The sequence below is a fragment of the Caulobacter sp. FV2ps19 genome (genome assembly GCF_058681035.1).
The window spans coordinates 1,230,956-1,342,707 of record NZ_CM178729.1; the positions used below are offsets into that span (position 1 = coordinate 1,230,956).

The 111,752-nt window shown below is 66.7% G+C and carries 108 protein-coding genes, 2 tRNA genes and 2 pseudogenes (1 of these 112 cut by a window edge); 65 read left to right on the top strand and 47 right to left on the bottom strand.

Annotated features, from left to right (window positions below):
- Positions 1-93: 93 nt before the first annotated feature.
- Complete coding sequence (gene rpmE / locus ACW18B_RS05960; protein ID WP_492050363.1) at positions 94-318, bottom strand: 50S ribosomal protein L31; 225 nt, start codon at positions 316-318, stop codon at positions 94-96.
- A 113-nt stretch (positions 319-431) separates the two neighbouring features.
- On the opposite strand from rpmE, the gene ACW18B_RS05965 reads away from it, so the two are divergent.
- Positions 432-2,285 carry an ABC transporter transmembrane domain-containing protein gene (locus ACW18B_RS05965; protein WP_492050365.1) on the top strand — a complete coding sequence of 618 codons (1,854 nt, stop codon included), beginning with the start codon at positions 432-434 and terminating at the stop codon, positions 2,283-2,285.
- 160 nt (positions 2,286-2,445) lie between these two features.
- On the opposite strand, the gene ACW18B_RS05970 is transcribed toward ACW18B_RS05965, so the two are convergent.
- The 5 genes from ACW18B_RS05970 to thiE all read right to left on the bottom strand — a co-directional run bounded on the left by ACW18B_RS05970 (position 2,446) and on the right by thiE (position 7,396).
- Positions 2,446-3,744, bottom strand: coding sequence for a hypothetical protein (locus ACW18B_RS05970; RefSeq protein ID WP_492050367.1), 1,299 nt, complete (start codon positions 3,742-3,744; stop codon positions 2,446-2,448).
- A 61-nt stretch (positions 3,745-3,805) separates the two neighbouring features.
- On the bottom strand, positions 3,806-4,876 hold the full coding sequence (locus tag ACW18B_RS05975) for a glycerophosphodiester phosphodiesterase (protein ID WP_492050369.1): 1,071 nt from the start codon (positions 4,874-4,876) through the stop codon (positions 3,806-3,808).
- Positions 4,877-5,034: 158 nt separating this feature from the next.
- The gene (locus ACW18B_RS05980) at positions 5,035-5,829 is read right to left on the bottom strand and encodes an inositol monophosphatase family protein (RefSeq protein WP_492050371.1); all 795 of its coding nucleotides are present in this window, start codon (positions 5,827-5,829) and stop codon (positions 5,035-5,037) included.
- A 432-nt stretch (positions 5,830-6,261) separates the two neighbouring features.
- Complete coding sequence (locus tag ACW18B_RS05985) at positions 6,262-6,675, bottom strand: hypothetical protein (RefSeq protein WP_492050372.1); 414 nt, start codon at positions 6,673-6,675, stop codon at positions 6,262-6,264.
- 73 nt (positions 6,676-6,748) lie between these two features.
- Positions 6,749-7,396, bottom strand: coding sequence for a thiamine phosphate synthase (gene thiE, locus ACW18B_RS05990; RefSeq protein WP_492050374.1), 648 nt, complete (start codon positions 7,394-7,396; stop codon positions 6,749-6,751).
- A 150-nt stretch (positions 7,397-7,546) separates the two neighbouring features.
- On the opposite strand from thiE, the gene ACW18B_RS05995 reads away from it, so the two are divergent.
- On the top strand, positions 7,547-7,732 hold the full coding sequence (locus ACW18B_RS05995) for a (2Fe-2S)-binding protein (RefSeq protein ID WP_492050375.1): 186 nt from the start codon (positions 7,547-7,549) through the stop codon (positions 7,730-7,732).
- A 145-nt stretch (positions 7,733-7,877) separates the two neighbouring features.
- Positions 7,878-8,360: a bacterioferritin gene (bfr, locus tag ACW18B_RS06000; RefSeq protein ID WP_492050377.1), complete on the top strand. Its 483-nt coding sequence runs from the start codon at positions 7,878-7,880 to the stop codon at positions 8,358-8,360.
- Between the two features lie 21 nt (positions 8,361-8,381).
- Here bfr and ACW18B_RS06005 read toward each other — a convergent pair whose 3' ends face one another.
- Entirely contained in the window at positions 8,382-10,199 is a 1,818-nt protein-coding gene (locus tag ACW18B_RS06005) for a methyl-accepting chemotaxis protein (RefSeq protein WP_492050379.1), read from the bottom strand.
- A 171-nt stretch (positions 10,200-10,370) separates the two neighbouring features.
- Between ACW18B_RS06005 and ACW18B_RS06010 the strand changes: the two genes are divergently transcribed.
- The 3 genes from ACW18B_RS06010 (at position 10,371) to ACW18B_RS06020 (ending at position 12,211) form a co-directional block, all read left to right on the top strand.
- Positions 10,371-10,784: a hypothetical protein gene (locus tag ACW18B_RS06010; RefSeq protein WP_492050381.1), complete on the top strand. Its 414-nt coding sequence runs from the start codon at positions 10,371-10,373 to the stop codon at positions 10,782-10,784.
- Positions 10,785-10,927: 143 nt separating this feature from the next.
- Positions 10,928-11,500, top strand: a complete 573-nt coding sequence (locus ACW18B_RS06015; RefSeq protein WP_492050383.1) for a tryptophan-rich sensory protein — start codon at positions 10,928-10,930, stop codon at positions 11,498-11,500.
- 75 nt (positions 11,501-11,575) lie between these two features.
- On the top strand, positions 11,576-12,211 hold the full coding sequence (locus ACW18B_RS06020; protein WP_492050385.1) for a DUF2799 domain-containing protein: 636 nt from the start codon (positions 11,576-11,578) through the stop codon (positions 12,209-12,211).
- 77 nt (positions 12,212-12,288) lie between these two features.
- Here the strand turns inward: ACW18B_RS06020 and ACW18B_RS06025 are convergent, their stop codons facing one another.
- From ACW18B_RS06025 to ACW18B_RS06050, 6 genes are all read right to left on the bottom strand, one after another.
- Positions 12,289-12,732, bottom strand: a complete 444-nt coding sequence (locus ACW18B_RS06025; RefSeq protein ID WP_492050387.1) for a hypothetical protein — start codon at positions 12,730-12,732, stop codon at positions 12,289-12,291.
- Positions 12,729-13,226 carry a response regulator gene (locus ACW18B_RS06030; RefSeq protein ID WP_492050389.1) on the bottom strand — a complete coding sequence of 166 codons (498 nt, stop codon included), beginning with the start codon at positions 13,224-13,226 and terminating at the stop codon, positions 12,729-12,731. Before ACW18B_RS06030 ends, ACW18B_RS06025 begins: the two co-directional genes overlap by 4 nt.
- A gap of 124 nt (positions 13,227-13,350) precedes the next feature.
- Entirely contained in the window at positions 13,351-13,794 is a 444-nt protein-coding gene (locus tag ACW18B_RS06035; protein WP_492050391.1) for a DoxX family protein, read from the bottom strand.
- Positions 13,791-14,558 (bottom strand): HvfC/BufC family peptide modification chaperone, encoded by a 768-nt coding sequence (locus ACW18B_RS06040; protein ID WP_492050393.1) that lies wholly within the window; start codon positions 14,556-14,558, stop codon positions 13,791-13,793. The genes ACW18B_RS06035 and ACW18B_RS06040 overlap by 4 nt, the downstream gene beginning before the upstream one ends.
- Positions 14,551-15,381, bottom strand: a complete 831-nt coding sequence (gene bufB / locus ACW18B_RS06045; protein ID WP_492050395.1) for an MNIO family bufferin maturase — start codon at positions 15,379-15,381, stop codon at positions 14,551-14,553. Before bufB ends, ACW18B_RS06040 begins: the two co-directional genes overlap by 8 nt.
- A gap of 82 nt (positions 15,382-15,463) precedes the next feature.
- Entirely contained in the window at positions 15,464-15,736 is a 273-nt protein-coding gene (locus ACW18B_RS06050; RefSeq protein ID WP_492050396.1) for a BufA1 family periplasmic bufferin-type metallophore, read from the bottom strand.
- 179 nt (positions 15,737-15,915) lie between these two features.
- Here ACW18B_RS06050 and ACW18B_RS06055 point away from each other — a divergent pair, with 179 nt between their 5' ends.
- The 3 genes from ACW18B_RS06055 (at position 15,916) to ACW18B_RS06065 (ending at position 17,948) form a co-directional block, all read left to right on the top strand.
- On the top strand, positions 15,916-16,455 hold the full coding sequence (locus tag ACW18B_RS06055; RefSeq protein ID WP_492050397.1) for a sigma-70 family RNA polymerase sigma factor: 540 nt from the start codon (positions 15,916-15,918) through the stop codon (positions 16,453-16,455).
- Complete coding sequence (locus ACW18B_RS06060; RefSeq protein WP_492050399.1) at positions 16,442-17,083, top strand: NrsF family protein; 642 nt, start codon at positions 16,442-16,444, stop codon at positions 17,081-17,083. The genes ACW18B_RS06055 and ACW18B_RS06060 overlap by 14 nt, the downstream gene beginning before the upstream one ends.
- A 196-nt stretch (positions 17,084-17,279) precedes the next feature.
- Positions 17,280-17,948 carry a DUF1109 domain-containing protein gene (locus tag ACW18B_RS06065; protein ID WP_492050401.1) on the top strand — a complete coding sequence of 223 codons (669 nt, stop codon included), beginning with the start codon at positions 17,280-17,282 and terminating at the stop codon, positions 17,946-17,948.
- Between the two features lie 54 nt (positions 17,949-18,002).
- Here the strand turns inward: ACW18B_RS06065 and fba are convergent, their stop codons facing one another.
- The 4 genes from fba to gap all read right to left on the bottom strand — a co-directional run bounded on the left by fba (position 18,003) and on the right by gap (position 22,044).
- Positions 18,003-19,094 carry a class II fructose-bisphosphate aldolase gene (fba, locus tag ACW18B_RS06070; RefSeq protein ID WP_492050403.1) on the bottom strand — a complete coding sequence of 364 codons (1,092 nt, stop codon included), beginning with the start codon at positions 19,092-19,094 and terminating at the stop codon, positions 18,003-18,005.
- 131 nt (positions 19,095-19,225) lie between these two features.
- Positions 19,226-20,416 carry a phosphoglycerate kinase gene (locus ACW18B_RS06075; RefSeq protein ID WP_492050404.1) on the bottom strand — a complete coding sequence of 397 codons (1,191 nt, stop codon included), beginning with the start codon at positions 20,414-20,416 and terminating at the stop codon, positions 19,226-19,228.
- Complete coding sequence (locus ACW18B_RS06080) at positions 20,413-21,009, bottom strand: hypothetical protein (RefSeq protein WP_492050406.1); 597 nt, start codon at positions 21,007-21,009, stop codon at positions 20,413-20,415. Before ACW18B_RS06080 ends, ACW18B_RS06075 begins: the two co-directional genes overlap by 4 nt.
- Positions 21,010-21,036: 27 nt before the next feature.
- Positions 21,037-22,044 (bottom strand): type I glyceraldehyde-3-phosphate dehydrogenase, encoded by a 1,008-nt coding sequence (gene gap / locus ACW18B_RS06085; protein WP_492050408.1) that lies wholly within the window; start codon positions 22,042-22,044, stop codon positions 21,037-21,039.
- 219 nt (positions 22,045-22,263) lie between these two features.
- On the opposite strand from gap, the gene ACW18B_RS06090 reads away from it, so the two are divergent.
- The 4 genes from ACW18B_RS06090 (at position 22,264) to ACW18B_RS06105 (ending at position 24,984) form a co-directional block, all read left to right on the top strand.
- Positions 22,264-22,626 (top strand): DUF4164 family protein, encoded by a 363-nt coding sequence (locus ACW18B_RS06090; RefSeq protein ID WP_492050409.1) that lies wholly within the window; start codon positions 22,264-22,266, stop codon positions 22,624-22,626.
- Between the two features lie 3 nt (positions 22,627-22,629).
- Positions 22,630-22,956, top strand: coding sequence for a cell division protein ZapA (locus ACW18B_RS06095; RefSeq protein ID WP_492050411.1), 327 nt, complete (start codon positions 22,630-22,632; stop codon positions 22,954-22,956).
- A gap of 585 nt (positions 22,957-23,541) precedes the next feature.
- Complete coding sequence (locus ACW18B_RS06100; RefSeq protein ID WP_492050413.1) at positions 23,542-24,132, top strand: 5-formyltetrahydrofolate cyclo-ligase; 591 nt, start codon at positions 23,542-23,544, stop codon at positions 24,130-24,132.
- Positions 24,133-24,162: 30 nt separating this feature from the next.
- Positions 24,163-24,984 (top strand): TIGR00282 family metallophosphoesterase, encoded by an 822-nt coding sequence (locus tag ACW18B_RS06105; protein WP_492050415.1) that lies wholly within the window; start codon positions 24,163-24,165, stop codon positions 24,982-24,984.
- A 78-nt stretch (positions 24,985-25,062) separates the two neighbouring features.
- Here ACW18B_RS06105 and ACW18B_RS06110 read toward each other — a convergent pair whose 3' ends face one another.
- Positions 25,063-25,818: a YebC/PmpR family DNA-binding transcriptional regulator gene (locus tag ACW18B_RS06110; RefSeq protein WP_492050417.1), complete on the bottom strand. Its 756-nt coding sequence runs from the start codon at positions 25,816-25,818 to the stop codon at positions 25,063-25,065.
- A gap of 191 nt (positions 25,819-26,009) precedes the next feature.
- On the opposite strand from ACW18B_RS06110, the gene ACW18B_RS06115 reads away from it, so the two are divergent.
- Positions 26,010-26,372 carry a BA14K family protein gene (locus ACW18B_RS06115; RefSeq protein WP_492050419.1) on the top strand — a complete coding sequence of 121 codons (363 nt, stop codon included), beginning with the start codon at positions 26,010-26,012 and terminating at the stop codon, positions 26,370-26,372.
- 57 nt (positions 26,373-26,429) lie between these two features.
- Here the strand turns inward: ACW18B_RS06115 and ACW18B_RS06120 are convergent, their stop codons facing one another.
- Positions 26,430-26,843, bottom strand: coding sequence for an organic hydroperoxide resistance protein (locus tag ACW18B_RS06120; protein WP_492050421.1), 414 nt, complete (start codon positions 26,841-26,843; stop codon positions 26,430-26,432).
- 113 nt (positions 26,844-26,956) lie between these two features.
- Between ACW18B_RS06120 and ACW18B_RS06125 the strand changes: the two genes are divergently transcribed.
- Positions 26,957-27,889 carry a nucleoside hydrolase gene (locus tag ACW18B_RS06125; protein WP_492050423.1) on the top strand — a complete coding sequence of 311 codons (933 nt, stop codon included), beginning with the start codon at positions 26,957-26,959 and terminating at the stop codon, positions 27,887-27,889.
- Here ACW18B_RS06125 and ACW18B_RS06130 read toward each other — a convergent pair.
- The 3 genes from ACW18B_RS06130 to ACW18B_RS06140 all read right to left on the bottom strand — a co-directional run bounded on the left by ACW18B_RS06130 (position 27,886) and on the right by ACW18B_RS06140 (position 30,283).
- A complete protein-coding gene (locus ACW18B_RS06130) occupies positions 27,886-28,284 on the bottom strand; it encodes a DUF1398 domain-containing protein (protein ID WP_492050425.1) in 399 nt (132 codons plus the stop codon). The genes ACW18B_RS06125 and ACW18B_RS06130 overlap by 4 nt on opposite strands.
- Positions 28,285-28,303: 19 nt before the next feature.
- Positions 28,304-28,759, bottom strand: coding sequence for a MarR family winged helix-turn-helix transcriptional regulator (locus ACW18B_RS06135; protein WP_492050427.1), 456 nt, complete (start codon positions 28,757-28,759; stop codon positions 28,304-28,306).
- An 87-nt stretch (positions 28,760-28,846) separates the two neighbouring features.
- Positions 28,847-30,283, bottom strand: a complete 1,437-nt coding sequence (locus ACW18B_RS06140) for a M20/M25/M40 family metallo-hydrolase (RefSeq protein ID WP_492050429.1) — start codon at positions 30,281-30,283, stop codon at positions 28,847-28,849.
- A gap of 120 nt (positions 30,284-30,403) precedes the next feature.
- On the opposite strand from ACW18B_RS06140, the gene ruvC reads away from it, so the two are divergent.
- The 4 genes from ruvC to ACW18B_RS06160 all read left to right on the top strand — a co-directional run bounded on the left by ruvC (position 30,404) and on the right by ACW18B_RS06160 (position 33,544).
- Complete coding sequence (gene ruvC / locus ACW18B_RS06145) at positions 30,404-30,925, top strand: crossover junction endodeoxyribonuclease RuvC (protein WP_492051626.1); 522 nt, start codon at positions 30,404-30,406, stop codon at positions 30,923-30,925.
- A complete protein-coding gene (gene ruvA, locus ACW18B_RS06150) occupies positions 30,922-31,539 on the top strand; it encodes a Holliday junction branch migration protein RuvA (protein ID WP_492050431.1) in 618 nt (205 codons plus the stop codon). The genes ruvC and ruvA overlap by 4 nt, the downstream gene beginning before the upstream one ends.
- Positions 31,540-31,660: 121 nt before the next feature.
- Positions 31,661-32,701: a Holliday junction branch migration DNA helicase RuvB gene (ruvB, locus tag ACW18B_RS06155; RefSeq protein WP_492050433.1), complete on the top strand. Its 1,041-nt coding sequence runs from the start codon at positions 31,661-31,663 to the stop codon at positions 32,699-32,701.
- 3 nt (positions 32,702-32,704) lie between these two features.
- Complete coding sequence (locus ACW18B_RS06160) at positions 32,705-33,544, top strand: FtsW/RodA/SpoVE family cell cycle protein (protein WP_492050434.1); 840 nt, start codon at positions 32,705-32,707, stop codon at positions 33,542-33,544.
- Positions 33,545-33,602: 58 nt separating this feature from the next.
- On the opposite strand, the gene ACW18B_RS06165 is transcribed toward ACW18B_RS06160, so the two are convergent.
- Entirely contained in the window at positions 33,603-33,878 is a 276-nt protein-coding gene (locus tag ACW18B_RS06165) for a type II toxin-antitoxin system RelE/ParE family toxin (protein ID WP_492050436.1), read from the bottom strand.
- The gene (locus ACW18B_RS06170; protein ID WP_492050438.1) at positions 33,878-34,054 is read right to left on the bottom strand and encodes a CopG family transcriptional regulator; all 177 of its coding nucleotides are present in this window, start codon (positions 34,052-34,054) and stop codon (positions 33,878-33,880) included. The genes ACW18B_RS06165 and ACW18B_RS06170 overlap by 1 nt, the downstream gene beginning before the upstream one ends.
- A 158-nt stretch (positions 34,055-34,212) precedes the next feature.
- Here ACW18B_RS06170 and ACW18B_RS06175 point away from each other — a divergent pair, with 158 nt between their 5' ends.
- The 10 genes from ACW18B_RS06175 to folP all read left to right on the top strand — a co-directional run bounded on the left by ACW18B_RS06175 (position 34,213) and on the right by folP (position 44,025).
- Positions 34,213-34,668 carry a YbgC/FadM family acyl-CoA thioesterase gene (locus ACW18B_RS06175; RefSeq protein WP_492050440.1) on the top strand — a complete coding sequence of 152 codons (456 nt, stop codon included), beginning with the start codon at positions 34,213-34,215 and terminating at the stop codon, positions 34,666-34,668.
- Between the two features lie 114 nt (positions 34,669-34,782).
- Entirely contained in the window at positions 34,783-35,484 is a 702-nt protein-coding gene (tolQ, locus tag ACW18B_RS06180; protein ID WP_492050442.1) for a protein TolQ, read from the top strand.
- 4 nt (positions 35,485-35,488) lie between these two features.
- Entirely contained in the window at positions 35,489-36,022 is a 534-nt protein-coding gene (locus tag ACW18B_RS06185) for an ExbD/TolR family protein (protein ID WP_492050444.1), read from the top strand.
- A 20-nt stretch (positions 36,023-36,042) separates the two neighbouring features.
- On the top strand, positions 36,043-36,852 hold the full coding sequence (gene tolA, locus ACW18B_RS06190) for a cell envelope integrity protein TolA (RefSeq protein WP_492050446.1): 810 nt from the start codon (positions 36,043-36,045) through the stop codon (positions 36,850-36,852).
- Positions 36,853-36,872: 20 nt separating this feature from the next.
- On the top strand, positions 36,873-38,168 hold the full coding sequence (gene tolB, locus ACW18B_RS06195; RefSeq protein ID WP_492051628.1) for a Tol-Pal system beta propeller repeat protein TolB: 1,296 nt from the start codon (positions 36,873-36,875) through the stop codon (positions 38,166-38,168).
- Between the two features lie 188 nt (positions 38,169-38,356).
- The gene (gene pal, locus ACW18B_RS06200; protein ID WP_492050448.1) at positions 38,357-38,905 is read left to right on the top strand and encodes a peptidoglycan-associated lipoprotein Pal; all 549 of its coding nucleotides are present in this window, start codon (positions 38,357-38,359) and stop codon (positions 38,903-38,905) included.
- A 161-nt stretch (positions 38,906-39,066) separates the two neighbouring features.
- Positions 39,067-39,918, top strand: coding sequence for a tol-pal system protein YbgF (gene ybgF, locus ACW18B_RS06205; RefSeq protein ID WP_492050449.1), 852 nt, complete (start codon positions 39,067-39,069; stop codon positions 39,916-39,918).
- On the top strand, positions 39,909-41,147 hold the full coding sequence (tilS, locus tag ACW18B_RS06210; RefSeq protein WP_492050451.1) for a tRNA lysidine(34) synthetase TilS: 1,239 nt from the start codon (positions 39,909-39,911) through the stop codon (positions 41,145-41,147). Before ybgF ends, tilS begins: the two co-directional genes overlap by 10 nt.
- Positions 41,148-41,220: 73 nt before the next feature.
- Positions 41,221-43,092 carry an ATP-dependent zinc metalloprotease FtsH gene (gene ftsH / locus ACW18B_RS06215; protein WP_492050453.1) on the top strand — a complete coding sequence of 624 codons (1,872 nt, stop codon included), beginning with the start codon at positions 41,221-41,223 and terminating at the stop codon, positions 43,090-43,092.
- A gap of 99 nt (positions 43,093-43,191) precedes the next feature.
- Positions 43,192-44,025, top strand: coding sequence for a dihydropteroate synthase (gene folP / locus ACW18B_RS06220; RefSeq protein WP_492050455.1), 834 nt, complete (start codon positions 43,192-43,194; stop codon positions 44,023-44,025).
- 49 nt (positions 44,026-44,074) lie between these two features.
- On the opposite strand, the gene ACW18B_RS06225 is transcribed toward folP, so the two are convergent.
- The 3 genes from ACW18B_RS06225 to ACW18B_RS06235 all read right to left on the bottom strand — a co-directional run bounded on the left by ACW18B_RS06225 (position 44,075) and on the right by ACW18B_RS06235 (position 46,333).
- Positions 44,075-45,226 (bottom strand): PAS domain S-box protein, encoded by a 1,152-nt coding sequence (locus tag ACW18B_RS06225; protein WP_492051630.1) that lies wholly within the window; start codon positions 45,224-45,226, stop codon positions 44,075-44,077.
- Between the two features lie 15 nt (positions 45,227-45,241).
- Complete coding sequence (locus ACW18B_RS06230) at positions 45,242-45,412, bottom strand: hypothetical protein (RefSeq protein ID WP_492050457.1); 171 nt, start codon at positions 45,410-45,412, stop codon at positions 45,242-45,244.
- A 225-nt stretch (positions 45,413-45,637) separates the two neighbouring features.
- Complete coding sequence (locus ACW18B_RS06235; protein ID WP_492050459.1) at positions 45,638-46,333, bottom strand: DUF4336 domain-containing protein; 696 nt, start codon at positions 46,331-46,333, stop codon at positions 45,638-45,640.
- 83 nt (positions 46,334-46,416) lie between these two features.
- Here ACW18B_RS06235 and ACW18B_RS06240 point away from each other — a divergent pair, with 83 nt between their 5' ends.
- Positions 46,417-46,998, top strand: a complete 582-nt coding sequence (locus ACW18B_RS06240) for a TetR/AcrR family transcriptional regulator (protein ID WP_492050461.1) — start codon at positions 46,417-46,419, stop codon at positions 46,996-46,998.
- A gap of 646 nt (positions 46,999-47,644) precedes the next feature.
- Here the strand turns inward: ACW18B_RS06240 and ggt are convergent.
- Positions 47,645-49,393, bottom strand: a complete 1,749-nt coding sequence (gene ggt / locus ACW18B_RS06245; protein WP_492050462.1) for a gamma-glutamyltransferase — start codon at positions 49,391-49,393, stop codon at positions 47,645-47,647.
- 255 nt (positions 49,394-49,648) lie between these two features.
- Here ggt and ACW18B_RS06250 point away from each other — a divergent pair.
- The 13 genes and pseudogenes from ACW18B_RS06250 to ACW18B_RS06310 all read left to right on the top strand — a co-directional run bounded on the left by ACW18B_RS06250 (position 49,649) and on the right by ACW18B_RS06310 (position 64,110).
- A tRNA-Arg gene (locus ACW18B_RS06250) sits at positions 49,649-49,725 on the top strand.
- Positions 49,726-49,924: 199 nt separating this feature from the next.
- Positions 49,925-52,261: an acyl-CoA dehydrogenase gene (locus ACW18B_RS06255; protein WP_492050464.1), complete on the top strand. Its 2,337-nt coding sequence runs from the start codon at positions 49,925-49,927 to the stop codon at positions 52,259-52,261.
- A 70-nt stretch (positions 52,262-52,331) separates the two neighbouring features.
- Positions 52,332-54,170 carry an acetyl-CoA hydrolase/transferase C-terminal domain-containing protein gene (locus ACW18B_RS06260; RefSeq protein ID WP_492050466.1) on the top strand — a complete coding sequence of 613 codons (1,839 nt, stop codon included), beginning with the start codon at positions 52,332-52,334 and terminating at the stop codon, positions 54,168-54,170.
- A 278-nt stretch (positions 54,171-54,448) separates the two neighbouring features.
- Positions 54,449-54,775, top strand: a complete 327-nt coding sequence (locus ACW18B_RS06265) for an STAS domain-containing protein (protein WP_492050468.1) — start codon at positions 54,449-54,451, stop codon at positions 54,773-54,775.
- Positions 54,772-55,137 (top strand): response regulator, encoded by a 366-nt coding sequence (locus tag ACW18B_RS06270; RefSeq protein ID WP_492050470.1) that lies wholly within the window; start codon positions 54,772-54,774, stop codon positions 55,135-55,137. The genes ACW18B_RS06265 and ACW18B_RS06270 overlap by 4 nt, the downstream gene beginning before the upstream one ends.
- The gene (locus ACW18B_RS06275; RefSeq protein ID WP_492050472.1) at positions 55,134-57,125 is read left to right on the top strand and encodes a chemotaxis protein CheA; all 1,992 of its coding nucleotides are present in this window, start codon (positions 55,134-55,136) and stop codon (positions 57,123-57,125) included. Before ACW18B_RS06270 ends, ACW18B_RS06275 begins: the two co-directional genes overlap by 4 nt.
- 14 nt (positions 57,126-57,139) lie before the next feature.
- Entirely contained in the window at positions 57,140-57,634 is a 495-nt protein-coding gene (locus ACW18B_RS06280; RefSeq protein ID WP_492050474.1) for a chemotaxis protein CheW, read from the top strand.
- Positions 57,635-57,772: 138 nt separating this feature from the next.
- Positions 57,773-59,581: a methyl-accepting chemotaxis protein gene (locus ACW18B_RS06285; protein ID WP_492050475.1), complete on the top strand. Its 1,809-nt coding sequence runs from the start codon at positions 57,773-57,775 to the stop codon at positions 59,579-59,581.
- Between the two features lie 106 nt (positions 59,582-59,687).
- Positions 59,688-60,092, top strand: a pseudogene (locus ACW18B_RS06290) (hypothetical protein); the annotation flags it as partial.
- A 63-nt stretch (positions 60,093-60,155) separates the two neighbouring features.
- Positions 60,156-61,553, top strand: a pseudogene (locus ACW18B_RS06295) (methyl-accepting chemotaxis protein); the annotation flags it as partial.
- Positions 61,553-62,041, top strand: coding sequence for a chemotaxis protein CheW (locus tag ACW18B_RS06300; protein WP_492050477.1), 489 nt, complete (start codon positions 61,553-61,555; stop codon positions 62,039-62,041). The pseudogene ACW18B_RS06295 and the gene ACW18B_RS06300, both read left to right, overlap by 1 nt.
- Before the next feature lie 68 nt (positions 62,042-62,109).
- Positions 62,110-62,967 carry a CheR family methyltransferase gene (locus tag ACW18B_RS06305; protein WP_492050479.1) on the top strand — a complete coding sequence of 286 codons (858 nt, stop codon included), beginning with the start codon at positions 62,110-62,112 and terminating at the stop codon, positions 62,965-62,967.
- Between the two features lie 6 nt (positions 62,968-62,973).
- Complete coding sequence (locus ACW18B_RS06310; protein ID WP_492050480.1) at positions 62,974-64,110, top strand: protein-glutamate methylesterase/protein-glutamine glutaminase; 1,137 nt, start codon at positions 62,974-62,976, stop codon at positions 64,108-64,110.
- Positions 64,111-64,193: 83 nt separating this feature from the next.
- Here ACW18B_RS06310 and ACW18B_RS06315 read toward each other — a convergent pair whose 3' ends face one another.
- Both ACW18B_RS06315 and ACW18B_RS06320 read right to left on the bottom strand, forming a co-directional pair.
- A complete protein-coding gene (locus tag ACW18B_RS06315) occupies positions 64,194-65,936 on the bottom strand; it encodes a hypothetical protein (RefSeq protein ID WP_492050482.1) in 1,743 nt (580 codons plus the stop codon).
- Between the two features lie 149 nt (positions 65,937-66,085).
- Positions 66,086-66,220, bottom strand: coding sequence for a DUF1427 family protein (locus ACW18B_RS06320; protein ID WP_492050484.1), 135 nt, complete (start codon positions 66,218-66,220; stop codon positions 66,086-66,088).
- A 301-nt stretch (positions 66,221-66,521) separates the two neighbouring features.
- Here ACW18B_RS06320 and ACW18B_RS06325 point away from each other — a divergent pair, with 301 nt between their 5' ends.
- Both ACW18B_RS06325 and ACW18B_RS06330 read left to right on the top strand, forming a co-directional pair.
- Entirely contained in the window at positions 66,522-67,148 is a 627-nt protein-coding gene (locus ACW18B_RS06325; RefSeq protein WP_492050486.1) for a pyridoxamine 5'-phosphate oxidase family protein, read from the top strand.
- A gap of 158 nt (positions 67,149-67,306) precedes the next feature.
- Complete coding sequence (locus ACW18B_RS06330) at positions 67,307-67,987, top strand: isochorismatase family protein (protein WP_492050488.1); 681 nt, start codon at positions 67,307-67,309, stop codon at positions 67,985-67,987.
- Positions 67,988-68,052: 65 nt separating this feature from the next.
- Here the strand turns inward: ACW18B_RS06330 and pip are convergent, their stop codons facing one another.
- From pip to ACW18B_RS06345, 3 genes are all read right to left on the bottom strand, one after another.
- A complete protein-coding gene (gene pip / locus ACW18B_RS06335) occupies positions 68,053-69,141 on the bottom strand; it encodes a prolyl aminopeptidase (RefSeq protein WP_492050490.1) in 1,089 nt (362 codons plus the stop codon).
- A 75-nt stretch (positions 69,142-69,216) separates the two neighbouring features.
- Positions 69,217-70,191, bottom strand: a complete 975-nt coding sequence (locus ACW18B_RS06340; protein WP_492050492.1) for an alpha/beta fold hydrolase — start codon at positions 70,189-70,191, stop codon at positions 69,217-69,219.
- A gap of 133 nt (positions 70,192-70,324) precedes the next feature.
- Positions 70,325-70,897 (bottom strand): helix-turn-helix domain-containing protein, encoded by a 573-nt coding sequence (locus ACW18B_RS06345; RefSeq protein WP_492050494.1) that lies wholly within the window; start codon positions 70,895-70,897, stop codon positions 70,325-70,327.
- Between the two features lie 361 nt (positions 70,898-71,258).
- Between ACW18B_RS06345 and ACW18B_RS06350 the strand changes: the two genes are divergently transcribed.
- Both ACW18B_RS06350 and ACW18B_RS06355 read left to right on the top strand, forming a co-directional pair.
- Complete coding sequence (locus ACW18B_RS06350) at positions 71,259-72,155, top strand: alpha/beta fold hydrolase (protein WP_492050495.1); 897 nt, start codon at positions 71,259-71,261, stop codon at positions 72,153-72,155.
- 423 nt (positions 72,156-72,578) lie between these two features.
- Positions 72,579-73,415: a glycine betaine ABC transporter substrate-binding protein gene (locus ACW18B_RS06355; protein ID WP_492050497.1), complete on the top strand. Its 837-nt coding sequence runs from the start codon at positions 72,579-72,581 to the stop codon at positions 73,413-73,415.
- A gap of 14 nt (positions 73,416-73,429) precedes the next feature.
- Here ACW18B_RS06355 and ACW18B_RS06360 read toward each other — a convergent pair whose 3' ends face one another.
- On the bottom strand, positions 73,430-75,466 hold the full coding sequence (locus ACW18B_RS06360; RefSeq protein WP_492050499.1) for an ATP-binding protein: 2,037 nt from the start codon (positions 75,464-75,466) through the stop codon (positions 73,430-73,432).
- A gap of 323 nt (positions 75,467-75,789) precedes the next feature.
- Between ACW18B_RS06360 and ACW18B_RS06365 the strand changes: the two genes are divergently transcribed.
- The 3 genes from ACW18B_RS06365 (at position 75,790) to ACW18B_RS06375 (ending at position 80,424) form a co-directional block, all read left to right on the top strand.
- Positions 75,790-76,407, top strand: coding sequence for an RNA polymerase sigma factor (locus ACW18B_RS06365; RefSeq protein ID WP_492050501.1), 618 nt, complete (start codon positions 75,790-75,792; stop codon positions 76,405-76,407).
- Positions 76,408-76,491: 84 nt separating this feature from the next.
- Entirely contained in the window at positions 76,492-77,451 is a 960-nt protein-coding gene (locus tag ACW18B_RS06370; RefSeq protein WP_492050502.1) for a DUF4880 domain-containing protein, read from the top strand.
- A 147-nt stretch (positions 77,452-77,598) separates the two neighbouring features.
- The gene (locus ACW18B_RS06375) at positions 77,599-80,424 is read left to right on the top strand and encodes a TonB-dependent receptor (RefSeq protein ID WP_492050503.1); all 2,826 of its coding nucleotides are present in this window, start codon (positions 77,599-77,601) and stop codon (positions 80,422-80,424) included.
- Here the strand turns inward: ACW18B_RS06375 and ACW18B_RS06380 are convergent.
- The gene (locus ACW18B_RS06380; RefSeq protein ID WP_492050504.1) at positions 80,421-80,552 is read right to left on the bottom strand and encodes a hypothetical protein; all 132 of its coding nucleotides are present in this window, start codon (positions 80,550-80,552) and stop codon (positions 80,421-80,423) included. The genes ACW18B_RS06375 and ACW18B_RS06380 overlap by 4 nt on opposite strands.
- A gap of 88 nt (positions 80,553-80,640) precedes the next feature.
- Positions 80,641-81,432: a hypothetical protein gene (locus tag ACW18B_RS06385; protein ID WP_492050505.1), complete on the bottom strand. Its 792-nt coding sequence runs from the start codon at positions 81,430-81,432 to the stop codon at positions 80,641-80,643.
- Between the two features lie 113 nt (positions 81,433-81,545).
- Here ACW18B_RS06385 and ACW18B_RS06390 point away from each other — a divergent pair, with 113 nt between their 5' ends.
- Both ACW18B_RS06390 and ACW18B_RS06395 read left to right on the top strand, forming a co-directional pair.
- On the top strand, positions 81,546-82,136 hold the full coding sequence (locus ACW18B_RS06390) for a TetR/AcrR family transcriptional regulator (protein ID WP_492050506.1): 591 nt from the start codon (positions 81,546-81,548) through the stop codon (positions 82,134-82,136).
- 452 nt (positions 82,137-82,588) lie between these two features.
- Complete coding sequence (locus ACW18B_RS06395; RefSeq protein ID WP_492050507.1) at positions 82,589-84,196, top strand: PAS domain-containing hybrid sensor histidine kinase/response regulator; 1,608 nt, start codon at positions 82,589-82,591, stop codon at positions 84,194-84,196.
- 41 nt (positions 84,197-84,237) lie between these two features.
- Here ACW18B_RS06395 and araD1 read toward each other — a convergent pair whose 3' ends face one another.
- Positions 84,238-85,263 carry an AraD1 family protein gene (araD1, locus tag ACW18B_RS06400; RefSeq protein ID WP_492050508.1) on the bottom strand — a complete coding sequence of 342 codons (1,026 nt, stop codon included), beginning with the start codon at positions 85,261-85,263 and terminating at the stop codon, positions 84,238-84,240.
- 283 nt (positions 85,264-85,546) lie between these two features.
- Between araD1 and ACW18B_RS06405 the strand changes: the two genes are divergently transcribed.
- From ACW18B_RS06405 to ACW18B_RS06415, 3 genes are all read left to right on the top strand, one after another.
- Positions 85,547-86,299, top strand: coding sequence for a FadR/GntR family transcriptional regulator (locus ACW18B_RS06405; protein ID WP_492050509.1), 753 nt, complete (start codon positions 85,547-85,549; stop codon positions 86,297-86,299).
- 232 nt (positions 86,300-86,531) lie between these two features.
- Entirely contained in the window at positions 86,532-88,334 is a 1,803-nt protein-coding gene (locus tag ACW18B_RS06410) for an IlvD/Edd family dehydratase (protein ID WP_492050510.1), read from the top strand.
- A 40-nt stretch (positions 88,335-88,374) separates the two neighbouring features.
- On the top strand, positions 88,375-89,937 hold the full coding sequence (locus tag ACW18B_RS06415) for an alpha-N-arabinofuranosidase (protein WP_492050511.1): 1,563 nt from the start codon (positions 88,375-88,377) through the stop codon (positions 89,935-89,937).
- A gap of 106 nt (positions 89,938-90,043) precedes the next feature.
- Here the strand turns inward: ACW18B_RS06415 and ACW18B_RS06420 are convergent, their stop codons facing one another.
- Positions 90,044-90,793, bottom strand: a complete 750-nt coding sequence (locus ACW18B_RS06420) for a Crp/Fnr family transcriptional regulator (RefSeq protein ID WP_492050512.1) — start codon at positions 90,791-90,793, stop codon at positions 90,044-90,046.
- A gap of 37 nt (positions 90,794-90,830) precedes the next feature.
- On the opposite strand from ACW18B_RS06420, the gene ACW18B_RS06425 reads away from it, so the two are divergent.
- The 5 genes from ACW18B_RS06425 to ACW18B_RS06445 all read left to right on the top strand — a co-directional run bounded on the left by ACW18B_RS06425 (position 90,831) and on the right by ACW18B_RS06445 (position 96,173).
- A complete protein-coding gene (locus ACW18B_RS06425; RefSeq protein WP_492050514.1) occupies positions 90,831-92,879 on the top strand; it encodes a toll/interleukin-1 receptor domain-containing protein in 2,049 nt (682 codons plus the stop codon).
- A 25-nt stretch (positions 92,880-92,904) separates the two neighbouring features.
- Entirely contained in the window at positions 92,905-93,297 is a 393-nt protein-coding gene (locus tag ACW18B_RS06430; RefSeq protein WP_492050516.1) for a hypothetical protein, read from the top strand.
- 56 nt (positions 93,298-93,353) lie between these two features.
- Positions 93,354-95,078, top strand: a complete 1,725-nt coding sequence (locus ACW18B_RS06435; RefSeq protein WP_492051632.1) for a tetratricopeptide repeat-containing protein — start codon at positions 93,354-93,356, stop codon at positions 95,076-95,078.
- A 314-nt stretch (positions 95,079-95,392) separates the two neighbouring features.
- Entirely contained in the window at positions 95,393-95,599 is a 207-nt protein-coding gene (locus ACW18B_RS06440; RefSeq protein WP_492050518.1) for a hypothetical protein, read from the top strand.
- Positions 95,600-95,777: 178 nt separating this feature from the next.
- A complete protein-coding gene (locus ACW18B_RS06445; protein ID WP_492050520.1) occupies positions 95,778-96,173 on the top strand; it encodes a hypothetical protein in 396 nt (131 codons plus the stop codon).
- A gap of 37 nt (positions 96,174-96,210) precedes the next feature.
- Here the strand turns inward: ACW18B_RS06445 and ACW18B_RS06450 are convergent.
- A tRNA-Arg gene (locus tag ACW18B_RS06450) sits at positions 96,211-96,287 on the bottom strand.
- A gap of 71 nt (positions 96,288-96,358) precedes the next feature.
- On the opposite strand from ACW18B_RS06450, the gene ACW18B_RS06455 reads away from it, so the two are divergent.
- Positions 96,359-97,675 carry a dicarboxylate/amino acid:cation symporter gene (locus ACW18B_RS06455; RefSeq protein ID WP_492050521.1) on the top strand — a complete coding sequence of 439 codons (1,317 nt, stop codon included), beginning with the start codon at positions 96,359-96,361 and terminating at the stop codon, positions 97,673-97,675.
- On the opposite strand, the gene ACW18B_RS06460 is transcribed toward ACW18B_RS06455, so the two are convergent.
- Complete coding sequence (locus ACW18B_RS06460; RefSeq protein ID WP_492050522.1) at positions 97,662-98,429, bottom strand: sulfite exporter TauE/SafE family protein; 768 nt, start codon at positions 98,427-98,429, stop codon at positions 97,662-97,664. The two genes, ACW18B_RS06455 and ACW18B_RS06460, sit on opposite strands and share 14 nt — an antisense overlap.
- Positions 98,430-98,441: 12 nt before the next feature.
- Complete coding sequence (locus ACW18B_RS06465; RefSeq protein ID WP_492050524.1) at positions 98,442-98,810, bottom strand: ArsR/SmtB family transcription factor; 369 nt, start codon at positions 98,808-98,810, stop codon at positions 98,442-98,444.
- 50 nt (positions 98,811-98,860) lie between these two features.
- On the opposite strand from ACW18B_RS06465, the gene ACW18B_RS06470 reads away from it, so the two are divergent.
- Positions 98,861-99,751 (top strand): MBL fold metallo-hydrolase, encoded by an 891-nt coding sequence (locus tag ACW18B_RS06470; RefSeq protein WP_492050525.1) that lies wholly within the window; start codon positions 98,861-98,863, stop codon positions 99,749-99,751.
- Between the two features lie 1,039 nt (positions 99,752-100,790).
- On the opposite strand, the gene ACW18B_RS06475 is transcribed toward ACW18B_RS06470, so the two are convergent.
- The 4 genes from ACW18B_RS06475 to ACW18B_RS06490 all read right to left on the bottom strand — a co-directional run bounded on the left by ACW18B_RS06475 (position 100,791) and on the right by ACW18B_RS06490 (position 105,108).
- Positions 100,791-101,324 (bottom strand): CarD family transcriptional regulator, encoded by a 534-nt coding sequence (locus tag ACW18B_RS06475; RefSeq protein ID WP_492050526.1) that lies wholly within the window; start codon positions 101,322-101,324, stop codon positions 100,791-100,793.
- 293 nt (positions 101,325-101,617) lie between these two features.
- Entirely contained in the window at positions 101,618-101,959 is a 342-nt protein-coding gene (gene fdxA / locus ACW18B_RS06480; protein WP_062143812.1) for a ferredoxin FdxA, read from the bottom strand.
- A 309-nt stretch (positions 101,960-102,268) separates the two neighbouring features.
- Positions 102,269-102,553 (bottom strand): RNA-binding S4 domain-containing protein, encoded by a 285-nt coding sequence (locus ACW18B_RS06485; protein WP_492050528.1) that lies wholly within the window; start codon positions 102,551-102,553, stop codon positions 102,269-102,271.
- Entirely contained in the window at positions 102,550-105,108 is a 2,559-nt protein-coding gene (locus tag ACW18B_RS06490) for a helicase-related protein (RefSeq protein ID WP_492050529.1), read from the bottom strand. The genes ACW18B_RS06485 and ACW18B_RS06490 overlap by 4 nt, the downstream gene beginning before the upstream one ends.
- 179 nt (positions 105,109-105,287) lie before the next feature.
- On the opposite strand from ACW18B_RS06490, the gene ACW18B_RS06495 reads away from it, so the two are divergent.
- The gene (locus ACW18B_RS06495) at positions 105,288-107,975 is read left to right on the top strand and encodes a porin family protein (protein ID WP_492050530.1); all 2,688 of its coding nucleotides are present in this window, start codon (positions 105,288-105,290) and stop codon (positions 107,973-107,975) included.
- Positions 107,976-108,672: 697 nt separating this feature from the next.
- A complete protein-coding gene (locus tag ACW18B_RS06500; RefSeq protein WP_492050531.1) occupies positions 108,673-109,194 on the top strand; it encodes a hypothetical protein in 522 nt (173 codons plus the stop codon).
- 50 nt (positions 109,195-109,244) lie between these two features.
- On the opposite strand, the gene ACW18B_RS06505 is transcribed toward ACW18B_RS06500, so the two are convergent.
- Positions 109,245-110,888, bottom strand: coding sequence for an amidohydrolase (locus ACW18B_RS06505; RefSeq protein ID WP_492050532.1), 1,644 nt, complete (start codon positions 110,886-110,888; stop codon positions 109,245-109,247).
- A gap of 76 nt (positions 110,889-110,964) precedes the next feature.
- Here ACW18B_RS06505 and ACW18B_RS06510 point away from each other — a divergent pair, with 76 nt between their 5' ends.
- Positions 110,965-111,540, top strand: a complete 576-nt coding sequence (locus ACW18B_RS06510; protein ID WP_492050533.1) for a methylated-DNA--[protein]-cysteine S-methyltransferase — start codon at positions 110,965-110,967, stop codon at positions 111,538-111,540.
- 161 nt (positions 111,541-111,701) lie between these two features.
- On the opposite strand, the gene ACW18B_RS06515 is transcribed toward ACW18B_RS06510, so the two are convergent.
- A protein-coding gene (locus ACW18B_RS06515) for a DUF3617 domain-containing protein (protein WP_492050534.1) crosses the window boundary here: on the bottom strand, positions 111,702-111,752 show its 3' end. Its footprint extends 381 nt past the window's final position; only the last 51 of its 432 coding nucleotides appear in the window; the start codon falls outside the window, past its right edge; it ends in the stop codon at positions 111,702-111,704.

Sequence of the window (111,752 nt, forward strand, 5' to 3'; positions counted from 1 at the left end):
GGCGGGCTTTTTTGTGGTCGAACCACCAGACACAGAAAAAGCCGGCCCGCGAACGCGGAGCCGGCTTTTCGTCGCCCTTGCGGCGAGAAGCGCTTATTTCTTGGTGAAGCCCGCGAACTTGGCGTTGAAGCGCGAGACGCGGCCGCCACGGTCCATCAGGTGAGCGTTGCCGCCGGTCCAGGCCGGGTGCACGCGCGGATCGATGTCCAGCACCAGGGTCGAGCCTTCTTTGCCGAAGGTCGAACGGGTCTGATAGCTGGTGCCATCGGTCATGGTGACGGTGATGAAGTGATAGTCGGGGTGAATGTCTTGTTTCATCGGGCGGTCCAACCGACTTGAGGCGGCGTGAAAGTTGGTGAGCGGACTCCCTTGCGGGTGGCCCTCGAAGAGGCGCGGCTATAAAGAACGCCAGCGAATTTGGCAAGGGACAGTTGATGACCGACGTGAACGGCGGCGAGATTTCGGTCGAGGGACGCCCCGGCGCCGGGGCCGAATTGGTCCAGGGCATGGCGGATGCGGCGGCCCGCAGACCCCGCCGCAAGGATATCCGCCCCCTGGCCCATCTGCTGCCGTTCGTGCGCGCCCATATCGGCGACGCCCTGGCGGCCGGCTTCTTCCTGCTGTTCTCGACCAGCGCCACCCTGGGGCTGACGGCGGCCTTCAAGGGCGTTGTCGACAAGGGATTCACGACCGGCGCCGCCTCGGCCATCAACGGCGCCTTCATCGGCCTGGGCGCGGTCGCCCTGGTGCTGGCCGTCGCCACCTCGCTGCGGTTCTTCTTCGTCACCCGGCTGGGCGAGCGCGTGGTCGCCGACCTGCGGCGGGCCCTCTATGGCCACACTCTGAGCCTGGACCCGGCCTATTTCCTGAAAACCCGCACCGGTGAGGTTCTGTCGCGCCTGACCACCGACGTGACCATCATCGAGACCCTGGTGGGCACCTCGGCCTCGGTGGCGCTGCGCAACAGCCTCAGCCTGCTGGGCGGCCTGGGCTATATGGCGGTGGTCAGCCCCAAACTGGCCGGGTTCATCGTGCTGATGGTGCCGGTGGTGCTGGCCCCGATGTTCCTGCTGGGCCGCCGGGTCCGCAAGCTGTCGGTGACGGCCCAGGACAAGTTCGCCGACGCGGTGGGCTATGCCGGCGAAAGCCTGGACGCCCTGGACACCGTTCAGGCCTTTGGTCGCGAAAAGGCCTCGACCGACCGGTTCGGCCTGGCGGTCGAAGCCGCCTACAAGGCGTCGGTGCGGCGCATCAGCGCCCGGGCCGGCATGACCGCCGTGGTCATCGTTCTGGCCTTCGGCGGCATCACCCTCCTGCTGTGGTCGGGTGCGCATCTGGTGCTGTCGGGCGAGATGACCGCCGGCACCCTGGCCCAGTTCGCCCTGCTGGCCATCATGACCGCCGGTTCGGTCGGCGCCCTGGGCGAGGTCTGGGGCGACGTGCAGAAAGCGGCCGGCGCGATGGAGCGCATCTCCGAACTGCTCAATTCCCGTCCCGGCATCGCCGCGCCGGACCATCCCAAGACCCTGCCGTCGCCGGCCACCGGCGCCATCGCCTTCGAGAACGTCACCTTCGCCTATCCGGGGCGCCCGGACCTGACGGCGCTGCACGGCTTTGATTTGACCGTCAGGCCTGGAGAGACCGTCGCCCTGGTCGGCCCCTCGGGGGCGGGCAAGAGCACCGTCCTGCGCCTCCTGCTGCGCTTCTATGACCCTCAGGAGGGCGTCATCCGCCTGGACGGCGTGGATCTGCGCGACGCCGACCCGGCGCAGGTGCGCGCGCGCATGGCCCTGGTGGCCCAGGACTCGCCGCTGTTCTCGGGCTCGGCCCTGGACAATATCCGCTTTGGCCGCGAGGACGCCACCGAGCAGGAGGCCCGCGACGCCGCCCAGGCCGCCCAGGCCACGGGCTTCATCGAGGCCCTGCCGGAAGGCTTCGCCACGCCGGTCGGCGAGCGGGCCAAGACCCTGTCGGGCGGCCAGCGCCAGCGCCTGGCCATCGCCCGGGCCCTGGTGCGCCAGGCCCCGATCCTGCTGCTGGACGAGGCCACCAGCGCCCTGGACGCCGAGAACGAGCGCCTGGTCCAGCAGGCCCTGCACGCGGCCATGAGCGGCCGCACCACCCTGGTCATCGCCCACCGCCTGGCCACCGTGCTCAAGGCCGACCGCATCGTGGTGATGGAGAACGGCCGCGTGGTCGAGCAGGGCACCCACACCGAACTCTCGGCCAAGGGCGGGCTCTATTCGCGCCTGGCGCGGCTGCAGTTCGGGGTGGAGGCGGCCTGATCCGCCTTCTCCCCTTGCGGGAGAAGGTGGCCGCGATAGCGGCCGGATGAGGGGTCTAACGTCAGCGCAGCCGCGATAGGGTCGTCGACGATTGAGCGACCCCTCATCCGTCGACCTGCGGTCGCCACCTTCTCCCGCAAGGGGAGAAGGGCTTCGCCGCCTATTTCAGCAGATCCGCCGGCGTCGTCGGCTCGCTGATCACCGCTTCCATCGCCGTCCAGCGGGCGGTCTGGCTCGGGCCCGCGCGCTCCACATGGGCGCGCACCCTGTCCTGGCCCAGATTGTAGTTGATGATGTAGCTGCGATAGGTCTCGATGAAGCTCAGGCGCTTCTCGGCCCGGGCCTTCGAGCTGAGACCGTATTTGGCCAGGGCCGCGACGGCGGCGGGCTTGTCCATCCGGCCTGACAGATAGGCGTCGGCGATGGTGTTCTCGGCCCCGGCCAGATCGGCCTTGGCGGTCATCAGGGCGTCATAGGCCCCGGCCGTGGCCGGATCCAGGCCGGCCAGCGGATAGAGCTGCTCGCGCTCGAACTTGACCTTTTCGGCCCCCGGGAAGGCCAGGCTGATGCCGTAATTGGCCGAGCCCTCGGCGATCAGCGATTGCGGCGAGAACAGCGGATAGACGGAAAACTCCACCCAGCCCCTGGCCTTGGTCAGCTTCTCTTCCAGCAGGGCGTTGAGCACATGGTGGCCCGGATAGCCCTCGTGGCAGCCCAGATCGAGGGCGCGGCTGATATAGATCGGCAGGTCGGTATTGATCTGGATCAGGCTGTGGGCCCCGCCCTGATACCAGTTATAGCCGCTCCAGGGCTTGCCGGTGACGAAGGACAGGTCGAACTTCTCGCCCGGGGGCAGGGCGATATGGGCCTGGGTCCTGGCCTTGCAGGCCGCGATGCCGGCCTTCATCACCGCGTCCAGTCTGTCGGTCGGGATGACATACCTGGCCTGGAAGGCGTCGACGCGGGCGGCCAGGTCGCCGTCGCCCGGAACCAGCTTGTCCAGGCGCGCGAGGATCGGATCATAGCTGTCCAGCGGCTGCAGCGGCGGGCGGACGCCAAACAGGCCCTCGGCCTCGTCCTGGAAGCTGAACGTCTGGCCGTCCAGCATGGCCAGGCGGGTTTCGGCGGCCTTCAGCTGGCCCAGCAGGAAGGTCTTGCGGCGGCGTTCATCTGCGCTCAGCGACGCATTGTCGACGGCCTGGGTGGCGGCATACAGACGGATGGCCTCGGCCTTCAGGGCCGGCACGGCGCGCGGATGGGCCTTGGCGGCCTCAGCCCAGGCCTTGGGACCGTAATAGGCGTCGACATAGCCAGGCTCACGCTCGCCCGCCTCCAGGGTCAGGGCCACGAAGGCCTGGGCGATGACGTCCAGCCTGGGTCCCCCCACGGAAGCGGCGAGGGCGGGGGCCGAGGCCCCCAGCAGCAGAGCGGCGGCCAAGCCGGCCAGACGGGTGATCATGAAGCGCCTCGGGGATCTGGAAGGCGCGCAGGCTGCACCCGCCTCCCTTGGGCGGTCAAGCTCAGCCGCGCGCGGTGACCGCCAGGCCGGGGAAGTCGCTGAACACGCCGTCGACGCCGGCCGCGTACAGGGCCTGAAGCAGCGGCGTCACGTCGCCGTGCTGGGCCAGATAGTCAGGGGCCGTCGCATCGCCCCGGCGCAGGCTGGCCGGCAGGAAATAGTTCTCGGCACGCACGGTCCAGGGGTGGACCTGCAGGCCCGCCGCGTGGGCGTCGCGCACCAGGCTGGTGGCCGGCATCAGGGTGTTGGCGTCCTGCGGGATGATCATCGCCTTGTCCGGGCCCAGACCGTCGGCATAGGCGGCCACGGCCTTCAGGCCCTCGGCGGTGACGAGCTCGGCATAGGTGACGCCGGGCAGGTCGGGCGGGCCGCCTTCATTGGCGACCAGCAGCACCAGTTTGGCGCGGGTCTTCAGGCGCAGGGTCTTCAGCGGCCCGACCTCGAAGCACTGCACGAACACCGGAGCGGTCGCTGAGTTGAGGTCGTTGCGCTTGAGGGCGTCCAGCATCCGGCCTTCGACCGGCAGGCCGATCGAAGCGAAATAGCCGGGGTGCTTCATCTCGGGATAGACGCCGATGGTGCGGCCGGTGCGCTGGGTTCCGGCGCGGGCGATGGCGACCACCTCGTCGAAGGTCAGGATCTGGGCCTGGCCGTCGAAGGCGGCGCTGGCGGGACGCAGCTGCGGCAGGCGCTCGCGGGCCCGCAGGGTCTTGAGCTCGGCGAGGGTGAAGTCCTCGGTGAACCAGCCGGTCAGGCTCGTACCGTCGATGGTCTTGGTCGCCTTGCGGGCGGCGAACTCGGGATGGCTCGCGACGTCGGTCGTGCCGCCGATCTCGTTCTCGTGGCGCACCACCAGATGGCCGTCCTTCGTGGCGACCAGATCGGGCTCGATGAAGTCGCAGCCCTGATCGATGGCCCGCTCATAGGCCAGGGCCGTGTGCTCGGGCCGCTCGCCGCTGCAGCCGCGATGGGCGATGACGATCGGCTTTTTGCCCTGGGCGCGGGCGAGGCCGGGCAGGAAGGTGCCGGCGAGGGCGGCGGTGGTCATGGCGCGACGGGTCAGCAGGGTCATGACGGCGATTTAGCGCGCGGATGTGACGATTTGGCGAGACCTTTAGACTGTCATCCCGGGCAAGCGGAGCGCAGATCCGGGACCGCAACGCGCTCAGAGCTTCCGGCGGTCCCGGCTCGGCGCGCTGCGCGCTTGGCCGGGATGACCGTTTTAAGGATTTAAGCCAGCAGCAGCTTTTCCAGCACCAGCGGGTGCAGTTCCTGGTTACAGGCCAGGATCGAGGCGCCCTCGACCGGGTTGCCGTGCTCTTCGAGGGTGGTGACCTTGCCGCCCGACTCCTGGACCATCAGCACGCCGGCAGCGACGTCCCAGGGCTGCAGGTTGCGCTCCCAGAAGCCGTCGAAGCGGCCGGCCGCGACCCAGGCCAGGTCCAGCGAGGCGGCGCCGAAGCGGCGGACGCCGGCGACCTTCTGGCTGATCTGGTGCAGCTCCTTCAGGAACTGGCCGTGGCCGGGCTTGCCCATGAACGGGATGCCGGTGGCCAGGACGCAATCGTCCAGATGGCGGCGGGCGGCGACGCGCAGGCGCTTTTCGGCCCCCAGATAGGCGCCCTTGCCCTTTTCGACCCAAAAGAGGTCGTTGCTGATGGGGTTATAGGTGACGCCGGCCACCACCTCGCCCTCGCGCTGCAGGGCGATATTGACCGCGAAGTGCGGGATGGCGTGCATGAAGTTGGTGGTGCCGTCCAGCGGGTCGACGATCCAGGTGTGGGTCTTGTCGGTGCCCTCGATCAGGCCGCGTTCCTCGCCCAGGAAGCTGTAGCCGGGGCGGGCCTTTTCCAGCAGTTCGAAGATGGTCTGCTCGGCCTTGAGGTCGGCATTGGTGACGAAATCGGCCGCGCCCTTGCGGGAAACCTGCAGTTCGGTGACTTCGCCGAAATCGCGGGCCAGGCCACGCGCCGCTTTACGCGCAGCGTCGATCATCACGTTCAGGAGGGCGGAAGGCGTGGCCAAGGCGGGATTTCCTCATAGGTCCCCCTGCGCAGCGTCCCTCCCTTCACTTGAAAGGAGCAGACGGCGGGGGACAGGCAAGCGGCAGTCAGAAAGATCGGGCGCGGAACCTAGTCGCGGCGGCCCCTGAAAGCAAGGCGGGGCGCTGACGCAGATCCTCTCCCTTTGGGGGGGAGGGCTATCGCATAGGGGAGATTGAAGGGGTCAGCCTGAACGGAGCCTTGAAAATCTTGCCTTCCTGGGCCTTGTGCCCAGGACCCATGTTTGCGCACGCTTCGATTTCGGCCCCATTCGCGGCTGAACGTCCCGGAGCACTGACCCAAGCCCGCATCGGCGGCGCCATGGGTCCTGGGCACAAGGCCCAGGAAGGCTAAGTCTTTTTGCGCCTTATCCATAGGCGACGACTCCCCCAGAAGGGGAGCATCTTTCCGGTGGCTAAGGCAGATCCGCCTGGGGCAGGCTGTCGCGATTGGCGCAGGCCAGCTTGCCGGCGCTGCCGGCGGCGGCCTTGGCGTCGTCGATCTTCTCGCCGTTGCGCCAGCCCTTGGTCGGTCCGCCGCCGGTCCCGGTGAAGTCCATGCCCAGGTCGATCCATTTGTCGGCCAGGCAGTCCAGGGCGAACATGATGATCGGGCCCTTGCTGGCCGGCCAGGACCTGTAGGGCCCGTTGGGCTTGCCGTCGGCGATGCGCACCAGCACCAGGCCGGACTTGGCGTCCACCCGCATATAGTCTTCGTCGTAATAGGTGCCGGACTCGCCCGGCGCGGGTTTCCAGGTCTCGGCGGCGGCCCAGGTCGCGGCCGAAAGCACCGATACGCCAAGCAGGCACAGTACGAGGCGATGTTTCATCGCGTCTCCCCCGTCTCTTATCGTTGGGGGAAGGCTATGCCCGTCGGGGCGGAATCGCAATAACGCCGTTCGCTTAAGGGCGCGCGGCCAGACCCTCTGCGATCGCGGTGTTCAGGGCGGCCACCGCCGCCGCCGGGCCCTGCGGGTGGGCCCACACGCCGGCCGAAACCGCCAGGAAGTCGGCGCCGGCCGTAGCCAGGACGGCGGCGTTGTCGGCGGTGACGCCGCCGATCGCCACCGACGGGGTTTCCATCACCTCGTGCCAGATCGACAGGATCTCGGGATCGGCGGTGGTCGGCGCGGCCTTGGTGGTGGTGGGATAGAAGGCCCCGAAGGCCACATAGTCGGCCCCGGCCTCGGCGGCCTCCATCGCCAGGTGGCGGCTGTCATGGCAGGTGACGCCGATCATCCGGTCCTTGCCCATCAGCTTGCGGGCGGCGCCATAGGCCATGTCGTCCTGACCGATATGCACGCCGTCGCAGTCGAGGCCGGCGGCCAGATCGGGCCGGTCATTGAGGATCACCGCCACGTCATGGGTCCGGGCGATCGGGGCCAGAGCCGCGACGGCCTCGCTGATCGCCGCGTCAGACACGTCCTTCAGGCGGATCTGCAGGGCGGCCACGTCGCCAGCCTCCAGAGCCGCTTTCAGCGCGAGGCCGAAGGCGTTCAGGTCGGTCAGGGCCGGGGGCGTGATCAGATACAGGCGGCAATCGAGAGTCATGGTGTGGGTTTAGGCCAAATCCCGCCCGACACAAACACGGCCTTGCCGAGCCCGTCGCGGCTCCGTCGCGACGTTGTAGTGAGAGTCAGTTGCAAATTGTGCGCCGCTCCGCTACATGAGAATGACACTCATTCATCGGGGCTCTGTTCCGTGTACGTCTGCAACTGCAATGGCATCCGCGAGCGTCAGGTCCGGGCGGCCATAGAGGCCGGGGCCAGCCGTCCCGCCGAGATCTTCCGCCACCAGGGCTGTCAGGCCCAGTGCGCCAAGTGCGTGTGCGAAATGCGCCAGATGATCGACGACACGCGCCAGGCCCTGGCCTACGCCGCCGAATAGGGCCGGTTCTCACCTCTCGTTCTGAGAACGATGGGCGCTTGCGCAGATTTCCCTGAAAGCGCGAAACACTTGCAGACATAGCGGTTGAAGCCCGCTGCGGCTTGCCCCAGGGTCGCCTCGACTCGAACTTCAAGGGAGGCGCGCCATGCAAGGCGATCCTGGCATTATCCGCCTGCTCAATGCGGTGCTCACCAACGAGCTGACCGCCGTAAACCAGTATTTCCTGCATGCCCGCATGTACGACAACTGGGGCTTCAAGCGCCTGGGCAAGATTACCTACGACGAATCGATCGGCGAGATGAAGCACGCCGACAAGCTGATCAACCGCATCCTGTTTCTGGAAGGCCTGCCCAATCTGCAGGACCTGCACAAGCTGAAGATCGGTGAGACCGTGCCTGAATGTCTGGCCTCGGATCTGGCCGTCGAGGTCGGCGGCCGCGAGACCCTGATCCCGGGAATCATCCAGTGCGAACAGGCCCGCGACTTTGTCAGCCGCGAACTGCTGCGCGAGATCCTCAGCGACACCGAGGAGCATATCGACTTCCTCGAAATGCAGCTGGGCCTGGTCAAGGCCCTGGGCGAGCCGAACTATCTGCAGAGCGCGGTCGGCGAGCTGCCGGCCGGCTGATCTCGCAGCTGGGCGGCGGGTCTAGGCGACGGCGCGCATCGGGCTGTGCTGGTCGCTGGAGAGCTTGAACTGGTCGACCATGTCGGTGAGGCGTCCGGATTCGCTGCGCAGCGAGTGGGCTGCTGCCGTGGTCTGTTCGACCATGGCGGCGTTCTGCTGGGTCATCTGATCCATCTGGTTGACGGCGGTGTTGACCTCATGAAGGCCCGTCGACTGTTCCTGGGCCGAGGCCGAGATCTCGGACACCAGGGCGGAGATCTGTCCTACCCGGTCCAGAATGGCGCTCAGGGCCGTTCCGGTCTGGCCGACCAGATCGACGCCTTCCTTGACCTTGGTCGAGGCGGTGCTGATCAGCACCTTGATCTCCTTGGCGGCGTCGGCCGAGCGCTGGGCGAGGGCCCGGACTTCCTGGGCGACGACCGCGAAGCCGCGACCCGCGTCACCGGCCCGGGCCGCTTCGACCCCGGCGTTGAGCGCCAGCAGATTGGTCTGGAAGGCGATCTCGTCGATGACGCCGATGATCTGGCCGATCTGGCTGGACGAGGTTTCGATCTCGCCGACCGCGCGCACGGCGGCGCCGACCGCGGTCTCGGTGGATTCCGCCTGGCCGCGCGTGGCGCTGACGATCTCGTGCGCCTTGCGGGCGCCGTCGGCGGTCTGGCGCACGGTGGAGGTGATCTGATCCAGGGCCGCCGCCGTCTCTTCGAGGCTGGCGGCCTGTTGTTCGGTGCGCCGTGACAGGTCGTCGGCGGCCTGGGCGATCTCCGAGGCCCCCGCCCCGACGCCGCTGGCCGATTGTTTGATCTGGGCCAGGGTTTTGCTGAGGCGGTCGGCGGCGGCGTTGAAGTCGCCCCGCAGGCGCTCGTATTCGGGCGCGAAGGCCGTGTTCAGCCGGAAGGCGATGTCGCCTTCGGAGAGGTGGTCCAGGGCCTCGGCCAGGGCCAGCATCGCCGTATTGCGCTCGCGCTCGGCCGTCTGGCGCTCGGATTCGCTGGCGCGGCGTTCGGACTCGCTCTTGAGGCGCTCGTCGTCCTGTTCCTGGCGCAGGGTTCGACGCTCAAGCACGCCTTCGCGGAAGATGGCGATCGCCTTGGCCATGTCGCCCAGTTCGTCAGGCCGACCTGCATAGGGCACGGTGCGTTCATAGTCGCCCGCCGCCAGCTCGCTCATATAGCGGGTGATCCCCTCCACCGGCCGGACCACGGCCCGGCGCAACATTATGATGCCCCCGGCGATGATCGCGCTCATCAGCGCGCAGACGACCGCCATCAGCGTCATGTCCCTGACCTGTTCGGCGGCGGCGGCGGCCTCGACCCGTGCGTTGTCGGCCGCGACCATCGGCACGATCTTGTCGATCACCGCGCGGTGGGCCGCATAGGCCGAGGTCAAGCGCGCCTCGGCGGCGGCCGCCGTGGCGGCGTCGCCCTGTCCCATGGCCGTGAGCATCTCGTCGGATGCGGTCCACAGGTCCTTGGCGTGCTGATCGGACTCGCCCAGCAGGGCGTCCTTGACCGCTGGATCGAACTTGGCGGCGCGCCAGTAGGCGAGGCGGTCGTCATAGTCGGCATGGAGCTTGGCGATCGACTTGGTCGCGGCGTCCAGGTCGGCCGATGGGCCGGCCGCATAGGTGATCTTGGCGTTTGAATAGGCTTCCAGCACATAGAGCGGCGGCGGCAGGATATCGGCCGTCAGGTCCTTTCCCGCCACGATCTGTTTATACAGGGGGCCGCCGACGCGGATGCGTTCAAGGGCAAACCACGACACCCCGGCCAGCAGCAGCAGGCCGACGGCGAGGGTCACGCCAAACAGGTTCATTGCCCCAGCAAGGCGCAAACGCATGCATTTCATCCAAAAGTTGTCGGGCGAAGATGGGCGCAAGGTATTAATGGCGACTTGAGCAGTTGTTTTGACCTACTCAAAATGGGTAGCAATAAAGTCGGAACAATCAGGTAAAGCAACTTTTTATACATCATGTACAGAAATCGAACGGCGTTCATTGCGCGGCATCACATGAGCCTGGGGGCCGACTACGCCCTGCGGCTTGTTGGCCTGTTCACGGACGTCTTCGAAGGTGATGTGGCGCTGGCGCTGGTGTTCATGGCGGCAGCCCAGGCCGGCACCCAGCATCTACGCCATACGTCCGGCTACGCCGAGCGGCTGGCCGGAGGTCTGTTTCCCGATGAAGCCCGCCGACCGATCAGCGTGTCCGCCCTCGCGCGGTCCCTGGGCCTTCCGGTGGAAACGACGCGTCGGCATGTGATGAAGCTGGTGGAAAAGGGTTTCGCCCTACGCAGCGACTCTGGCGGTGTTCTGGTGACCTCGGACATCCTCCGCCGCGAGCCTCTTCAAAAGGCGGTCGAGGCCAATGCGATCAACATGCAAAAGCTGATCGACGGCCTGATGCGGGCGCCGGAGGACCTTTGACGCCATGGGAAGAGGTCATCGCCGGCTTGAACCTGCATTTGTCGTGGCGGACCCGGGCGATGACGACCATCATGTCGGCGTACCGCGCGATCCGGAACCAAGGCCCAGCCGAATGGTTAGATCGCCAAGCTAGGAGTTCCGCCATGCATATTCTCAACGGCAAATCTGGCGGTCACGCCCGTCCGGGTCGCGAAGCCTTCGAGGTCGAGCAAAGCGACACCCATCCGGCCGCCCAGATCGCCCTGGGCGCCCTGTTGGCCGGCGGCGCGATCATGGCCGCCCTGGCCATGGGGCGGCGTCATGAGGCGGTGCTGGACGATGCGATGTACGCGGTCGAGTTCGCCGAGATGCACGAACCGGTCGCGCATCAGCCCAAGCCCCTGACCAGTCTGATCCTGCCGCCGCTGTTCATCGCCATGACCCTGTCGGGCCTGCGCACCTGGAACGCCCCGGCCAGTCCGGCCCGGACCCGCGCCCTGACGCTATGGAGTCTGACCCAGGGCTTCAACGCCCTGTGGCTGGGTCTGGGCGCGCGGCGACTGGGCGGACAGGTCGCGGCGGCGACCGCCTCCCTGGCGGCTTCCACGGCCTATGCGATCGAGGCTCGCAAGGTCGGCGGCGGCACGAACCCCGACCTGGGCTGGCTGGGTGTGGCCAACGCCCTGACCGCCCAGCTCTGGCGGCGAGGCCCATCCTCCGCGCCGACGGTGCACTGACCTCAGAGTCGGCGTTCATTGACCATTCAGGTCGCCAAGCCCTAGCTTCCTCACACAGTCTGGGGGGTTTTGGGCATGCGTTCTTTCTTGTGGCTTCCGCTCCTGGCGGGCGGTCTGATGCTGGCCAGTTGCGCGACGATCAGCCAGGAGGCCTGTCTGCAGGGCGACTGGGCCGGGGTCGGTTTCAAGGATGGCGAGGCCGGGTATCCGCAAAGCCGTCTGGATGACCACGCCAAGGCCTGCGCCAAGGCCGGGGTGACGCCCGATCCCGCGCCCTATTTCGCGGCCCGCGCCCAGGGGCTGAGGCTCTACTGCACGCCCGACCGTGGCTTTCACGAGGGGCGCCTGGGCCATAGCTATGCCGGGGTTTGTCCTGAACCCGCGGCGGGCGACTTCCTGATCGCCTTTGCCGACGGCCAGCTGATCCATGCGGCGGCGACGCGCCTGAGTCAGGCGCAATCCGATCGCGCCAGCGCCGACAGGCGCGCCGAAAAGCGGGATCGCGAGGCGCGCGGCGTCGAGGACGAGCTGCGCAACCCGGCCCTCACGCACGAGCAGAAACGCGAACTGCACGACCGCCTGAACCGCTTGCGCAGTGAGCGCCGCGCCGCCATCGAGGACGGCCGTCGGGCGGACTGGGCCAGGGGCGACGCCGAGCGCGAGGTCAGCGACCTGGAACACCGGTTCAGGCCGATCTACGGCCGTTGGTGACGGATCTCGACGCGCCTGAAGCATCGTGCGGAAAAGTGGACTTCGGTTTTCCGCAAAAACGATGCGAAAACAAAAACCTAGCCCAAGGCCGGGTCGGCGCGTCGGGCTTCACGCGCCGCGATCTGATCCAGCCCTTTGAGGAGCTCGGTCGCGCCGGGGGCGTCGGGCTGGGCCCGAATGACCCTCAGGGCGGTGATGTGCAGGTCGATCAAGTCGGGATCGGTGGCTCCGCGCGTCTCAAGGACACGCATGAGGTCGCTCAGCCGCTTGGCGGCGCCGCTCAGCGCTGTCAGGTCGAACATGCCCGCCAGGCTGGCGATACTGTCGGATAGCCGCGCCAAGGTCTCGGGAGAGGGGGCGTTACTGCCGGCCGCCGCCAGGTCGCTCAGGGCCTGGTCGATCTGAGCCAGGGCCGTGTCGCGATGAGCGTCAAGATTTTCGCTCGCCGCCGCCAGGGCCTGGTCGGCGTCTATGCCGCCGGGCAGGTGCATGAAGCGGCCAAGGCGGCTGGGGGCGCTCATGACAGCAGCGCCCGACTGGCCTGGAGGATCGGATCCATTGTGGCGGCGTCATCGTCGTCGCGCAGGCGATCGGCCGGCGAGGCGGCGCTCCACAGGATGCGGTCCAGCAGGGTGGAGGGCGAAAACGGCTTTGCGACAACATAGTCGGCGCCGACCCGGCGAGCCTTCTCGATCAGGTCGCGCGGCGTATGGCCTGTCATCACAATCACCACCAGGGCCGCCGCCTCGGCGGGTTGGCGTGCGCGCAGACCCTGGATCAGGGTCAGGCCGTCGTCGGGCCGTGGGAACGGATCGAGCAGGATCAGGTCGGGTTCGACATAGGCGCTGAGCGCCAGGCTCTCGCTGAACGAGTGGCAGCGATGAAATTTGCGGAACCCGAAGCCCGACAACATCTGGGTCATCACATTGATGAAGCCGACGTTCTCGTCGACGATCATGACGCTGGCCTCGCCAAAGTTGAACGAGAGGTCAGAACGAAGTGTCGCATCCGCCATGTTGGCCCCGGTTCACTGAACGTCGATAGGTCAAGATCAGCGCGGCGGGATAAAACAAGCTTAACGCGAAATTATCTTCAACCCTAACGCATGGGGCGTATCGTCGCAGGGCGCCCGCGCGTGATCAGCGAAGGCCGATCACGCGGTCCAGGCTGAAGCGACCGCCGCCCTTGGCGATGATCAGCAGCAGCAGCCCCGCCCAGGACAGGTGCGTGCTCCAGGCGTCGGGATAGACGAAGATCTCGATCACCAGCGTCATGCCCAGGAAGGCCAGGGCCGAGAGGCGGGTCAGCAGGCCCAGCACCAGCAGGATCGAGAACAGGTGCTCCGAATAGGTCGCCAGAGGGGCGGCGATGTCCGACGGGACCAGGGGCAGGGCGTATTCGTCGGCGAACAGCGAATAGGTGGAGTCGGTGATGTGCAGCACGCCGTCCACCTTGGTGCGGCCCGACAGGAAGAACACGCTGGCCACGCCCAGGCGCGCCACCAGGGTCAGCACGTCGTCGGGCAGGACCTTGCCGGCGATCTGCGCGAAACGGTCAAAGGGGATCAGCAGTTTGGCGGTCATGACAGGGGTCCGGGATTGAGGCCGCTGAACACGCCATCGGCGATCAGGGCGGCGAACAGGGCTTGAAGATCGACGGCGGCGTCGGCTTCGGCCGCCAGGCCGATGGCGTGGGCGAGCGATCGACCGGCCCGGCAGGCGGTCAGGAAGGCGAGGTCGGCCAGGCCGATCACGCGGTGGGTTACCCGGCCGCCGGGTCGCGCCAGCAACAGGCCTTCCGGGGGCTCCGGCAGGTCAAGCTCGGTGTCGCCGGCCCGGGCGGCGGCCCACAGGCTGGGCAGGCCGGCCTCGAAGCGCGCGAAGCGAACCGAGGGGTGCAGGGTGGCGACGGCCTCGGCGAGCGCCTGGGGCGGCAGGCCGGCGAAGGCCTGCGGCGGCAGCGGCGCGGCCTCGGCGGCGAACAGGCTCTCGGTCCACAGCCGGTCGAGATGGGCGATCCCCGCCAGATAGGGCAGGTCGGCGGCGGGCGGGAAGCGGTCCAGCCAGGCGGGGAAGGCCTGGCCATAGTCCAGCAGCGCCGCGTGGGCGGGCGGGGCCTCGCGGGCGAACAGGCCGGCGGCGGCGCGGAACCAGTCCTCGCCGACCATGTCCCGCACGGTGGGGAAATTGGCGGACAGGGCGTCGACGCAGCCCCTGGCGATGGTGTTGCGATAGACCGCCAGACCCGGCTCGCCGGCCTCGCGCGAGGCCAGCCAGGGCGTCAGGGCCGAGGGCGCGCCGCCCAGGGCGGCGACAAAGGCGTCCTGGAAATCCAGCAGCTCAGACATAGGCCGGCTCCCATGCCTCGATCAGGGCCTGGGCGCGGTCGCGTTCGGCCATCAGCACGCTGAAGGCCGGGATGTCGTCGTCGCGCTCGATCAGGGTCGGGCGCGGGCCCACACGCTCGATCAGGCGGTGATAGAGGCCCCAGACCGCCTCGCTCACCGGCGCGCCATGGGTGTCGATCAGCAGACCTGATCCGCCCGCATCCGGGCCATGGCCGGCCAGATGGATCTCGCCGATCGCGGCGGCGGGCAGGGCGTCCAGATAGGCTTGCGCGCCGTAGCCAAGGTTGCTGGCGCTGACGAAGACGTTGTTGACGTCGACCAGCAGGCCACAGCCGGTTCTGGCGACCAGGGCGGCCAGGAACGCGGTTTCGTCCAGGTCGTGGCCGGTCAGGGGCAGGTAAAGCGAGGGGTTTTCGATCAGGACGGTCCGGCCCAGGGCGTCCTGCATCCGGCCGATATTGTCGGCGATGCGGGCCAGGGCCGCCTGGGTGCGGGGAAAGGGCAGGAGGTCGGGCTGGTGCAGGCCGCGATGGGTCGACCAGGCCAGATGCTCGGAGACCACGAAGGGCTCGAAACGATCGACCAGGGCCTTGAGCGCCGCGAGGTGATGCGGATCCGGATCGGCGTCGGCGGCCAGGGACAGGCCCACGCCGTGCAGCGACAGGGGATGGCGCTGGCGGATCGCCTCGAGGGCCGACAGGCGCGGCCCGCCGGCTGACATGTAGTTCTCGGGATGAACCTCGAACCACAGGCCCGGCGCCGTCGCGGCGCGCGCGTCGTCATAGTGCTGGGGCTTGAGGCCAAGGCCGGCGGCGGGGGGCATCGGGGGAGTCTCGTATTTTGGGGAATGACCTCGCCCCCTCCTGACGGCATGGCATCCGGAGGGGGCAAGTGTCCGGGCTGGACTACATTTTGGGGGTCAGCGAGCCCATGCCCTTGGGGGTCTTGATCGTGGCGCAGGTGCCCTTGGCGACCAGCTTCCAGGCGTCGCCCTGATAGTCGATCTTGGAGGTGCCGGCGCACGAGGTGCCCGCGCCGGCCTTGCAGTCATTTTCGGCGGCCTTGGCGACGCCGTAGCACTTTTCCATTTCAGGCTTCTTGGCGCCGTCGGCGGCGAGGGCCGCGCCGGCGGACAGGGCGAAGACGGCGGCGAGGGCGGCGGATGCGGTGCGGTTCATAGGGGGCTCCTTGACGAGGTTGGAGACCGGCCGCGTTGGCCAGGTCGACGGGAAGTACGGCGGGGCGCAGGGAAAGGTTACAGCGGTCGCCGAACAAATATTCGAAGCGCCAACGATGGGTTTCGGTCCGCGCGCGAGCCGTGTAACCCTTGGGGCCTGACGCGCGAATAGGGGGATGCGTGACGGACATCGAAACCCAATTGAAGGCGCTGATGCTGCGCGGGCTGGAGGGCGACGCCCCGGCCTATCGCCAGTGTCTGGCCTTGCTGGGTGTCCGGCTGCGCGCCTATTTCGCGCGCCGGATGTCCGGCGCGCCCAGCGATGTGGAGGATCTGGTGCAGGAGACGCTGTTGGCGGTGCATATCAAGCGGGCGACCTGGGACACGTCCCTGCCGTTCACCGCCTGGGCGCACGCCGTGGCGCGCTACAAGCTGATCGACCACTGGCGCCGGTCCAAGATCCGTCAGACCCTGCCGATCGAGGACCATGCCGATTTCCTGGCCGCCGAGGAACAGGACCCCGGCGTCGGGCTCGAGCTCGACCGCGCCCTGGCCAGTCTGCCCGACCGGCAGCGGATCCTGGTCAGCGACGTCAAGCTGGCCGGGCTCAGCCTGGCCGAGGCCGGCGCCCGGGCCGGCATCTCCGAAGGCGCGGCCAAGGTCGCCCTGCACCGCGCCCTGAAGTCCCTGGCCGAACGGATGCGCCATGCGGACCGATGATCTGATCGACACCCTGGCGGCCGACGCCGGACCGGCGCCCGGCGGCGCGCCCTCTCGGCGGCTGCTGATCGTCGCCGTTCTGGGCGCCGTGATCGCCCTGTCCCTGGTCCTGGCGTGGTTGGGCGTGCGCGCGGACCTCCATGAGGCGATGCTGGGCCCGTTTTTCTGGTTGAAAGCGACCTATACCGCCCTGCTCGCCGTGGCTGGTTTCTGGGCCTGCGAGCGGCTGTCGCGTCCGGCGGGCTCGGGCCGGCGGGCCTTGTGGCTGGTCGGCGCCGTGTTGATCCTGTTCGTGGCCGCCGGGATCATCCAGATGATGCTGGTGGGGCCCTACCAGCGCATGGGCATGGTTCGGGGCAATTCGATCCTTCATTGCCTGCGCAATATTCTGGTCCTGGGGACCCCCATGCTGGCCTTGGCCCTGGTGGTGCTGCGCGGTCTGGCCCCGACCCGGCCAACCCTGGCGGGCTTCGCGGCCGGGCTGTTCTCCGGGGCTGTCTGCGCGACGGTCTATGGCCTGCACTGCGCCGAGAACACCATGGTGTTCGTCGGGTTCTGGTACACGCTGGGCGTTCTGCTGGTGGCCTCGCTGGGCGCCCTGATCGGGCGCTGGATGCTGCGCTGGTAGGCGCGGTCTGGATGTCGCAGAGGCGCCGCCGTGTGTTGCGCAATGGTTTGCATAACGCTGGTTGACAAAGGCGGTGCTCGCCGTCTCCATGGCGAGCCTGGCGCGCGAGCGAGATGCAGAAGCAGGACGCGTCCCAGCGTCGACTCCTGACTGTCAGCCTACGCCTATCGAAAAATGCGTCTTTGGGGAGGCGTTCGTGACAGACGATGACACCTTCGCCGCTCTGGACGGCGTGGGGTCCAGGCCTCAGGCCTGGAACAGCGCCACGGCGACGGTTCGTCTGGCCGAGATCGGCGTGGCCGGCGCTCTGGCGGCGGTGATGATCGTGCTGCTGTGGCTGGGCCCCCGGGCGGACCTCGCCAGCGCGTCGTCTCAGCCGTTTTTCTGGCTCAAGGCGGTCTATACCGGGGGGCTGGCCTGGGCCGCCCTGAGCGCGACAAAAACGATTGCGCGGCCCCGTGTGCTCGGGTGGACAGCGATTACCATCGCCCTGGTCCTGATCTTCGCCATGCTGATCGCCGCGGGCGTCCAGTTCAACCGCCTGGACCCGGCCGTTCTGGCCGAGCTGTTCATGCCGGCCTGCGTCGGCCCCTGTCTTCTGCAGATCGCCGGTCTGGCCGCGCCAATGCTGGTCTTCGCCGTTCTGGGCCTGAGACCGCTGGAGCTGGAGCAGCCGACCCTGACCGGTCTGGCCGCGGGACTGTTCTGCGGCGGCGTCGCGGCCACGGTGTATGGCCTGCACTGCGTGCAATCGACCTTTGTCTTCGTCGGCTTCTGGTACACGGCGGCCATCGTGCTGTGCGGGGCGGTCGGGGCCGGCGCGCTGAAGCTGCTCGGTGGGTTGTCGCGCGGGCCGTCGCGATAAAAAAGGCCCTCCGGATCGCGCCGAAGGGCCCTGTTTCATTTCAGGCTCGAACGCCTATTCGGCGGCGGCCTTGCCGGGCGGGACGCCGAACTTGGCGTGCAGTTCGCCCGAGGCGTAGCGCCGGGCCATGACGGCGGTGGACAGCGGCTTGATCTTGTCGGCGTGGCCGGCCGAGCCGAACTCGGTGAAGCGGGCTTCACAGACCTTGCGCATGGCCGCCTTGGCGGGCTTGAGATAGGCGCGCGGATCGAACTCTTGCGGCTTTTCCATCAGGATCTTGCGGATCGCGCCGGTGATGGCCATCCGGTTGTCGGTGTCGACATTGATCTTGCGCACGCCGTGCTTGATGCCGCGCTGGATCTCCTCGACCGGCACGCCCCAGGTCTGGGGCATCTGGCCGCCATGTTCGTTGATGATGTCCTGCAGGTCCTGCGGCACCGACGATGAGCCGTGCATCACCAGGTGGGTGTTGGGCAGGCGGCGGTGGATGTCCTCGATCACGTTCATGGCCAGGACGTCGCCGTCCGGCTTGCGCGTGAACTTGTAGGCCCCGTGGCTGGTGCCCATGGCGATGGCCAGGGCGTCGACGCCGGTCTGCTGCACGAAGTCGACCGCCTGGTCGGGATCGGTCAGCAGCTCGTCATGGCTGAGCACGCCCTCGAAGCCGTGGCCGTCCTCGGCCTCGCCCATGCCGCTTTCCAGCGAGCCCAGCACGCCCAGTTCGCCTTCGACCGACACGCCGCAGGCATGGGCCATCTGCACCACCTTGCGGGTGATCTCGACATTGTAGTCGTAGGAGGCGGGGGTCTTGGCGTCTTCCATCAGCGAGCCGTCCATCATCACTGAGGTGAAGCCGTACTGGATCGCCGTGGCGCAGGTGGCCGGGCCGTTGCCGTGGTCCTGGTGCATGCACACCGGAATGTGCGGATACAGCTCGACCAGGCCGTCGATCAGGCGGGTCAGGATGATGTCATTGGCGTAGGCGCGCGCGCCGCGCGAGGCCTGGATGATGACCGGCGAGTTGACGGCGTCGGCCGCCTCCATGATCGCCAGACCCTGTTCCATATTGTTGATATTGAAGGCCGGCAGCCCGTACTCATGCTCCGCCGCATGGTCCAGCAACTGCCTAAGCGTGATCCTCGCCACTGATATCTCTCCTGCAAGCTTGAAAGGTGATGGGTCGTTTCTTGTTTTTGGGGCGTGACGCTTGTGCGTTCTCTGCCCGGGCCGTCTGTGCCAAAGCGGGCCCCTTGGCGGGGCCCGCATGGCGAAAGGGTCTAGATTTCCAGCGCCGCGACGCCGGGAAGGGTTTTGCCCTCCATCCATTCAAGAAACGCGCCGCCGGCGGTCGAGACGAAGGTCATGTCGCCCACCACCCCCGCGTGATTCAAGGCCGACACGGTATCACCGCCGCCCGCCACAGCCACAAGTTTACCCGACTTTGCCAGCTGAGCGGCGTGTTTCGCCGCCGAAACGGTCGCTTCGTCGAACGGCGGGACTTCAAAGACGCCAAGCGGGCCGTTCCAGATCAGGGTCTTGCTGGCGTCCATGGCCGCCAGCAGGGTCTTCACCGTCTCGGGACCGGCGTCCAGGATCAGGTCGTCGGGCTGGACTTCATAGACATTGCGGGTCTGCGCATGGACGCCCGGCTTGACGCTCTTGGCCGTCACCACGTCGGTCGGCAGCAGCAGCTTGCAGCCGGCCACGGCGGCCAGATCGATGATCTCCAGGGCGGTGTCGGCTAGGTCGGGCTCGCACAGCGAGGCGCCGACATCGATCTTGGCCGCATAGAGGAAGGTGTTGGCCATGCCGCCGCCGATCGCCAGATAGTCCAGCTTGGTGACCAGGTTGCGCAGCAGATCCAGCTTGGTCGAGACCTTGGAGCCGCCGACAATGCCGATCACCGGCTTCTTGGGGTTGCCCAGGGCGGCGTCCAGGGCGTCCAGCTCGCGGCGCATGGCCAGGCCCGGATAGGCCGGCAGCAGGCGAGCCAGGGCCTCGGTCGAGGCGTGGGCGCGATGGGCGGCGCTGAAGGCGTCATTGACATAGACGTCGCCCAGCTTGGCCAGCTGCGCGGCGAAGGCCGGGTCGTTCTTTTCCTCGCCGGCGTGGAAGCGGACGTTCTCCAGCAGCGCGACGCCGCCGGCCGGCAGGGCGGCGATCAGGGCGGCGGTTTCATCGCCGATGCCGTCGGCGGCGAAGGCGACCGGCGCGCCCAGCAGGGCGGCCAGGGGCTCGGCCACGAAGCCCAGGCTCATGGTCGGAACGACCTTGCCCTTGGGCCGGTCGAAGTGGGCCAGCAGCACCACCTTGGCGCCCTTGCCGATCAGGAACTGGATGGTCGGCAGGGCCGAGCGCAAGCGGGTGTCGTCGGTGATCTTTCCGGCCTCGACGGGCACGTTGAAGTCCACGCGGACCAGGGCGGTCTTGCCGGCGAGATCGGCGGTGTCGAGGGTGCGGAAGGTCATGTTGCTCTCGTGCTGGAAATGGCCGCCACTTCACGCAGCAGGTTAACGCGTTGGTTGTCGAGCGCACCCAAACGCTCAGCGATGAAGGCTTTGGGCTGCTGGAAATCAGCTAGGTATTGCCATTCGATAGACTGGAAATCTGGAGGTTCAATCGGCGCACCGCCGTCGGGGCTCCAGCCATAACGGCTCCAAGAGTGGAATTTCAGGTAGTCGCAGAGCGGGCCGTTTTTGTCTGAAAGACTGCCGAAAAATTCGGGCATCATGCATAGATTGGCAAGTTGCGTGTAAGCGCCAGGGTTCTTGGGTTGCCCCCAGATATGCGCAAACGTCCATCCTCTCAGATGTTCTGTGTTCTTAATGCCGTGTGCCCAAAGTAGTGCCCAACGTGGTGTGACGTTGTCGTCCAGAAGGACGGTTTGGCCAGCGATCTCTCCGATAGTCAGACGATTTTTCTGATCGCGAACGGATTGAAATACTGGCGCTCCAAGTGCTGACACCACGTTGGGGTGCGGCATTAGGCAATGCCGCGCTACAATTTTGACCAGCGCAAAGCGATCTTCGCCAAGCTCTAATAGAGCCGGAGGAGATGGCATTGGCTTTGGAACTCCCTTCTGCTGCTCCTACAGGAACTTGGCCATCACGAGCGCGGTGTCGCTCATGCGGGTCGCGAAGCCCCATTCGTTGTCGTACCAGCTGAGCACGCGGCCCAGCTTGCCTTCGATGACCTGGGTCTGGGCCAGGGCCGCCGTCGAGCTGGCGGCGATGTGGTTGAAGTCGTGCGAGACCAGCGGCTCGTCAGTGACGTCCAGCACGCCCTTCAGCGGACCGGCGGCGGCGGCCTTCAGGGCGTCGTTCAGCTCGGCGACGGTGGTGTCGCGGGTCGGCACGAACTTCAGGTCGACCACCGAGACATTGGGGGTCGGCACGCGGATCGAAGAGCCGTCCAGCTTGCCCTTCAGGGCGGGCAGAACCAGGCCCAGGGCCTTGGCGGCGCCGGTCGAGGTGGGGATCATCGACAGGGCGGCGGCCCGGCCGCGATACAGATCCTTGTGCATCGTATCCAGGGTCGGCTGGTCGCCGGTGTAGGAGTGGATGGTGGTCATGTAGCCGCGCTCGATGCCGACCGCGTCGTGGATGACCTTGGCGATCGGGGCCAGGCAGTTGGTGGTGCACGAGCCGTTGGAGACCACCAGGTCGGCGGCGCTCAGCACGTTGTCATTGACCTTGAAGACGATGGTCTGGTCGGCGCCGTCGCAGGGGGCGCTGACCAGCACGCGCTTGGCGCCGGCGGTCAGGTGGGCGCTGGCCTTTTCCTTGGTGGTGAACAGGCCGGTGCACTCGAACGCGATGTCGACGTTCAGGTCCTTGTGGGGCAGCTCGGCCGGGTTGCGGATCGCCGTGACCTTGATCTTGCCGTGACCGACATCGATCCAGTCCTCGCCCGAGGTGACGACGCCGGGGAAGCGGCCGTGCACGCTGTCATAGCGCAGCAGGTGGGCGTTGGTCTCGACCGGGCCCAGATCGTTGATCGCCACGACCTCGATGTCGGTGCGGCCGTGCTCGACGATGGAGCGCAGGACGAGGCGGCCGATACGGCCAAAGCCGTTGATGGCGACGCGAAGAGCCATGAGGTCTTTCTCCTAACGATCGGACGCGGCCGAGAAGGACCGGCGTTCCCTGATTTTGCAGGCGCGTTTTGCGGCCAGTGGGCTGGAAGTCAAGCCCGGCAGCGGTCACAACGCATGACGGAATGTGGCCAAGGGTGTTTTCATCACCCTATTGTCGCCGCAGCGGGTGGCGAAGCTGGCCCTGATCTATATGTTGCGTCGCATGATTGGAACCCGCCGATGACCCCGGGCGAAACGAGCGCCCTCGACCTCGCCGCCCGCCGTCTCGATCGCGCCGTGGCGCAGCTTGAGCAACGGTTGGCCGCTCAGGTGGCGCGACCGGCGGTCCAGGCGGCCCCGGCCGCCGCCGGCGACCTGTTCGACGGCGAGGCCGCGCGCCTCAAGGCCGAGCTGGACGCCGCCCATGAGCGCGAGCGCGCGCTGGAGGAGGCCGGAGAACAGGCTTCGGTGGCCCTGGGCCGGGCCATCGCCGAGATCCGCGCCGCCCTGGGCGACGAGGGCCCCTCCAATGACGACGATCTGTCCGACGACGCAGAACCGGTCGAGGCCGATGAGCTGTTCGACGACCCGCGGGAGGCCTGATCCATGGCGCAGCTGACCATCCAGGTGAACGGCCGCCCCTACACTGTCGGCTGTGAGGACGGCCAGGAGGCCCACCTTCTGGAGATCGCCCGCCTGTTCGATCGGCAGGTGCGTCAGGTCAGCCAGGATGTCGGCCAGCTGGGCGAGACGCGGCTGTTTCTGATGGGCGCCCTGCTGCTGGCCGACGAGATGAGCGACCTGAAGCTGCGCCTGGCCCACGCCCAGAGCGAACTGGCCCGCCAGCAGGCCGACCGCAGCCGCGCCGAAGCCACCGCCGTCCGCGCCCTCGACGCCGCCGCCGAGCGGATCGAGAAGCTGGCGGCGGAGTAGGGGTCTCCAAGATCCCCCCCCTCTGGGGCAGGGCTATCGCATAGGGGTTGCTGGCGGGCACAGGCCTTTAAGCAAACTCAAAATTCTTGCCTTCCTGGGCCTTGTGCCCAGGACCCATGTTTGAGGCAGGCTGCGATTGGGCCCCTATTCGCGGCTGAACGGCCCGGAACACTGACCCAAGTCCACATCGGCGGCGCCATGGGTCCTGGGCACAAGGCCCAGGAAGGCTGGGTCTTTTAGCGCCAGATCCATAGGCGATCGCCCTGCCCGCTAGGGGGAGCTCCCCCAGAGGGGGAGCAGCTATTTGACCGCCGCGACGTCAGCAACGCTGGCGCCCGGGCCATCAAGGGCCTATCTTGCTCAATGGCGGGTCTGCTGTGGCCCTCGTCGAAGATTTCTATTCCCAGGGACCTTAATCTCTCTATCGGGATCTGTTCCCTCCCGTGGCCGTGGCTGCGGGAACACGGAGCCCACCTGTAACAAACAGGTTCGAGTGGATTGAAACGTCTTCACGGTTCTTCATGGCGCCGCCACCCTTCTCCCCTTTCCTTGCGTCGCCCGGGTTTTGCCGGTTAAGCAGAGCCCATGGTTCACGCTGACCCCGCCGCCGCCAAGTCGACCCTGCGGATGTTCGTGCGCACCCGGCGCAAGCTGCTGGCCCGCGAGTTTCCCGAGGCCGACCGCATGGTGGCCGAGGTCGGGCGCGCGCCGCTGGCCGCCCGCTTCCCCGATCCGGCCGGCAAGGTCGCGGCGCTCTATCATCCCGCCGGCTCCGAGGTGCCGCCGCGCCTGTTGGCTGACCAGTTGGCGCAGGCCGGCTGGACCCTGGCCCTGCCGTCGGTGGAGGACGGGACCATGGTCTTTCGCCAGTGGGATCGCACGGCGCCGCTGGCCCGCGACAGTATCGGCCTGCACGCCCCGTCCGCTGACGCGCCGATCGTGACGCCGGATCTGGTGGTGGCGCCCTTGCTGGCCTTCGACCGCGACGGCAAGCGTCTGGGGCAGGGCGGCGGCTATTATGACCGGGCGCTGGAGGCCCTGAAGGCGCGGGGCGAGGTCTTCGTGCTGGGCCTGGCCTATGGCGGTCAGGAGACGGCCAATTTGCCGCACGAGGCGCATGATCAAGCGCTGGACGCCATTCTCACCGAAAAAGAGTATATCGCGGTGACAGTCTAGGCGCCCCGTCGGGCGCGTTAAGGAATTTCGATGCGTTTTGCTTTCTTCGGCGATGTCGTCGGCAAGTCGGGCCGCGACGGTCTGGCCGATCATCTGCCCGCCCTGCGCCGCCAGCTGGATCTGGAATTCGTGATCATCAACGCCGAGAACGCGGCGGCCGGTTTCGGCATCACCGAGAACACCGCGCGCGAGCTGTTCGAGGCCGGCGCCGACTGCCTGACGCTTGGCAATCACAGCTGGGACCAGCGCGAGGCGCTCACCTACATCGTCCGCGAGCCGCGCCTGATCCGTCCGGCCAACTATCCGATCCTGTCGGACGCCCCCGGCAAGGGCAGCCACCTGTTCCAGACCGAGCGCGGCCGCACCATCATGGTCATCAACCTGCTGGGCCGGGTGCACATGGACGCCATGGACGACCCCTTCGCCGCCGTGGACCGCGAGCTGGACAAGGCCCCGCTGGGCCAGGTGGCCGACGCCGTGCTGGTCGACATGCACTGCGAAGCCACGTCCGAGAAGATGGCCATGGGCCACTATTGCGACGGCCGCGCCAGCCTGGTGGTGGGCACCCACACCCACGTGCCGACCGCCGACGCCCAGATCCTGCCCGGCGGCACCGCCTACCAGACCGACGCCGGGGCCTGCGCCGACTATGACAGCGTGATCGGCAACCAGAAGGAAGAGCCCCTTCGGCGCTTCACCACCAAGATCAGCGGCGGCCGCTACACGCCGGCCTCGGGTCCGGCCACGGTGTGCGGCGTGTTCGTCGAGACCGATGACCGCACCGGCCTGGCCCTGCGGGTCGAGCCGATCCGGGTGGGCGGCCGGCTGAAGGAAACCGTGCCGGTCGTCTAAGACCGGGGCGATCATGAAAAAGCCGCCCCCGGCGCGAGGCCCGGGGCGGCTCTTGATCCGATCGGCTGCGGACGGGGCTCAGCCCAGGGCGGCCAGATCGTCGTCGCTGATCTCTTCGTTCGAATAGACGGCCTGGACGTCGTCGTCTTCGTTGAGCATGTCCAGCAGCTTCATCAGCGTGCCGACCGCCTCGCCGGTGACGGGAACCTGCATCTTGGGGCGCCAGGCGATCTTGGTGTTGTTGGCGGCGCCGAACTTGGCTTCCAGGGCGGCGGCGACCTCGTTGAGGTCTTCGAAGGCGGTGTAGATGGTGTGGCCTTCGCCCTCTTCGTCCATGTCCGAGGTGACGTCGTCGGCGCCGGCCTCGATGGCGGCTTCCATCATGGCGTCTTCGCTGGCGACCTTGGCCGGATAGGTGACCTGACCCACGCGGTCATAGTTGAAGACCACCGAGCCGGTGGCGCCCATATTGCCGCCCAGCTTGGTGAAGTAGGAGCGGACATTGGCGGCGGCGCGGTTCTTGTTGTCGGTCAGCACCTCGACGATGATCCCGACGCCGCCGGCGGCCACGCCCTCGTAGCGGATTTCCGAATAGTCGGCCGCGTCGCCCATCTGCGACTTCTTGATCGCGCGGTCGATGACGTCCTTGGGCAGGCTTTCGGCCTTGGCGTTGTTCACCGCCAGGCGCAGGCGCGGGTTCATGCTGGGGTCGGGTACGCCCGCCTTGGCGGCCACGGTGATTTCCCGCGACAGCTTGGAGAACAGCTTGGAACGCGCGGCGTCGGCGCGGCCCTTGCGGTGCATGATGTTCTTGAATTTCGAGTGGCCGGCCATTCGGAGGCTCTTCTCTGGTCTGATGATGGAGTTTGGGCGCGCTTCTAGCCTCTGAAGCAGGGTTTTGTCACCCGGCATGATCTCGCGCCCGCAGGGAACCGCGCCGCGCGACGACGGTTAAGCCTCCAGCCAGACGCGCAGCGGCACTTTTCGGCGCTGCGTTTTCACTCTGGCTCCAAGGAGTCCCCCTCATGCGTAAGTTTATGGTCCTCGCGCTCGGCGCCGCCCTGCTGGCCGCCACGCCCATGGCCGCCTCCGCCCAGAGTAGCCCGCCGCGCGGTCACGACACCAACCCCTCGTCTGATCGCGGCCATGACATGGATCGTCCGGGCATGAACCGTCCGGGCATGGACCACAAGGGCGCGGACAAGAACGACTATGGCCGCTGGGACAACAGCTGGGGCAACCGTCCGTCGGCCCCGCCCAAGCACTTCACCAAGCGCGGCGCCTGGTACCAGCACGTGCGGGCCTGCAGCCAGCGCTATCGCACCTACAACGCGCGCACCGACACCTACCAGGTGCGTCGCGGCGTGAGCCGTATCTGCCGCCTGTAGGCTCTGTCCCACGATGAAAAGGCCCCGGCGAGACCCCTCTCGCCGGGGCCTTTTTCGTCAGGCGACTTTCAAGGCGACGTCGATATTGCCCCGCGTGGCCTTGGAATAGGGACAGACCGTGTGGGCCTCGTTCAGGAGCCTTTCGGCGGTCTCGCGGTCCAGGTCGGGCGCGTTCAGCGTCAGGCGGGCGCCGATGTGAAAACTGGCCTCGTCCTTGATCAGGTCGACCTCGACATTCAGGCTGTGCTCGCCCAGCTTGATCTTCTGGCTCCGGGCCACCACGCCCAGCGCGCCCAGGAAACAGGCTCCGTAGCCGGCGGCGAACAACTGCTCGGGATTGGTCCCCACGCCATCGCCGCCCATCGACTTGGGCGAGCCCAGCTTGACGTCGAGATGGCCGTCATCGGTCTTGGCTGTGCCCTCGCGGCCGCCGACAGCGTGGGCGTGAGCGGTATAGATGGCGTCGGTCATGGGAGAGCTCCTGTGAGGGGGGGTAGGATCTTGTTGAACGCGTGAAGCCCGTGATCGTCGCCGAAGCATGCGCGGTCTTCTCCCCGTCACATCCCTTCCGCTACAGTGCCGCCATGACCCTGCGCGTTCATATCGACACCGACTGCGGCGTGGACGACGCCCTGGCCCTGGCCATGCTGGCGCGGGCGCGGGACGTGATCGAGGTGGGCTCGGTGTCGGCGGTGTTCGGCAACACCTATGTCGACCAGGCCGCGGCCAACGCCCGGGGCGTGCTGCGCCTGGCCGGCTGCGGGGCCGAGGTCTATATCGGCGCGGGCTCGGGCCTGGCCAAGCGTCGGGTCGAGCGCATGAGGCCGGCCCATGGGATCGACGGCCTGAACGGGGCGGGCTTCTCGCAGCGCTGGAAGCTGCCCGAACTGGCGCGCGGCCACGGGGTCAGCCTGCTGGCCTTCGTCGCCCGCCGCAAGATCGCCGGCCTGTTCCTGGGGCCGCTGACCAACCTCGCCCAGGGCCTGCTGGATGACCCGGCCGCCTTCCGCGACTGGCGCCCGACGATCATGGCGGGCGCCTTCGCGGTCGAGGGCAAGGCGGCCGGCGGGGCGGATTTCAACAGCTGGAGCGATCCCGAGGCCCTGCAGCGGGTTCTTGAGGCGGGGGTCAGGCCGCGCCTGATGCCGATGGACATCACCAGCCAGATCACCCTGACCCGGGCCGCGCTGGAGGCGGGCTCGGCCTGTTGCGGCTCGCCCCTGTCGCAAAGGCTGGCGCGGGCGACGGCGGGCTATATGCAGTTTCACGCCCAGGTCTGGGGGCTGGTCGAGTCCTGTCACCCCCACGACGCCGTGGCCGCCGCCGCCCTGATCGCGCCCGAGGCCTTCACCTTCGAACCGGCCCGCCTGCGGGTCACGGTCGATGGCCTCCGCCAGGGCCGCATCGACCGCATCGACGGCGAGCCCAATGCCGAGGTCTGTGTCGGCGTCGATGGCGCGGCGGTCGAGCGATTGATCCTGACGACACTGTTCGGGGCCAAGGCGGTGGCGGCTTAGCGGGGAAAATGCTCCACGTGAGTCTCGGCGGTGCGCCCCGAATAGACAGCGCGCCGGCCCGGGAAGGATACGACATAGCCCGCGCAGCCAGCGGCCGTCACCTTGTCGCAGAAGCCCCCATAGCTGTAGCCGGGCGCGTGGGTCTGAGCTTCGATGATCGCCGCCTTGATGGCCGCCGCATCGAAGCGTTCGGCCACGGGGCCATGGCTATCGATCGGCAGCCCCACGCTATCGCCATCGGCCCGGTAATAGGTGGCGGTGGCCCGGCGAAAGTCGATGACATAGCTCTCGAAGCCTTCGCGCAGGAGAGTCGCGACGATATCGGGAAAGGCCATGGCGTCGGTCCGGGCGGCGTCGAGGCACGACTGGGCGATGTCGATCAGGCGGGTATCCATGGGCGGCTCCGGATTGCGGTCAATCGACCGGCGGGGCCCGCAGGCTCAGGCGTTCGATCGTCTCGGTGAGGATGCGCGACAGGGCCGTGCGGTCCTGCAGGGAAAGATGGGCGAAGCACTCGGCCTCATTCTGGTCCGCCAGGGCGGCCAGTTCTGGCACGAAGGCCGCGCCGCGTTCGGTCAGGGACAGGGTCTGGGCGCGACCGTCCTCGCGATTGGCGACGCGCGCCAGCAAGGCCTTTTCGATCAGACGATCCGCCAGCTTGGTGATCGCGCCCCGCGTCAGACCCATGCGCTCGGCCAACTGGCTGGGCGCGACCCCGTCCTGCCCGTGAAGGCTGCGCATCAACACCCACTCGGCCACGGTCACCTGACGGTCCGCCAGCTTACGGGCGAAGGCGTGGGACACGTGGTTGGAGACCTGACGAAGGCTATAGCCCAGATGGTCGGTCAGTTGGGAGGGGGTATCGGTCATGATTGACTAGGAAACTATCGAATAAAGTTTCCTAGTCAATCATTTTTTGTGGGGACGGGATGGTGTGGCCGCCCATCCCGCCACAGCCTACTTCCCGCCCGCATAGTCCTTGATCAGCCCAAACAGGAAGTCGCGGCCGTCATACAGCGACTTGACGCGCATCCGCTCGTTCAGGCCGTGAACGCCCTCGCCTGAGGAACTGCTGAACAGCCCCGAGACGCCATAGGTGGGGATGCCGCCGGCGTTGGTGTGCACGCCGTCCGTGGCGCCCGTCGACATGAAGGGCACGATCGGCACGCCCGGCCATGACTTGGCGGCGTTCTTCTGGATCGGGCCCATGATCATGGCGCTCAGCGGCGGGGGCGGCGAGACGGGCTTGGCCTCGTGGGCCAGGGTGACGGCCACGGCCGGGTCGGCCGCCAGCTCGGTCAGCCGGGTCTTGACCTCATCGACCGGCGTGCCGGGCAGGATGCGGCAATTGACGTTGGCCGTGGCGCGCTGGGGCAGGGCGTTGGGCGCGTGGCCGGCGCTGACCAGGGTGGCGACGCAGGTGGTGCGCAGCATCGAGTTCCACATCGGGTCGGCCGTTATCGCCTTCAGCGCCTCGGGATCGTTGATGTCGGCCACCAGGGCCTTCATCGCCGCGGCCTTGTCGGCCGAAACCCGGGGCTGCATCTGGGTGAAATAGGCGCGGGTGGCGTCGTTGAAGCGGGCCGGGAAGGTATAGCCGCCGATCCGCCCCAGGGCCGCCGACAGCTGATAGATGGCGTTGGCGGGCACCGGTCGGCTGGAGTGGCCGCCGGGATTGGTCACCGTCAGGGTGAAGTCCTGATAGACCTTCTCGCCGGCCTGGACGTTCAGCACCACTTCCTTGCCCTGCTCGTCCAGCAGGCCGCCGGCGCCTTCATTGAGGGCGAATTCGGCGTCGACCAGGGCGCGGTGGTTCTTCACCAGGTCCTCGATGCCGTTATAGCCCTCGCTCTCCTCGCCGCAGGTCAAAGCCAGCTTGATGTCGCGCTTCGGTTTGAAGCCCGCCTGTTTCAGCCGGATCAGGCTGTCGGTCCAGATGGCGGCCTGGGCCTTGTCGTCGGAGGATCCGCGTCCGTAGAAATAGCCGTTCTCCTCGATCAGGGTGAACGGGTCGCGGGTCCAGTCGGCGCGGTTGGCCTCGACGACGTCGATGTGGGCCAGGAGCAGCATCGGCCGGGATTTGGGGTCGGTCCCGCGCAGCACGGCCACCAGCGAACCCTCGCGCGGATGGGTCGGCTCGACCACGATCTGGACGTCGGCCTCGGGGAAACCGGCGGCCTTCAGGCGCGCGCCCATGGCCTGGGCGGCGAGGGTGCAACTGCCCACCGACAGGGTGGTGTTGATCTCGACCAGCTCCTTGTAGAGCCCGCGGAACGCCTGCTGGTCGGGGCGGATCGCCGTGGGCGCGGGCGCCGTCTGGGCCTGAGCCATCGCCGGCCCCATCACGGGAAAGGCCAGCAAGGCCGCCGTCGTCATCCATCCCGCCATGCGCATCACGCCATCTCCCTAGGAACTTTGCGCGAGGAGAGCCCGCCAAGCGCCAGCGCGCAAGGGCCGGCGTTTACCGGTCGTTAGCAATACAGGGGCTTTTCCTCGGACGCGGAACAGGCGATGTTGCGAGAACACATGATGAACATGAATCGCATCCCGATCCGAATCCTGGGGCTTGATCCCGGCCTGCGCCGCACCGGCTGGGGCGTGATCACGGTCGAAGGCTCGCGCATGAGCCACGTCGCCCACGGCGTGATCGTTCCCGACGAGAAGGCCGACTTCGCCCAACGCCTGCTGCACCTGTTCGAGGGCATCTGCGCGGTGATCGCGCAGCACAAGCCCGATGAAGCGGCGGTCGAGGAGGTGTTCCTCAACACCAACGCCCAGTCGACCCTGAAGCTGGGCCACGCCCGCGCCGCCGCCCTGATCGCCCCGGCCCGGGCCGGGCTGCTGGTGGCGGAATACTCCACCCGTCTGGTCAAGAAGGCGGTGGTCGGCACCGGGGCGGCCGACAAGGCCCAGATCGGCTTCATGATCGCCCGCCTGCTGCCCACGGCCGGCAAGACCACGGCCGACTGCGCCGACGCTTTGGCCGTGGCGATCACCCACGCCAATCTGCGCGTCGCCAACCGGAGGGTGGCATGATCGGCAGGCTGAGGGGCGCGGTCGCCGAGGTCGGCGAGGAAGAGGCCCTGATCGACGTCATGGGTGTGGGCTATGTGGTCCGCTGCGGGTCTCGCACCCTGTCGCGCCTGCCGGCCCTGGGCGAGGAAGCCCTGCTGCACATCGAGAGCCAGTGGAGCGAAAGCGCCGGCCTGAGGCTCTATGGCTTTGGCACGCGCGAGGACCGCAAGGCCTTCGTGCTGCTGCAGGCGATCCAGGGCGTCGGCCCCAAGGCGGCGATGGCGGTGCTGGACATCCTGTCGCCGGCCGAGCTGGCGTCCGCCGTCGCCCGCGAGGACAAGGCCGCCGTCGGCCGCGCCTCGGGCGTCGGGCCCAAGCTGGCCCTGCGCATCGTGACGGAACTAAAGGACAAGCCGATCACCGACGGGCCGGTGCTGATGACCGCGCCTTCGACGGGCGCGGCTCCGGCTAAGGCCAAGCCCGCCCCGACCGGCGACGCCGTCGCGGCCCTGATGGGTCTGGGCGTGGCCGAGGTCAACGCCCGCCGCGTGGTCGAGGCCGCCGCCGCCAAGCTGGGCGACGAGGCGACGGTGCAGCAGCTGATCAAGGCCGGACTGCAGGAGCTGGGGCGGTGAGGTTGAGCCACTTGCCTCCTCCGCGCTTCGCGCTCCTCCCCCGTAGGGGGAAGATGGACTGCGCCGACTTCATCTTCCCCCTACGGGGGAGGAGGGCCGCAGGCCCGGAGGGGGCAAGGTCATGACCCGCATCATCTCCGGCGAAGCCCAGCCCCACGAGGCCGCGCCGTTCGCGGCCGACAAGGCGCTGCGTCCGCAGACCCTGGCCGAGTTCGTCGGTCAGGAGCAGGCCAAGGGCAATCTGCGGGTCTTTATCGAGGCGACCAAGGGCCGGGGCGAGGCCCTGGACCATGTGCTGCTGTTTGGGCCGCCCGGCCTGGGCAAGACCACCCTGGCCCAGATCATCGCCCGCGAGCTGGGGGTGAATTTCCGCGCCACCTCGGGCCCGGTGCTGAACAAGCCCGGCGACCTGGCGGCGATCCTGACCAACCTGGAAGCCAACGACGTCCTGTTCATCGACGAGATCCATCGTCTGTCGACCAATGTCGAGGAGATCCTCTATCCGGCCATGGAGGACCATGTGCTGGACCTGGTGATCGGGGAAGGGCCCTCGGCGCGCTCGATCCGCATCGACCTGGCCCCCTTCACCCTGGTGGCGGCGACGACGCGGGCGGGGATGCTGGCCACGCCGCTGCGCGACCGGTTCGGCATTCCGATCCGGCTGGAATTCTACACCCACGCCGAGCTGAAACAGGTGCTGATGGCTGCGGCTCGCAAGATGGGCGCGCCGCTGTCGGAAGACGGCGCCGCCGAGATCGCCGCCCGGGCCAGGGGCACGCCGCGCGTCGCCGGTCGGCTGCTGCGCCGGGTGCGCGACTTCGCCGAAGCCGATGGCGCGACCGTCATCGACCGCAAGGCCGCCGGCCTGGCCCTGGCCCGGCTGGAAGTCGACGAAGTCGGCCTCGACAGCCTCGACCGCCGCTATCTGCGGGCCCTGATCGAACACTATGGCGGCGGTCCGGCCGGGGTCGAGACCCTGGCCTACGCCATCGCCGAAGCCCGCGACGCGGTGGAAGACGTCATCGAGCCCTATCTGATGCAGCAGGGCTTCATCCAGCGCACGCCGCGCGGCCGGGTGGCCTGCGGCAAGGCCTATCTGCACCTGGGCCTGACCCCGCCGGCCGCGCCGGCGACGCAGGCGGGGTTGTTCGGGGAGGAGTAGGACATGCGCGCGATACGGCTTCTGACCGCCGTCCAGGCGACGGCCTGCCTCGGCGTTTCCCTGGCTGCGATCGCCGCAGCCGGCGCCGGCCGCAACGCGCTGGGGGTTCAGAGCCTCTCCGCGGTCATCGCCCTGGGCCTGGCGCTGGTCGTGATGCGCTTCTGGCGCAAGGCCGGCTGGCGGCTGTGGTCGCTGATGACCGCCTGCGCCCTGGCCCTGGTCTGGACGCTGATGACCGGCGTCACCCTGGAGGGCGCGCGGCGCTGGCTGGCCCTGGGGCCGGTGCAACTGCACACCGCGTCCCTGGTTCTGCCCCTCGCCGCCTGGGCGTTCGCGCGCGGGTTCGACGACCGCCGGGTCGCGCCAATCGCCGCCGGTGTCAGTCTGGCGCTGCTGTATCAGCAGGACGCCGCGTCCGCCCTGGCCTGGGCCTTGGCCCTGGGGGCGGCGACGCTGGTTCAGCGTCCGCGCCAGGTGGTCCCCTGGGCGGTGGTCGCCGTCGCCATGCTCCTGGCCTATGCCGCCTGGACCGAGCCCGACACCCTGCCGGCCGTGCCCTATGTCGAGGGCCTGCTGCGCACGAGCTTCGACGCCAGTCCCGTGCTGGGCGTGCTGGCCGCCATCCTGATGTTCAGCCTGCCCGCGCCGTTCCTGCTGGTCGCCGCCCGCCGCCCCGAACGGCGCGCCGAGGCCCTGGCCCTGGCGGCCCTGTGGGCGGGCTGGATCGTCGCCAACCTGTTTGCAAACTATCCCGCGCCCGTCCTGGGCTACGGCGCCGCGCCGATTCTGGCCTGGGGCCTGTCTGTCGGTCTCGTCTTCGGCGAGGGCCATAACAGCCCCTAGCTTGAGGCTACAACATGATCCAGCCGTCCGTGTGCGACGTCGCATAGGATTGCCCGGTTCAGCTCTCGACGTCCTGAGCGCCGTGCCGGATGCGCAGAATGAGAATGGCGTCATCCCGCACCCTGTAGCGGATCAGATAGGGGTGGATGATCGCCAATTCCCGCAGTCCACGCGCTGCCGGTCGCCCGCGTTCCGGATGCAAGGCCAGGCTGTCGGCCGCCGACTGAAGGCGTTGCGCGAGGCGCACGGCGGCCGATGCGTTGAACGCTGATACGTAGGCGAAGATGTTTTCGAGGTTGGACACGGCTTCCGCCGTCCAAAGAATCCGGCGCACTAGTCGCCAGGTTTTGGGGCCGGCTTGGGCGCGCCATCAGCCCATGACGTCAACCAGCGCGTTACGGCCTCGTGGCTAATCACGCGGCCTGCCGCGACGTCAGCCTCAGCACGAGCATCGGCGGCGGTCTCCGCCGCGTCGTCCGGTTCGCCGAAGATGGCGGGTTCGATCTTCATGCCCAAATCCTATCATGAAGGGAAAAGATGTCCACAAACAATCTATAAGAGTAAAGCGTCTTTTGCACGCTTTACGACCCTGTTCATTTCGTATCCGGGGTTATCGCTGTCCCCACGCCAACCTATACTTCCCTGACCGAGGGCGCGCCGGAGCATAGATGATCACCCCAGACCCCACCGCCGGCGTCTTCGACGGCCGCGAGCATCAGTTGCCCGTGCGGATCTATTACGAAGACACCGACTTTTCCGGCATCGTCTATCACGCCAACTATCTGCGCTATTTCGAGCGCGGGCGGAGCGACTTCTTCCGGCTGATCGGCATTTCGCACACCGCGCTGGCCCAGGCCGACACGGCGTTCGCGATCATCCGCATGGAACTGGACTTCAAGCGCTCGGCGCGGATCGACGACGCCCTGGTGGTGCGCACCACCTATGACGCCATCAAGGGCCCCCGCCTGTTCGTCAGCCAGAGGATCACCCGCGGGGACGACCTGATCTGCCAGGCGGCGGGTGTGGCGGTGTGCATCACCCTGGATGGTCGGCCGCGCAAGCCGACGGCGGAGATGATCGCCCAGATGACACCCTGGCTTGCGGCTGGCGCGCCTGAAGCCTGAGCGGACGCATTTTCTCGCTCTCCCGGCGATTGTCATAGTTTCACCAAAGCGCTGCTTCATGCCAGTAAGGCACAACACTCAGTACTGACGCCCGAACGGAGCAGGATTTCCCGCATGGACGCCGCCGCAGCCGCCCCCACCAGTTTCTCGTTCCTCGCCCTGTTTCTGCAGGCCGACTGGGTGGTCAAGGGGGTGATGATCGGGCTGATCCTCGCCTCGCTGGGATCCTGGGCGGTGATTCTGGACAAGCTGTTTCGCTTTTCGGCCCTGAACAGCGCCGCCACCCGATTCGAGGCCCAGGTCGGTTCCGGCCGTTCGCTGGAAGACGTCGCGGGCGAGGCCGGCGCTTCGCCGCGTCATCCGCTGCCGCGCATGTTGCAGGCGGCCCTGCGCGAATGGCGTGAGGCCAAGGCGCGCGGCGCCCTGAGCGAAAATCAGGCCGCCTTCCTGATCCAGCGCATCGACCGGATCATGGACAGCATGATCGCCCGCGAGACCGCCAAGGCCGAAGAGGGGCTGGGCAGCCTGGCCATCGTCGCCACGGCCAGCCCGTTCATCGGCCTGTTCGGCACGGTGTGGGGCATCATGCACGCCTTCCAGGCCATCGCCCTGTCGAAGAACACCTCCCTGGCCGTCGTGGCGCCGTCGATCGCCGAGGCCCTGTTCGCCACCGCCATCGGCCTGGTCGCCGCCATTCCGGCCTATATCGCCTACAACAAGTTCTCGACCGATGCGGGCAAGTACGCCGCCCGCCTGGAAGGCTTCGCCGACGACCTGTCCACCGCGATCCAGCGTCGCCTGGCCGAGCGGGGCTGATCCGATGACCATGTCCGCCAACGACGCCTTCGCCACCGGCGGGCGACGCGGTCGCCGGCGTGGTCGCCGCTCGCGCGGGGCGCTGTCGGAGATCAATGTCACGCCGCTGGTCGACGTGATGATGGTGCTGCTGATCATCTTCATGATCAGCGCCCCGCTGCTGACCGCCGGCGTGCCGCTGGAACTGCCCAAGACCGAGGCCGCCGCCCTGCAAAGCCAGCAGGAGCCGATCACGGTGTCGATCCGCAGCGACGGCGCGATCTTTGTCGGCGAGACCGAGATCCCGTTCGAAAACCTGGCCCCGCGCATCACCGCCATCGCCGGCGACGGCTATGACAAGCCGCTGTTCGTGCGAGCCGACGGCGCAGCGACCTACGCCATCGTCGCCCAGACCATGGCGGCCCTGTCGAACGCCGGCTTCGCCAAGATCAATCTGATCACCGAGACCGGCGGACCTTCGTCGGGCGCCCCCTCTCCCGGAACGGCGCCTCGCGACGCCCTGCCCGAAGGCTCGGGCGATCTGCGGCCCGCCCAATAGACGCCCATGAGCCAGCGCCCATGAGCCGTTCTCAAGCCGAACCTCGATTCTCGCCGGCCCTGATCGGGTCGGTGGCGCTGCACGGCCTGGTGGCGGCGGTGATCCTGTTTGGCCTGCCGTGGAAGAAGCCGATCCCCATCACCCTGGGCGAGAGCGTGCCGGTCAACATCGTCGCCACCGGCCCGACCAATGTCCGCCCCGCCGTGGAAGCCCCGGAAGACCAGACGGCCCAGAGCGAGGATCCTGTCCCTGACGCGACGCCGGAGCCGCCCGCTCCGACGCCCGCCCCCGTTCCGACGCCGACCCCGACCCCGCCGTCCAAGGCCGCGCCCAAGCCGACCCCGGCGCCGACGCCCGCCAAGAAGCCTGCTCCGGCCAAGGCCAATGACGACTTCTTCGCCTCCCTGGAGGCGTCGTTGTCCAAGACGAAGAAATCGACCGGCAAGCCGACCTCCGCCGGCGCCAAGGGCCCGGCCCGGCAGGAGACCTCGGTCTCGGCGCGCCCCGCCCTGGGCGCCGCGACGGGTCTGTCGGCCGCCGCCCTGGGCCGGCTGCAGGGCGAGGTGCAGGATCGCTGGAACCCCAATTGCGAGGTCGAAGGCGGCTCCAACGTCAATGTGCGGGTGGTGTTCGTGATCGGCGCCGGCGGCCGGGTGGTGGGTCAGCCGGAATCGCCCGGCACCAGCTCGCCCGATCCGGTGGTCAAGGCCGCATCCGACCGGGCGGTCCGCGCGTTGTTGCAGGCCTCGCCGTTCGCCTATCTGCCGTCTGACCTGTACGGTCAGAAAATCGCCCTGAACTTCAACGCAAAACAGGCTTGCTCCCCATGAAGACCGCCAAGGGAAATGTGATGCGCTTGAAAGCCCTGGTTCTGATGGTCGCCGCCCTGCTGGGCGGCGCCATGACCTCGCCGGCCGCCGCCCAGATCGAGGTCGACATCAACGCCGGCGCGGTCAAGCCGCTGCCGATCGCCATTCCGGTGTTTTCGGGATCGCCGCGCGGCGCCGAGATCGCCCAGGTCATCACTGGAAATCTCGAGCGCTCGGGCCTGTTCCAGCCGCTCAATGTCACGGGCGTCGCCGACAGCCTGCAGGACGTCAATGTCCAGCCGCGCTTTCCCGACTGGCAGGCCACCGGGGCCCAGGCCCTGATCAACGGGCAGGTCACGGTGGGCGCCGACGGCGGCCTGCGGGTCGATTTCCGCCTCTGGGACGTGTTCAGCCAGCAGCAGCTGCTGGGCCTGCAGTTTTCCTCCACCCCCGACAACTGGCGCCGGGTTGCCCACAAGATCAGCGACGCTGTCTATGAGCGGCTGACCGGCGAGAAGGGCTATTTCGACACCCGCGTCGCCTTCGTGGCCGAGAGCGGCCCCAAGCTGGCCCGCATCAAGCGCCTGGCGATCATGGACCAGGACGGGGCCAACCCGCAGTTCCTGACCGACGGCTCCTATATCGTCATGACCCCGCGCTTCTCGGCCACCAGCCAGGAGCTGACCTATATGGCCCTGCGCCCGACCGGGTCGTCGATCTATCTGCTCAATCTCGAGACCAGCCGCCAGGAAACCGTGGGCAAGTTCCCGGGCATGGTGTTCGCGCCGCGCTTCTCGCCCGACGGCGCCAAGGTGGCCTTCTCGGTCGAGAAAGGCGGCAACAGCGACGTCTATGTGCTGGACCTGCGTAGTCGCCAGTCGACCCGCATCACCACCGATCCGGCCATCGACACCTCGCCGTCCTTCTCGCCCGACGGCTCCAAGATCGTGTTCAATTCCGACCGCGGCGGCCAGGCCCAGCTCTATGTGATGAACGCTGACGGTTCGGGCGTGCGCCGCATCTCCTACGGCGGCGGCCGTTACACGACGCCGGTCTGGAGCCCGCGTGGCGACTTCATCGCCTTCACCAAGCAGGCGGGCGGCCAGTTCCATATCGGCGTCATGCGCACCGACGGTTCGGACGAGCGCCTGCTGACCACCAGCTATCTGGACGAGGGCCCGACCTGGGCGCCGAACGGGCGGGTTCTGATGTATTTCCGCGAAGCCCAGAGCGGCAATCCGCGACTGTGGACCGTGGACATCACGGGCCGGATCCTGAGGCCGGCGGCCTATCAAGGCGCGGCCTCCGACCCCGCCTGGTCGCCCCTTCTCGACTAGGCGTTCCATGAGCCGGCAACTTCGGCTTTTCCCAGGCGTTTGTTGTGAAGGTTCGCCTTGCAAGTGAATCAAGGTCCCGATTTGGGCATCTGACGTCATTGTGAGGCTTGGGCCGGCGTTTTCATTGTACCGCCGAGGGACTTGGCGGATATCCATCGGTCCAAACCGAGGTTTTTAGGAGAAACTGGATGCACTTCGACACAAAGCGCGCCACTAGACTGGCGCTAATCGGTTTGGCGGCCGCATCTCTCGCCGCCTGCGCTTCGCGTCCGAAGCCCGCCGGTCCCGCGCCGGTCGCACCGACTCCTGCCGAGCCCAGCGCACCCTATACGCCGCCGGCGCCGCCGCCCGTGAACCAGGGCCCGATCCCCGGCTCGGTGCAGGACTTCGTCATCAACATCGGCGAGCGCGTCTATTTCGACACGGACGAATATGTCGTGCGGAGCGACGCCCAGCCCGTGCTGGCGGCTCAGGCCCAGTGGCTGAACCGCTATCAGGGCGTTCGCGTCCGTATCGAAGGCAATGCCGACGAACGCGGCACCCGCGAATACAATCTGGCGCTCGGCGCCCGCCGCGCCAACGCCGTCCGCGACTTCCTGGTCAGCCAGGGCGTGTCGGCCTCGCGCATCGAAACCCTGTCCTACGGCAAGGAGCGTCCGATCGACGCCGGCTCGTCGGAAGACGCCTGGGCCAAGAACCGTAACGCCCGCACCGCCATCACCGACGGCGCGCGCTAAACCAATGAGCCCTTCTCCCTTGATGGGGGAAGGGCAGGGATGGGGGTGATGCGGCGGCGACGCTGAACCACCCTGCCACGCCCACCTAGCCCTCCCCCATCCAGGGGGAGGGTTTTCGGGTTTGCCCCACTTTTGTCCGCAATCAGGGCATAATCGCCGACATGACGTTCAAATCCGCTCTGCTCGCCGCCGTGTTGGCCCCCCTGCTGCTTGGCGCCGCTGTTCCGGCCCTGGCCCAGACCCCCATGCCTGACCCGCTGGACGACCGTTCGGTCAAGCGCGTCGAACGCATGGAAAAGGTGGTGCGTGAACTGCGCTCAATCGTTTTCCAGGGTCGTGACACAGGCAAGCCGGTGATCGTGCAGCCCGCCGAGACCGACGCCCAGATCCAGGCCCTGGGCGAGCGGGTCGGCGATCTCGAACAGACCCTGCAGAAGATCAACAGCCAGAACGAGGTTCTGACCCACGATCTGGACCAGGCCCGCAAGGCTGCGGGTCAGCAGAAGGTCCGCGCCGATGCCCTCGAGGGGCGTCTGGCCGCGCTGGAGGCCAAGCTCGCGGCCATCGACGCCGCCGCCCAGCAGACGGCCCTGGCCGGCGAGGCCCCCGCTGCGTCCGCGGCGCCGGCCGATCCGGCCGCCGACTTCAGCGCCGCCCGCCAGATGCTGCTGGACGGCGACTACGCCAAGGCCGAAGCGGCCTTTTCAGCCTTCGTCGCCAACTATCCCGACAGCGCCAAGACGCCGGAAGCCAGCTACTGGCTGGGCGAAACCCTGTCCGTGCGCGAGGCCTATGGCGACGCCGCCGGCGCCTATATCAGCGCCATTCGCGGCTGGCCGCAGACCAGCTGGGCGCCGGACGCCACCGTCAAACTGTCCCGCGCCCTGATGGCGCTGAAGAAGCCGTCCGACGCCTGCAAGACCCTGGACGAGTTCGCCAAGCGCTATCCCAAGGCCCCGCCGGCCGTTCGCTCGCGCGCGGCTTCGACCCGCGTCGCGGCCAAGTGCGCCTAGGCGGCGTCCAGGCCGCCTTCGATCGACGGCTCGACCCCGCGAGCGCCGCCCCCCTGGCGGTCGGCTTCTCGGGCGGAAGCGATTCCCTCGCCCTGCTGTTGATGACCCTCGACTGGGCGCGCCGCCACGACCGCCCGGTGATCAGCCTGACGGTCGATCATGGCCTGCAGGCCGACAGCGCCCACTGGACCCGCGACGCCGTGGCCAAGGCCCAGGCCCTGGGCGCCGACGCCCGGGCGCTGGTCTGGACCGGCGACAAGCCCAAGACCGGTATCCCCGCCGCCGCCCGCCGCGCCCGCCACGCCCTGCTGGCGGACGCCGCCCGCGCCGCCGGGGCCAGGGTGCTGCTGCTGGGCCACACCGCCAGCGACCGGGCCGAGGCCACCGCCATGCGGGCCGAGGGCTCGACCGTGTCCGATCCCCGCGACTGGTCGCCCTCGCCGGTCTGGCCAGAAGGCCGCGACGTGTTCCTGCTGCGACCCCTGCTGGGTGTCGGCCGCGACGACCTGCGCGGCTGGCTGAGGCTGGCTGGCGAGACCTGGCTCGACGATCCGGCCAATGACGACCTGCGCTACGCCCGCGCCCGAGCCCGGCGAGACCTGGCGGGCGATGTCGACGATGAACTGGTCCCGGGTCCTGTCCCGACGCCAGGAGAGTTCGAAGGCTCGGCGACCGGCGTGCTGATTCTGCCGCGCGACATCTCGGCCGCCCAGCTCGCCATGGCCTGCCTTTGTGTGGCTGGGACCGAGCGGCCGCCGCGCGGCGAGCGGCTGCAACGGCTGGTCGCCCGGCTGCGATCGGCCGAGACCTTCACCGCCACCCTGGCCGGGGCGCGGATCGAGGCCGGCCCCGAGGGGCGGGTCACCCTGTGCCGCGACGCCGGCGAGACGGCGCGCGGCGGTCTGGCCGCCCTGAGCCTGTCATCCGGCGAGACCGGCGTCTGGGACGGCCGCTATGAGGTCCGCGCCGGACCGGAGCCCATCACCGTCCAGGCGCTGAAGGGTCTGGCGGCGGGTCTGCCCAGGGACCAGCGCCCGGCGCTGAAGGCCGTCCCCGCCGCCGCCCGCCCCGCCTTGCCGGCCCTGGTCGAGGCGAGCGGCGCGGTCCGTTGTCCCATGCTGGGCGGCCCGGCTTTTGCTATGAGGAAAGGCGAGTGTGTCAGGCCGCTCTTTCTGGATCGATTCATGGCCGCGATCGGCTTAATCGACCAAGAATGCGTGACCTTATGACGCATGCGTGGCGCAAGCGCTCGCGACCCCCTATCTTGGGTGGTCGAAGGCTATCGTTGGGAAGACGACGCGTATGAATTTCAAGAATGCGGCCATTTGGCTGGTGATCATTGCGGTGCTGGGCGGCGTCTTCGTCGTCAACCAAAGCACGCATACACAGAGCGGCGGCGAGATCAGCTATTCGGAGCTGCTCGGCAAGGTCGACGCCGGCCAGATCAAGTCCGCCGAGATCGCGGGCGCGATCGTCTCGGCCAAGGACAACACCGGCAAGGTGCTGACCGTCAATGCGCCGAACAACTCGGACGAACTGGTCAACCGCCTGGTCGCCAAGGGCGCGGACGTCAAGTTCAAGGGCGGCGGCATCAGCCTGCTGGCCATCCTGCTGAACCTCGCGCCCATCCTGCTGGTGATCGGCGTGTGGGTGTTCTTCATGCGGCAGATGCAGGGCGGGGCCAAGGGCGCCATGGGCTTTGGCAAGTCCAAGGCCCGGCTGCTGACCGAGAACAAGAACCGCGTCGTGTTCGACGACGTGGCCGGCGTCGACGAGGCCAAGGAAGAACTGCAGGAGATCGTCGATTTCCTCAAGGATCCGGCCAAGTTCCAGCGCCTTGGCGGCAAGATCCCCAAGGGCGCCCTGCTGATCGGCCCTCCCGGCACCGGCAAGACCCTGATCGCCCGCGCCGTCGCGGGTGAGGCGGGCGTGCCGTTCTTCACCATTTCGGGCTCTGACTTCGTCGAGATGTTCGTCGGCGTCGGCGCCAGCCGCGTGCGCGACATGTTCGAGCAGGCCAAGAAGAACGCCCCCTGCATCATCTTCATCGACGAAATCGACGCCGTCGGCCGCCATCGCGGCGCCGGCCTGGGCGGCGGCAATGACGAGCGCGAACAGACCCTCAACCAGCTGCTGGTCGAGATGGACGGTTTCGAGGCCAATGAAGGCATCATCCTGATCGCCGCCACCAACCGCCCCGACGTCCTGGATCCGGCCCTGCTGCGTCCGGGCCGCTTCGACCGTCAGGTCGTGGTGCCCAACCCCGATGTCTCGGGTCGCGAGAAGATCCTGCGCGTCCACATGAAGAACATCCCGATGGCCGCCGATGTCGACGTGCGCACCCTGGCGCGCGGCACGCCGGGCTTCTCGGGCGCCGACCTGGCCAATCTGGTCAATGAGGCGGCTCTGACGGCGGCCCGCAAGGAGCGTCGCATGGTCACCATGCACGACTTTGAATACGCCAAGGACAAGGTGATGATGGGCGCCGAGCGTCGCTCGATGGCCATGAGCGAGGACGAGAAGAAGCTCACGGCCTATCACGAGGGCGGCCACGCCCTGGTGGCCCTCAGCGTGCCGATCGCCGATCCGGTTCACAAGGCCACCATCGTGCCGCGCGGCCGGGCCCTGGGCATGGTCATGCAGCTTCCCGAGGGCGACCGCTACTCGATGAGCTTCGACATGATGACCTCGCGCCTGGCGATCATGATGGCCGGCCGGGTGGCCGAGGAACTGATCTTCGGCAAGGAGAAGATCACCTCGGGCGCCTCCAGCGACATCAGCGCCGCCACCAGCCTGGCCCGCAACATGGTCACCCGCTGGGGCTTCTCCGACAAGCTGGGCACCGTGGCCTATGGCGACAACCAGGACGAGGTGTTCCTGGGCCATTCGGTGGCCCGCACCCAGAACGTCTCGCCCGAGACCATGATCACGATCGACGCCGAGGTCCGCCGCCTGGTCAAGACCGGCGAGGACGAGGCGCGCCAGATCCTCACCGAGCAGCTCGACAACCTGCATGCCGTGGCCAAGGCGTTGCTGGAGTTTGAAACCCTCAGCGGCGACGAGATCATCGGCGTCATGAAGGGCGTCCAGCCCACGCGTGTGGAAGACGACGTCAAGAAGCCGCTGGGTCCGGCGGCCTCGGTGCCGATCTCGCCCGCGGGCGTGACGGCCTAGGCTTTCAGGTCCTGGATATCGGAAAAGCCGGTCCCTCGCGGGGCCGGCTTTTTCTTTGGCGACGTGACGGAGGGGGCGTCCGGCCCTAGAAGCAAACCCATGACCGCCAACCCAGCCTCCCGCCCCCGCGTGATGGGCGTCGTCAACGTCACGCCCGACAGCTTTTCCGACGGCGGACGGTTCCTGCACCACCCGGCCGCTCTGGCCCATGCCGAGCAGCTGATCGCCGACGGCGCCGACATCCTCGACATCGGCGGGGAGTCGACCCGGCCCGGCGCGACGCCGGTCCCGGAAGCCGACGAGCTGGCCCGCGTCATCCCGCTGATCGCGGCGATCCGGGCGAAGAGCGACGTGGCGATCTCGATCGACACCCTCAAGCCGTCCGTGGCCCGCGCCGCGGTGGCGGCCGGCGCGACGCTCTGGAACGATGTGGCGGCCCTGCGGTTCGCGCCCGACGCGCCGCAGGTCGCGGCCGAACTGGGCTGCGAGGTCGTGCTGATGCACATGCGGGGCGAGCCCGGGACCATGCAGGACGCGCCGCGCTATGACGACGTGGTCGCTGAGGTCGAGGCCTTCCTGCAGGCCCGCGCGCAGGTCGCCCTGGCCGCCGGGGTGGCGCATGACAAGATCTGGCTGGATCCCGGCATCGGCTTTGGCAAGACGCCCGACCACAACCTGGCCCTGATCGCCGCCCTGCCGCGCCTGGTCGCCCTGGGCTATCGGGTCCTGCTGGGCGCCAGTCGCAAGCGCTTCATCGCCACGCTCGATCCGCTGGGCGCCGAGGCGGACCAGCGGCTGGGCGGCTCCATCGCCGCCCACCTGGCGGGCGCGGCGGCCGGGGTCGCGGCGGTGCGGGTCCACGACGTGCGTGAGACGGTCCAGGCCCTGGCGGTTTGGGATGCGGTGCGAGCCGCGGCTCTGAAAGCGGACTAGCCCGAAGGTCTCTTTTCACACAGCCTCCACCCGAGGCCGACCTCCCGCGTCAAAGCGGGAAAATGACTTCAACGAGCAGGCCGGTCGGCTCCCAGGCGCGACGAATAACGCCCTTAAGTTGCCGTACGACGTTGTCCTTTAGAATGGATCCGAAACCTTCTCGCGTGGGGACGACGACCTCTGGACCTCCGCTCTCCCGCCACAGGAGCGTCACCTGCTTGTTGGTAAGCGTCCAGGTGACCGCCACGCGACCTCCAACTTGGCTGCACGCGCCATATTTGTTGGCGTTGGTGGCCAATTCGTGAAGCAAGAGGCTGATGGGTTGGACCTGCTCTGGCGCCAGGTTGATCTCCGGGCCAGCAATGTCGACATGATCTCTAGAGCACAGAGCGTCCAGTTCGTCCCTCACCACATCTTCCAGGCGCCCGCCTTCCCATTGGCGCGTCGCCAGCGAGGTTTGCGCACGCGCCAGCGCGTCAATCCTGCCGGCCAGGACAGCTTTGTAGGCGGCTAGTCCGTCGGCGCGGGTCAGACGTGTCAGGGATTGCACAATGGACAGTACGTTCCGCGCCCGATGATCAACCTCGCGCATGAGAAGCCGCCGCGCTTCCTCGTTACGCTTCTCAAGGCTGATGTCGCGGACCTCGATGATCGTCCCGATCACCTTGGCCTGGTCATCCCTTATGGGGCTTGCGGTGAAGGCGACCGGGTAGAAGGAGCCATCCTTGTGCACAAAAACTTCTTCGCCTTGTGTGCCGGCGTTCTCCGGGAAAGCCCGGTCGATCGCGCATTCCGCAAGGGGAAATGGCGAGCCGTCAGGGCGAGAATGATGAATGACGTCGTGGAGAATACGCCCCGCCGCTTCATGAAAGGCAAAGCCCGTTAACGTCTCAGCGGCCTTGTTCATGAACACACAATGCTGCTGGTCGTTCATCAGAAATACCGACATCGACGTATTGTCGAGTATGGCGTCAAGGCGTCGAACGGTATCTCTTAGCTCTGCCTCAATAAGCGCGTGTGACGTTATGTCTTTTATGGCCGCATAGAAAACAACGTCTTCTTCGTCGTCGAACATTTGCAGCTTTACGGAAACGTAATATTCCGTTCCGTCTTTCCGTCGATGTTTGGTTTCGAAGTCAATCCTTTCAACCTCTTTATTCTGTAGCGTCCCAATGAGTGTAATAAAATCACTTCTATTTATGCTCGGCTTAAGGTCTCAAGGTGTAAGTAAGCGGAGCTCTTCAAGGGTGTACCCAAGATTTTCACGAGCTCCTTTGTTCACAAGCCGAAAAAGAAAATCGTCTGCGGAGAATACATAGACTTCACTCGCAGCTTCTTCAACAATGCGGCCGAGGCGATCGCTTGTGACGCCGAAGGCGGTGGGCATGGTCGGTTATTCCGCTTCAACGCGTATTGCTCAACACTATCCGTAGTTAAGCGCAGGCGCGGTGGCAATGCTCTCAAACGCCGATTGCTTATGGCTAAGCTTGACGCGAACTCATCTGGGCGGGCGCTTTGTAAGCGGCGGGCTTCGATCATCTTTTCGATCTCTGCCGGCACGCGGGAGCGCGATGCCTCTGCGGGCGCACGACCTAAAGACTGAAATCTCCCTTCAGGCAAGCCAGCGAAATGTGCGCTGGATAAAGGCGCGTCCATCGGCCTGGACGGGATCAGCGTGCGCCATCACCACGCGCTCGACCGGCCATCCCAAGATGAGTTCAAGCCCTCTCCTGGCGGCGGCGCGGTCCACGAAGGCTGCACGGAATTTCCTCGGAACTTGTGGCTCGGGCGCGCTCATCAGGTCGAGCTTGGCGACCCAGGCGCGCCAACCGGTGAACCAGGTCGGCGCGAAGTGCTGAATGAGGTCGGCGACGAGGAGCGTGGCGCTGGGTCGATGGAAGAACACCACCTCGGTGGTGATCAGATTACCTCGCATCGGCGCCTGATCGATGTCGGCGGCCCAGTCCGGGGGCGGCTCCTCGCCGAGCTCGGCGGCGATATCGAGGTCTGGGCGGCGTTGGCGGAGCCCCGGGGCGGCGTGGATGCGAGCGGCGGGATAGGCCGCCCGCCATTCGCCGAGGAACCGGTCGTGCAGGCTGTTGGGCGCGATCAGCCAGCGCACGGGACCCAGGGCGTCGACCTCCCGCCGCAGCGCATCGGACAGCGCGACGGGCGACCAGATGAACAGTGACCCTTCCGTCAGCCGGATCACCACCATGCGGGTGGGATAGTGGAAGCCGCCGCCAGCCGTGACGACCCGGCCGTCGGCGGTCCAGAGGTTGGGTCCGAATGCCTGCAAAGCCGTCAAGTGGCGACCTTTCGATTGCTGCGGCTCGTGCTCTTGAGCAAGTTGATCTATACGCACGTATAAAATTACACATGAGTATAAATATGCCAAGCCTTAGGCGGACCGACCGGTCGCGTGGCCTTATCCTCGACGCCGCCGATGGGGCCTTCCGTGAACGGGGCTTTGCGACAGTGTCGGTAGAGGAGATCGCCTCCCGCGCGGGGCTGACCCGCAAGACGGTCTACAACCTGTTCGGTTCAAAGGAGGAGATTGCGCACCAGCTGATCGCGCGGGTCGAGGCGCATGATCAGGGCTATCGCGCCCGCATGGCCGCAGGCGAGGATGCGCTGGGCTTGTTGGAGACGATCCTGTTGGACAGCGCCGGCTGGTGCCTGGCCAACCCCTCAATCGCCCGCCTGGCGCTGGCGCCGGCAGAGCGACCGCGCCTGGAGCCGCCCGTTGATCGGCCGTCTTTCCAGGGGTTGGTTCGGGATGTGCTGCTACTCGGTCAGCGGCAGGCGGCGATCCGCGAGGATGAAGACGCCAACTTCATGAGCCTGGTGCTGCTGGGCGTCTACGGTCAGGCGATGCTGACTGCGTTGGCCGACGGCCCGTTCGAAGCGAGCGACGTAGTGCGCCTGATCCGGGTCGTTGTGGAGGGCATCGGGGCGCGCCAAACCGTATGAGAATGCAGGTTTTTCGACGCCCGCTCACCGCGCCGGCGATCGGCTTTGTCGGTAACGGTCTATCCCCTCATTTTAGGGCGGGAATGACGGAAGGTATGGGGATTGGGCGCAGTTTATCCCCGTCGGTTCCGGAACAAACCTCAACCCTTTCAACACTCTGAAAATAAAACGAGCGCGCCAATGCTCCGCGTTGAAACCGCCCGCATAATCAATCTCACCTGACAGCACGGGAAGGGCGTCCGGCCGGCGACCAGAGACGGCTGTCAGGGGTGATCGAGCGGGGTCTGCGGGAGTCGCGAGAGCGGGGCCGGCGGACTTAATCAGAGGGCGGGGGACGTAAATCCGCCTATCGGGGGAAGGCCAAAGCCCCCGCCCGTCCGAAGGTAAGTTCCGGGTCCTCCGGAATCGGCGTGGCTTGCAGCTTCAGGGCTGGGTCCGTCGCGAGGCAGGACAAACCCGGATGGGGGTGAAGGGTTGAACGAGACCCGCGCGCCCCGGCCAGAGGGATAACGATCACGCGGAGCGTTCGTCTTCGTCGAAACGGTACTTAAAAACACTCACATCCGGGCGAGGCCCGGACGCTCCGCGACCCTTCCCACCCACTCGGCGGTTTCCGCGTGAGGCGGCGGAGCCGTGCGGGCCGCCCTTACAGCCCCCTGGCCACGCCCTCGCGGCGCGGATCGGCGCCGCCTTCCAGAACCCCGCCGCCCCCTGCGCCATCAGGACGTACGATCACGCCGTGCAGGCCCGAGCCCTCATACTGGCCGGTGTGGATCATCACCCCGCGCGCATTCAGCGCCGCCACCATTTCGGGGCCGAACATCTCGGCGTCGCCGGAGAAGTTGTCGCCGCGGGCCACCATGTTGGGCAGGTTGATGGCCTCCTGCATCGACAGGTTCCAGTAGAACAGCCCGACCATGGCCTTGAGATTATAGGACAGGATGGCGTTGCCGCCCGGCGAGCCCACGGCGGCCAGGAACTGGCCCTTGTTGTCCAGCACGATCAGCGGCGCCATCGACGAGCGCGGCCGCTTGCCGGCGGCCACGGCGTTGGCGGCCGGGGCGCCGTCCTTCTCGGTCGGCGAGAACGAGAAGTCGGTCAGCTGGTTGTTGAGGAAGAAGCCGCCGACCATCCGGCCGGACCCGAAGACGCTTTCCACCGTGGTGGTCATCGACACCACATTGCCGGCCGGATCCTTGATCACGAAATGGGTGGTGCCGCTCGGCTCCTGGGTGGCGTCGACGCCGACCTTGGGCGCGCCCTTGGGAGAACCGAAGGCCGGGGCCGGACCGGCGGTGTCGTGGATCAGTTTGGCGCGCTGGGCCACATAGGCCGGGTCCAGCAGACCCTCGACCGGCACCGTGACGAACGACGGATCGCCGACATAACGGTCGCGGTCGGCGTACATCACCCGCTCGGCCTCGGCCAGCAGGGTCCAGGCGGCCGGGTCCTTGGGGCCCCGCGCGCCGATATCGGTGTGCTCCAGCATCATCAGCGCCTGGATCACCGCCAGGCCGCTCGACGAGGGGTTGGGGACGCAGACCGTATAGACCTTCCACGGCCGGCACAGGGCGTCGGCCGAGCGCGGGCGATAGGTCTTCAGGTCGCTCAGGGTCATGGTGCTGGGCAGGGCGCCCTCGTGCAGCCGATCCACGATGGCCTCGGCGATCGGGCCTTCGTAGAGGGCGCTGGGGCCTTCGGCGGCCAGGCGCTTGAGGGTGGCGGCATAGGCCGGGTTCTTCAGGGTGTCGCCGGCGCGGTAGAGCTGGCCGTCGGGCTTGGTGAAATAGGCCTTCACGTCCGGCGCGACGTTCTGTGGCACGCGTGGGCTGGCGATCATGCCGGCCAGGCGCGGGCTGACGGTGAAGCCGTTTTCGGCCAGGGCCTGGGCGTCGCTGAACAGGGTGCTCCACGGGGCGACGCCATGTTCCTTCTGGGCCTGGGCCAGCATGGCCACCGCGCCGGGCACGCCGGTCGAACGGCCCGAGAGCAGGGCGGTGACGAAGGGCAGGGGCTTGCCGTCCTCGCCCAGGAACAGCGCCGGACTGGCGCCGCCAGGGGCCTTTTCGCGGCCGTCATAGGCCGTCACCTTGCCAGTCTTGGCGTCGTAATAGGTCATGAAGGCGCCGCCCCCCAGGCCCGAGCTCTGCGGCTCGACCAGGCTCAGCACCGCCTGGATCGCCACCGCCGCATCGACCGCTCCGCCGCCCTCGCGCAGCACCCGCAGGCCGGCCTCGACCGCCAGCGGATTGGCCGCCGCCACGAAGCCGCGCGGCGTGGTTGCGGCCGGAGCCGAGACCACGGGCCGGGGCGGCGCCAGCGTCGACAGGCCTGGCCCCTGGGCGCAGGCGGTGAGGGACAGGGCGATCAGGGGCAGGAAGGCGAAACGACGCATGGGTTGACGATTCCAATGGCCAGAGCGGCGCGGCTCTGCCGTCACCGAAGAAGCCTTCATGGACAACAAACCCGCCGCCCTGTCACCCGCTGACACGCCGCCGAGGCGCTGAAACCCGTGCGTCGCTTCAATCCGGGCGGTTGGCGCCCACGGCCGCGACGTTCCCTTGCGAAAACTTTTCTCGATATCCGTCGAACCGGGCTTGCGCCCCGTAATCGGACGGGCTATCTCCCCCGCCTCGCCGAAAGGCAATGCGCGCCCGTAGCTCAGCTGGATAGAGCATCAGACTACGAATCTGAGGGTCGGACGTTCGAATCGTTCCGGGCGCGCCATTTTTTCAAGGCCTTAGCCGAATACGGCTCGACGAGATTCCGATTTAGGACGGTGTCCAGGACCGTGGTTGCGATTTTTTGCACGCCGCGCTCCGAGCCCTAGCTAGCCCGCGCCGCTCGGCCGGGGTGGAGCGATAGCGGGGCGGAGCCATAGCGCCGCCGAGGCGTTTAGAGGCCATCAGTAATGTTGGCGCGCGTCATGACCCGTTTCTCCCTTCGTCGAGATTTCATCACCAAGCCGATCTTCCAATGGGCGAAAGGGGTCATGCCGACCTTGTCCCAGACCGAGCGTGACGCGCTCGACGCCGGCGACGTGTGGTGGGACGCGGCCCTGTTCACCGGCGATCCCGATTGGAATGAGCTCCTGTCGTTTCCAATGCCCCGGCTGAGCCTGGAGGAGCAGGCCTTCATTGATGGCCCCGTCAACGACCTCTGCGCCATGATTGACGACTGGACGATGACCTGGGAGACCCGCGACCTGTCGCCGGAGACCTGGGCGTTCCTGAAGGACAAGAAGTTCTTCGGAATCATCATTCCCAAGGCGCATGGCGGGCTGGGCTTTTCAGCCTTTGGCCATGCCGAGATCGTTCGCAAGATCGCCACCCGCTCGGTCTCGGCGGCTGTGACGGTCATGGTGCCCAACTCGCTCGGCCCGGGCGAGTTGATCATGCGGTTCGGCGCCCAGGATCAGCAGGCCTACTGGCTGCCGCGTTTGGCCGATGGTCGCGAAATTCCGGCCTTTGGCCTCACCAGCCCCGAGGCCGGCTCCGACGCCTCGGCCATGATCGACGAGGGCGTTGTCTGTCGCGGGACCTGGGAGGGCCAGGAGGTCCTCGGCATCCGCCTTAACTGGCACAAGCGCTATATTACCCTGGGCCCGGTCTGCACCGTGCTGGGCCTGGCCTTCAAGCTGCGCGATCCCGACCACCTGCTGGGTGAGCAGGAGGATATCGGCATCACCTGCGCCCTGGTGCCGACCCAGACCGCGGGCGTCAGCATCGGCCGTCGACATTTGCCGGCCTTCCAGACCTTCCAGAACGGCCCCAACTGGGGCGAGGACGTCTTTATCCCGATGGACCTGGTGATCGGCGGCGCCGATCGCGTGGGGCAGGGGTGGAAGATGCTGATGACGGCTCTGGCGGCCGGACGCGGTATTTCCCTGCCGGCTCTTTCCGGCGCGGCGGCGGCGTTCAGCGCCCTGACCACGGGTAGCTATGCCCGGGTCCGTAGCCAGTTCAATGTGCCGATCGGCAAGTTCGAGGGCGTGCAGGAGCGGCTGGCGCGCATCGCCGGCAACGCCTATCTCGTCGATGGCGCACGTCGCCTGACCTGCGCAGGCCTGGACCTGGGTCATCATCCGTCGGTGATCTCGGCCATGCTGAAGTCCGGCGCGACCGAGCGCATGCGGGTCGTCGTCAACGACGCCATGGACGTGCACGGCGGCAAGGCGATCATCGAGGGGCCGCGCAACTATATGGGCGCGCAGTACCGGGCCATCCCGGTCGGCATCACGGTCGAGGGCGCCAATATCCTGACCCGCAGCCTGATGGTGTTCGGCCAGGGCGCGATCCGGGCGCATCCCTATATGCTTCGGGAAATCCTGGCGATCGGAGAGGCCGATCCTGAGCAGGGCCTGGCCAAATTCGACGAAGTGTTCTGGAAGCACGCCGCCCACGCCCTTCGCAACGGCATCCGCACCTTCGCGCGCAGCTGGTCGAATGGCGCGCTGTCGCCGGCGCCCGACGCCGGCCGCGCCACCCGGTTCTACCGCCAGATGGGGCGCTACAGCGCCAGCTTCGCCCTCGCCTCCGACATCGCCCTGCTGACCCTGGGCGGCGAACTGAAGCGCAAGGAGATGTTGTCGGCGCGACTGGGCGACATCCTTTCGGAGCTCTATTTCCTGTCTGGCGCCCTGAAGCGCTGGGAGGACGAGGGGCGTCAGGACGCCGACTTCCCGTTGCTGCAATGGTGCATGGACAGCGGCTTCGCCAAGATCGAGCAGAGCTTGGACGAGGTGTTCGCCAATCTGCCCAACCGGATGGCCGCCTGGCTGCTGCGAGCGGCTGTCCTGCCGTTCGGGGCGCGGCGCCGAGGGCCTTCGGACGAGGTCAGCCGCGCTTGCGCCGAACTGTTGCTCCATCCCTCCGAGACCCGCGATCGCCTGGTTGAGAACGTCTATGTTGGCGGCAAGGATGAGGCGGTGGGCCAGTTGATCGACGCCTTCGACCGCGTGGTCGCCACCCAGCCTATTCATGACCGGCTGAAGGCGCAGAAGATCCGTGACTGGAAGGTCGGCGTGGACCAGGGTTTGGTCACGTCCGACGAGATTGCCGCCCTGGAGGCCGCCGACAAGGCGGTGGCGGAGGTGATCGCCGTCGACGACTTCCCCCATGAGGGGCTCGCGACCGAGGTTCGCGCCACGGCTCGGCCAGCGGTGGTGACAGCCAAGCGGGCGAGGGCGCAGACCAACGGCGACGACCTGGATCCGCCGGCCGTCGATATCGAGGAAAGCCGCACCTTCGGCGAGGCGCACTGATGGAGCTGCCGCAACCCTGGCGGGGCCCGTGGGGGGCTCGTTTCGGCAAGCGCTTCAAGCCGGGTTCGGGATGGTCCAAACTGTCGGCATGACCGACAGCTTCACTGACCCAGACTCGCTCGCAAGGGCCATCATCGATCAGGTCGGTCGAAAGATCGTGCTGGGCTTGCCGCTTGGACTGGGCAAGGCCAACCATGTCGCCAACGCCCTGTTCGCGCGGGCTATGGCGGATCCGTTCATCCATCTGCATATCTTTTCGGCCCTGACCCTGGAGCCGCCCCGGCCCAAGTCGGCGCTGGAAGCGCGGTTCCTGGAGCCAGTGATCGCGCGAACCATGGGAGGCTATCCGGCCCTGGCCTATGCCGAGGTCCAGCGTCGCGACGCTTTGCCAGCCAACATCCAGGTCGACGAGTTCTTTTTTCAGGCCGGCACGCGTCTGGGCGTCGAAAGCGCGCAGCGCAGCTACATTTCGGCCAACTACACCCATGCCGCGCGCTATCTCATGGATCGCGGGGTCAATGTGGTGGCGCAACTGGTGGCGCGGGAGGGTGATCGCTTCAGCCTCTCGTGCAACACCGACATCACCCTGGATCTTCTGGCCGCGCGCCAGACCGGCAGGGCGGACTTCCTGCTGGTCGGCCAGGTCAATGATCAATTGCCGTTCATGCCCGGCGACGGTGATTTGCCGCAGAAGGCCTTCAGCCACATGCTCGACGGCGAGGCCGTGCAGTTCCCGCTGTTCGCCCCGCCCAAGGAGCCGATTACCGACGCCCACTACGCCATCGGCTTTCATGCGGCCGGCCTCGTGCCTGACGGCGGCACCGTGCAGATGGGGATCGGCTCGATCAGTGATGCCGTGGCGCAAGCCCTGATCATCCGCCATCGCCAGCCCGACGCTTTCCGCGACACCCTGGAGCGGTTGTCGCCTGGCGCCGCTCCGCGCCATGTCGAGCCTTTCGAGCACGGCCTCTATGCGGCCACGGAAATGTTTGTCGATTGCCTGGTCGACCTCTGGAAGGCTGGCGTGCTGAAGCGCGAAGTCGAGGGCGCGGTGCTGCAGGGCGGCTTTTTTCTAGGGCCGCGGTCTTTCTACACGGCGTTGCGGGAGATGGCCCCGGAGGACCGCGCCAAGTTCCAGATGAAGGCGATCTCGGCCGTCAACGACCTGTATGGCGACGAAGACGCCAAGCGCGCAGCGCGGGTGGGCGCGCGCTTCATCAATACGGCGATGATGGTCACGCTGCTGGGTGAGGTCATCTCCGATGGGCTGGAGAATGGCCGCGTCGTCAGCGGTGTCGGGGGGCAGTATAATTTCGTCGCCCAGGCCTTCGCCCTCGACGACGCCCGTTCGATCATCACGCTGGACGCGGTGCGCGGTTCAGGCCCCAAGGCCTCGTCGAACGTGCTGTGGTCCTATGGTCATTGCACCATCCCGCGGCACCTGCGCGATATCGTCATCACCGAATATGGCGTCGCCGACCTGCGCGGCCGCACGGACCGTGACGTCATAGCGGCCCTACTGAAGGTCACCGACAGCCGATTTCAGGACAAGCTGCTCGACGTCGCCAAGGCGGCCGGCAAGATCGAGCGCGACTACGCCATCCCCGCCGCTTTTCGCGACAACGCGCCCGAGCGAGTCTCTGCCGCGCTTGCTCCAGCCAAGGCGGCGGGGCTGACGCCCGTCTTGCCGTTCGGTTCTGACTTTGACAGCGAAGAGCTTGGGCTGCTTCCCGTTCTGGGTCGCCTGAAGGCGGCGCAGGCCGATCCGAAGGCCCTGGCCGCTCTGGTCTGGAAGGGGGTGCGCAGCGATGCGTTCGCCGAGGGGCTCCGCCGGCTGGGTCTGGACCGACCAAAATCCCTGCGCGAACATCTGACAGCCCTTGCTGTGCGCGGCTCCGCAACGCCTTAGGTCGGGGGGCGAAGGTTGGGGCGGTGAGCGAACAACTGTGTACGCCTCGGTCGCGCGGCCGAGCAGGGCGCTTGCCCAGCAAACGTCAAGCCGTCTTTGTACGGAGCGATTAACGCCTCGGGCCCCTTATCGAAGCGTCGAGCTTGGAGGTTTGGAATTGTGACATAGTGTCGCTCCCCCGCAGGTTGTCTTATTCACCCTAATTTAATCGGACGGCCTGAAAGTCAAGACGATGACCAGTTTAGCATAACGCTGGTATATTTTGACGCGGGGCCTCGATGTTATTGGAAAGTGGCGATCGTATTCCGATATCTTTCTCCGGCGAGGTGACAATCTCAAATATTGAGAAAGCTCATCAAGAGCTCGGCGAAGCGCTGCGTCAGGACGCACCCGTCCTTTTGGACGTCAGCGGGGTTACAGAAACCGATCTGACCTTTGTCCAGTTGATTGAAGCCGCCCGCCGTCACGCTGCGGCCTCTGGGCGTGATCTTGCGTTGAGCCGCCCGGTCACAGGCGCGGTGCTTGAGGTGCTGCGGCGCGGCGGCTTCCTCGATGACGACGTATGCGACCGCGCCGAGTTCTGGCTGCAAGAGAGCTTCCAATGACCGCCATCCTCACCGTGGACGATTCCGCCAGCATCCGTCAGGCCATCAAGATCGCCCTGAGCGGCGAAGGCTATGCCGTTACCGAGGCCGTGAACGGCCAGGACGGCCTGGATAAGGGCAGCGCGGGCGGTTACGACCTGATCGTCACCGACTTGAACATGCCGGTCATGGACGGCCTGGCGATGATCCGTGAGCTGCGCAAGCGGCCCGCCGGCGCTGGCGTCCCCATCCTGTTCCTGACCACAGAGTCCGACGCCGAGATCAAGGCTCAGGCCAAGGCCGCCGGCGCGACGGGCTGGCTGACAAAGCCGTTCGACCCCGAGCAGCTTGTTCGAGTGGTCAAGAAGGTGCTCGCCAAATGAGCGCCCAGGATCCCGTTGAAATCTTCCGCCAGGAAGCTCAGGAGCTGTTCGAGGACATCGAGCAGGGCTTGCTCGACCTGGCGCACCGTCCCGGTGACCGGGATCTGGTTGATGCGGTCTTCCGCGGGCTCCACACTCTAAAGGGCTCTGGAGCCATGTTCGGCTTCGACGCCCTGGCCGCCTTTACGCATCACTGCGAAACCGCCTTCGACCGCGTGCGCCGGGGCGAGGTCGCCGCCACATCAGCGTTGGTCGGCGCCGTGCTGGCCTGTCAGGACCACATGCGCGCCCTGGCTGAGGGCCGTCCGGCTTCCGAGGCCGCAGGCGACCTGCTGCTGGCCGAACTGCACCGCGTCGTCGAGAGCGCCGGTCAGGCCGCGACCGGTGCGGCGCCGGCAGGCGACGCCCCCGCCGCTCCCGGCCTCAACACCTGGCGCGTGAAGTTCAGCCTGCCCGCCGACGCCCTGGTCAACGGCACCCGTCCTTTGCCGCTCCTGGATGAGCTGCGCGAGCTGGGCGATTGCAAGGTCACGGCCCTGACCGACGCGGTCCCGGACTTTGACGACCTGGTCGCCACCGAATGCCATCTGGCCTGGGACGTCACCCTGGTCACCCCGCACGGACGCGAAGCGATCGAAGATGTGTTCATCTTCGTGATCGACGACATGACCCTGGACATCCAGGCGGTAGGCGTGGCCGAGGTCGAGGCGACGGTTACCGCCGCCGAGGTCGTTGCGACCGCAACCGGCGCCGCCCAGGCTGTCAGCGTCCATGACGAGGCGCCCGCCGCCGAAGGCCGTCACGCCAAGGTCTCCGGCGACACCGTGCGCGTGCCCGCCGAGCGTCTTGATGAAATGATGGATCGGGTCGGCGAGCTGGTCATCGCCCAGTCGCGCCTCAAGCAGTTGGTCGCGTCCAGCAGCGACATCGCCCTGCGCGCTGTCGCCGAGGAAATCGAACGCCTCGCCGCCGAGATGCGCGACACCATGATGGTCGTGCGCATGGTGCCGATCGCCCAGCTGTTTGGCCGTTTCCGCCGCCTGATCCACGATCTGGCTCGCGACACCGGCAAGACCATCGAGCTCTCGACCGAGGGTGAAACCACCGAGTTGGACAAGACGGTGATCGAGCGTCTGGCCGATCCGCTGATCCACCTGATCCGCAATGCGGCCGATCATGGCCTGGAAACGCCTGAGCAACGCCTGGCCGCCGGCAAGTCCGAGGCCGGCCATGTCGTGTTGGCCGCCCGCCAGTCCGGCGCCGAGGTGGTGATCACGATCACCGACGACGGCCGTGGCGTCGATCGGGACCGGGTTCGCGCCAAGGCCGAAGAGAACGGCCTGATCCAGCCGGGCCAGGCGCTCAGCGACAACGAACTTCTGCAACTGATTTTCGCGCCCGGCTTCTCGACCGCAGCGGCGATCACCAACCTGTCGGGCCGCGGCGTCGGCATGGATGTGGTCAAGCGCACCATCGAAGGTCTGCGCGGCTCCATCGAGCTGACCAGCACCCCGGGGGAGGGCTCGGTGGTGTCCCTGCGCATCCCCCTGACCCTGGCGATCATCGACGGCCTGCTGGTGCGGGTCGGCGCAGGCCGCTACGTCATTCCGCTGTCCTCGGTCGAGGAGTGCGTCGAGCTGTCGGTGGAGCAGGATATTCGCTCGACCGGTCGCAGCCTGATCACCCTGCGCGACCAGTTGGTGCCATTCATCCGTCTACGTCAGATGTTCTCCACCACCCACGCGCCTGATCCGCACCAGAAGATCGTGGTGGTTCAGGCGGGGCAGGAGCGCGTCGGCCTGGTCGTCGATCAGATCCTCGGCGACCACCAGACCGTCATCAAGGCGCTATCGGGCTTCCATGCCGAGGTCGGCGCCTTCTCGGGCGCGACGATCCTGGGCGACGGCGGCGTCGCCCTGATCCTGGACATCGGCCACCTTGTGGCCGCCTGCGCCCGCTCGGACGCGCCGATGCGGGCGGCAAGCTGATGGGAGCGTCGGTTATGACCATTGAGCCCCTGGAAGGCCCGATCGAGGCGCTGACCTTCGATCTCCAAGGCGAGACCTTCGCCCTGGAAGCAGGCCTGGTTCGGGAAGTCCTCGACATGCTGCCGGAGACCGACGTCCCCGGCTCCCCGCCATTTGTTGGCGCAGTGATCAATTTTCGCGGCCGCGTGATCCCGCTGGTCGATCTTCGGCTGGCTTTTGACATGGCGGCCGCCGCCCCAACCATCGATAGCCGCATTGTGGTCATCGAGTACGACCTTGACGGCGAGTCCACTCTGATCGGCCTGCGCGCGGACAAGGTGCACGAGGTGACCTCGATCACACGCGACGTCACCGAGCAGGCGCCACGCGTAGGGCTTGGCTGGCGTCCAGACTTCATTCGCCTCCTGGCGCGGCGCGACGGTGATCTGATCATTATCCCTGATCTTGACCAGATATTCGCGGCGCGTGGGCGGTCCACAGCAAACATTACATCAATCGCTTCGCTCTGAAATAGAGCAGAGGTGGGGATTTCAACAATGCGCTCCGGTCTTGAAATTCCAAGAATATCATTCTCTGAACTTCATGCGAAGGCAGTCATCGCTTGATCTTCCTCCATCAGCCCATCTTCGTCGAAAGAGGCTTCTGAAATGCGCGCGACTATTAAGGTGAAGTTGGCAGGCGCCTTTGCCGCCGTTTTGTTGATTTCCGCGCTTCTGGGCGTTGTTGGCGTCATGAAGATGAGCCAGGTCAACGATCAGTCAACTGTGATCGCCCAAAACTGGATGCCGAGCATCGATGCGATCCATCGTATCAATACGGGTACGTCTGATTTGCGGGTTCAGCAATATGTTCACGTCACGTCGACCGACGCCGCGACTATGGCGAATGTTGAAAAAGAAATTAGCGATACTCTAGATCAGATAAAAAGAGATCGCGGAAATTACGAAAAATTGATTTCATCTGATCAAGAGCGTGATCTGTACGGTCAGTTTTCTGGAAAATATGAAAAGTATCTTCGTGAGGGAGATCGAATGCTGGCGCTGTCGCGCAGCAACCAGAACGAGGCCGCTGCTCAGGCGCTGAACGCCAGCAAGGCGCTGTATGATGACATGTCGGCGGACACACTGAAGCTGGTGAAGCTCAACGTCGACGGCGGCGCCGCAGCCAGCGCCACCGGCGACAAGGTATTTGCCGATGCCCGGACGTTGTTCATCGGGCTGGTGATCGTCGCGCTTGTTATTGGCTCGATCGCGGCCTTGTGGATTTCCAGGACGGTCACGATGGGTCTGCGCAAGGTCGGCGTGGCCATCGACGCTGTGGCGATCGGCGACCTGGAACAGGACGTCGCGGTGACCACCAACGACGAGATCAAGGACCTGGTCGACACAGTCAACCGGATGACCGGCAACCTGCGCCAGAGCGCGCGGATCGCTGATCAGATCGCCGATGGCGACCTGACCGTTCAACCCAAGCCCCTGTCTGAAAAGGATACGCTGGGCATCGCCCTTGAGCGCATGGTCGAGCGCCTGCGCGGCGTGGTCGGCGACGCGATCTCGGCCTCCGAGAATGTCTCGGCCGGCAGCCAGGAACTGTCGGCCGCGTCCGAGCAGGTCAGCCAAGGCGCCACCGAGCAGGCGTCGTCGGCCGAAGAGGCCTCGGCCTCGATGGAGGAGATGGCCAGCAACATCAAACAGAACGCCGACAACGCCGCCCAGACCGAGAAGATCGCTCGCCAGTCGGCCAAGGACGCAGAGATCTCGGGCGAAGCGGTCAACCGCGCCGTAGCGGCGATGCAGACCATCGCCGAGAAGATCACCATCGTTCAGGAGATCGCCCGTCAGACCGACCTTCTGGCCTTGAACGCCGCCGTCGAGGCCGCCCGGGCCGGCGAGCACGGCCGCGGCTTCGCGGTCGTCGCCTCCGAAGTGCGCAAACTGGCCGAGCGCTCGCAAACGGCCGCTACCGAGATCGGCGCGGTGTCGTCCGACACCGTCAAGGCGGCTCAGTCGGCCGGCGAGATGCTGACCTCCCTGGTGCCCAACATCCGCAGGACCGCCGAACTGGTCGCCGAGATCAGCGCCGCCTGCCGCGAGCAGGACGTCGGCGCTTCGCAGATCAACGAGGCCATTCAGCAACTGGACAAGGTCACCCAGCAGAACGCCAGCGCCTCCGAGCAGATGTCGGCGACCTCCGAGGAACTGGCCGCCCAATCTGAGGAACTGCAGGCCTCCATCGCCTATTTCCGCTTGTCGAGCCAGCCTGCTCGCAAGCCGTCAGCTCCCGTTGTGCGTCTGGCCCCGGCCCGCGCCGCCAAGCCGGCCGCGGCTCGACCTGCGCCTCGCAAGGTCGCCACTCGCGGCGCTGTGGGGGCCCAGCAGGCCATGGCCCAGGGCTTCGCCCTCGACCTGAGCCAGGGCGGACCTGACCGCGACGATAGTGAGTTCACCGAATACTGACGGCTGAGCGGAACGGCGCCCGCCGTTCCGCTATCTTCTGGAGATGGCCATGCGCCTGACGATCAAACTGAAGCTGACGGCGGCCTTCGCGCTGCTGACCGTGTTGATGGTCGGTACGGCGACCTTTGGCGCCGTGGAACTGACCAAGCTTAGCCAGTTGCAGGACGCCCTGGTCGCTGGGCCGGTGGCGCAGCTTCAGAGGGCGCAGGCGCTCCATGTCGCCTTCGCCGAGGTTATCGGCGCGCAGAGGGGCATGGCCCTCGCCGAGAGCGATGCAGCCCTGAAGGCCGAAAGCGCTCGATCAGACAAGCAGAGCCGCGCCGCCGAGGCGCTGCTCCAGCAAGGTCTGGCCGCCGCCAAGGGCTCTGAGGAGAAGGCTAAATGGGAGGCGCTGCGCGCCGATTGGGACCAGTTCGTCGCCATCGAGGATCAGGTGCAAGTCCTGATCCTCGAGAACAATCGAGAAAGCGCCAAGACCCTGATCCTCGGCGCGCAGGAACAGGTCGCCGACCAGGCGGGCCGCGTCATCGGCGACCTCGTTTCCTACAGCGACCAGCGACTGCAGGCGGCGGATCAGGAAAGCGACAGAATATCGGCGACCTCGCGCAAGATCTTTCTCGGCCTGGTCGTCTTTTCGGTGTTGATCGCCGTTGCGGCGGCGATCTGGATTTCCCGCACGATCAGCCAGGGCCTTTCCAAGATCGATACCCTCGCGCGCGCCGTCGCGCTGGGCGATCTGGACCAGCGCGTGATCTCGACCTCGAATGACGAGATCAGTGATCTTATCGCGACGATCAACACCATGACCGACAATCTGCGGGCGACCGCCGCCGTGGCCGACAGGGTCGCGGAGGGGGATCTGGCCATGGACGTCACGCCCGTGTCGGACAAGGACACCCTGGGCATTTCGCTTCGCCAGATGGTCGAGAACCTGCGCGCAACAGCTCTGTTGGCCGATCAGGTGGCCGAGGGCGATCTGACGGTCGAGGCCAAGCCGATGTCGGACAGGGACGTCCTGGGGCTAGCCCTCAGCAAGATGGTCGAGCGCCTGCGCGGCGTGGTGTCCGATGCGATCTCGGCTTCTCAGAATGTCTCGACAGGCAGCCAGGAGCTGTCGTCCACCTCCGAGCAGGTCAGCCAGGGCGCGACCGAACAGGCCGCCGCAGCCGAAGAGGCCTCGGCCTCGATGGAAGAGATGGCCAGCAACATCAAGCAGAACGCCGACAACGCCGCCCAGACCGAGAAAATCGCTCGCCAGTCGGCCCAGGACGCCGAGGTCTCAGGTGAAGCGGTCAACCGCGCCGTAGCGGCCATGCAGACCATCGCCGAGAAGATCACCATCGTTCAGGAGATCGCCCGCCAGACCGATTTGCTGGCCCTCAACGCCGCTGTCGAAGCGGCCCGGGCCGGCGAGCATGGCCGCGGCTTCGCGGTCGTCGCTTCGGAAGTGCGCAAACTGGCCGAGCGCTCGCAAACGGCCGCTACCGAGATCGGCGCGGTGTCGTCCGACACCGTCAAGGCGGCTCAGTCGGCCGGCGAGATGCTGACCTCCCTCGTCCCCAACATCCGCAGGACCGCCGAACTGGTCGCCGAGATCAGCGCCGCCTGCCGCGAGCAGGACATTGGCGCCGGCCAGATCAACGAAGCTATCCAGCAACTGGACAAGGTCACCCAGCAGAACGCCAGCGCCTCCGAAGAGATGTCGGCGACCTCCGAGGAACTGGCCGCCCAGGCCGAAGAGCTGCAGACTTCGATCGCCTATTTCCGCACCAGCAACAGCGCAGCGCCGGCCCGCCGGCCCGCCGCTCGCGCGGCCGCCAAGCGCCCGTCCGCGCCACCCGCTCGCAAGTCTGCCGCTTCGGCTCCGCGTCAGACGGTCGCCGCCCAGCAGGCCCGCGCTACGGGCTTCGCCCTCGATCTCACCAGTGGCGGTCCTGACGCGGATGACGCCGATTTTCGGGAATATGCTTGATGGCCGTTTCCAACGAAAACCAGTTCGTCACCCTGGGCCTCGGGGATGAAATCTTCGCCGTCAACGTCTCGTACGTGCGCGAGATTCTCGACTACCAGATTCCGTTCGCCATCCCTGACGGCCCCAGCTATCTGCTGGGCCTGACGGACGTGCGCGGGCGCGGCACCCCCACCATCGACCTTCGTATGAAGTTGGGTCTGCCACACGCGGAGCCCACCGCGACGACGCGGATCCTGGTGCTCGATGTGCCCCTGGCCGACCGCGTGCTGTCCCTGGGGCTGGTCGCCGATCGTGTGATCGAGGTGGTCTCCTTCGCCGCCGACCAGATCGAGACCGCGCCGGACATCGGGGTCCCGTGGCGCTCGGACTACATCCAGGGTGTCGTGCGTCGCGACTCTCCGTCTGGAAAAGGCGGCTTTGTCGTGATCTTCGCCCTGGAACGGCTGCTGACCAGCCAGGACGCCGCGACACTCAGCCAGGCAGCCTAGAAATAAAGGTGGCTCAGAAGGGGCCGCCCGATGTCCTCGCGGTGTGATCGCCGCAACCGGAGAATCCCGTGTCGACACAAGCCGCCTTGCAGGCGCCCCATGCCGAACAGCAGTTGAGCGCGAAGAACTTCCAGCGTCTCGCTCAGTTCATCCAGGATTACAGCGGCATCAAGATGCCGGCCAACAAGCGTACCATGCTGGAAGGGCGTCTGCGCCGCCGCATGCGCGCCACCCGGATCGACGACCTCAACGCCTACTGCCGCTACCTGTTTGACGAAGATGGCATGGACTCCGAGGTCATCCACCTGATCGACGCGGTGACCACCAACAAAACCGAGTTCTTCCGCGAACCGGCCCACTTCGATTTTCTGGTCAACAAGGGGCTGCCGGCCCTGGCCGCCAAGGGCAAGCGCGAGATCAAGATCTGGAGTTCGGCCTGCTCGACGGGTGCCGAGCCCTATACGATCGCCATGGTCATGGACGAGTTCTGCGAGACGCAACGCGGGATCGACTATTCGATCCTGTGCACCGACATCTGCACCGAGGTGCTGGACCAGGCGATCGCCGGGCGGTTCTCAGAGCAGATGATCGAGCCCGTCTCGACCGCGCGACGCCAGCGCTACGTCATGAGAGCCAAGGATACCTCGCTCCAAGAGGTGCGGATCAAGCCGCATCTGCGCAGCAAGCTGGCCTTCGCCCGCCTGAACCTGATGGACGAGGCCTATCCCATCGAGAACAATCTCGACATCGTCTTCTGTCGCAACATCCTGATCTATTTCGACAAGCCCACCCAGGCCAAGGTGCTGCGCCGCCTGTGCGATCATCTGGCTCCCGGCGGCTACCTGTTTCTGGGCCATTCAGAATCGATCGTCGGCATCGATCTGCCGGTCGTCCAGATCGCCAACACTGTTTTCCAGAAGCGGTAGAGAACCATGCGCGCTGCCGACAAGATCCGTGTTCTGATCATTGATGACTCGGCGACCGTCAGGCAGACCCTGGCGGCGATCCTGGAATCCGACCCACAGATCGAGGTGATCGGCGTCGCGTCCGATCCGTTTGTCGCCGCCAAGCGCATTTCAGAGGAAATTCCCGACGTCATCACCCTCGACGTCGAGATGCCGCGCATGGATGGCATCACCTTCCTGCGCAAGCTGATGGCCCAGAGGCCGATCCCGGTGGTGATGTGCTCGTCCTTGACCGAGGCGGGGTCGGAGACCCTGCTTCAGGCTCTGGAAGCCGGGGCGGTGGATATCATCCTCAAGCCCAAGGTTGGCGTGGCCGATCACCTGATGGAATCCAGGATCCGCATCTGCGATGCGGTGAAGGCGGCCGCCGGGGCCCGGCTGGCGGGCTCCAAGCGCCAGATCCCGCAACTGCCTCGCGCGGTACACGAGCCCGAGAAGAAGCTGACCGCGGACGCCATGCTACCGCCGCCCACGGCGGGCAAGGCCATGGCGCGGACGACAGAAAGCATCGTGTGTGTCGGCGCCTCGACCGGCGGCACCGAAGCCTTGCGCGTCTTGCTGGAGGCTCTGCCGCCAGATTGTCCTGGCATGGTCATCGTCCAGCACATGCCCGAAAAGTTCACCGCCTCGTTCGCCAAGCGGCTCGACAGCCTCTGCGCGGTCGAAGTGAAGGAAGCCGAAGACGGTGACACCGTGCGTCGCGGTCGGGTGCTGATCGCGCCCGGCAACAAGCACACCCTGCTCGAACGGAGCGGGGCCCGCTACTATGTCTCGGTCAAGGACGGGCCGCTGGTCTCGCGCCACCGGCCGTCGGTCGATGTCCTGTTCCGCTCGGCCACGCGGTCGGCGGGGTCCAATGCCGTCGGCGTGATCATGACCGGCATGGGCGACGACGGCGCGCGTGGCATGGCCGAGATGAAACAGGCCGGCGCTTTCACCCTGGCCCAGGACGAAGCCACCTCGGTGGTGTTTGGCATGCCCAAGGAAGCCATCGCGCTGGGATGTGTTGACCGGGTGGTCCCCCTTCAGACCTTGACGATGGAAGTTCTGCGGGCCGCCAACCGCTATGTCGCCCGTTTCGCTTTTCTAGAGCAAGGCGCGTGAAATCGGACTCACGCGCCTTGCTCTAGGCTTTTGTTTTCGCATCGTTTTTGCGGAAGCCGGCGTCCACTTTTCCGCACGATGCTTTAGAACAGTCCGTCATCAGGATCTTCCACCGGCGTGGCCGCCTGTGGCTCATCGTCGCCCAGGCTTTCGGTCATCGCCCGGTGGACATTGCGTTCCTGGACCATGGTGTACAGCTTGGCGAGCTTGGCCATCGTCGGGCGCAGGGCCACGGCGATGTCGTCGGTGGCGATCTCGTACGCGCCCGACATGTCCTTCAACTCTTCGGCGGCCTGATCAAGGACCGAGCCGATCTGCTTGTGGAAGTCGAAGCGTTCGCCGGCGCGGCGCAACATGTCGACCACGTCGGCGCCCTGGCGGGCGACCGTGACCAGGTCGCTCTCAATGCCATCGCCGGCCTTGCTGATGCGGGTGACCGCGCCGCTTAGCACTGTGGCGGCGGCAGCGGCCTTGCCCTCGCCCTCGCCCTCGTGACCTAGGGTCGCGGCCGCCGAGGACAAGCCGTCGAGCGAGGTCAGCGTATCGGCGGCGGATTTCTCCAGATGAATGGCATGCCGACGAAGTTCTTCGGCGATGACGGCCAAGGGCTTGCCGGCCTCGCCGATGCGGCTGCATTTGAGCGTGGTGTTCAGCGCCATCATCTGCACGTCGGCGCGCATGTTCTGAATGCCGGCGATGCGGTCGGTCAGTTCGCGCGCCGCCTGGGCGGCCGAGCGGCTCACGTCTTCGGCAGCCTGTTCGCCGGCGGTCATGTTGCCCACCAAGCCCAGCGCCTGTCCGACATTGTTTTCCAGGCCGCGCAGGAAACTGTTCTCAGCCCCTTCGCCCTGGCCAAAGGCCAGATCGCGCAGGCGCAGGATTTCGGACGCGTCGGCGGCCATGCCGATGACGTTGAGCCCGATGCGCGAGACGTCACGGTGGAAGTCCTCCGCCGTCGCCGCCAATTGCACGGCCAGCAGGCGATGGGTAAAGGCGTGAGCGCGCTCGCGCGGCTCGGTCGGCAGGGCCGCGATCTCGGCCGAATCCGCCAGGAAGGTGAGGCCCGCTTGGACGTGTTCGATCCGCTGGCGGGTGATGTCGCCGATCTGCAGAGCCGCCAGGCCGCCGCCGACCTTCTTCTGGATATCGCGGGCCAGGGCGGCCACGCTGACGGCGACGCCGGAGATCTTGGCGTGGTGGGCGGCGATGGCCGAGGCGCTGGCGGTCAGGGCGTCCGGCACGGCCGGCAGGACCGCCGCGCAGTTGCGGGCCAGCTCATTTTCTTGGCCCTGGGCCCCGCGCAGGGTGTGGTCCAGACCCATCAGGTCACCGTTGAAGGCTTCCAGTTGGGACCGGCCCATCTCGATGCAGTCATAGATCTCCTGGGCGAAGATCGCGAATTCAGGACCCGCCGCGGCGATGCCCCCGGAGGTGATCTTGATGTTGATGGCGAAGACCCGCAGGTAGGCCAGATGCTGGCGCATCTCCTCGATACAGCCGGCGAGGCCGTCGCTCACCTTGACCAGATCGCCCACCCGACCGCGGCGCAGATTCAGGCTATCGGGCAGGGCCTTGAGGGTTTCAGCGGCCTCGGCCAGCTCGGCGCTGGTGGCGGACACGGTCTCGGCGTTGAGATTGTCGCGCATCCGGTCCAGTGAGGCGATCAGCGCGCCAACGCCCTCGACGGCCTTTGACAGCACATCACCGGCCTCGAGGAACCGTCCTTCGACGGCGAGTCGAGCCGCTTCGAGGCGCGCGCCGATCTCCGACTCTCGGTTGGTCGGGAGCGTCGGGGCCGAAAAGGCCAGGACTGATGTCAAACCCATGAAATCGCCGGATGATTGCTGGTGAGGCAGTATCGGTCGGATGTGCGAAGGTCCGGTAAAGACCGCGCGATTTCCGGGCCGTTCAGGCGTCGGCGTCAACGGCCTCCCGACCATTCCCGGTACACTGTCGCACGACAGGCTTCCGCTCATCAGCTCGACCATATCGCGCAAGATCGCCGACCCAGCAGCGCGATGGCCGGCGGGCCCGGCGAGTGCACGCCTAGCAGGGAATGGGGAACCCCGACCAGAAGTCCGGCACCAAGCGAAAGAAGATAGGGTTTCATGACGACGCTCCGGGTGAAAGCAGGGGGCGGAGCGCCTTGAACGCCCCGCCTCAACGGCCTGGCTGCCCCTTGAGATGAGCCGGCCGGAAGAGCGCGCGAGGCGGTTGTGGCTACTTCGCTTCAGTGGCCGCGCGTTCGATGGATGCCCGCGCCGCCGACGATCATTCGGCGCTTCGGGCGCGGGCCGCCACCCGCGTTTTACCTCACTTTACCGGCGGCCAGCCCTATCCAGCGATAGGTTCGATGAGGTGAGGGTCTCACGCGATGTCGCGCCCGCCCTCTCGGTTTCGGGAGACCTGAAATGGCCTATGGCTTTCTGGACATCGCCATCACGCCAAGCGTTCGCGCCGCCCAGGCCGCGATGGGCGTCGCCGAAACCTGGGTCGATTTCAAGGGTCGTCGGGAGTTTGACCGTTTCACGGACAATGAAGCAGCCTTCATCGCCGAACGCGACAGCTTCTACATGGCCAGCGTCTCGGAGACGGGCTGGCCCTATGTCCAGTATCGCGGCGGGCCCAAGGGGTTTCTCAAGCCGCTTGACGATCGCACGCTGGCCTTTGCCGACTATCGCGGCAACCGCCAGTACCTGACCCTGGGCAACGTCACCGCCGATGACCGGGTGTCGCTCATCCTGATGGACTATGCCGGCCGCGCCCGGCTCAAGATCTTCGCCCACGCCAGCGTCATGCCGCTGGAGGCCGATCCGGCCCTGGTCAAGCGCCTGGTTTCGCCGGACTACAAGGCTCATCCCGAGCGGATCATGGTGCTGCAGCTCGAGGCGTTCGACTGGAACTGCCCGCAACACATTTTCCGACGGTTCACAGAAGACGAAATCTCGCAGGGGATCGCGCCTCTGCGGGAACGCTTGGCCGCGCTCGAGAGCGAGAACGCCGCACTCCGAGCCGAGCTTGCCCAAGCCGGTAATTGAACCTTGGCCGACGTTTCGAGGGGGCTTCGCCGGCGGACCATACCGCAATTTACCGCAACTTACTGGCCCGGCCCGTGGCGAAAGGGGACCTTCGAGTCGCCGCAGCACGTGACGCTTTCGTCGGATGATGTGCGGCCATTCCAGCGGAGCCCAGCAGCATGACGACGTCGCCGAAACCCAAAACCAGTGTCCTGCCCACCGGGGGCGGGGCGGCGCTTATTGATCCCAGCGATGCGCTGATCTTGCTCCTGGACCATCAGTCGGGCCTGTTCCAGACCGTCAAGGACATCTCCGTGGCCGACCTGAGGCGGAATGTCGAGATGGTCGCCAAGCTGGCCACGCTCCTGGGCGTGCCCGTCATTACGACCGCGTCGGAACCTGCCGGCACCAACGGCCCGTTGATGCCCGAGATTGAGCAGTTCGCGCCGCACGCCGTCTATGTTCCGCGAAAGGGCGAGGTCAACGCCTGGGATAACGCGGACTTTGTCGCCGCGGTCCGAGCCACGGGGCGCACGACCCTGATCATGGCCGGCGTCTGGACCAGCGTCTGCGTGATGTTCCCCGCCCTCGATGCGCGCCTGGCGGGTTTTGACGTCTATGCGATCATCGACGCGTCGGGCGACCCCAGCGAGATGGCGTCGCGTACAAGTCTGGCGCGTTTTGTTCAGGGCGGGGTCAAGCCCATCTCCACCAACGCTCTGCTCAGTGAGCTGCATCGCACCTGGGCGCGTCCCGAGGCGGCGGATCTGGCCGGTCTCTATGGTCTGGTGTCCCCCAACTACGCCGCCGTCATCGAGAGCTTCCAAAAGGCCCAGGCGGTGGCGAGGGCGGGGGCATAGGCGTCGGCTTTCGGGAAACAGCCTTGCTCGGCGCGTTCCTGAGCAAGGCTGTTTCGCGAGGGCGATCAGACGAGGGCTGGAAGCCCGTCCATGATCGCGGTCAAGGCCAGGACGGTCTGGGCCTCCATGGCGCTGTGGCCGGCATGGGTCGTGACGAAGGTGGCCGGCGGCGCGCCGGCCGCCTTCATGGCCGCAACCAGCCTTGAGGCCTGGGTCAGCGGGCAGATCTGGTCGAAGCGACCGTGAACGATGTGGGTCGGCACGCCCGCCAGTTTTGAAATGTTTCGGACGATATAGTCCGGCTCCAGGAACAGGTTGTTGGCGAAGAAGTGGGCTTCGATCTGGGCGAAGCACAGGGCGAAATCCGCCTCACCGAACTTCCCGGGGTCGCCGGCCTGGGGGATCATGTTGGAAATCGTTCCTTCCCACATCGACCAGGCCATGGCGGCGCGCAGCTGCTCGGCGCGCTCGGCGTCGTCGCGCGGAACCCTGTCGAAGATGGCCTTGTAGGCGGCCATCATGTTGCTCCGCTTGTCAGGCGCGATGACCTCGACCAGGGCCTTCCACTCCTCGGGATAGGTGATGTAGCTGCCCGGCTCCGTGAGGCCGAACGGCGCTTCAGCGAAGGTCGCCGCATTGCCCTGGTACATGTAGAGCAGGTCTTCGGGCGCGCCTAGAAAGATCCCGCGCAGGATCAGGGCTGCGACCTTTTCCGGATGCCGGATCGCGTAGACCAGGGCCAGGGTGCTGCCCCAGCTGCCGCCGAAAACGTGCATCTTGCCGGTGATGCCCAGGGCGTCTCGCAGGGCGTTGATGTCGTTCACCAGGTGATCCGTGGTGTTACGGGTGAGCGCGATGGCCGCGCCCGCCGTCGCCACGGTCGGCTGGCTCTTGCCGCAGCCGCGCTGGTCGAACAGGATCACCCGATAGCGAGCCGGGTCGAAGAAGCGCGACATGACCGGCGCGCAAGCTCCGCCCGGGCCGCCATGCAGGAACATGACCGGCTCGCCCTTGGGATTGCCGTATTCCTCCCAGTAAAGGCGGTGGTCTGGAGCCTGATCGACCTGCAGAAGACCGGTTCGGTTGGCCGGGGTCTGCGGGTGTTTCCATTCCTGGCCCACGGTGCTCCGGGTCTGCAGAGTCGAGAAATCCATCTTGTTCTTCCTGGGTCCGTCCATGGCGAGGAACGCCTTGCTCAGACGACGAGGGCCAGAGCAAGGCGTCTTAGCCTAGTGGACGCTGCGATCCAGGAAATCGTGGATCAGCGGCGCCATGACGTCCAGCCTGTCCTCCAGGGCGAAGTGGCCGGAATCGAGGATATGGATCTCGGCCTTGGGCAGGTCGCGCAGATAGGGATGGGCGCCCTCCTCGGGGAAGATCTTGTCGTTCTTGCCCCAGACGATCAGCGTCGGCGGTTGGCGCTCGCGGAAGAACTTCTGGAAGTCCGGATAGAACGGCACGTTGGAGCCGTAGTCACCGAGCATGTCCAGCTGGATGTCGCGGTTGCCCGGACGATCGAGCAGCGCCTGGTCATGCACCCAATTGTCGGGGCTGATGCGCGCCACGTCGCCCATGCCATCCGTGTACTGGAACTTGGTGATGGCGGGGGTGACCAGGACGTTCAGCGCGTCGCGGTTCTTCTGCGAGCGATCAGCCCAGTAGACCTTGATCGGATCCCAGAACGGCGCCTGAAGGCCCTCGTCGTAGGCGTTGCCGTTCTGGACGATCAGGCCACTGACGCGTTCGGGATGCTTCAGCGCCAGGCGGTAGCCGATCGGGGCGCCGTAATCCATGACGTACATGGCGTAGCGCTTGGCGCCCAACTGGGTCACCAGCTTGTCGACGATATCGGCCTGGTGAGCGAAGTTGTAGGCGAACTGGGTGTGGTCCGGCGCGTCGCTCTGGCCATAGCCCGGATAGTCCGGTGCGATGACCCGGTACTTGTCAGCCAGCAGTGGGATCAGGTTGCGGAACATGTGCGAGGAGGTCGGGAAGCCGTGCAGCAACAGAACGACGGGGCCGTCGGCCGGTCCGGCCTCGCGATAGAAGACCTTCACCCCGTCGATGGTGGCGGTCTTGTAGTGAATGACGGGAACGGCGCGCGCCGCCCTCGGCGTGTTTGCCGCAAGGCCCGAGGCGGTCGAGATCGCTGGCGCAGAGAGCAGGCTGGCCGCCATCAGGGCGGCCAAGGTCAGAGTTTTCATGAGACGGTTCTCCTGGGGAAGGTGGTTTGGCTTGGGTGGTGGACTGGCGAGGCGGCGGGTGGCTGATGGGCAAGCCTGCGGCGCCATGGTCGAGGTCTGAGCCTCGGTTCTCGGGTGACCTTCGTGGTCGGCGTCAAAGCCGATCGAGGTCTCTGGAGGCGTAGGCGCCTTGTTCCAGGACGCTGGCCTCGATGTTGAGGATCCAGCCAAGCATCCTGCGCCGCCATCTTCCTGGCGTCGCCCCCGTCATGTGACCAAAGGTGCGGGAGAGGTGGGCCTGGTCTGAAAAGCCGCAGGCGAGCGCGATCTCGCAGAGGCGCAGATCAGTGTCCACCATAAGCCTCTGAGCGTACGCGATGCGCTTGATCATCACGTATTTCATCGGCGGATGGCCCAAGCTTTGCCGAAACGAACGGGAAAAGGCGCTGGCGCTGATCTGCACTTGCCGGGCCAGGTCCTTTACAGACATGCGTTCGGCCAGATGGGCCTCGATATAGGCGTGTACACGCTTGATCTGCCAAGGAGCCAAGCCCCCGGTCTCGATGTCCTGCTGGCCAGGAAAGACCCGCAGGCATGGGCTGCCGAGCAGACAGCAACGCGTCACGGCGGGGGCATCCTGCAGGCGCGAAACACCTCCTTTGACAACGGCCGAGGCCGCAGCTTGCCCGCGCTGTCTCGCATAGGGCTCGATCTGGGGATCAAACATCGTCCAACTCCAACAGGGGCGGCGCGTGACGCCTGAGAGTTAGAGCATGGCGGCCGCCGCTGGGGCGGTCAGGTCAAGTGGTGTTAAATTTCGTGAGAATTGGGTGGATGGGATGGGCCCAGCTCATGCGCGCGATGCAATTTTCAGGTCTCATTTTTACACATGGGTTGCGCCATTTTACGATTCTTGACGCCTTATTACTTTTCTCAAGTCTTCTCACCTTTCTATTGTCCTCGGGGTAGAATGAAGGGTTGGGTTGTACATCTCTAGGGAGGATTGACCCGACAAGCCCACAACGGGTGATCGCGCGGTCGAAGCTGGCTCTGCGAGGCGTGCTCCACATGAGGTTCAGAGGTCGACCATGGAACAGGCGCGCTTTCCAATCGACGTCGCGCTAAGGCGCATCGTGTTGGATCAGGTCGAGGTCTTCTATCGCGAGGCTGGCGATCGCGACCGACCGACGCTCATGCTGTTGCACGGCTTTCCGACCTCGTCGCACATGTTCCGCAATCTGATTCCACGCCTCGCCGAGCGCTACCACCTGGTGGCGCCGGACCTTCCGGGTTTTGGTTTCACAAAGGCTCCGCCGCGCGGGCGTTTCGACTACAGCTTCGCGCGTTTTGCCGAGCTTGTCGGGCAGTTCGCCGACGCTCTCGGCCTTGTGCGATACGCCCTCTATGTCTTCGACTACGGCGCGCCGGTCGGCTTCCGACTGGCGATGGCGCGACCCGATCAGGTCACCGCGATCATCTCGCAAAACGGCAATGCGTATGAAGAGGGGCTGAGCGATGGATGGGCGCCGACCCAGGCCTATTGGGCCGACCCGTCCGCGGCCAACCGTGACGCCATGCGGCAGATGCTGACCCTCGAGATGGCCCGCTTCCAGTACGTCCAAGGGGAGCCTGACCCGGAGCGTGTGGCCCCCGAGGCCTATTGGCTCGACCATGCTCTGATGGCGCGCCCCGGGAATGATGAGATCCAGCTCGATCTCATCGCTGACTACGCCTCCAACGTCGCTCTCTATCCTGATTTTCAGGCCTACTTTGCGAAGCATCGACCTGCGCTTTTGGCGGTCTGGGGCCAAAATGACCCCTTCTTCCTGCCGGCCGGCGCCGAGGCGTTTCGCCATGATTTACCGGATGCGGAAATTCACTTCTTGAATGCCGGTCACTTTGCTCTGGAAACCCATCTCGGTGAGATCGCCGCCTTGATCAGCATGTTTCTGGAGAGACTGGAGGCGTGCGGCGCGCGGCTCTAACCAACGCCGTGACAAGGGCTGGACCTGGCCTCGCGCTTGCCGTCGTGACGGGCTCTTGACGCCTGGCGCCGGGAAAGCGCGTGAAAGAGCGCCTCAACCTCGACAGTATCTTGGTCGGCCCTCAATGAAACCCCGGCCGCTTCAAGCTCACCGCCGAAGCTGGTTAAGGTTGGTCAAAGTCCTGGAAATATCTAAGTTGCTGTATTTTAGCAATTTTCGGTGGGAACCGAGCCGTCGAAATTGACCTCCATTTACTGGCGAACCACGGCCCTAGGACTAGATTGCCTTGGGAAAACGGTCTGTCGTGCGGAGAGGTTGGAATGGGGCTCGGGTTGCGCCGTACTGGCTCCGAGCACCTGCGTCGCCTGGTACACGCCGTGCGATGGACCCGCCGTGACCCCGTCGCGGCTGGAGCGAGCGCCTTTGACTGCTGAAATCCTGCCTGTCCACAACCCTGACCGGGGAACCCTGGTTCTGGGTCAAATCGATCTCACCGTTCACGCGGTCGTCGCCGCAGTCTTGCAAGACCTCCTTGAGCGAGAAGGCTACCAGGTGCGGACGATCATCGGCGCTCGTGGCGAGATCTTTTCCCTGTTGGGCCAGGGCTCGATCGACCTGATGGTGGCGGCCTGGCTGCCTGAAGGCGATGCTCCCTTGTGGGAGATTCATGGCGCGGGCGCCGAAGTCCTGGCCAGACTCTATGAGGGGGCGAGGTTCTTCTGGGCGACGCCCGACTATGTGCCCGAACGACAGGTGTCGTCGATCCGGGATTTGGCGGATCCGCTCATCGCCGATCAGATGGACAAGCTGATCCAGGGCCGCGACGCCGCAGCCATGATCAACACGATGTCGTCACGGGCGATCCTCGACTATGGCCTGGATCAGCTCGGCTACGCCTTTCGCGACGGTACGCGGGCCGAGTGGATCGCCGCTCATGACGCGGCGATCGCAGAGCGTCGATGGTTCATTTTCCCGACCTGGACGCCGCAGTACCTCAATCGCGGAGACGGCCTCAGACCGCTGGCTGACCCCAATGGCGTTCTGGGCGGCTCCAACAATGCGGTGCTTTTGACGCCGCGCGGCCGGATGGAGGTCATCGCGCCTCACGCCCGCCGGTTGCTCAGCCGCGTCGCCATCGGGCTTGACGGCGTTATCGAGATGGACTGGCTCGTCAATGTCGACGGACGCACGCCAAGACAGGCCGCCCGCGCGTGGATGAGCGCCAACAGCCGCCGCGTTGAGACATGGCTGCGCGACTGAGCGCCTGGCCGCTGTCATGCCGCCTGGGGGCTTTGACGCAGAGCCAGCAGCGACAGGGCCCGCTCCAGGGCGTCACCGCCGGCGCCCGGTTCAAAGCGGTCGCAGACGGGTTGCAGAAGATCCAAGGCGTCCGCCAGCCGGCCATGCTCGATCCACAGTTCCGCCAGGTTGGTGGCGGCCTTGAGCTCGTGGTCGGGGTTTCTGGCGCGCTGCGCCATGTGCAGCGCCTCTCGCCATGCCGCTTCGACGTCCGCACCCAGCCGATCGGAGACGGTCAGAGCGCCGGCGTAGGCGGTCTGAAGCTTCATGCGCATCAAGGGCTCGCAGCCCGGGCGTTCTTTTGTCAGGTCCAGGGCAAGGCGAAGACGCTCCAGGCTTTCGCCGGTGAACGCCAACTGATCCCAGAGCGGGATCGCCGCGCAGGTGAGGCGAAGTCCCAGCGTCGCGGCGCCCTCCCGACCAAGCGCCCAGTCGATCGCCTTGTGCAGGTCGTTGAGGCGCGGCGCATAGCAGGCCGTCCAGTCCTGCGCCGTGCGCCATCGGCGCTCGTGATGCGCCGGCTCGAAGACCGAGAGCACGAACGCGGCATGGCTGGCCAACACGCGCTGTTCCTCGCCGGCCTGCCGCAAGCGCTCACTGGCGTAGGCGGCGGTAGCGTCCAGCAATCGATAGAGCAGGCGCCCTTCGCAGAAGCTCGACGCCAAGAGCGACTTGGTCGCCAGATTGTTCACGCACCGCACAAGGTCATCGGCGGGTACGTCCAACAGTGCGCCGACCGCGAGGGCGTCCTCGAGCGTGAAGGCGCCTGCGAAGGTCGATAACAGTCGCAGGATCCTGGCCTCGCGGTCCGAGAGCAGTCGGTAGCTCCAGTCCAGGGTCGCCAGCAGCGCCTGGTGGCGCGCCGGAGCATTGCGGGGGCCGTAGTTCAAGACATCGAAGCTCTGCGCCAGTCGGCGCGAGAGGCCGTCGGGGTCATCCGAGCCCAGGCGAGACGCGGCCAGTTCGATGGCCAGCGGTATGCCGTCGAGCCGCCGACAGATGGCGGCGACAGCCTGGATGTCCGCCTCGCAAAACACGTATCCTGTGGCTTCATTGGCGCGCGCCACGAAAAGCCCGACCGCCGAGAAGCCCATGGCCTCTTCGCAACTGATCGTCGGGGCTTGGCTGGGACAGGCCAGGGGCGCCAGGATCTGAACCGCCTCGAACCGCGATCTGAGAGGTTCACGACTGGTGGTCAGGATCCCGATATCGGGAAGCGTCATGCGAATTTGGTCGGCCACAAGACTGATGGAGGTCAGCAGGTGCTCGCAGTTGTCAAAGACGAGCAGGCTGCGTTTCCCGCGCAGGGCTTCCAGGATCCCGCACAGCAGATCGGCCAGGGCGCCGCTGGCCCCGATCGACGACGCAATGGCCGGGCAAACCAGCCGCGCATCGCCGATGGTGGAGAAGTCGATAAAGCGTACGCCGTCCTCAAAGTGTTCGGCGACCTGCCGTGCGACGGCCACCGCCGTGGTGGTCTTGCCCACGCCTGCGGAGCCGACAATCGTCAGGAAGCCGGTCGCGACCAACTCGGCCGACAGCTCGGCAATGTCTTCGTCACGACCGATGATGACGCGTGGAGGCGGAAGGTGGTCGTGAGGCGATCCGGCCTGGGGCGGCGCGAAAGCCGGTAGGGTCTCTGTTTCAATCCGCACCGGTGTGACGAAGCGATAGCCGCGCCCCGGAATTGTGGCGATGAACGGCAGCTCCGAGCGACCCTGCAGCAGGGTTCGCCGCAGCGCCGCGATATTGACCTTCAGGTTGCTCTCGTGAACGAACGTGTCGGGCCAGGCGTGTCCGATCAATTGCTCCTTGCTGACCAGTTCGCCCTGCTTCTCGACCAGGAGGCGCAACAGATCGAGCGCGCGCGTCCCAACCCTGACGGGATAGCTGCCGCGCAGCAGCAATTGGCGCGAGGGGATCAGGCGATAGTCCCCAAAACTATAAACTTTCTCGCCGGGGGCAGCGGTCTCCCGGTCCGGTCGCCAGCTATGGGATTCTGAACTCGTCACGGTCTTCACGCGCTCCAAGGTTCGAAGTCCGGGGGCGGTGGGCGTCACGGGCCCAGCCGCCTTTTCGCGTCCCGGATGGGCCACACCTAAAGGACGAGCAACGCGCCCAGCGCCTCCAAGTCGCGCAGGCACAAATGCGAAGCTTTCGCGTGAGGCCTTCACCGGACGCCCGGTCCTGCGACGCGCCGGCTGCGGATCCCGTTGGCGGGGCGGTGAGGCTTCGAGTTCCATCTGATGGTTAAGTCGGGTAAAAGATCCTCTTCACCGGACGGCGTCGTTTTGGTTTTTCCGACCAGCGGCGCCACCGCTGTCAAAGGCGCATGGTGCGCCGATCGCTGCAGGACGCCGAAGCCGTGCCGCACCTTCGCCCGATCGACAGCTGGCTTATCGACGAGATCCTGCCCCTGGAGTCGGCGTTGCTCGCCTCGGCCCGCAAGATGGTCGATGATCCGGACGCGGCGCGGGACCTCGTCCAGGAGGCCTTTATCCGGGTCCTGACCAATGAGGGCTGGGCCCAGATCGATGCGCCGCACGCCTACATGCTGCGGTTGATGAAAAATCTGACGATCGACAAGTTGCGCCGGGCGCGGATCGCGCGCTTCGACCAATTGTCGCAAGTCGAACGCATCGACGTGGCGGACGAGGCGCCAGACGCCTTTCGCGTGGTGTCGGGACGTGAAGAACTGGCGCGCCTGAACGTGGTGCTCAACGCCTTGCCCGAGCGGTGTCGCCGGGTTTTCATCCTGCGACGCATCGAACAACGCTCGCCGCGCGAGGTCGCCCAACAGCTTGGCGTGAGCCCGTCGACCCTGGAGAAGCGCCTGGCGCGCGCGCATTTCCTGATCGCCCAGGCCTTGACGCCGGCCCCCGCCGAGCCCGCCATGGGTCCCGGCGACAGGGACACCCCGGCCTCGGCGGTCAAGGCCAGCCAGCCTCGATAGCGGTCGAGGACGCATCAAGGTGGTGGCGTTTAAGCGCTCAGACGTCCTTCTTTTGAGAGCATACGAAAGGCAGTCCCAGGCGTGATGGGGAACGAGCGATCGACGAACCAAAGGGGCGAAGAGGAGGCTCTGCGCGAGGCCGCCCTGTGGTTGGCGCGCGCCGATCTTGGGACGCTCGATCAGGACGCTTTCGAGCGCTGGCGCGCCGCCGACCCGCGTCATGCCCTGGCGTTTGTCCGGGTGGCCAGCGCGGCGCAGCGAACAGCCGGGGCCTCCGGGGACGCGCAGGCCATGACGGGCGCGGCGACACGCAAGGCGGGTCTTTCGCGTCGCTCGGCCATTGCTGCGGGCCTCGCCGCCCTGTCCGTGGGCGGCGGCGGCTTCTTCGCCAGTCGAGTCAATGCGCGGACGCGCGCTTCGACGCCGGTGGGGAGCATTCGCCGCCTGGACCTGCCCAAGGCCGGCGCTCTGACCCTCAATACGGACAGCGCCGCATCCTGGCGACGAGACGGGCCAGACCTGCGCCTTTGGCTCGATCGGGGGGAGATCGCCCTGGACCTGGCCAATGAGGCCTTGCCTGTCCACCTCACCGGCGAGCAGGGCGGGGCGTTTCTCTCCCCGGGGCGCTACAATGTCCGCTTGCGCGAGGGGCTCCTGGATCTGACGATCCTGCGTGGAGAGGCGCGAGCCGGCGAAGCCGGACGAGGTCCTGAAATCGTCGTTCGCGGGCCAAGCGCCCTGCTGCTGGCGCCGGATAGGCCCCTGGTTCGGACGGTCACCACCGAAGATCTTCAGGCCCTGGCCGCATGGCGCAACGGCGAGATCCTCTTTGTGGACCAGTCCCTGGCTGGAGCCGTCGAGGAGTACAATCGCCACCTTGTTCGCAAGATCGTCATCGCCGATCCCGCCCTCGGCGGCTTGAGGGTCGGCGGGCGTTTCGTCGCCGACGATCCGGCCGCCTTCCTTCGCGCCCTGCAAATCACCCAGGCTGTCGAGGTCACGGCGTCAGGGCGGACAATCTTACTGTCACAAAAACAACGTTAAATCGGTTTTGAGCCGGGCGCTGTTTCGGTCATCCTCGGCTAAGAGGCGGATCGAAAACGCCTTTCCATGGGGGGCATGGCCGTGAACCGTGGTGCTTTTGCAAAGACGCCGCGTTGTCTGGCGCTCGTTGTTTCGTCCACGCTCTGGATGGCGCCCTCCGCGGGGCTGGCCGCCGAGAGGACCTTCAACATCCCTTCGCGGCCCATGGGCGAGGCGCTCAACGAGTTTGCTCGCCAGGCCGGTGTGCAGATCTTTTTTCCCGGGGCGGCGGTCGCGGGCCGCCGCGCCCCGACCGTTCGGGGCGTCATGGACGCCCGGGTCGCCCTCGACAGACTGATCGCGGGCGCCGGTCTGGCGGTGGCCGATGACGATGGCCAGCTGATCATCCTGAGCGTGGCGCGCGACGATCGGCGCATCATCGCGCAACGGGCGGACCCTCGGACAAGGGCGGCCAGGCCCGACGCCGACGCGGCCACCGCGCTGGAAGAGGTCATCGTCACCAGCGGGCCGCGCGCCGGGGCCTTGAAGCGCGACAGTGAGACGGTGGTCAACACCATCACCCAGCTGGAAATTCAGCGCCTGCCAAACCTGGATATTTCGGACGTGCTGGCCCGTCTGCCCGGCGTACGCCGCAACGAGACCCAGAGCGGCGAGAACCGATACGTCCAGATCCGCGGCCTCAATAACGCCGCCGCTTCCCAGTCGATCGATGGGGTGCTGCTGACCGACTATATCAACAGCTCGCATGCGACCTCGACAGAGCTGCTTCCCGCCTACTTCACCAAGTCGATCACCGTGACCACCACGGTCACCCCCGACCTCGACGAGAACGCCAATTCCGCGCACGTGGCGCTGACGACGATCAGCGGGCTGGACAATCAGGGCAGCCGTGTCGCCGATATCCGAGCGTTTGTTGGCGACAACAGCCGCTCGGGCGGTCTTCACGATAGCCCAAGGCCCATCCGTCTGGTCGGCTCATGGCAGGGCGCTCTCGACGCACAGGGACGCTTTGGTCTGGCCATCGGCGCCAACCTCGACCGCCTGGCGTCGCGCCAGGATGCTGTGTCGACGACAAGCTTTGGCCAGCTCGACGGGGCGCTGGTTCCGGCGGGCGCCCTGACCCGTGGCGAAACCTATACGCGCACCGAGCGCCGGTCGGCCATGGCGCGCCTGGACGCCCGGCCAAGCCGGCGCCTGTCCCTGTTCGGCGAATACTTCTTCCTTCAGCATGATTTCACGACCGAGCAACGCACGGCGTCGGTGGGTGTCGCGGTGACGGACGCCCGCAACGTCACCGATCATTCGGGCCAGTTTGGCGTCGGTGCGATCCGCTATGGGTTCAACAGCGGTCATCCCAAGCTGACCGACCACATCGTCCAGCTTGGGGCGGACTACTCGCCAGGCGGCGGCGACACCCTGTCGCTGCGTCTTGGCGTGACCTTCAACAGGATCACGTCCAATGGGCTAGCCACGAGCGGCTTCGGTCTGGCCTCGACGTCGCTGACCACGCCCATCAGCTATGACTTCAGTCACGATGATCTTGTCTTGAGGCCTGGGGGCAGCGCGCTGACAGGCGACCCCGCCAACTACGGCCTGATCGGCACAGTGATGGTCGGGGACATCCTGAGCCGTGATCAGAATTATTTCGCGCGCGTGGACTACGATCACAACATGGCGCCGGCCGATCAGGGGTTTGGCTTCAAGCTCGGCGCGCAATTGAAGACGCAGGACCGCAGCAACCTTCAGCGGGGCTACGCCCGACTGCCGCCGGCGAAAGGCCTGCGGCTGTCTGAGGTCTCGACCGCGAGCGCCTTGATCCTTTTCCAGCCTGTCGACTGGAACACGGACACGCTGCTGAGCCTCCTGCGCACCCGCGGGACGCCCTCGCCGGACGCCAATGGGCTCTACGCGCAGGACCCCGCCGACGGATATGGCCAGAACTTCAACGGGTCCGAAACGGTCGGGGTCGGGTATGGCATCGTCTCGTACGGCGGATCGCGCGCCCGCCTGTCGGCCGGCGTGCGGGCCGCCCGCACCCATCGCGTCCTTGACCAGTATGAGCCTGATGCGGTGGGCCGATACGTTCAGGGCCACTATGCGCAAAGCTATTGGCATGTTCTGCCCAGCGTCTACGGCGCCTTTGACGTCACCCGGAGCCTCAAGCTTCGCGCGGCTTTCACCAAGACGCTGGAGCGACCCGCGATCAGCAGCGCCGGACGTCGATTGGTCATGAGCTACGATACGCCGGTGACGCGCTCGATCAGCTACAGCAACCCTTACCTGCTGCCGATCCGGTCGACCAATTTTGATGCTTCGGCCGAGTACTACTATGGCCAAAGCGCCTATGTCTCCTTGGGCGCCTTCGCCAAGGACCTGCGCGACATTCCCGCGACCAGCAGCAGCCTGACCATCGCCCCCGACGGCGCGCGGGAAATCACCACCTATGTGAGCAACGTGCGCGAGGTGAACGGCAAGAAGGTCTATGGCCGCGTGCGCGGCCTGGAAGCGGCCTGGACGGATCCGAAGCTTCCCGGTCTGCCCGACCGCTTTGGCAACCTGGGCCTTACCCTGTCCTATGTCTATCTGGACTACAGGTTCACCGCGCTTAATGGCGGCGGCGGGGTGGCGCCCAGCGACACCCGGCTGGTTGAAGCGGCGCCGCGCCATATTCGCAATGCGGCCCTGGCCTATAATCGCGGACGGTTAGCCGCCAATCTCTCGGTTCAACAGCTGTCGTCGACGCCGGCCTTCACCTATGAGCGGGCCAAGGACCGGCGCATCCGCTACGCGCCTTTGGTCGATCTGCAGGCCAGCTGGCGGCTCCGCGACAGCTTGAGGATCCTGGTGGAGGGCCGCAACCTGCTGGATCAGGACACGACCGATCGCGCGGCTGTCACAGACTATGGCCCGGCCTATCAGATCAAGAATAACGGCCGGACGGTCTGGTTCGGTGTCCAGATGACCTTGTTCTAGGTTTTTTGTTTCGCATCGTTTTTGCGGAAAACCGGCGTCCACTTTTCCGCACGATGCTTTGGATCGTTCCTGATTTCGGAATCCGGATTTCGTAAAAAGGCGGCGCGCTTTGGATCGCCGGCGGCCACTCACGGTTCTCCGCAGCATTCGTATCTGCGCGCCGTTTTGTTCGCCTTGGCATCGCTGAATTTCTCAATGCGACCTCGGCCTTGCTGATCACGGTTGCGAAAAGGGCGTGGGGCGACCTGACAGGGCCGTCTGGAAGGCGATCAGGGTCAGGGTTGTCCAGCCGGTGGCGAATACCCAGACCATGAGGGTCGCGATCCCGCCGGACGCAGTCCGGGCGGCGATCAGGCCGACCAGCGGAACGGCTTGCATCATGTGCGTCGCCAGGAAGTGGGCCGGGCGCAAATCGCCGACGGTGAGCGACCAGCCCGTCAGCGGCATGCGCGCCGCGCCAGGGGCTTCGGCGCCGACAGTGTGACTCATATTGCCGCCCATACGGAAAGCCGTGATCAGGGTCAGCACCGTGCAGCCGGTCAGTCCGAGGGCGATCCCCGTGCGGAGAGGAAGGGGCAGGTCGGCGGAGGGCGCGCTCGCGGCGATCACCCCGACTACGCCGGCGGGCGCCAGAATTACGACGGCGCCCAGGGCCATGGCCCCATAGAGGGCCGCATAGAGGGGCGTGCCGACATAGAAGTGCGAGGGTAACTGCCGCCCGGCCTGGATCGCGATATAGGCCAGTTCCAGCACCCCGCAGAGCGTCGAGGCGATCGCTACAGCCTTGAGGATTCCGCTGCCCTGCCAGGCCGGGCCCAACAGGGGAGCGATCAGCGCCAGGGTGGCGAAATGAACCCCCAGCGAGAGGGCGAACTTGGTCGGCTTGATCCAGATCCCTTCGCCGCCGATCAGTCTCTGATCGACCCATTGGCCGACCAGCGCCGCCGCAAAGGCCGCGAAGAAGACGAAGGTTGCACCCCACCAGATCTGCGCCGCTGAAAAGGTCACGCTGTCATCCCCGCTCTTCAAAGCTTGCCGCGACGCTGAGATTCTCGCCGCCTATCAGTGATAGACTATCACCGATAGGTTGACAGGCGAAGTCAAGATCAATTTCTGGGGGGATGGTTAAGCCGCCCGCCCATCGTCGTGAGCATATTCTGACCGAAGCCGCCAAGCTGTTCGTCGCTCATGGTGTCGCTCAGGTCACGACGCGTCAGATCGCGGGGGCGGTCGGCATCAGCCAGCCCTCGCTCTACGCCCATTTCGCGACACGCGAGGCCATTGCGGTCGAGCTTTGCCGACGCGCCTTTGAGGCGTTGCACGAGCGTCTCCTGGCGGCCTCCGCCCTTGACGCGGCGCCGGTCGAGCGGCTTCGACGCCTTAGCCGCGTCTATATTGATTTCGGCCTCGACCATCCGGCGGCGTATCGCGTGGCCTTCATGCTCGACATGCCCCGGCATGGATCAGACGAAAAGGTGGTCGTATTGGACGCAGGAGGGCGGGCTTTCGGCGTCTTGCAGGCCCTGTTCGATGAGATGCGGGGGAGCGACAGCGCCATCGCGGCCCAGTCGGCCTGGGCCAGCCTGCATGGCCTGGTCGCCCTGCTCCTGGATCGCGAGGGTTTTCCCTGGGCTGATCGCGAAGCGCTGATCGATCTGCATATCCGCGGCCTGTGCCTGGCCGCCTTGTCCACCGGACCCGTCGAGGGCTGAAATGGAGATCTTGCGCCGCCGGCCTAGCGGCGCCGGCCCAGGGTATGTCGCCGCCGCGCGGCGGCCCGGCGGGTCTTCCAAATTCTGAAATAGGGCTCGGCGAAGCTCCAGATGAACGCGGCCAACAGGGCAGCGATAACCACAATCGCCAATTTCAGGTTCACAGGGACCTCCCCAAATTTGCGTGATCATGGCGCCTCGGCGCGATCATGCGAAGCCCCACAAGTCCGGCCGGGAAAAGCAAAGCATCCCGGCCGGAGTGGGGCGTCAGCGGCTTGGGGGAACCGTTGACACTCCTGATGTGCGATGCCGAGCGGTCGTCTGCAATGGGCTGGCGATTATGTCGCAGGGCCTGGGCGCGCGCGGTTTGCAAAACCACGTACAGTTAACGGCGGGGGGAGCATAGTGAAGTGTCGCCTCGGTGACGCGTTCTGTTCCAGAGGCCCGTGCGCATGAGTTTGACATCGGAACCCGACACGCCTTTTCGCCCGAGCGACGTGGTCGACCCCAGCGCTGAGTCCGATCTGACTAATTTTTTTGAGGTCTCGCTTGATCTCCTGTGCATTCGCGACATGGGCCGCCGGTTCACCCGGGTGAACCGGACCTGGGAAACGGTTCTGGGATATCCGATGGCGGATCTGGAAGGCGGCGAGATGCTGGCCCTGGTTCATCCCGAGGATCTGGAGGCCACATTGGGACACATGGTCCGAATGGAGCAGGAGAATGAGGTCCTGGGCTTCGTCAACCGCTACCGCCATCGCGACGGCCACTATCGTGACCTGGAGTGGCGGGCCCGCCGGGTGGGCGACAAGGTGTTCGGCGTTGCGCGCGACGTGACCGAACGCCTCATCGCCGAGGCGGAGATCGCGGCGGCGAAACAGACCGCCGAGGCCGCCAATCGGGCCAAGACGGACTTCCTGGCCAATATGAGCCACGAGATCCGCACGCCGCTGAACGGCGTGATCGGCGTCGCCGCCGCCCTGTGCCAGACGGACCTGACGCCGGCCCAGCGCGAGATGGTGGATCTGATTCAGGCCTCTGGCGTGATGCTCGAGCGGCTGGTCTCCGACGTCCTGGACATCTCGAAGATCGAGGCCGGCCAGGTGCGGATCGAGGAGCGGTCCTTTGATCTGCGTGACGAACTGGACGGCGTGCTCTTCGTCAGCCGGCTGCGCGCCCAGGACAAGGGCCTGGCCTTTACGGTCGAATACGAGGCGCAAGCCCGCGGTGAGTTCCTGGGCGACATCACCCGGATCAAGCAGGTGTTGGGCAATCTGCTGACCAACGCCGTCAAGTTCACCAGCCAGGGGCAAGTGGAGGCGCGGATCGGGCTCGCCTCGCCCGAGACCGTCGACGCGCCCTATAGCCTGACGATCGAGGTCGAGGACACCGGCTGCGGGTTTGGTCCGGAGTTCGGCCAGGCCCTATTCAGTCGCTTCAGTCAGGCGGACACCACCATTACCCGCCGCTTTGGCGGTTCGGGTCTGGGCCTGTCGATCTGCAAGTCGCTGGTCGAGATGATGGGCGGCCAGATTACCGCCCATTCGGAGCTGGGGCGCGGAAGTCTGTTCCGGGTCTTTCTGCCGCTCAAATCGCGCGATCACGCTGAGGGAGCGGCGATCTCCCTGGAAGCGCCGCCGGCGTCGGGGCTCGGCCCGCAGGCTTTGCGCGTACTTCTGGCCGAGGACCACTCGATCAATCAGCGGGTCGTCCAACTGATCCTGGAGCCTTTCGGCGCCGAGGTGACGACCGTCGAGGACGGGGCCCAGGCCCTGGAGACTTTCAAGGCAGGCGTCTTCGACGTGGTGTTGATGGACATGCAGATGCCGGTGATGGACGGCCTGGCCGCCACGCGAGCCATCCGCGCGCATGAGGCGGGGCGCGGTGACGGCGCGCGGACGCCGGTCATCATGCTCAGCGCCAACGCCATGGTCGAACACCGACAGGAGGCGCTCGCCGCCGGCGCAGACTCGCACATCGCCAAGCCCGTGACGGCGGCGAGCCTGATCTCGGGCATCACCGAAACGCTGAACGCCCGCGATCGCGTCGCCCCAGGCTGATCGGGGTCAGGACTGGGCTGGCGGCAGGTGGCCTTGTCGCCCTAGAGAACGCCCATGGTGACGGCGCGGGGCTGGGCCTGGGCCAGACGGTTGCGGGCCGGGTACAGGAACGGGGCGGCGCTGATCTCGAACGTGTCGCCGACCCGGGTCTGGAATCCGTCGGAGAACGATAGGGTGGCCGTGCCGAAGAAGTGCACATGCACGTCGCCCGGGCGGCGGAACAGGTCGTACTTGAAGTGGTGATGTTCCAGATTGGCGAGGGCATGGGACATGTTGGCCTCGCCGGACAGGAACGGCTTTTCCCAGACGACCGCGCCGTCGCGCAGGATCCGGCTGGCGCCGCGGACGTCGGCGGGCAGGGGGCCTGTCAGCAATTCAGGGCCAAGGGCCGCCTGACGCAGCTTGGAGTGGGCCAGCCACAGATAGTTGCCGCGCTCGATGACGTGATCGGAGAACTCGTTGGCCAGACAGAAGCCCAGGCGATGGGGCGTTCCGTCCGGGCCGATCAGATAGACTCCGGCGATTTCGGGCTCTTCGCCGCCGTCCTGGGCGAAGGCGGGCGAGATCAAGGGCGCGCCGGGCGGCACGATGTGCGACCCGTCGCCCTTGTAGAACCACTCCGGCTGAACCCCGACCGCGCCGTCTGCAGGCTTGCCGCCTTCGACGCCCATCAGGAACATCCGCATGGAGTCGGTGAGCGGCGCGCCGGCGCCGTCCTGGCTGGCCCCCTTCTGGCTGGCTTGGGCCGCCTTGTGCATCTTGTCGCGCCCCTCGGCCGAACCGAGATGGGTCAGGCCGGTGCCGGTCAGGATCAGGTGGGCCGGATCGGGATGATCGATGGGCGCCAGCACCCGGCCTTCCGCCAGGGCGGCGACGACGTCGATCTCGTCGCCCCAGGGGCGGGACTGCGCGGCTTCCGCCAGGGTGGAGCCGGCCTTCAGTGCGGCGGCGGCCAGTTCGAGCAGGGTGTCAGACCCCGCGACGCGACGCGCCAGGCCTGCGTCATTGACCGCCGCGAGAAACCGCGCGCCGTTATGGTCCTCAAGTTGCACGAACCGTAGCACCATGGCGCTCGTGGCCTCCTGATGGGTTGATATTTAGTCAGACAAATAGCGATCCCATGTGGGCTGTCAAACAGGATCGGCGAGCATGGGCCCGTACTTTGCCGGTTTGAAGGCCTGCAAAAGGCGCATGACACCGGCCCCGCAAAGGGCTTTCAGAGCCTTGGGGCCTTGCTTTGGGTCTGAAATGCCTTGTCGCCAGACAGGGGGGCTCGCTAGTGTTCTCGTGCGTCCGGATCGGCGGCCCGGGTTCCTTCTGGCCGCCGGGCGGATCGGAAGCGGAGCGCGTGTGCGAAAAAAGACGGGCAAGACCAGCGACGGTGATCCGGCGCGTGAGGGCGCTTCTTCCAGCCGGATCCACGGCCTGATCGCGCGCACGCTCGGCGTGGCGATCGTCTCTGGCCAGTATGCGCCCGGCGATATCCTGAAGAACGAGATCGATTCCAGCGAACAGCTGCAGGTGTCGCGCAGCGCCTATCGTGAGGCGATCAGGATCCTGGCGGCCAAGGGTCTGGTTGAAAGCCGGCCCAAGACCGGTACGCGCGTCAGTCCCCGGCAGCGCTGGAGCCTGCTGGATCCCGAGGTGCTGGCCTGGCTGTTTGAATCCGAGCCGACCGAAGAGTTCCTCAAGGGGCTCTATGAGCTGCGGATGATCGTCGAGCCCGCCGCTGCGGCGCTGGCGGCCGAGCGGCGCGATGACGCCCAACTGGAGCGGATGCGCAAGGCGCTGATCCAGATGGAGCATGAAACCCTGGCTACCGAGGCTGGCCAGGCCGCCGATCGCGACTTCCATGACACCGTACTGGAAGCCACCGGCAATGCGCCGTTGTTCACCCTGAGCAGCAGTATTGGCGCGGCGGTGCGCTGGACGACCATCTTCAAGCAGCGCAAGCGCGAGCTGCCGCGCGATCCGATGCCCGAGCACTGGAAGGTGTTCGACGCCATCGCCGCCGCTCGCCCCGACCAGGCCCGCCAGGCGATGGCGCATCTGGTGGGTCTGGCGCTGGAGGATACGCGCGCCGCGATCGAATCCCAGGGCTAGGTGTCACAGGACAACGGCCTCTGGCCGACAGTCATCGCCAGCCCTGAAGGATGAACGCAAAGGCCTCCGACGGTGTTGGGCCATCGGGGGGAGCGTTGACGGCGCGCCAGGTGCGGTATAGTCAGACAATTGGATAGAGCGAAACGTGGGGATCGTCGGTCGGTCCGCTGGGGCGGGGCAATCTTCAAACTCCGCGCGAGACGCTGCCGATGTAGAGACTCCAAGGACCGTCATGAGCCCTGCCGCCGTTCCGCCCCGCGCCCTTCGCTCGCGCGCCTGGTTCGATAATCCGGACAATGCGGACATGACGGCGCTCTATCTGGAGCGCTATCTCAATTTCGGCCTGTCGCTGGACGAGCTGCAATCGGGCAAGCCGATCATCGGCATCGCCCAGACGGGCAGCGACCTGTCGCCCTGCAACCGTCACCACCTGGTTCTGGCCGAGCGGGTGCGCGAAGGCATCCGCACCGCCGGCGGCATCGCCCTGGAATTCCCGGTCCACCCGATCCAGGAAACCGGCAAGCGGCCGACCGCGGGCCTGGACCGCAACCTCGCCTATCTGGGTCTGGTCGAAACCCTCTACGGCTATCCGATCGACGGGGTGGTGCTGACCATCGGCTGCGACAAGACGACCCCGGCCTGCCTGATGGCTGCGGCGACGGTGAACATCCCCGCTATCGCCCTGTCGGTCGGCCCGATGCTGAACGGCTGGTACAAGGGCGAGCGGACCGGTTCGGGCTCCATCGTCTGGAAGGCGCGCGAACTGCTGGCGGCCGGGGAGATCGACCGCGCCGGCTTCATCAAGCTGGTGGCCAGCTCGGCCCCCTCGACCGGCTATTGCAACACCATGGGCACGGCCACGACGATGAACTCGCTGACCGAGGCCCTGGGCATGTCGCTGACGGGGTCGGCGGCCATTCCCGCGCCCTATCGCGACCGCCAGCAGAACGCCTACGAGACCGGCCTGCGGATCGTTGATCTGGTGGCTCAGGACATCAAGCCGTCCGACATCCTGACCCGCGACGCCTTCCTCAACGCCGTGGTGGTCAATTCGGCGATCGGCGGCTCGACCAATGCGCCGATCCATCTGAACGCCCTGGCCCGCCACATCGGCGTCGAACTGACCGTCGACGATTGGCAGGCCCATGGCGAGGACGTGCCGTTGCTGGTCAATCTGCAGCCGGCCGGCGAATATCTGGGCGAAGACTACTATCGGGCCGGCGGGGTGCCGGCGGTGGTCAACCAGCTGATGGGCCAGGGCCTGATCCGCGAGGACGCCCTGACCGTGTCCGGCCAGACCCTTGGCGAGGCCTGCCGGAACGCGGTGATCGAGGACGAGGCTGTGATCCGTCCGTTCGATCGGCCACTGGTCGAGCGCGCCGGCTTCGTGGTCATGCGCGGCAATCTCTTCAACTCGGCCATCATGAAGACCAGCGTCATCAATGCCGAGTTCCGCGACCGCTATCTGTCCAACCCCGACGATCCCGACGCCTTCGAGGGCGACGCGGTGGTGTTTGACGGTCCCGAAGATTATCACGCCCGCATCGACGATCCGGCGGTCGGCATCACCGAACACAGCGTGCTGTTCATGCGCGGCGTGGGCCCGATCGGCTATCCGGGCTCGGCCGAGGTCGTGAACATGCGCGCGCCGGACTATCTGATCAAACGCGGCGTTCGCCAGTTGCCCTGCCTGGGCGACGGTCGCCAGTCGGGCACGTCGGGCTCGCCCTCGATCCTCAACGCTTCGCCCGAGGCCGCGGCCGGCGGTGGTCTGGCCCTGCTGAAGACCGGAGACCGTGTACGGATCGACCTGCGCAAGGCGCGGGTGGACGTTCTGGTCGCGCCGCAGGAAATCGCCGCCCGCCGCGCCGCGCTGGAGGCGGCCGGCGGCTATGCCTATCCGGCAAGCCAGACCCCCTGGCAAGAGATCCAGCGCGGCCTCACCGGTCAGATGGACACCGGGGCGGTGCTGGAGCCGGCGGTCAAATATCAGCGGATCGCCCAGACCAAGGGTCTGCCCCGCGACAATCACTGAAACGCCTGCCGACGAACGGCGAGCCCTGGGAGGAACGACCATGAAGTTGAGAACGCTGCAGCACGCGCTCGCGGCCGGCCTGACCGTCGCCGCCCTGGCGACCGGAGCGGCCATGGCCCAGACGGCGGTCACCGGCGCCCTGCGGGCCGACCAGCCCGGCGCGCGCATCGCGCCCGAGGTCTATGGCCAGTTCGCCGAGCATCTGGGTCGCGGAATCTATGAAGGCGTCTGGGTCGGGGAAGACAGTAAGATCCCCAACACCAAAGGCTATCGCACCGACGTCGTCGAGGCGCTGAAGGCGATCCACGTGCCGGTGGTGCGCTGGCCAGGCGGCTGCTTCGCGGACGACTATCACTGGCGCGAGGGTATAGGCCCGCGCGACAAGCGGCCCACCAAGGTCAATGTCAGCTGGGGCGGGGTCGAGGAAACCAACGCTTTTGGCACCCACGAATTCATGGACTTCGCCGAACTGATCGGCGCCAAGACCTATGTCGCGGGCAATGTCGGCACGGGCAGTCCGCAGGAGACGGCCGAGTGGATCGAATATCTGACCTCGCCGACCAACTCGACGATCGCCAACCAGCGCCGCGCCAACGGTCGCAAGGAACCCTGGAAGCTCGACTATTTCGGGGTCGGCAACGAGAACTGGGGCTGTGGCGGCGAGATGACGGCGGCCCACTACACCAACCTCTATCGCAACTTCGCGGGGTTCATCCGTGTGCCGAATGGAACGAAGACGGAGAAGGTGGCCGGCGGAGCGAACTCCTTCGACTACAACTGGACCGAGACGCTGATGGCCGGCGCGACCAAATATATGGATGCGATCAGCCTGCACTACTACACGATCCCCAGCGGCAAATGGGAGATCAAGGGCTCGGCGACGCAGTTCGACGAACAGGCTTGGGCGGACACCATGGTCCAGGCCCTGCGCATGGACGAGTTGGTCACAAAGCACAGCGCCATCATGGACAAGTACGACCCTGCAAAGCGGGTCGGGCTCTATGTCGATGAATGGGGCATCTGGCACGATGTTGAACCGGGCACCAATCCCGGCTTCCTGTACCAGCAGAACACGATGCGCGACGCCGTGGCGGCGGCGGCCACCCTGAACATCTTCCACAAGCATGCCGACCGGGTGCGTCTGACGGCCATCGCCCAGATGGTCAATGTGCTGCAGGCGATGATCCTGACCGACAAGGACAAGATGGTCCTGACCCCGACCTATTGGGTCTATGACCTCTACAAGCCGTTCCAGGGCGCGACCCAACTGCCGATCGAGATCACCAGCCCGGCCTATGTGCTGGGCGGCTCCAGCGTGCCGGCGGTGACCGCGTCGGCGGGGCGTGACCCGGCGGGCGTCGTGCATCTGGCCCTGGTGAACCTGGATCCGACCCGGTCGGCCACCGTGACGATCAAGCTGACCGGCGCGACGGGCAAGGCGGTGAAGGGCCGGGTGCTGACCGCCTCGGCCATGTCCGCACATAACACCTTCGAGGCGCCCAATCGGGTCAAACCGGTCGACTTCAAGGGCGCGACGATCAAGGGCGATGTGTTGACCGCGGTGCTGCCGTCCAAGGCGGTGGTGGTGCTGGACTTGAACTAAAGCATCGTGCGGAAAAGTGGACGCCGGTTTTCCGCAAAAACGATGCGAAAACAAAAACCTGGAGCAAGGCGCGTGGGTCCGATTTCTCGCGCCTTGCTCTAGGCGGCTAGAGGTCGCCGCCGATCCGTTCGACCTCGCCGGCCAGGGCCGGGATGTCGAGGATCCGCAAGGTGCGGCCGGTCTGGGCGATGATGTTCAGGCCGGCCAGGCGGTTGAGTTCGCGGGTCACGGGCTCGCGCTGACTGCCGACCAGAACGGCCAGCTCGGCATGGGTGGGGCAGGGGCGAATGACGGCCTGCTGACCATCGCCGCCTGACGCCGCCGCCATCCGCAGCAATTCGATGTCGACGCGGCAGGCCACAGACACCGCGGTCAGTTCGAACAGTCGCTCGGTCAGGCCGCGCGTCAGGCCTGCCAGGTCTTCCAGCAAGGCTCGCATGAAGCGCGGCGAGTCCTCGAACAGTCGCCGCACCAGGCGCTGGGGCAGGCGGGCGATGCGCGCGTCCTCCACGGCCACGACGTTCACCGATCGAGGCCGCCCGTCAATCGCCGCGATCTCGCCAAAATAACTCCCCGCCTGCATGCGCCGGTAGCCGACCTCGCGGCCTGAGCGCGCGTACTGGTTGGCCAGAAGCACGCCCTCCAGCAGCAGAAAGATGCCGCCGTCTTCATCCAGGCGCTGGATGATCAGTTCGCCCTTGCGGTACTGCAGGTGGTCGATCATCGACGACAGGGCGTCGACCTCATCCCGCGTCATGTATCGGAACAGCGTATTGGCGCGATAGTCGTCTTCAGGCGACGACGAGAAGGGGGTATGGCTCCGGTCGCGCGAGGGCGTCGGGGGAACTATGGTCAACGAAAACGCTCCGGCGCAGGCGAGCGGGGGATCACGGATGGATAGCCGAAAACGCTACAAGGCCTTTATCAGCTACAGCCATCACGATCGCAAAACCGCCCAATGGGTTCATCGCGCTCTTGAGACTTACCGTGCGCCGCGCCGATTGACCACGATGCGCGGCGAGGCGGCGGCCCAGACCCTGACGCCCATTTTTCGGGACCGCGATGAACTGACCGCGTCGTCCAACCTCGGAGAGGTGATCCGCGACGCTCTGGACCGCTCGGACGCTCTTGTTCTGCTATGTTCGCCGGCCTCGTCCGCCTCCGCTTGGGTGGACCAGGAAATCGACTATTTTCTACAGGCCCGTGATCCCGGCCAGATCCTCTGCGTGATCACCCGCTCAACCCCTGCGGGGACGTCATTGATCGACGTGCTGCCGGTGGCTCTGCGCGCCAGCCTGCCGGTAGGGGTTGAGCCCCTCGCCGTGGACCTGCGGCCCAACGCCGACGGAACACGCCTGGCGCGGCTGAAGATGGCCGCCCGGCTCTTGGATGTCAGCCTCGATCAACTGGTCCAGCGCGACGCCCGCCGCCGACTGCGCCTGATGACGGCCTTTACAGCAGCGGCGGTGATCCTGGCTCTGGCCATGGGGGCGATGACCCTGGCCACGCTGAGGTCGCGTCAGATCGCCCGTGAGCAGCGCGACGAGACCGAGGCCCTGGTGGCCTATATGCTGGGCGACCTGCGCGAGCAGCTTGAACCGGTGGGGCGCCTGGACGTGCTGGATGGGGTCGGCGCCAAGGTGTTGGCCTATTATGGCCGCTCGCGCACCGACAAGCTCGACGACAAGGCCCTGGCCCAGCGCGCCAAGGCGCAGACCCTGTTGGGCACCGTCCGCGAACAGCGTGGGGACTTGGCCGGCGCGCGGGCCGCCTTTCGCCAGGCCGCCTCCACGACCCATGAGTTGGCCCAGCGCGACCCAGACAATGGCGAACGGATCTTTGACGAAGCTCAGAACGTCTATTGGCTGGCCTATATCGAATGGCGCCAGGGCAACGCCGCCGGCGCGGAGCAGGGCTTCAAGCGCTATGGCGATCTGGCCCAGACCCTGGTCGGGCTTGACCCGAAGCGCGCCGACTGGCGGCTTGAGGTCGCCTACGCCAAGAGCAACCTGGGCACCCTGCTGTTCGATCAGGGCCGGATCGAGGAAGCCTTGAGCGCCTTTCGCGCCGCGCTTCTCGCGTTTGAGGCCGAGCGTGCCCGAGCGCCCCAGGACCCGGATCGCCTCGCTGATGTGGTGGATGCTCGCGGCTGGGTGGCTGACTCGCTCGTTAGGCTGGGGCGGCTGCGTGAAGCCTATGCTGAGCGCGAGGGCGAGGCGAACCTGTTGGTCCAGGCTTCGGCGCGGGCCGCCACCGACAAACCCCTGGCCGCAAGCAGCCTTGCCGCGCAGCTCGCCTTGGCGCGTTTGGAGCTGAATATGGGCAAGACAGCGCAAGCCCAGGCGCGTTGCCTTGGCGCGATGCAAGGGTTTCGCGAGCTCGTGGCGCTGGACCCGACCAATCGCCGTTGGCGGGAGTTTTTGCTGGTCGGGCAGCTCGACACCGTCGACCACGCCCTCGGCACGCGCCAACTGGCCAAGGCGCGAGCCGCCCATGCTCACGCCTCCGGTCTGTTGGCCAGTTTCGGCTCCGACGGCGGAGCCCATGCGTGGCGCGTCGATCTGGACGGGCGCCATAGTCAGCAGGAAATCATGCTGGCGAATCTTGCTGATGACTCTGCGAGGGTGCGAAGACTCGCGTTGCAATTGCTGGACCGCCTACAGCGCACTCCCGAAACGCGCGACGCCAGGTCGAGCCGCCTGGCTCTCCAAGGCTTTGCCTATCTGGCGGCGGGGCAGGAGGCGTCGGCGGTGTCTATCCTGTCGCCGAGGCGCGCATCGCTCAGTCCCGCCAGCCTTGATGTTCTTGCCCGTGCTCATCTTGCTCTGGGGCAACGTGATCAGGCCCAGCGGATTGTGAGCGCTCTACAAAATCAAGGCTACGCCCACCCTGAGTTCCTTGCCTTTTGGCGAAACTCACCTTCAGTTCATCATGTCAAATAAAGGAGTCGACATGATAGAAGAACCTATGCCCGCCAAGATTGTTACCCTTGTTGTCGGGTTTGATGAAAACTTCAATTTCGTAAATCTCGTTGACCCGGCGCAACCGAAGCCGCTGTTTCTTGATCTGAGTGAGCGTTGCCAGCTCGTCTTTATTTTGAGTGGCGACCTGATTGAGGCTGGTTGGAAATTCCAAAAACGACCTATCCATGTGAATGATGATTTTGGGATCAATTTTTCCAGCTATCTTTGGGTAAGGGAATATTACGGAAGCGAAATTCCCAATCATGTATGTTTCAAGATAATCTACGAATGTAATCGCATGGGTGACTATACTTATAGTCTGTTCATGCAGGATGCTCATGAGCAGAAAATTGCCCTCGACCCAAAAATCCGGAACGGGGCCGGAGAGGTTCCCTGATTGAGTTTACAGTCTTCGACAAGGATCAGGTCGCCGCGCTAATCCAGCGCGGCGAGATTCTTGCCGCCTATGACATCGCTCACGCCGCCCTCGAGGCGGGCGAGACCGATCGAGATGTAGCACACAAGGCCGTGCTCTGCCTGGCGCGGGCTGGCGCGCTTGATTTTGCGCGCACCGAGTATGTGCGCCTGGGTCTGGATCGCGCCCGGGACGATCCAGACGTCGTCGCCCTGGGCGCCCGGCTCCTGAAGGATGTCGCCCTGGGGGCGCACGGTCCGCGCCGGGCGGCTTTCGCCAGGGCTTCGGCCAGGCGCTATCAAGACCTGTTCCAGAGGTTCGGCGGCCTGTACGGGGCGATCAATGCCGCGACCATGACCCTGGTCGCCGGAGATCACGCCGGTGGTCGAGCGCTGGCCGCAGCGGCGCTAGAGGTCTGTGAACTGCAGGGACTGACCGGCGAGGCGGCCTACTATGAAGCCGCCAGTCGGGCCGAGGCCCGGTTTCTGACCGGAGATCTGGAGGCTGCGCGCGCGACCCTGGCCGAAGCCCTCGCCTTCGCGCCGCAGGCTTTCGCCGCCCATGCCTCGACCTTGCGGCAACTGGAAATGCTGTGTCGCGAGACCGGCGTGAAGTCTGACTGGTTGGCGCCGTTCCGGCCGCCGGTCTGCGCGCATTTCACTGGCCACATCTTCGACGCGGCGCGCGCTGGCGCCTTGGCCGGCGGGCGCGATAGCGACCTGCGCCACGATATAGACCGCCTGCTGCGGCAGCAGCGTATCGGGTTCGCCTATGGTGGTCTGGCTGCAGGCGCCGACATCGTCTTCGCGGAGGCTCTGCTGGAGGCCGGCGCCGAACTGCACGTGGTCTTGCCCGTGGCTCTGGAGTCCTTTGTGGCCGTCTCCGTGGCGCCGTTCGGGGAGCGCTGGGTCGAACGCTTTGAGCGGTGCCTGGCCCGCGCGACCTCCGTGCGCTACGCGTCGCGCGATCGCTATGCGGGCGACGACCAGGTTTTTGCCTATGCCAGCCAAATCGCCATGGGGTGTGCCGTGCTACGCGCCCAGACCCTGGCGACCGAGGCGATCCAGGTGGCTGTCTGGGACGGACACGAGACGACCCGGCCCGCGGGCGTCGCGGTCGATCTGGCCTATTGGGCCCGAGGCGGCCGCCGGCGAGCGATCGTCGACGTCCGGCGTCCCTCGCCGGTCCTGTCGCCTGGTGGGGGACACCCGAAGGAAGCAGGACCTGCCCAGCGGGCGATGAAAGCGATGCTGTTCGCCGACGTAAAGGGTTTCGGGGCCCTCAGTGACGACCAGATCCCGGCGTTTATCGAAGTGGTGATGGGGCAGATGGCCAAGGCTGTCGAAGGCCTAGCCGGACCGCCCTGCCATATCGAGACCTGGGGCGATGGCCTGTTCCTGGTGTTTGATCACCCGATCGACGCCGCGCTCGCCGCCCTTTCGCTTCTGGAGGCGCATCGCGCGCTGGATCTCCGCGCCCATGGCCTGCCACGCAGCCTGGGCCTTCGGATCGGCGGCCATTACGGGCCGGTGCATCTGCGTATCAACCCCCTCACCAAGACCCTGGCCGTGATCGGCGCCCATGTGGTGGTCGCAGCGCGCATCGAGCCCGACGTCGCCCCGGGGTCGGCCTGCGTCAGCGAGGCCCTGGCCGGAGCGCTGGCGACCTTTCACGGCGACCGCGTAAACTGTGGCTATGTCGGGCGCACCCAGGGCCACAAGGGCTTTGCCGCGACCGCGATCTTCAATCTGACGCGCGCCTGATCTTCCAGACGGCGCAAGCTCCGCCGTCTTTTTGCGGCCTTGTGCAAATCCTCACAGTCATGCGCGGGCCTCTGCAACATGGTCCGGATGTCGGCCGCGACGATTAAGCGCAGGCGGCTGCAAAACGTCTCTGTCGACCGCCATCGTTGGAGCACCGCCATGACCGACACAGCTCTCGGCTCGCCTCCGCCGCGGGTTCGATAGGCTACCTCGGGCCCGACCTCCCCCATTGGTCGGGCCTGCTTTTCTCAACCGCATTGTGGCGGTCGCGCTTTGAACGCCGCGATCGCCCATGCTGCCCCAGGAACCGCGCCATGCCTCTCGAACACGTCCGTTTCCCCGACCACCCGGTGGTCCCACCGCGTTCCGCCGCCCAGTTTTCGGACGCGGCGCTGATCGTCTTCACGCACGCCTTGAAGGTCTGGGCCCGCGAACAGGGCGTCGCGGAGCACGATCTGCCGGGTCTCTCGGAAGTCGTCGCCGAATTCGCGGATGCGGCGATCCGAGATTATCGGCGCTGAAGCGATGACGATGGGTAAGCCCTTTCTCATCGGCTCTGCGCAAGTCGGTTCGGTCCAGGCCAAGGGTGTTTGGGCCACCCGCAAAAACCCGAGCTTTTTGCCTGGGGTCAGGGGATAGGACGTGCAGGGAACTTACGCTTTTTTGAGCCTGGTCGGCAGTCCGATAGCGGGGATGGCGGTGAAGGTTCTATGGATTGCCCTGATCCTCGCCGTGGGTTTTGCGGGGGGGCGGTTCTATGGTTCGGATGCTCGCCTGGCGCATGCCAGACGGCAGACCGCCGAGGTGGCCGCTGAGCTGGATCGCGCGCTGGCCGAGTTGGCCGTGACACGCGACGACGTCTCCAGACTGGAGCGTGATCTGGCTGAGCGCAGTGAAAGCGCCCGACTCGGCATGGCCTCGGCCGACCGGCGTCTGGCCGAGGCGCAACGCGCGGTGGGGCGCGCCGAAGGGCTTGCTCGGGCGCGGGAGACGCGCATCAAGACCCTGCTGGCGGCCAGCCCCCGGTCTGGCGAGGGGCGCTGCGAGGCCGCCAACCGGCTGATCACCGAGGCTCTCAGAGGGCAAAGCTTGTGACCTCGCCGTCCCTCTGAGGCGAGGACTGTGAAAAAAATGGCGGCCCGGAAGGGACTCGAACCCCTGACCTTCGCTTTAGGAAAGCGCTGCTCTATCCTGCTGAGCTACCGGGCCGCGCGCCGCGCGGGCAGGGGTCAATAGCGCAGGAAGGCGGGCTTGCGAACCCCGTCCGAACGGGGGACGGAATGGGACTGCTGGGACGCCTTAAATCACTGTACGTGCAGGTGCTGATCGCCATCGCGCTGGGCATCCTGGTCGGAGCCCTTTGGCCGACCGTGGGCGTGGGGCTCAAGCCCCTGGGCGACGCCTTCATCAAGCTGGTCAAGCTGGTCATTGCGCCGGTGATCTTCTGCACCGTCGCCGGCGGCATCGCCCGGATGGGCGACATTAAGGCCTTCGGACGGGTCGGGGTGAAGGCCCTGATCTATTTCGAGGTGGTCTCGTCGGTGGCCCTGGTGATCGGGCTGGTCGTCGGGCGCACCGTGCAGCCGGGACGGGGCTTCAATATCGATCCCGCCACCCTGGATCCGGCGATCGCCGCCGGCTATCTGGCCAAGGCCCAGCATGGCGAGGGGCTGGTCGCCTATCTGCTGCACCTGATCCCGGACACCTTTTTCGGCGCCTTTGCCGAGGGCAATCTGCTGCAGGTGCTGGTGATCGCGGTTCTGACCGGCTTTGCCTGTACGCGGATGGGGCCGTTCGGCGACAAGGTGGCTGACGGTCTGGAAGACCTGGCCAAGCTGTTCTTCGGCATCATCCATGTGGTGGTGCGGTTTGCGCCTCTGGGCGCCTTCGGGGCCATGGGCTTCACCATCGGCAAGTACGGGATCGACGCCCTGGTGCAGCTGGGCGCCCTGGTGGCGACCTTCTATCTGACCGCCCTGATCTTTGTTTTGGTGGTGCTGGGCGCGATCGCCGCCGCCGCCGGGTTCTCGATCCTGAAGTTCCTGGCCTATATCCGCGAGGAGCTGCTGATCGTGCTGGGCACCAGTTCCTCCGAATCGGTGCTGCCCCAGATGATGGAAAAGCTGGAGCGGCTGGGGGCGCGCAAGTCGGTGGTCGGGCTGGTGATCCCCACGGGCTACAGCTTCAATCTGGACGGCACCAATATCTACATGACCCTGGCCACCCTGTTCCTGGCCCAGGCCACCAACACCCCTCTGACGATCTGGCAGGAGCTGAGCCTGCTGGGCGTGGCCATGCTGACCTCCAAGGGGGCCAGCGGCGTGACCGGGGCCGGCTTCATCACCCTGGCCGCCACCCTGGCGGTGGTCCCCGACATCCCGATCGCCGCCCTGGCGGTGCTGGTCGGGGTCGACCGGTTCATGAGCGAGTGCCGGGCTCTGACCAATCTCGTCGGCAATGGCGTGGCCACCCTGGTGGTGGCGCGCTGGGAAGGCGCCCTGGATCGCCGGCAGCTGGCGCGGGAGCTGGATCGCGGGCCGGGCGCGTCCGCGGCGCAGATCGCCTCCGAGACCGGACCGGGGCCTACAGCGCCTTGATCGCCACATAGGCCGCCGTCAGCAGCACCATGATCGCGAAGGCGCGTCGGGCCAGGGTGGCCCGCGTCGCCAGGGCGCGGGCCACCGGCACGCCCGCAAAGGCCCCCGCGCCGCCGCCGATGATCAGCGCCAGGAAGATCGGAGCATTGACCAGGCCGGCGGCGGCGTAGCTGAGGCTGGTGGCCGCGCCAAACAGCGCCACCGAGGCCAGGGACGAGGCGGCGGCGTTGGCCAGGGTCATGCCGGTGGCCGCCATCAGGCCTGGCGCGATCAGAAAGCCGCCGCCGATCCCGAAGAAGCCCGCCGCCAGCCCGGTTCCCAGGCCGATCGGGGCCAGTTTCAGGGTCATGGTCGGGGTCAGGCGCACGTCCGGGTCGCCGGCGGTCTTGCGCGGCAGCAGCATGGAGAGGGCGATCGCGGCCATCACGCCGGCAAAGCCCAGCAGCAGGGTGGCGCCGTCCAGGCGCTTGGCCAGGTCCGCGCCCAGCAGGGCGCCGGCCAGGCCCGCCCCGGCGAAGGTCAGGGCGCAGGGCCATTTCACCGCCCCGGCCCGAGCCTGCAGGGTCAGGCCGACCAGGGCGTTGACGCTGACCGCCGCCGCCGAGGTGCCGATGGCCACATGCGGATCGCGCACGCCGACCACATACAGCAGCAGGGGCGTGGCCAGCACCGAGCCGCCGCCGCCGAACACCGATAGCAGCAGGCCGATCAACGCGCCGCCCAGGCCGGCGATGAGGAGTTGTCCGATATCCATGGTCCGCGCCTCCTAGTCCGCCGCCAAGTCGTCTGCCGCCAAGTCGTCTGCCGCCAAGTCGTTCGTCGCCAAGGGGCAATAGATCTCGCCCAGGGTGGTCACCACCCGCGCGGCGGCCGGGTCGTTGATCCGGTACCAGATGGTCGCACCGTCACGGCGGGTGGCCACGACGCCCTCGTCGCGCAGCACGGCCAGGTGTTGCGACAGGGCCGACTGCGACAGGCCGACGGTCGGCTGCAATTGCCCCACCGATTGCTCGCCCTGGGCCAGTCGGCACAGGATCATCAGTCGCCGCTCATTGCCCAGCGCCTTGAGCAGGCGGGCGGCCTGGCCGGCGCGGGCCTCGAGCTGGGCGATGTCCAGGGTGGCGAAATCGAACATGCGGCAGATATATCAGTTGATTCTAAATTAGCAATCACTAATATAAAGCCATGACCCAAGCTCACAGCCTCCCGGCCCCGGCCCCGATCACGGTGCAAGCCTTCTTCGATCCGGCCACCCATACGGTCAGCTATCTGCTGGTCGATCCCGACACCCACGCCGCGGCGATCATCGATCCCGTGCTGGATTTCGAGCCCAAGGCGGCGCGGCTGTCGACCACCTCGGCTGATCGGCTGCTGGCGGCCCTGGCCGAGCAGGGGCTGACCCTGCAGTGGATCCTGGAGACCCACGCCCATGCCGACCACCTGTCGGCGGCGCACCATCTGCGGGCCGCGACAGGCGCGCGCATCGTGATCGGCGAGCACATCACCCAGGTGCAGCGCGGCTTTGCCGCCCTGTTCGAAGCCGACGATGTCGACCTGTCGGGCGGCGCCTTCGACCGTCTGGTTCGCGAGGGCGACCAGATCCCGCTGGGCGGACAGCAGATCTCGGTTCTGCACACGCCGGGCCATACGCCCGCCTGTGTCAGCTACCGGATCGACGACGCCATCTTTGTGGGCGACACCCTGTTCATGCCCGACTACGGCACGGCGCGGGCCGACTTCCCCGGCGGCGACGCGGCCACCCTGTATCGCTCGATCCGCAAGATCCTGGCCCTGCCGCCGCAAACCCGGATCTTCGTCGGCCACGACTATCTGCCGGCCGGCCGTGACACGCCGGGCTGGGAGACCACGGTCGCCGAGCAGCGGGCGGGCAATGTCCATGTTCATGACGGCGTCGATGAGGCGACGTTCGTGGCGATGCGCCAGGCCCGCGACGCCACCCTGGCCGCGCCGATCCTGATCCTGCCGGCCCTGCAGGTGAATATCCGCGCCGGCGCCCTGCCGCCGGCCTCGCCCGGCGGCCGGGTGTTCCTGAAACTGCCGGTCAATGCGCTGTAGGGGCAGGGTTATGATCCGTGTACGTCTTATCGACTTCACGCGGATCACCGCTGAAGGGATGGGAAGGGCTGCGGAGCGTCCGGGCCTCGCCCGGATGTGAGTGTTTTTAAGTACCGTTTCGACGAAGACGAACGCTCCGCGTAGCCGTTATTCGGAAGCATCGCCGGGATTGGCGGGGTTTTAACCCGCTCCGGTAGCTAGGCCCCCGACGGGCAGGGTGTTGGCGCACCCCGGACCGCATGGGCGATTTCAGCCCATGCCTGTTGCGCGTCATCGGGCGTCGGCGAGGGGAGTTCCCGGCGGTCCGGGCCTGGCCTCAACACGGCGTCCTCGAAGGGACCGTCCCGCTCAGCCAGACCCCGCCGGGCCTTCGACGACGGCCGACGGGCGCTACCCGCTCGACCACCCCTGCCAGTCGCAACGGTCGCCGTACGTGCGCCCTTCCCGTGCTGTCAGGTGAGATTGATTATGCAGGCGGTTTGAACGCGGAGCATTGGCGCGCTCGATTATTTTTTAGAGCGTTGATCGGGTTGAGGTTTGTTTCGGAATCGACGGGGATAAACTGCGCCCAATCCCCCTACTTGCCCCCTACGGGCTGCGGAGCTTGTCCTCGGGCGCGCTTCGCGCGACCCGGGGGCAGCCGTCTTCCCCCTCCGGGGGAGGACGACCTGCGCAGCAGGTCAGGAGGGGGCCTGCGGCGTCGGCCGGGTAAACGACACGGGGCGTCGGCTTTCGGGAAGGAAGCCAAGGTGTGCTTTCGAGCCAAGTCGGTTGTCAACGCCGTGCGTCCTTCGAGGCCCGCTGCGCGGGCGCCTCAGGATGAGGCGCTTTTGGGCGACTGAATTCCTCATCCTGAGGTGCGAGGCGTAGCCGAGCCTCGAAGGACGCAGTGTGGCGCCCGCTTCCCCACTCCAAGCGGACTACCCAAGAGTCCGCTCAAGCGGCGCGAAGCTCACGCGTCGCCACCCCATCGCCCGAAGAAAAACGCCCCCCGCCGTGAGGCGGAGGGCGTTGAATTTCTAGCCGGTCGCGCCTGGAATCAGGCGGCGGCCGCCGCAGCGGCCGGAGCCGGGGCGGCCTTGACCAGGGACTTGGTCAGGATGCCGATGGCGGCGTCGCGGTCGATGCGTTCGATGGCGGCGACTTCGCGGGCCATGCGGTCCAGGGCCGATTCATAGAGCTGACGCTCCGAATAGGACTGTTCCGGCTGGTTCTCGGCGCGGTGCAGGTCGCGAACGACCTCGGCGATCGAGATCAGGTCGCCCGAATTGATCTTGGCTTCATATTCCTGGGCGCGACGCGACCACATGGTGCGCTTGACGCGGGCGCGACCCTTCAGAGTGGTCAGCGCCTGGCTGACCACATTGCCTTCGGCCAGCGGGCGCAGACCGGCGGTCTTGGCCTTCTTGGTCGGGACGCGGAGGGTCATTTTCTCGTGGTCGAAGGTGATGATGTAGACTTCGAGCGACATCCCGGCCACTTCCTGGGTCTCGACACCCTGGATGCTGCCCACGCCGTGCGCGGGATAGACGACGTGATCGCCAACCGAGAATTCCAGACCGCTCTTGCTCATGTTCGTCCTCATCAATGCGAGCCCCACGGGCCCGGAACACCGTCTTTCCAGATCTGCCCTATAGAGACGGCTCAGCGTCCGCGGAAACTGGGCGCGGCGACCAAGCCAGGACAGGATTTGGAATTAACCTTTAAGACACCCTTCGCCTTCGATCGGGCGCGCCGGTTAAACGGCTCTTCGACAAAAAACGGACAGCCGCAAATTGCCGCGACCGTCACGCTGTCGAAGACAATAGCATAAAATTCAGCCTCATGAAAGGCTTGCGGCCGGTTCCGGAGAAGGAACGGTCGGGATCAGGAGCCTTTGCCGGGCTTTTCGCTGAAGTATTTCTCGAACTTGCCGGTCTCGCGCTCGAAGTCGTCACGGTCGGCGGGCGGCTCGCCCTTTACCGTGATGTTGGGCCAGACCTTGGCGTAGTCGGAATTGATCCGCAGCCACTTGCCGTCGGGCTCGTCCTCGGTGTCGGGCTTGATCGCGTCGACCGGGCACTCAGGTTCGCAGACGCCGCAGTCGATGCATTCGTCCGGATTGATGGCCAGGAAGTTCTCGCCCTCATAGAAGCAGTCGACCGGACACACCTCGACGCAGTCCATGTACTTACATTTGATGCAGGCGTCGGTAACGATGTAGGTCATCGAGAACTCGATTGAAGCTGACGGCGGTCGGGCGGCGGTTTTCGAAGGCGCGGGCCCGCTTGTCAATGCGGCTTGCTGTTCGCGGGACGCAGGAATTCTGTCCGCGCCGTCAGAGAGGGTCGCGAAACACCGCCCGGCGCGGGTGCGGCCGAACGCTGTTCATCCTTTCTTATCCTCGATGCGGTTCCATGACGTAAGGGGAAACGTCCACAGTCAAAAACGTCGGGAACTCGACATGCTGACGCCAGGCGGCCGCCGTCGTCCCACGCGGGACCGCGCCGCCTGGCTGTCACGACCGCCCAGCCGCCCTCACGTCACCACCTCATACAGCGCCCGCGCCTCGCTGGCCGACCCGCGGCGGTCTCCGGACGCCAGCACCCGCACGGCGATGATCCGGCCGCCCAGGGCGAACACCAGCCCGTCGCCGGCCTTCAGGGTTCGCGACGGCTTGTCGACGCGGCTCTCGACGCCGGCCCGGGTCAGCCGGATGCGGCCTTCCTCGACGAAGCGGCAGGCCATGGAGCGGGTCTTGAAGAACCGCGCGCGCCACAGCCACACATCGGCGCGACAGGCCTCGTCGGCCGCCTCGTTCAAGAACCGCTCCCCTGGACGGCGGCTTTCGGCGCGGCCTTCCGCCGGCGGGGGCGCTTGCGGCGCGGCGGCGGCTCGGTGAGCTTGGCCAGGGCGGCGAAGGGCGAGTCGGGGCGGGCGACCACCGGCTTGGGCTCAAGCCTGGCGGCGCCGCGCCGCTTCCAGACGATCGGGTCGCCGGCCTTGGGGCGCAGGGCCGGGGTGTAGTCGAGCGCCCGCAGCACGGCCGAGGCCTGGGGGGCGGTCCAGCCCAGGCTCTCCAGCGCCGAGTCGGTCAGGACCACGCCGCCGGGACGCTGCTCGGCGCGCAGCAGGTCGTCCAGCCGCTCCAGCATCTCGACCGGGACGGTGAAGGCCCCGACCACACGCAGGCCGCTGGCGGCCAGGTCTCGCGCCGAGGGGGCGGGGGAGGGCAGGGCGGCCAGTTTCGCCAGGTCGCCGCGCCAGCCGCCCGGCGTCAGGGCCCGCACGCAGGCCAGGGCCTCGGCGCGCAACATGGCCGGCAGATACAGGCTGAAGGCGCCGATGCGGACACCCAGCGCCTTGAGGGTCCGGCGCTCGGCCTGGCTGAGGGCTTTCAGTTCGGGGTCGACCGGACGCTTGTCCAGCAGGCCGCCGGCTTCCAGCAGCCGGTGGGCCAGGCCGCGCGGCAGGCCCCGCAGCTCGGACCCGGCCAGGGCGCGTTCCAGCTTGCGCAGCGGGGCCAGATGACGGTCGACTTCGGCGACCAGGAAGGCGTCCAGCCGCCGCTCGGCCCGTTCGCGCACCGCGCCGGGACCCAGATCGCCCAGCAGCCGGGCCCGAGGCGATAGCAGCTCTGAGCCGGCTCGCACGACGCCGGCGATCTCGCCGCGCCACAGGATGGCGCTGTCGGGGCTGAGCGCGAAGGCGTCGTCCGGCTCGGCGCTGAGGGCCCCCAGGCGGCGGGCGATCTCGGGGCCGACAGCGCGGACGGCGGCGTTGCGCAGGGCCTTTTCCTCCAGCGCGCTGGCCCCCTTTTCGGGGGTGAAGGTGACGCCGGCCAGGTGACCGACCACATGGCCCTCGACCGTCACCGCGCCGTCCTGGCCCACCCCGGCCAGCATCGTCTCGCGCTCGCCCAGCTGGCGCATCAGCACGCTGGTGCGCCGGTCGATGAACCGGGCCATCAGCTTTTCGTGCAGGGTGTCGCTGATGCGGTCTTCCAGCTGCCGGGTCAGGCCCTGCCAGTGCGCCGGATTGGCCAGCCAGTCCTGGCGGTTGGCGATATAGGCCAGGGTGCGCACGCCCGACAGCCGCCCGGCCAGGCTGTCGATCTCGCCGTCGACGCGGTCCAGGGCCTTGAACTGGCTGCTGATCCAGTCTTCCGGCAGGCGCTTCTTGCCGGTGGTCAGGTCGTCGAACAGCGTCTTGACCATCCGCTGATGGTCATCGTCGGTGGTCTTGCGGAAGTCGGGCGTCTGGCATACGTCCCACAGCCTTAGCAGGGCCGAGCGGTCGGCCTTGCAGCGGGCGATCACGTCGTCCTGCTGTGACAGCTTGCGCAGGGTGCGCTCGTCCAGCACCTCGTTGGACAGGGTCAGGCCGGCGCGGCCGGGGCCCTGGCCCAGCGACTTGAGCAGCAGCGGCAGCGAGCCGAAGTCCAGCCGCGTATTGCGCCATTCGGCGGCGATGATCGGCTCGAACTGGTGGCCCTCCACGCTGTCGACCAGATCCTCGTCCATCTCGTCGCAGTCGCCGGTGACCCCGAAGGTGCCGTCGCGGGTATAGCGCCCGGCGCGGCCGGCGATCTGGCCCACCTCCTGCGGGTGCAGCCAGCGGGTGCGCACGCCGTCGAACTTGCGCAGGCCGGCGAAGGCCACATGGTCGACATCCATGTTCAGGCCCATGCCGATGGCGTCGGTGGCCACCAGGAAGTCGACCTCGCCGCTCTGATAGAGCGCCACCTGGGCGTTGCGGGTGCGGGGGCTCAAGCTGCCCATGACCACGGCCGCGCCGCCTCTCTGCCGACGGATCAATTCGGCGATGCCGTAGACGGCGTCGGTCGAGAAGGCCACCACCGCGCTGCGCCGGGGCAGGCGGGTCAGCTTCTTGGAGCCGGCATAGGACAGGTTGGAGAACCGCTCGCGCGACACGATCTCGGCCTCGGGCAGCAGGCGGCGGATCAGCGGGGCCATCGTGCCGGCCCCCAGCAGCATGGTCTCGAACTTGCCCCGGGCGTGCAGCAGGCGGTGGGTGAAGATGTGGCCGCGCTCGGGATCGGCGCACAGCTGGATCTCGTCGATGGCCAGGAACTCGACCTCGCGGGCCAGGGGCATGGCCTCGACGGTGCAGACGAAATAGACGGCGCGCGGCGGGGTGATCTTCTCCTCGCCGGTGATCAGGGCGACGGACGCCTTGCCGCGCAGCTTGACGATCCGGTCATAGATCTCGCGGGCCAGCAGCCGCAGCGGCAGGCCGATCATGCCCGAGCCATGGCCCAGCATCCGCTCGACGGCCAGATGGGTCTTGCCGGTGTTGGTCGGCCCCAGCACCGCGGTGAGCTTGGAGGGCGCAAGGCCTGTCGAACGGTCGCTCATGGCCTCAAGGTGGTGCGGGAATCGGGGCGAGGCAAGCGTAAGCGCGGGGCGCTCGACCCCCAGACTTGCCGATAAGTGACACTCCGGGGAAAATTTCATTTGTATCGGTAGTGTAATGCTGGCGTGCGTTTGGGTGCTTAGCCAAAACCTTGAAGCTGAGTTCGAGGTCCTGAATGCCCATGTCATCGCTGCTCCTGTTGGCCGCCGTCGCGGCGCAGACGCAGCCCGCGTCATCGCCGGAGGCCGTCGGGCCCAACACCGTCGACAGCATCACGGTCTCGGCCGCCCCGCGTGGCGAGGCCCGGGGCGGTCAGCAACCGATCGTGGCCTACGACGCCGCGCAGATCCAGGCGTTCGGCGCGTCCACCATCGACGAGCTGGTCCAGCTGCTGGAAGCCCAGACCAGCAGCGCCCGCGGCGGCTCGCCGGTGTTCCTGATCAATGGGCGACGCATCTCGGGCCCGCGTGAATTTCGCGGCCTGCCGACCGAGGCGATCGAGCGGTTCGAGATTCTGCCCGAGCAGACGGCGCTGTCCTATGGCTATTCGGCCGATCAGAGGGTGGTGAACATGATCCTGCGCGAGCGTTTTCGCTCGGTGTCGGAACTGGCCGAGCTGCAGGCGCCGCAGGCGGGCGGCCAGATCGTCGCCAGCTCGCGGGCCAACGCCCTGCGCATCCGCGACGGCGCGCGCTGGTCGCTGAATCTGGACCTTTCGGGCCAGTCCCCCCTGTGGGAGACCGACCGCGACATCGATCGCTCCCAGACCGGCACGCCCTATGATCGTATCGGCAATGTCACCGGCGTCGTCGGCGGCGAGATCGATCCGGCCCTGTCGGCCCTGACCGGCGAGACGACCACCGTGGCGGCCGTGCCCACGTCCGCAGCGTCGGGCGGCGCCAGCCTGGCCGATTTCGCGGCGGGGGTCGGCGAGCCCCGCACCGGCGATCTCAGCGCCAACCGCACCCTGCTGCCGCGCAAGCGGGACGCGGTGCTGTCGGCGGTGATGAAAAGAGACATCTCGGCCAGCACGGGCCTGACCCTGAGCGGCAGTCTCGAGCGCGAAACCCAGACTCGCAGCCTGGGTCTTCCCACGGTCGAGCTGACCGTGCCGGGGAGCAGCGCCGCCTCGCCGTTCAGCCAGGATGTTACGCTCTATCGCTATGTCGATCTGCCCGGGGCGCTGCGCCGGCGGACCGACACCACCACGGCGGATCTGGCGGCCCTGGCCGACGGCTTCAAGGGCGACTGGTCCTGGACCGCGAGCGGGGCCTATCAACGGGTCGAGACCAAGACCCGCACCGGTCGCGGCGTCGACTCCACCACCCTGCAGGCGGATGTGTCGGCGGGCTTGGTCAATCCGTTCGGCGACATTGATGACGGGGTCTCGATCCTGGATCCGGCGGTGGCCCGGTCGGTGTCCGAAAGCCTGAACGGCGAGGCTGTCGTCAGCGGCGCGCTGGCCCAACTGCCGGCCGGCGCCCTGAGATCGACCTTCAAGCTGGGCGGCAGCCACACCAGCCTCGACAGCGTCAGCGACAATGGAGATGTCCACCAGGCCAGCAACCTGGCGCGGGATCAGGGCAGCGTTCAGGCCAGTCTCGACGCGCCCCTGCTGGCGCGCGGCGACGGCTTTGGCTCGCTCTCGGCCAATCTCAACCTGGCCTATGACCAGCTCTCCGACTTCGGCGGGCTGCATACCCTGGGGGCGGGGCTGAACTGGTCGCCCCTGGAGAAGCTGAGCCTCTCGGCCGACTACACCAACAAGCTCTCCGCCCCCAGCCTGTCCCAGCTTAACGACCCGACGGTGGTGACGCCCAACGCCTCGGTGTTCGACTATGTCAGCGGCCAGACCGTCGCCGTCACCAGCACGACCGGCGGCAATCCCGATCTGAAGGCCCCCGACAGCCGGATCCTGCATCTGGGCGGCAACTGGACGCCGTTCAAGGCGCAAGCCTTGCGGCTGAACCTCAACTGGACCCGCACCGAAACCCTCAATGGCGTCAGCAGCCTGCCCACCGTTACGGCGGCCCTGGAAGCCGCCCTGCCCGAGCGCTTCACCCGCGACGCCAGCGGCGTCCTGACCGCGATCGACGCCTCGCCGCTCAATATCGCCCGGCAGGTCAAGCAGGAGGTTTCGTGGGGTTTCACCTTCTCGCGCGCCTTCGGCAAGCCCATGGCCTTCCCGGTGCGACGTGGTCGACCGGGCGAAGGCCCGCCGGACGGTCTCCCGGACGGCCCCCCGCCCGAGGGCGGTCCGCCGCCGGGCGGCTTCAGCGGCGGTCCGCCCCCTGGAGGGTCTGGCGGCGGTCCGCCGCCTGGCGGGTTTGGCGGCCGGGGCGGTCCGGGCGGAGGGCGCGGCCCGTCCGCCGGCATGAAGCCTGGCCAGGGCATGCTGAATGTTTCGCTGACCAACACCTGGCGCCTGCAAAACGATGTGGTGATCCGCGATGGTTTGCCGACCCTGGATCTGCTGAACGGCGACTCGATTTCGGGAAGCGGCGGCGATCCCCGGCACGAGACGACCCTTCAGGTCGGCGCCTCACGCCAGGGCCTGGGCGGTTTCATCAACGCCAAATGGCAGTCGGGCACCCAGGTGTCCGGCGGCGCGACCGGCAGCGATCTGGCCTATCACGACCTGGCCAAGGTCAATCTGATGCTGTTCGCCAATCTGGGGCAGCGACGCGCGTGGGTGCAGAAACAGCCCTGGATGAAGGGCATGCGCGTCGGCCTGGGCGTCACCAACCTGTTCGACGCCCGTCAGAAGGTCACCCGCGCCGACGGCCTGCTGCCGGTGAACTACCAGCCCGACTATCTGGATCCGCAGGGCCGGGTGCTGCGGGTCAGCGTCCGCAAGATCCTGTTCTGAGGGGTGGGGAGCGGTTGGGCTTGGCGGGTTTGGCGAGCCGAAGCCAATTTGCTAGACTGGCGTGCGTTGAGGTGGCGAGGACGATCATGACCCGTCGAGCTTTCGGCAGCGGCGAGGGGCTGCCCGTCGATCCCGTCCGCGGCGCGATTGAAGACATGTTGAGCCGCTTGGCGGCTTTGCCCCGTCCCGCGCGTATCGAAGCGCGCGAACCGGCCCCCTGCCGGAGCGGCCGGGCCTCTGAGACTCTTGCCTTCCTGGGCCTTGTGCCCAGGACCCATGTTTGCGGCAGGCTTCGATGTGAGCGCTATTCACAGCTGAACGTCCCGGAACACTGACCCAAACCCGCATCGGCGGCGCCATGGATCCTGGGCACAAGGCCCAGGAAGGCTGGGTCTTTTAGCGCCAGATCCATAGGCGATAGCCCGTCTTAGCGCCGAAGGGAGTCATCCTTACATCTCACGGCGAGACGATCGCCGGTCTGGACAGGTTGCTCAAGGACGGCGCTTCGCGCCGCCGCGGAGCGGCCGGTCGAAGACCGGTCCTTGACCAACCTGCCCAGACCGGCACGCTGCAGCCTCCAAGAGATGTAAGGCGGGCTCTGCGCAGGCGCGCCGCTTGAAAGGCGGGTTTGCCTCCAGTTCGCCGCCTTAAAGGATTGACGGCGTTCGACTCGACAACGCATCGGCCAGGAGGGCCCATGACCTTCAAAACGTTCGAGGCACTATTAGAGACGGATTTCCGCAACAACTTTCAGGGCTCACTTCTTCCAGGTCGGGAGTTCGAGCGTATGAACGTCCGCGAGCACTATGATCTCGTTGCGGCCGTAGAGCTTCCGCAGAGAGTCGATGAAGAAATCCGCGCGATGTTCAACCGTGCTCGGAGCGCAGTGCTATACGCTTGGTTTACATACGAGCTTTCTGTCCTCGGGGAGCAATACGCGCTTGCGACGCTGGAGGCGGCGCTTCGCCTGCATTATCAGCCGCAGAAGCGAACAACCCTCGCGCCGCTGATCCGGCGCGCTGTGGCGGACGGTATCTTCCCCGCCTCGATTGGCGACATTGACGGCCGTCCACCGTGGCTGTCGCATCTCCGCAACTACTGGGCGCATGGGGCGAACAGCTTTGGCACTCCCCTGCTTGCTTGCGGGACGCTTCGTGAATGCGCCGGCCTAATCACGCGTCTTGCCGATGCGCCTGCACCCCCGGCGGGTACACCCTAAATTGCGCTCAGATCCCTTAGTTGTGCCGTAACCGAGCTCCTCCCGCCCCCTCACTTCTCAAACACCACCACCCCATCCACCACCGTCAGCACCGGCTGGGCGGTTAGGATCTCCGCCGGCGCCACCGTCATCAGGTCCTTGGAAAACACCGTGACGTCGGCCTTCTTGCCGGCCTCCAGCGTGCCGCGCTCGCCTTCGGCGAAGGCGGCATAGGCCGGGGCCCAGGTCAGCATCTTCAGGGCCTGGGCGCGGCTGACGGCCTCTTCCAGATGCCAGTCTTCGTTGGCGAAGCCGTCCAGGCTGTGGCGATAGACGGCGGCGTAGAACTCGATGCGCGGGTCGCCGACCTCGACAGGAGCGTCCGAACCGGCGGCGACGACCGCGCCGCTTTTCAGCATGTCGTTCCAGCGATAGCCCTCGTGCAGGCGATCCTTGCCCAGGCGGGCGGGGGCGAAATAGAGGTCGCCGATGGCGTGGCTGGGCTGCATCGAGGCGATGACCCCCATCTTGGAAAAGCGCGGCAGGTCGGCGTCGGAAACGATCTGGGCGTGCTCGATGCGCCAGCGGGCGGCGGTGTCGCCCCCCAGGCTTTGCTCGAACCAGTCCAGGGTCATGCGGTTGCCGCGGTCGCCGATGGCGTGCATGGCTACCTGGGCATGGACGGCCTTGGCCGCCTTCATCAGTTCAAGCCCCTTGTCGCGCGGGGTCAGTTGCAGGCCCAGGCCCTCGGCGTCGCTGTAGGGCTCCAGCAAGGCCGCGCCGCGCGAGCCCAGGGCGCCGTCCATATAGAGCTTGATCCCGCGCGTGCGGATCAGGCCGGTGGCGTCCTCGAACGGGCCCTTGGCCAGCACCTGGGCCGCGCCGCCGGGGTCCATATAGTTGTCGACGCGGATCTGGAATTTTCCGCTGGAGGCCAGACCGGTCAGCAGGGTCAGGTCGTCGGCGTCGACACTCATATTGCCCAGGCCCGTCCAGCCGCGCGAGGCGTAGAGCGTCCCGGCCTTTTCCAGCGCCTGGCTTTTCAGGGCGTCCGAGGGCGGCGGGATGACGCCGGCCACCAGGGACTGGGCGTGGTCGATCAGCATGCCGTCGGGCACGCCGTCGGGGCCCTTGAGGATCTGACCGCCGGCCGGGGCGGCGGTGTCGCGGGTGACGCCGGCCTTCGCCAGGGCGGCGCTGCTGGCGACCACGGCGTGACCGTCGGACCGCTCCAGCACGATCACGCGGCCGGGCGCGGCGCGGTCGAGGTCGGCGCGGTTGGGGAAGCGCTTTTCGGGCCAGTGGGTCTCGATCCAGCCGCGTCCATAGATCGGCCCGTCCGGATGGGCGGCGGCATAGGCGGCCACCGCCTTGACCAGAGCGTCGACCGAGCCGGTCTGGTCGAGGTTCAGGGTCAGCTCGCGCAGGCCGATGCCGGTCAGGTGGGCGTGGGCGTCGACAAAGCCTGGAAAGGCGGCCGCGCCCTTTAGGTCGATGTCGCGGGCGTCCTTGGCCGCCCTGGACCGGGCCGTGGCCAGATCGCCGACATAGAGGAGGGTCTTGTCGCGGATCAGGATCGCCTGGGCGTCCGGCGTCGCGTCGACGCCGGTGTGGATGGGGCCGCCATGGATCAGCAGGTCGCCGGCGGTCGCGGTTGAAAGACTGGCGCTGGCCAGCAGGGCGGCCACGGGGGCGGCGAGGAGGATGGGGCGCACGGCGATCTCCGACAGCAAGAAGCGGAAATCGTAGGGCGCCGCTCGAAAGCCGCAACCGCAATGGTATAAATGCGCCATGCAGGGACGGGCTTTCGTACTTTTTGACACGGTGATCGGCCGCTGTGGCGTCGCCTGGGGCGCGGCCGGCCTGATCGGCCTGCAATTGCCCGAGGCGGCGCCGGGCGCGGCCTGGGCCCGGCTGCGCAAGCGCTTTCCCGACGCGGTCGAGGGTTTGCCGCCGCCAGAGATCGAGCGGCTCATCGCGCGGGTGCGGGAGGTTCTGGCCGGCGGTCGCGACGACCTGACCGATATCGCGCTGGATCTGGTCGAGACCCCCGACTTCAACCGCCGGGTCTATGAGATCGCCCGCGCCATAGGTCCGGGCGAGACCTCGACCTATGGCGAGGTGGCGCGGGCCATGGGCGAGCCGGGCGCGGCGCGGGCGGTGGGCAAGGCCCTGGGCGAGAATCCCTGGCCGATCGTGGTGCCTTGCCATCGGGTGCTGGCCGCGTCTGGCCGGATGGGCGGCTTTTCGGCTGACGGCGGAATCTCCACCAAGGCCCAGCTGCTGACCCTGGAGCGGGCCAGGACCAGCACGGCGCCGACCCTGTTTGATCTGGAATTCTCGGTGGCCCCGCCCAAGGGGGCTTGAGGGCGAGCTGGGATGGGGAGGCGGGGTTAACGCCGTTCGCCGAACCGGCGAACAGGCGCGAAACGAATCATGACCGAATCAGCGACATCGGCCAATTCAGTGTTTGTTCCCTACTACCCATTGTAGCTCAATTCGCATTAACCACAAATGGCTTGTGAAGCTTACCCTGCGTCAGTGGAACAGGCGGCGCTGATCCGCTTGGCGTTCATGGT

Bases quoted from the DNA above. Each gene is read 5' to 3' on its own strand.
- rpmE (WP_492050363.1), bottom strand. From the start codon at position 318: ATGAAACAAGACATTCACCCCGACTATCACTTCATCACCGTCACCATG.
- ACW18B_RS05970 (WP_492050367.1), bottom strand. From the start codon at position 3,744: ATGATCACCCGTCTGGCCGGCTTGGCCGCCGCTCTGCTGCTGGGGGCC.
- ACW18B_RS05975 (WP_492050369.1), bottom strand. From the start codon at position 4,876: ATGACCCTGCTGACCCGTCGCGCCATGACCACCGCCGCCCTCGCCGGC.
- ACW18B_RS05985 (WP_492050372.1), bottom strand. From the start codon at position 6,675: ATGAAACATCGCCTCGTACTGTGCCTGCTTGGCGTATCGGTGCTTTCG.
- thiE (WP_492050374.1), bottom strand. From the start codon at position 7,396: ATGACTCTCGATTGCCGCCTGTATCTGATCACGCCCCCGGCCCTGACC.
- bfr (WP_492050377.1), top strand. From the start codon at position 7,878: ATGCAAGGCGATCCTGGCATTATCCGCCTGCTCAATGCGGTGCTCACC.
- ACW18B_RS06005 (WP_492050379.1), bottom strand. From the start codon at position 10,199: ATGCGTTTGCGCCTTGCTGGGGCAATGAACCTGTTTGGCGTGACCCTC.
- ACW18B_RS06010 (WP_492050381.1), top strand. From the start codon at position 10,371: ATGAGCCTGGGGGCCGACTACGCCCTGCGGCTTGTTGGCCTGTTCACG.
- ACW18B_RS06015 (WP_492050383.1), top strand. From the start codon at position 10,928: ATGCATATTCTCAACGGCAAATCTGGCGGTCACGCCCGTCCGGGTCGC.
- ACW18B_RS06020 (WP_492050385.1), top strand. From the start codon at position 11,576: ATGCGTTCTTTCTTGTGGCTTCCGCTCCTGGCGGGCGGTCTGATGCTG.
- ACW18B_RS06025 (WP_492050387.1), bottom strand. From the start codon at position 12,732: ATGAGCGCCCCCAGCCGCCTTGGCCGCTTCATGCACCTGCCCGGCGGC.
- ACW18B_RS06030 (WP_492050389.1), bottom strand. From the start codon at position 13,226: ATGGCGGATGCGACACTTCGTTCTGACCTCTCGTTCAACTTTGGCGAG.
- ACW18B_RS06035 (WP_492050391.1), bottom strand. From the start codon at position 13,794: ATGACCGCCAAACTGCTGATCCCCTTTGACCGTTTCGCGCAGATCGCC.
- ACW18B_RS06040 (WP_492050393.1), bottom strand. From the start codon at position 14,558: ATGTCTGAGCTGCTGGATTTCCAGGACGCCTTTGTCGCCGCCCTGGGC.
- bufB (WP_492050395.1), bottom strand. From the start codon at position 15,381: ATGCCCCCCGCCGCCGGCCTTGGCCTCAAGCCCCAGCACTATGACGAC.
- ACW18B_RS06050 (WP_492050396.1), bottom strand. From the start codon at position 15,736: ATGAACCGCACCGCATCCGCCGCCCTCGCCGCCGTCTTCGCCCTGTCC.
- ACW18B_RS06060 (WP_492050399.1), top strand. From the start codon at position 16,442: ATGCGGACCGATGATCTGATCGACACCCTGGCGGCCGACGCCGGACCG.
- ACW18B_RS06075 (WP_492050404.1), bottom strand. From the start codon at position 20,416: ATGACCTTCCGCACCCTCGACACCGCCGATCTCGCCGGCAAGACCGCC.
- ACW18B_RS06080 (WP_492050406.1), bottom strand. From the start codon at position 21,009: ATGCCATCTCCTCCGGCTCTATTAGAGCTTGGCGAAGATCGCTTTGCG.
- gap (WP_492050408.1), bottom strand. From the start codon at position 22,044: ATGGCTCTTCGCGTCGCCATCAACGGCTTTGGCCGTATCGGCCGCCTC.
- ACW18B_RS06090 (WP_492050409.1), top strand. From the start codon at position 22,264: ATGACCCCGGGCGAAACGAGCGCCCTCGACCTCGCCGCCCGCCGTCTC.
- ACW18B_RS06095 (WP_492050411.1), top strand. From the start codon at position 22,630: ATGGCGCAGCTGACCATCCAGGTGAACGGCCGCCCCTACACTGTCGGC.
- ACW18B_RS06100 (WP_492050413.1), top strand. From the start codon at position 23,542: ATGGTTCACGCTGACCCCGCCGCCGCCAAGTCGACCCTGCGGATGTTC.
- ACW18B_RS06105 (WP_492050415.1), top strand. From the start codon at position 24,163: ATGCGTTTTGCTTTCTTCGGCGATGTCGTCGGCAAGTCGGGCCGCGAC.
- ACW18B_RS06110 (WP_492050417.1), bottom strand. From the start codon at position 25,818: ATGGCCGGCCACTCGAAATTCAAGAACATCATGCACCGCAAGGGCCGC.
- ACW18B_RS06115 (WP_492050419.1), top strand. From the start codon at position 26,010: ATGCGTAAGTTTATGGTCCTCGCGCTCGGCGCCGCCCTGCTGGCCGCC.
- ACW18B_RS06120 (WP_492050421.1), bottom strand. From the start codon at position 26,843: ATGACCGACGCCATCTATACCGCTCACGCCCACGCTGTCGGCGGCCGC.
- ACW18B_RS06125 (WP_492050423.1), top strand. From the start codon at position 26,957: ATGACCCTGCGCGTTCATATCGACACCGACTGCGGCGTGGACGACGCC.
- ACW18B_RS06130 (WP_492050425.1), bottom strand. From the start codon at position 28,284: ATGGATACCCGCCTGATCGACATCGCCCAGTCGTGCCTCGACGCCGCC.
- ACW18B_RS06135 (WP_492050427.1), bottom strand. From the start codon at position 28,759: ATGACCGATACCCCCTCCCAACTGACCGACCATCTGGGCTATAGCCTT.
- ACW18B_RS06140 (WP_492050429.1), bottom strand. From the start codon at position 30,283: ATGCGCATGGCGGGATGGATGACGACGGCGGCCTTGCTGGCCTTTCCC.
- ruvA (WP_492050431.1), top strand. From the start codon at position 30,922: ATGATCGGCAGGCTGAGGGGCGCGGTCGCCGAGGTCGGCGAGGAAGAG.
- ruvB (WP_492050433.1), top strand. From the start codon at position 31,661: ATGACCCGCATCATCTCCGGCGAAGCCCAGCCCCACGAGGCCGCGCCG.
- ACW18B_RS06160 (WP_492050434.1), top strand. From the start codon at position 32,705: ATGCGCGCGATACGGCTTCTGACCGCCGTCCAGGCGACGGCCTGCCTC.
- ACW18B_RS06170 (WP_492050438.1), bottom strand. From the start codon at position 34,054: ATGAAGATCGAACCCGCCATCTTCGGCGAACCGGACGACGCGGCGGAG.
- ACW18B_RS06175 (WP_492050440.1), top strand. From the start codon at position 34,213: ATGATCACCCCAGACCCCACCGCCGGCGTCTTCGACGGCCGCGAGCAT.
- tolQ (WP_492050442.1), top strand. From the start codon at position 34,783: ATGGACGCCGCCGCAGCCGCCCCCACCAGTTTCTCGTTCCTCGCCCTG.
- ACW18B_RS06185 (WP_492050444.1), top strand. From the start codon at position 35,489: ATGACCATGTCCGCCAACGACGCCTTCGCCACCGGCGGGCGACGCGGT.
- tolA (WP_492050446.1), top strand. From the start codon at position 36,043: ATGAGCCGTTCTCAAGCCGAACCTCGATTCTCGCCGGCCCTGATCGGG.
- tolB (WP_492051628.1), top strand. From the start codon at position 36,873: ATGCGCTTGAAAGCCCTGGTTCTGATGGTCGCCGCCCTGCTGGGCGGC.
- pal (WP_492050448.1), top strand. From the start codon at position 38,357: ATGCACTTCGACACAAAGCGCGCCACTAGACTGGCGCTAATCGGTTTG.
- ybgF (WP_492050449.1), top strand. From the start codon at position 39,067: ATGACGTTCAAATCCGCTCTGCTCGCCGCCGTGTTGGCCCCCCTGCTG.
- ftsH (WP_492050453.1), top strand. From the start codon at position 41,221: ATGAATTTCAAGAATGCGGCCATTTGGCTGGTGATCATTGCGGTGCTG.
- folP (WP_492050455.1), top strand. From the start codon at position 43,192: ATGACCGCCAACCCAGCCTCCCGCCCCCGCGTGATGGGCGTCGTCAAC.
- ACW18B_RS06230 (WP_492050457.1), bottom strand. From the start codon at position 45,412: ATGCCCACCGCCTTCGGCGTCACAAGCGATCGCCTCGGCCGCATTGTT.
- ACW18B_RS06240 (WP_492050461.1), top strand. From the start codon at position 46,417: ATGCCAAGCCTTAGGCGGACCGACCGGTCGCGTGGCCTTATCCTCGAC.
- ggt (WP_492050462.1), bottom strand. From the start codon at position 49,393: ATGCGTCGTTTCGCCTTCCTGCCCCTGATCGCCCTGTCCCTCACCGCC.
- ACW18B_RS06255 (WP_492050464.1), top strand. From the start codon at position 49,925: ATGACCCGTTTCTCCCTTCGTCGAGATTTCATCACCAAGCCGATCTTC.
- ACW18B_RS06260 (WP_492050466.1), top strand. From the start codon at position 52,332: ATGGTCCAAACTGTCGGCATGACCGACAGCTTCACTGACCCAGACTCG.
- ACW18B_RS06265 (WP_492050468.1), top strand. From the start codon at position 54,449: ATGTTATTGGAAAGTGGCGATCGTATTCCGATATCTTTCTCCGGCGAG.
- ACW18B_RS06270 (WP_492050470.1), top strand. From the start codon at position 54,772: ATGACCGCCATCCTCACCGTGGACGATTCCGCCAGCATCCGTCAGGCC.
- ACW18B_RS06275 (WP_492050472.1), top strand. From the start codon at position 55,134: ATGAGCGCCCAGGATCCCGTTGAAATCTTCCGCCAGGAAGCTCAGGAG.
- ACW18B_RS06280 (WP_492050474.1), top strand. From the start codon at position 57,140: ATGACCATTGAGCCCCTGGAAGGCCCGATCGAGGCGCTGACCTTCGAT.
- ACW18B_RS06285 (WP_492050475.1), top strand. From the start codon at position 57,773: ATGCGCGCGACTATTAAGGTGAAGTTGGCAGGCGCCTTTGCCGCCGTT.
- ACW18B_RS06300 (WP_492050477.1), top strand. From the start codon at position 61,553: ATGGCCGTTTCCAACGAAAACCAGTTCGTCACCCTGGGCCTCGGGGAT.
- ACW18B_RS06310 (WP_492050480.1), top strand. From the start codon at position 62,974: ATGCGCGCTGCCGACAAGATCCGTGTTCTGATCATTGATGACTCGGCG.
- ACW18B_RS06315 (WP_492050482.1), bottom strand. From the start codon at position 65,936: ATGGGTTTGACATCAGTCCTGGCCTTTTCGGCCCCGACGCTCCCGACC.
- ACW18B_RS06320 (WP_492050484.1), bottom strand. From the start codon at position 66,220: ATGAAACCCTATCTTCTTTCGCTTGGTGCCGGACTTCTGGTCGGGGTT.
- ACW18B_RS06325 (WP_492050486.1), top strand. From the start codon at position 66,522: ATGGCCTATGGCTTTCTGGACATCGCCATCACGCCAAGCGTTCGCGCC.
- ACW18B_RS06330 (WP_492050488.1), top strand. From the start codon at position 67,307: ATGACGACGTCGCCGAAACCCAAAACCAGTGTCCTGCCCACCGGGGGC.
- pip (WP_492050490.1), bottom strand. From the start codon at position 69,141: ATGGATTTCTCGACTCTGCAGACCCGGAGCACCGTGGGCCAGGAATGG.
- ACW18B_RS06340 (WP_492050492.1), bottom strand. From the start codon at position 70,191: ATGAAAACTCTGACCTTGGCCGCCCTGATGGCGGCCAGCCTGCTCTCT.
- ACW18B_RS06345 (WP_492050494.1), bottom strand. From the start codon at position 70,897: ATGTTTGATCCCCAGATCGAGCCCTATGCGAGACAGCGCGGGCAAGCT.
- ACW18B_RS06350 (WP_492050495.1), top strand. From the start codon at position 71,259: ATGGAACAGGCGCGCTTTCCAATCGACGTCGCGCTAAGGCGCATCGTG.
- ACW18B_RS06370 (WP_492050502.1), top strand. From the start codon at position 76,492: ATGGGGAACGAGCGATCGACGAACCAAAGGGGCGAAGAGGAGGCTCTG.
- ACW18B_RS06375 (WP_492050503.1), top strand. From the start codon at position 77,599: ATGGCGCCCTCCGCGGGGCTGGCCGCCGAGAGGACCTTCAACATCCCT.
- ACW18B_RS06390 (WP_492050506.1), top strand. From the start codon at position 81,546: ATGGTTAAGCCGCCCGCCCATCGTCGTGAGCATATTCTGACCGAAGCC.
- ACW18B_RS06395 (WP_492050507.1), top strand. From the start codon at position 82,589: ATGAGTTTGACATCGGAACCCGACACGCCTTTTCGCCCGAGCGACGTG.
- araD1 (WP_492050508.1), bottom strand. From the start codon at position 85,263: ATGGTGCTACGGTTCGTGCAACTTGAGGACCATAACGGCGCGCGGTTT.
- ACW18B_RS06410 (WP_492050510.1), top strand. From the start codon at position 86,532: ATGAGCCCTGCCGCCGTTCCGCCCCGCGCCCTTCGCTCGCGCGCCTGG.
- ACW18B_RS06415 (WP_492050511.1), top strand. From the start codon at position 88,375: ATGAAGTTGAGAACGCTGCAGCACGCGCTCGCGGCCGGCCTGACCGTC.
- ACW18B_RS06425 (WP_492050514.1), top strand. From the start codon at position 90,831: ATGGATAGCCGAAAACGCTACAAGGCCTTTATCAGCTACAGCCATCAC.
- ACW18B_RS06430 (WP_492050516.1), top strand. From the start codon at position 92,905: ATGCCCGCCAAGATTGTTACCCTTGTTGTCGGGTTTGATGAAAACTTC.
- ACW18B_RS06440 (WP_492050518.1), top strand. From the start codon at position 95,393: ATGCCTCTCGAACACGTCCGTTTCCCCGACCACCCGGTGGTCCCACCG.
- ACW18B_RS06455 (WP_492050521.1), top strand. From the start codon at position 96,359: ATGGGACTGCTGGGACGCCTTAAATCACTGTACGTGCAGGTGCTGATC.
- ACW18B_RS06460 (WP_492050522.1), bottom strand. From the start codon at position 98,429: ATGGATATCGGACAACTCCTCATCGCCGGCCTGGGCGGCGCGTTGATC.
- ACW18B_RS06465 (WP_492050524.1), bottom strand. From the start codon at position 98,810: ATGTTCGATTTCGCCACCCTGGACATCGCCCAGCTCGAGGCCCGCGCC.
- ACW18B_RS06470 (WP_492050525.1), top strand. From the start codon at position 98,861: ATGACCCAAGCTCACAGCCTCCCGGCCCCGGCCCCGATCACGGTGCAA.
- ACW18B_RS06475 (WP_492050526.1), bottom strand. From the start codon at position 101,324: ATGAGCAAGAGCGGTCTGGAATTCTCGGTTGGCGATCACGTCGTCTAT.
- fdxA (WP_062143812.1), bottom strand. From the start codon at position 101,959: ATGACCTACATCGTTACCGACGCCTGCATCAAATGTAAGTACATGGAC.
- ACW18B_RS06490 (WP_492050529.1), bottom strand. From the start codon at position 105,108: ATGAGCGACCGTTCGACAGGCCTTGCGCCCTCCAAGCTCACCGCGGTG.
- ACW18B_RS06495 (WP_492050530.1), top strand. From the start codon at position 105,288: ATGTCATCGCTGCTCCTGTTGGCCGCCGTCGCGGCGCAGACGCAGCCC.
- ACW18B_RS06500 (WP_492050531.1), top strand. From the start codon at position 108,673: ATGACCTTCAAAACGTTCGAGGCACTATTAGAGACGGATTTCCGCAAC.
- ACW18B_RS06510 (WP_492050533.1), top strand. From the start codon at position 110,965: ATGCAGGGACGGGCTTTCGTACTTTTTGACACGGTGATCGGCCGCTGT.